At 65.8% G+C, this 98,499-nt stretch carries 87 protein-coding genes, 3 tRNA genes and 1 pseudogene (1 of these 91 cut by a window edge); 62 read left to right on the top strand and 29 right to left on the bottom strand.

The genetic code is table 11. The features are described 5' to 3' along the window. Positions 1-840, top strand: an 840-nt coding sequence (locus tag ASG77_RS22750) for an HNH endonuclease signature motif containing protein (RefSeq protein WP_235564688.1), incomplete at its 5' end; no start/stop codon positions are given. Between the two features lie 13 nt (positions 841-853). Here ASG77_RS22750 and ASG77_RS19540 read toward each other — a convergent pair. Both ASG77_RS19540 and ASG77_RS22305 read right to left on the bottom strand, forming a co-directional pair. Further along, on the bottom strand, positions 854-1,519 hold the full coding sequence (locus ASG77_RS19540) for a GNAT family N-acetyltransferase (RefSeq protein ID WP_200950815.1): 666 nt from the start codon (positions 1,517-1,519) through the stop codon (positions 854-856). Beyond that, positions 1,503-1,655, bottom strand: coding sequence for a hypothetical protein (locus ASG77_RS22305; protein ID WP_200950814.1), 153 nt, complete (start codon positions 1,653-1,655; stop codon positions 1,503-1,505). Before ASG77_RS22305 ends, ASG77_RS19540 begins: the two co-directional genes overlap by 17 nt. A 188-nt stretch (positions 1,656-1,843) precedes the next feature. On the opposite strand from ASG77_RS22305, the gene ASG77_RS19535 reads away from it, so the two are divergent. The 4 genes from ASG77_RS19535 (at position 1,844) to ASG77_RS19520 (ending at position 6,569) form a co-directional block, all read left to right on the top strand. Continuing rightward, complete coding sequence (locus ASG77_RS19535; protein WP_056349034.1) at positions 1,844-2,665, top strand: IclR family transcriptional regulator; 822 nt, start codon at positions 1,844-1,846, stop codon at positions 2,663-2,665. Between the two features lie 185 nt (positions 2,666-2,850). After that, positions 2,851-4,569 (top strand): urocanate hydratase, encoded by a 1,719-nt coding sequence (locus tag ASG77_RS19530; RefSeq protein WP_056348869.1) that lies wholly within the window; start codon positions 2,851-2,853, stop codon positions 4,567-4,569. A gap of 9 nt (positions 4,570-4,578) precedes the next feature. Continuing rightward, positions 4,579-6,171 (top strand): histidine ammonia-lyase, encoded by a 1,593-nt coding sequence (gene hutH / locus ASG77_RS19525; protein WP_056348866.1) that lies wholly within the window; start codon positions 4,579-4,581, stop codon positions 6,169-6,171. A gap of 161 nt (positions 6,172-6,332) precedes the next feature. After that, positions 6,333-6,569 (top strand): hypothetical protein, encoded by a 237-nt coding sequence (locus tag ASG77_RS19520; protein ID WP_056348863.1) that lies wholly within the window; start codon positions 6,333-6,335, stop codon positions 6,567-6,569. Between the two features lie 121 nt (positions 6,570-6,690). Here the strand turns inward: ASG77_RS19520 and ASG77_RS19515 are convergent, their stop codons facing one another. From ASG77_RS19515 to ASG77_RS19495, 5 genes are all read right to left on the bottom strand, one after another. Further along, entirely contained in the window at positions 6,691-6,948 is a 258-nt protein-coding gene (locus ASG77_RS19515; protein WP_156380384.1) for a hypothetical protein, read from the bottom strand. Between the two features lie 182 nt (positions 6,949-7,130). Then, positions 7,131-7,532 (bottom strand): universal stress protein, encoded by a 402-nt coding sequence (locus ASG77_RS19510; RefSeq protein ID WP_056348857.1) that lies wholly within the window; start codon positions 7,530-7,532, stop codon positions 7,131-7,133. 93 nt (positions 7,533-7,625) lie between these two features. Further along, a complete protein-coding gene (locus tag ASG77_RS19505; RefSeq protein ID WP_056348853.1) occupies positions 7,626-9,239 on the bottom strand; it encodes a tripartite tricarboxylate transporter permease in 1,614 nt (537 codons plus the stop codon). Continuing rightward, the gene (locus ASG77_RS19500) at positions 9,239-9,751 is read right to left on the bottom strand and encodes a tripartite tricarboxylate transporter TctB family protein (protein ID WP_056348850.1); all 513 of its coding nucleotides are present in this window, start codon (positions 9,749-9,751) and stop codon (positions 9,239-9,241) included. The genes ASG77_RS19505 and ASG77_RS19500 overlap by 1 nt, the downstream gene beginning before the upstream one ends. Next, positions 9,748-10,758 (bottom strand): Bug family tripartite tricarboxylate transporter substrate binding protein, encoded by a 1,011-nt coding sequence (locus tag ASG77_RS19495; protein ID WP_056348847.1) that lies wholly within the window; start codon positions 10,756-10,758, stop codon positions 9,748-9,750. The genes ASG77_RS19500 and ASG77_RS19495 overlap by 4 nt, the downstream gene beginning before the upstream one ends. Positions 10,759-10,997: 239 nt before the next feature. Between ASG77_RS19495 and ASG77_RS19490 the strand changes: the two genes are divergently transcribed. Continuing rightward, on the top strand, positions 10,998-12,575 hold the full coding sequence (locus ASG77_RS19490; RefSeq protein ID WP_056348844.1) for a sensor histidine kinase: 1,578 nt from the start codon (positions 10,998-11,000) through the stop codon (positions 12,573-12,575). Then, a complete protein-coding gene (locus tag ASG77_RS19485) occupies positions 12,572-13,237 on the top strand; it encodes a response regulator (RefSeq protein WP_056348840.1) in 666 nt (221 codons plus the stop codon). Before ASG77_RS19490 ends, ASG77_RS19485 begins: the two co-directional genes overlap by 4 nt. On the opposite strand, the gene ASG77_RS19480 is transcribed toward ASG77_RS19485, so the two are convergent. After that, positions 13,234-14,676, bottom strand: a complete 1,443-nt coding sequence (locus tag ASG77_RS19480; protein ID WP_056348837.1) for an NCS2 family permease — start codon at positions 14,674-14,676, stop codon at positions 13,234-13,236. The genes ASG77_RS19485 and ASG77_RS19480 overlap by 4 nt on opposite strands. Before the next feature lie 119 nt (positions 14,677-14,795). Here ASG77_RS19480 and ASG77_RS19475 point away from each other — a divergent pair, with 119 nt between their 5' ends. After that, a complete protein-coding gene (locus ASG77_RS19475) occupies positions 14,796-17,189 on the top strand; it encodes an ATP-binding cassette domain-containing protein (RefSeq protein WP_056349031.1) in 2,394 nt (797 codons plus the stop codon). Between the two features lie 126 nt (positions 17,190-17,315). Continuing rightward, complete coding sequence (locus tag ASG77_RS19470; RefSeq protein ID WP_056348834.1) at positions 17,316-17,945, top strand: copper resistance CopC family protein; 630 nt, start codon at positions 17,316-17,318, stop codon at positions 17,943-17,945. Here ASG77_RS19470 and ASG77_RS19465 read toward each other — a convergent pair. Beyond that, the gene (locus ASG77_RS19465; RefSeq protein ID WP_056348832.1) at positions 17,942-18,574 is read right to left on the bottom strand and encodes an FAD-dependent oxidoreductase; all 633 of its coding nucleotides are present in this window, start codon (positions 18,572-18,574) and stop codon (positions 17,942-17,944) included. The genes ASG77_RS19470 and ASG77_RS19465 overlap by 4 nt on opposite strands. Positions 18,575-18,990: 416 nt before the next feature. Here ASG77_RS19465 and ASG77_RS19460 point away from each other — a divergent pair, with 416 nt between their 5' ends. The 5 genes from ASG77_RS19460 to ASG77_RS19440 all read left to right on the top strand — a co-directional run bounded on the left by ASG77_RS19460 (position 18,991) and on the right by ASG77_RS19440 (position 26,158). Then, positions 18,991-20,028: a universal stress protein gene (locus tag ASG77_RS19460; protein WP_056348829.1), complete on the top strand. Its 1,038-nt coding sequence runs from the start codon at positions 18,991-18,993 to the stop codon at positions 20,026-20,028. Between the two features lie 30 nt (positions 20,029-20,058). After that, positions 20,059-22,773 carry a PEP/pyruvate-binding domain-containing protein gene (locus ASG77_RS19455; RefSeq protein ID WP_235564686.1) on the top strand — a complete coding sequence of 905 codons (2,715 nt, stop codon included), beginning with the start codon at positions 20,059-20,061 and terminating at the stop codon, positions 22,771-22,773. A gap of 100 nt (positions 22,774-22,873) precedes the next feature. Continuing rightward, a complete protein-coding gene (locus tag ASG77_RS22745) occupies positions 22,874-24,298 on the top strand; it encodes a LolA family protein (protein WP_056348822.1) in 1,425 nt (474 codons plus the stop codon). 74 nt (positions 24,299-24,372) lie between these two features. Continuing rightward, positions 24,373-25,329, top strand: coding sequence for an ABC transporter ATP-binding protein (locus ASG77_RS19445; protein WP_056349028.1), 957 nt, complete (start codon positions 24,373-24,375; stop codon positions 25,327-25,329). Between the two features lie 31 nt (positions 25,330-25,360). Beyond that, on the top strand, positions 25,361-26,158 hold the full coding sequence (locus ASG77_RS19440) for an ABC transporter permease (RefSeq protein WP_082576164.1): 798 nt from the start codon (positions 25,361-25,363) through the stop codon (positions 26,156-26,158). A 102-nt stretch (positions 26,159-26,260) separates the two neighbouring features. On the opposite strand, the gene ASG77_RS19435 is transcribed toward ASG77_RS19440, so the two are convergent. The 3 genes from ASG77_RS19435 to ASG77_RS19425 all read right to left on the bottom strand — a co-directional run bounded on the left by ASG77_RS19435 (position 26,261) and on the right by ASG77_RS19425 (position 29,285). Further along, positions 26,261-27,682 (bottom strand): C40 family peptidase, encoded by a 1,422-nt coding sequence (locus tag ASG77_RS19435; RefSeq protein ID WP_056348815.1) that lies wholly within the window; start codon positions 27,680-27,682, stop codon positions 26,261-26,263. 243 nt (positions 27,683-27,925) lie between these two features. After that, positions 27,926-28,846 (bottom strand): cation diffusion facilitator family transporter, encoded by a 921-nt coding sequence (locus ASG77_RS19430; protein ID WP_056348812.1) that lies wholly within the window; start codon positions 28,844-28,846, stop codon positions 27,926-27,928. A 10-nt stretch (positions 28,847-28,856) separates the two neighbouring features. Beyond that, complete coding sequence (locus ASG77_RS19425; RefSeq protein ID WP_056348808.1) at positions 28,857-29,285, bottom strand: metallopeptidase family protein; 429 nt, start codon at positions 29,283-29,285, stop codon at positions 28,857-28,859. Positions 29,286-29,357: 72 nt separating this feature from the next. Here ASG77_RS19425 and ASG77_RS19420 point away from each other — a divergent pair, with 72 nt between their 5' ends. Then, positions 29,358-29,975, top strand: a complete 618-nt coding sequence (locus ASG77_RS19420; protein WP_056348804.1) for a class I SAM-dependent methyltransferase — start codon at positions 29,358-29,360, stop codon at positions 29,973-29,975. Positions 29,976-29,984: 9 nt separating this feature from the next. On the opposite strand, the gene ASG77_RS19415 is transcribed toward ASG77_RS19420, so the two are convergent. Further along, a complete protein-coding gene (locus ASG77_RS19415) occupies positions 29,985-30,929 on the bottom strand; it encodes a DMT family transporter (protein WP_056348801.1) in 945 nt (314 codons plus the stop codon). Between the two features lie 53 nt (positions 30,930-30,982). Further along, positions 30,983-32,032: a PHP domain-containing protein gene (locus ASG77_RS19410; protein ID WP_056348798.1), complete on the bottom strand. Its 1,050-nt coding sequence runs from the start codon at positions 32,030-32,032 to the stop codon at positions 30,983-30,985. 167 nt (positions 32,033-32,199) lie between these two features. Between ASG77_RS19410 and ASG77_RS19405 the strand changes: the two genes are divergently transcribed. The 22 genes from ASG77_RS19405 to ASG77_RS19305 all read left to right on the top strand — a co-directional run bounded on the left by ASG77_RS19405 (position 32,200) and on the right by ASG77_RS19305 (position 52,939). Beyond that, positions 32,200-32,272 (top strand) — tRNA-Glu (locus tag ASG77_RS19405). A gap of 90 nt (positions 32,273-32,362) precedes the next feature. Further along, a tRNA-Asp gene (locus tag ASG77_RS19400) sits at positions 32,363-32,436 on the top strand. 48 nt (positions 32,437-32,484) lie between these two features. Continuing rightward, positions 32,485-32,560: transfer RNA gene (locus ASG77_RS19395), tRNA-Phe, on the top strand. A 339-nt stretch (positions 32,561-32,899) separates the two neighbouring features. Continuing rightward, positions 32,900-33,997, top strand: coding sequence for a LacI family DNA-binding transcriptional regulator (locus ASG77_RS19390; RefSeq protein WP_056348793.1), 1,098 nt, complete (start codon positions 32,900-32,902; stop codon positions 33,995-33,997). Between the two features lie 78 nt (positions 33,998-34,075). Continuing rightward, positions 34,076-35,749 carry an ABC transporter substrate-binding protein gene (locus ASG77_RS19385; protein WP_056348790.1) on the top strand — a complete coding sequence of 558 codons (1,674 nt, stop codon included), beginning with the start codon at positions 34,076-34,078 and terminating at the stop codon, positions 35,747-35,749. A 98-nt stretch (positions 35,750-35,847) separates the two neighbouring features. Continuing rightward, a complete protein-coding gene (locus tag ASG77_RS19380) occupies positions 35,848-36,825 on the top strand; it encodes an ABC transporter permease (protein ID WP_056348787.1) in 978 nt (325 codons plus the stop codon). An 8-nt stretch (positions 36,826-36,833) separates the two neighbouring features. After that, positions 36,834-37,874: an ABC transporter permease gene (locus ASG77_RS19375; RefSeq protein ID WP_056348784.1), complete on the top strand. Its 1,041-nt coding sequence runs from the start codon at positions 36,834-36,836 to the stop codon at positions 37,872-37,874. Continuing rightward, positions 37,871-38,821 (top strand): ABC transporter ATP-binding protein, encoded by a 951-nt coding sequence (locus tag ASG77_RS19370; protein WP_056348783.1) that lies wholly within the window; start codon positions 37,871-37,873, stop codon positions 38,819-38,821. Before ASG77_RS19375 ends, ASG77_RS19370 begins: the two co-directional genes overlap by 4 nt. Next, on the top strand, positions 38,818-39,855 hold the full coding sequence (locus tag ASG77_RS19365) for an ATP-binding cassette domain-containing protein (RefSeq protein ID WP_056348780.1): 1,038 nt from the start codon (positions 38,818-38,820) through the stop codon (positions 39,853-39,855). Before ASG77_RS19370 ends, ASG77_RS19365 begins: the two co-directional genes overlap by 4 nt. After that, positions 39,852-41,432, top strand: a complete 1,581-nt coding sequence (locus ASG77_RS19360) for a glycoside hydrolase family 32 protein (RefSeq protein WP_056348777.1) — start codon at positions 39,852-39,854, stop codon at positions 41,430-41,432. Before ASG77_RS19365 ends, ASG77_RS19360 begins: the two co-directional genes overlap by 4 nt. A 458-nt stretch (positions 41,433-41,890) precedes the next feature. After that, entirely contained in the window at positions 41,891-43,486 is a 1,596-nt protein-coding gene (locus tag ASG77_RS19355) for a glycoside hydrolase family 68 protein (RefSeq protein ID WP_056348774.1), read from the top strand. 120 nt (positions 43,487-43,606) lie between these two features. After that, on the top strand, positions 43,607-45,283 hold the full coding sequence (locus ASG77_RS19350) for a glycoside hydrolase family 32 protein (RefSeq protein ID WP_056348771.1): 1,677 nt from the start codon (positions 43,607-43,609) through the stop codon (positions 45,281-45,283). Between the two features lie 71 nt (positions 45,284-45,354). Continuing rightward, positions 45,355-45,858, top strand: a complete 504-nt coding sequence (locus ASG77_RS19345) for an Asp23/Gls24 family envelope stress response protein (protein ID WP_056348769.1) — start codon at positions 45,355-45,357, stop codon at positions 45,856-45,858. Next, a complete protein-coding gene (locus ASG77_RS19340) occupies positions 45,855-46,046 on the top strand; it encodes a hypothetical protein (protein WP_056348767.1) in 192 nt (63 codons plus the stop codon). The genes ASG77_RS19345 and ASG77_RS19340 overlap by 4 nt, the downstream gene beginning before the upstream one ends. Continuing rightward, a complete protein-coding gene (locus ASG77_RS19335) occupies positions 46,043-46,423 on the top strand; it encodes a hypothetical protein (RefSeq protein WP_056348764.1) in 381 nt (126 codons plus the stop codon). Before ASG77_RS19340 ends, ASG77_RS19335 begins: the two co-directional genes overlap by 4 nt. Positions 46,424-46,494: 71 nt before the next feature. Beyond that, positions 46,495-47,079 carry a DUF6286 domain-containing protein gene (locus ASG77_RS19330; protein ID WP_235564700.1) on the top strand — a complete coding sequence of 195 codons (585 nt, stop codon included), beginning with the start codon at positions 46,495-46,497 and terminating at the stop codon, positions 47,077-47,079. Next, positions 47,076-47,687 (top strand): hypothetical protein, encoded by a 612-nt coding sequence (locus ASG77_RS19325; RefSeq protein WP_056348757.1) that lies wholly within the window; start codon positions 47,076-47,078, stop codon positions 47,685-47,687. Before ASG77_RS19330 ends, ASG77_RS19325 begins: the two co-directional genes overlap by 4 nt. A 213-nt stretch (positions 47,688-47,900) precedes the next feature. Continuing rightward, a complete protein-coding gene (locus ASG77_RS22065) occupies positions 47,901-48,059 on the top strand; it encodes a hypothetical protein (RefSeq protein WP_156380383.1) in 159 nt (52 codons plus the stop codon). 311 nt (positions 48,060-48,370) lie between these two features. Further along, entirely contained in the window at positions 48,371-49,708 is a 1,338-nt protein-coding gene (locus ASG77_RS19320; RefSeq protein ID WP_056348754.1) for an ABC transporter substrate-binding protein, read from the top strand. Positions 49,709-49,801: 93 nt separating this feature from the next. Further along, a complete protein-coding gene (locus ASG77_RS19315) occupies positions 49,802-50,767 on the top strand; it encodes a carbohydrate ABC transporter permease (RefSeq protein ID WP_056348751.1) in 966 nt (321 codons plus the stop codon). Further along, the gene (locus ASG77_RS19310) at positions 50,764-51,741 is read left to right on the top strand and encodes a carbohydrate ABC transporter permease (RefSeq protein WP_056348749.1); all 978 of its coding nucleotides are present in this window, start codon (positions 50,764-50,766) and stop codon (positions 51,739-51,741) included. Before ASG77_RS19315 ends, ASG77_RS19310 begins: the two co-directional genes overlap by 4 nt. A gap of 145 nt (positions 51,742-51,886) precedes the next feature. Continuing rightward, positions 51,887-52,939, top strand: coding sequence for a LacI family DNA-binding transcriptional regulator (locus tag ASG77_RS19305; protein WP_056348746.1), 1,053 nt, complete (start codon positions 51,887-51,889; stop codon positions 52,937-52,939). Between the two features lie 81 nt (positions 52,940-53,020). Here the strand turns inward: ASG77_RS19305 and ASG77_RS19300 are convergent, their stop codons facing one another. Next, a complete protein-coding gene (locus ASG77_RS19300; RefSeq protein WP_056348743.1) occupies positions 53,021-54,007 on the bottom strand; it encodes a hypothetical protein in 987 nt (328 codons plus the stop codon). Between the two features lie 34 nt (positions 54,008-54,041). After that, complete coding sequence (locus tag ASG77_RS19295; RefSeq protein WP_056348741.1) at positions 54,042-54,848, bottom strand: exodeoxyribonuclease III; 807 nt, start codon at positions 54,846-54,848, stop codon at positions 54,042-54,044. Positions 54,849-55,132: 284 nt separating this feature from the next. Between ASG77_RS19295 and ASG77_RS19290 the strand changes: the two genes are divergently transcribed. From ASG77_RS19290 to ASG77_RS19275, 4 genes are all read left to right on the top strand, one after another. Then, the gene (locus tag ASG77_RS19290) at positions 55,133-56,632 is read left to right on the top strand and encodes a CoA-acylating methylmalonate-semialdehyde dehydrogenase (protein WP_056348738.1); all 1,500 of its coding nucleotides are present in this window, start codon (positions 55,133-55,135) and stop codon (positions 56,630-56,632) included. Continuing rightward, positions 56,632-57,714 (top strand): enoyl-CoA hydratase/isomerase family protein, encoded by a 1,083-nt coding sequence (locus ASG77_RS19285; protein ID WP_056348734.1) that lies wholly within the window; start codon positions 56,632-56,634, stop codon positions 57,712-57,714. Before ASG77_RS19290 ends, ASG77_RS19285 begins: the two co-directional genes overlap by 1 nt. Continuing rightward, positions 57,707-58,621: a 3-hydroxyisobutyrate dehydrogenase gene (gene mmsB / locus ASG77_RS19280; RefSeq protein WP_056348732.1), complete on the top strand. Its 915-nt coding sequence runs from the start codon at positions 57,707-57,709 to the stop codon at positions 58,619-58,621. Before ASG77_RS19285 ends, mmsB begins: the two co-directional genes overlap by 8 nt. Positions 58,622-58,686: 65 nt before the next feature. Then, complete coding sequence (locus tag ASG77_RS19275; RefSeq protein WP_056348729.1) at positions 58,687-59,463, top strand: enoyl-CoA hydratase; 777 nt, start codon at positions 58,687-58,689, stop codon at positions 59,461-59,463. Between the two features lie 77 nt (positions 59,464-59,540). Here ASG77_RS19275 and ASG77_RS19270 read toward each other — a convergent pair whose 3' ends face one another. Continuing rightward, complete coding sequence (locus tag ASG77_RS19270) at positions 59,541-60,047, bottom strand: MarR family winged helix-turn-helix transcriptional regulator (RefSeq protein WP_056348726.1); 507 nt, start codon at positions 60,045-60,047, stop codon at positions 59,541-59,543. Between the two features lie 2 nt (positions 60,048-60,049). Further along, entirely contained in the window at positions 60,050-61,777 is a 1,728-nt protein-coding gene (locus ASG77_RS19265; protein WP_056349025.1) for an AMP-binding protein, read from the bottom strand. Between the two features lie 163 nt (positions 61,778-61,940). Between ASG77_RS19265 and ASG77_RS19260 the strand changes: the two genes are divergently transcribed. Next, entirely contained in the window at positions 61,941-63,074 is a 1,134-nt protein-coding gene (locus ASG77_RS19260) for an acyl-CoA dehydrogenase family protein (RefSeq protein ID WP_082576163.1), read from the top strand. A gap of 78 nt (positions 63,075-63,152) precedes the next feature. Here ASG77_RS19260 and ASG77_RS19255 read toward each other — a convergent pair whose 3' ends face one another. The 3 genes from ASG77_RS19255 to ASG77_RS19245 all read right to left on the bottom strand — a co-directional run bounded on the left by ASG77_RS19255 (position 63,153) and on the right by ASG77_RS19245 (position 65,412). Beyond that, positions 63,153-63,356, bottom strand: a complete 204-nt coding sequence (locus ASG77_RS19255) for a cold-shock protein (RefSeq protein ID WP_013599688.1) — start codon at positions 63,354-63,356, stop codon at positions 63,153-63,155. 170 nt (positions 63,357-63,526) lie between these two features. Then, positions 63,527-64,153, bottom strand: a complete 627-nt coding sequence (locus tag ASG77_RS19250) for a response regulator (protein ID WP_056348720.1) — start codon at positions 64,151-64,153, stop codon at positions 63,527-63,529. Further along, positions 64,150-65,412 carry a sensor histidine kinase gene (locus ASG77_RS19245; RefSeq protein WP_082576158.1) on the bottom strand — a complete coding sequence of 421 codons (1,263 nt, stop codon included), beginning with the start codon at positions 65,410-65,412 and terminating at the stop codon, positions 64,150-64,152. Before ASG77_RS19245 ends, ASG77_RS19250 begins: the two co-directional genes overlap by 4 nt. A gap of 246 nt (positions 65,413-65,658) precedes the next feature. Here ASG77_RS19245 and ASG77_RS19240 point away from each other — a divergent pair, with 246 nt between their 5' ends. Together ASG77_RS19240 and ASG77_RS19235 are read left to right on the top strand one after the other, a co-directional pair. Continuing rightward, a complete protein-coding gene (locus ASG77_RS19240; protein ID WP_056348717.1) occupies positions 65,659-66,243 on the top strand; it encodes a GlcG/HbpS family heme-binding protein in 585 nt (194 codons plus the stop codon). A 10-nt stretch (positions 66,244-66,253) separates the two neighbouring features. Then, positions 66,254-67,000: an ankyrin repeat domain-containing protein gene (locus tag ASG77_RS19235; protein ID WP_327019631.1), complete on the top strand. Its 747-nt coding sequence runs from the start codon at positions 66,254-66,256 to the stop codon at positions 66,998-67,000. A 124-nt stretch (positions 67,001-67,124) separates the two neighbouring features. On the opposite strand, the pseudogene ASG77_RS21575 reads toward ASG77_RS19235, so the two are convergent. The 5 genes and pseudogenes from ASG77_RS21575 to ASG77_RS19215 form a co-directional block, all read right to left on the bottom strand. Beyond that, positions 67,125-68,018 (bottom strand): annotated as a pseudogene (locus tag ASG77_RS21575) (glycosyltransferase family 4 protein); the annotation flags it as partial. A gap of 22 nt (positions 68,019-68,040) precedes the next feature. Continuing rightward, positions 68,041-70,194 carry an amylo-alpha-1,6-glucosidase gene (locus ASG77_RS19230; RefSeq protein ID WP_056348714.1) on the bottom strand — a complete coding sequence of 718 codons (2,154 nt, stop codon included), beginning with the start codon at positions 70,192-70,194 and terminating at the stop codon, positions 68,041-68,043. A gap of 243 nt (positions 70,195-70,437) precedes the next feature. Then, positions 70,438-71,634 (bottom strand): acetyl-CoA acetyltransferase, encoded by a 1,197-nt coding sequence (locus ASG77_RS19225; RefSeq protein ID WP_056348712.1) that lies wholly within the window; start codon positions 71,632-71,634, stop codon positions 70,438-70,440. Continuing rightward, positions 71,631-72,302, bottom strand: coding sequence for a CoA transferase subunit B (locus tag ASG77_RS19220; RefSeq protein ID WP_056348708.1), 672 nt, complete (start codon positions 72,300-72,302; stop codon positions 71,631-71,633). The genes ASG77_RS19225 and ASG77_RS19220 overlap by 4 nt, the downstream gene beginning before the upstream one ends. An 80-nt stretch (positions 72,303-72,382) precedes the next feature. Further along, positions 72,383-73,102 (bottom strand): CoA transferase subunit A, encoded by a 720-nt coding sequence (locus ASG77_RS19215; RefSeq protein WP_056348705.1) that lies wholly within the window; start codon positions 73,100-73,102, stop codon positions 72,383-72,385. Between the two features lie 198 nt (positions 73,103-73,300). On the opposite strand from ASG77_RS19215, the gene ASG77_RS19210 reads away from it, so the two are divergent. Further along, on the top strand, positions 73,301-74,083 hold the full coding sequence (locus ASG77_RS19210) for an IclR family transcriptional regulator (protein WP_056348703.1): 783 nt from the start codon (positions 73,301-73,303) through the stop codon (positions 74,081-74,083). Positions 74,084-74,244: 161 nt separating this feature from the next. On the opposite strand, the gene nadE is transcribed toward ASG77_RS19210, so the two are convergent. Both nadE and ASG77_RS19200 read right to left on the bottom strand, forming a co-directional pair. Further along, positions 74,245-75,066 carry an ammonia-dependent NAD(+) synthetase gene (gene nadE / locus ASG77_RS19205; protein ID WP_056348700.1) on the bottom strand — a complete coding sequence of 274 codons (822 nt, stop codon included), beginning with the start codon at positions 75,064-75,066 and terminating at the stop codon, positions 74,245-74,247. Between the two features lie 145 nt (positions 75,067-75,211). Beyond that, entirely contained in the window at positions 75,212-76,228 is a 1,017-nt protein-coding gene (locus ASG77_RS19200) for a LacI family DNA-binding transcriptional regulator (protein WP_156380388.1), read from the bottom strand. Between the two features lie 221 nt (positions 76,229-76,449). Here ASG77_RS19200 and ASG77_RS19195 point away from each other — a divergent pair, with 221 nt between their 5' ends. From ASG77_RS19195 to ASG77_RS19115, 17 genes are all read left to right on the top strand, one after another. Beyond that, positions 76,450-77,310 (top strand): sugar phosphate isomerase/epimerase family protein, encoded by an 861-nt coding sequence (locus ASG77_RS19195; RefSeq protein ID WP_056348695.1) that lies wholly within the window; start codon positions 76,450-76,452, stop codon positions 77,308-77,310. Further along, positions 77,307-78,320, top strand: coding sequence for a Gfo/Idh/MocA family protein (locus ASG77_RS19190; protein WP_056348692.1), 1,014 nt, complete (start codon positions 77,307-77,309; stop codon positions 78,318-78,320). The genes ASG77_RS19195 and ASG77_RS19190 overlap by 4 nt, the downstream gene beginning before the upstream one ends. Positions 78,321-78,513: 193 nt before the next feature. Beyond that, positions 78,514-80,040, top strand: coding sequence for an ABC transporter substrate-binding protein (locus ASG77_RS19185; protein WP_056348689.1), 1,527 nt, complete (start codon positions 78,514-78,516; stop codon positions 80,038-80,040). 15 nt (positions 80,041-80,055) lie between these two features. Beyond that, a complete protein-coding gene (locus ASG77_RS19180) occupies positions 80,056-80,997 on the top strand; it encodes an ABC transporter permease (RefSeq protein WP_056348686.1) in 942 nt (313 codons plus the stop codon). Further along, the gene (locus tag ASG77_RS19175) at positions 80,994-82,883 is read left to right on the top strand and encodes a dipeptide/oligopeptide/nickel ABC transporter permease/ATP-binding protein (protein WP_082576157.1); all 1,890 of its coding nucleotides are present in this window, start codon (positions 80,994-80,996) and stop codon (positions 82,881-82,883) included. Before ASG77_RS19180 ends, ASG77_RS19175 begins: the two co-directional genes overlap by 4 nt. Beyond that, positions 82,880-83,785 (top strand): ATP-binding cassette domain-containing protein, encoded by a 906-nt coding sequence (locus tag ASG77_RS19170; protein WP_235564685.1) that lies wholly within the window; start codon positions 82,880-82,882, stop codon positions 83,783-83,785. Before ASG77_RS19175 ends, ASG77_RS19170 begins: the two co-directional genes overlap by 4 nt. Positions 83,786-83,832: 47 nt before the next feature. Next, positions 83,833-84,693: a sugar phosphate isomerase/epimerase family protein gene (locus tag ASG77_RS19165; protein WP_235564679.1), complete on the top strand. Its 861-nt coding sequence runs from the start codon at positions 83,833-83,835 to the stop codon at positions 84,691-84,693. Between the two features lie 54 nt (positions 84,694-84,747). Further along, positions 84,748-85,914: a Gfo/Idh/MocA family protein gene (locus ASG77_RS19160; RefSeq protein ID WP_056348684.1), complete on the top strand. Its 1,167-nt coding sequence runs from the start codon at positions 84,748-84,750 to the stop codon at positions 85,912-85,914. Positions 85,915-86,019: 105 nt separating this feature from the next. After that, on the top strand, positions 86,020-87,081 hold the full coding sequence (locus ASG77_RS19155; RefSeq protein WP_056348680.1) for a LacI family DNA-binding transcriptional regulator: 1,062 nt from the start codon (positions 86,020-86,022) through the stop codon (positions 87,079-87,081). A gap of 81 nt (positions 87,082-87,162) precedes the next feature. Continuing rightward, on the top strand, positions 87,163-88,569 hold the full coding sequence (uxaC, locus tag ASG77_RS19150) for a glucuronate isomerase (RefSeq protein ID WP_056348676.1): 1,407 nt from the start codon (positions 87,163-87,165) through the stop codon (positions 88,567-88,569). Further along, entirely contained in the window at positions 88,566-89,993 is a 1,428-nt protein-coding gene (locus ASG77_RS19145) for a mannitol dehydrogenase family protein (protein ID WP_235564678.1), read from the top strand. Before uxaC ends, ASG77_RS19145 begins: the two co-directional genes overlap by 4 nt. A gap of 302 nt (positions 89,994-90,295) precedes the next feature. After that, positions 90,296-91,723, top strand: coding sequence for a glucuronide transporter (uidB, locus tag ASG77_RS19140; RefSeq protein ID WP_056348673.1), 1,428 nt, complete (start codon positions 90,296-90,298; stop codon positions 91,721-91,723). A 45-nt stretch (positions 91,724-91,768) separates the two neighbouring features. Further along, the gene (gene manD / locus ASG77_RS19135; RefSeq protein ID WP_056348669.1) at positions 91,769-92,998 is read left to right on the top strand and encodes a D-mannonate dehydratase ManD; all 1,230 of its coding nucleotides are present in this window, start codon (positions 91,769-91,771) and stop codon (positions 92,996-92,998) included. A 56-nt stretch (positions 92,999-93,054) separates the two neighbouring features. Next, a complete protein-coding gene (locus ASG77_RS19130) occupies positions 93,055-95,322 on the top strand; it encodes a gluconokinase, GntK/IdnK-type (protein ID WP_056348666.1) in 2,268 nt (755 codons plus the stop codon). Between the two features lie 151 nt (positions 95,323-95,473). Next, positions 95,474-96,700 carry an FAD-dependent oxidoreductase gene (locus ASG77_RS19125; RefSeq protein WP_056348664.1) on the top strand — a complete coding sequence of 409 codons (1,227 nt, stop codon included), beginning with the start codon at positions 95,474-95,476 and terminating at the stop codon, positions 96,698-96,700. Between the two features lie 10 nt (positions 96,701-96,710). Then, positions 96,711-97,283, top strand: a complete 573-nt coding sequence (gene pyrE, locus ASG77_RS19120) for an orotate phosphoribosyltransferase (protein ID WP_056348661.1) — start codon at positions 96,711-96,713, stop codon at positions 97,281-97,283. 129 nt (positions 97,284-97,412) lie between these two features. Then, positions 97,413-98,453: an alpha/beta fold hydrolase gene (locus ASG77_RS19115; RefSeq protein ID WP_056348657.1), complete on the top strand. Its 1,041-nt coding sequence runs from the start codon at positions 97,413-97,415 to the stop codon at positions 98,451-98,453. Here ASG77_RS19115 and ASG77_RS19110 read toward each other — a convergent pair. Beyond that, positions 98,450-98,499 carry the final stretch of an HAD-IIA family hydrolase gene (locus ASG77_RS19110; protein WP_200950813.1) on the bottom strand. 781 nt of this gene lie beyond the right edge of the window, so 50 of the gene's 831 nt are visible here — the last part of the coding sequence; its start codon lies off the right edge, out of view — the gene reads right to left on this strand; the stop codon is at positions 98,450-98,452. The two genes, ASG77_RS19115 and ASG77_RS19110, sit on opposite strands and share 4 nt — an antisense overlap.

Below are 98,499 nucleotides of genomic sequence, written 5' to 3'. Positions count from 1 at the left end.
GCAGCCGGGATCTGGAACCGGACCACCACCGCAGCCCGGGCCCTGCAGGGCCCCGACGAATCCCGGACCCTCACCCAGTTGCGGGCGGACGTGGCCGCGGCCTGGCTTCTGGGCGGCGAAGCCGATCTGATCCCGTCACCGAAGGCCCAGGTCCTCGTGACCGTCCCGGTCCTCTCGCTGAAGGGCCTCACGGATGAACCGGCCATGCTCGACGGGTACGGGCCCATACCGCCGTCCATGGCCAGCGCGCTCGTCGCCGACGGCGCCGAGTCCTTCCACCGGGTCCTGACAGATCCCCGCGACGGTGCACCGCTGGAGATCGGGCGGACCAGCTACCGGGTGACGAAAGCCCAATGCCGATGGCTCAGGCTTCGGGACGGAAGATGCCCGTTCCCCGGCTGCAGCAACCAGTCCTTGGACAACGAAGCCGACCACCTCCTCGCCTGGGCCCACGGCGGCACCACCGGAATCTCAAATCTCGGCCAGCCCTGCCCCAAACACCACAGACTCCGCCACACTACCGGTTGGAAACCCACCACCGCCACCAAGAACGAACCACCGGGCTGGACATCACCCACCGGACGGTACTACGCCAGCGAACACCCCGACTGGGAACCACCAACCTGGCCACACCAGATCGAAGAACAGCTGGGGCATCAAGAAATTGGCGAATGGCTAAGACTTCAAGATTTTGGTCCGGATCCTCAAAACCCGCCCGGCGACCTGTCCCTGCCCGAGGACCACCAGCCCGACCAACCCCGGACAGAAGGTGCGCCGCCGGATGAGCGGCCGTCTCCGACCACATCGAACGTCAGCGTCTTGGAACATCTAGGACCGTGAGTCGCTCTGCGGTTCAGCGTCCCGTCGCAGGAGGAGTCCACACAAACGGAGTCGTGGTGGTGATTGCGCGGAATCCCAACCTTTCCAGGATCGGCTCGCTGTCAGCGGACGCGTCCACCTGCAGGTACTTCACTCCACGGGCGGCCGCCACCTGGGCGCGTGCGGAAACCAGAGCCTTATAGATCCCGCGCCCGCGCCATGCAGGCAAGGTTGACCCGCCCCACAAACCGGCGAAGTCCGTGCCGGGATTGATCTCGAGCCAGGCCGCCGAAACCACTTCCCCCGAGGCTTCGGCCAGGAAGACCACCAGGTTTTCCGGGCCTGAGGCCAGCCGGTGCTGCAGATCAGCGGCCACCCAGCTGTAATCGGCGGCCCACACTTCAGACTTCATCGCCGCGATGCGCTCCAGGTCAGGGCGTTCGCGGGCAAGCCTCACCTGAATACCCTCCGGGACCACAGGTTCACCGGCCATCGAGGCTGTCTCACCCACCAGGACGGTCTCGCGGTCTTCCGGTACGAAGCCTGCTGCGCGGAGGCGGGACTCAAGATCAGCTGGGACGTCATGCGCCTGGGTCTTCCATTCGACGGCCTCCCCCCGGCCGGCAAAGTACTCACGCTGTTCGACGATCATCCTGTCGAGCATCCCGCCCTCCACGCCGAGGTCAACGGGCCGATTCAATGAAGCCCCGCCGCTGTCCGGTCACGCGTAGCAGGGGTCCCAGCAGCTGATATTCGTGGCCTGCCGGAACGGCCGGGGGCACCAGCCGGCGGAGCTGGGAATCGTACGCGGCAAGGATGCTCTTGGTGGAGACCATGCGTTTCAGCCTAGGACATCATCGACGGCGGGGTCCCCAACCGGGCTATGTCTGGTATTCCGGACACTGGCCATGTTGTGATGGTCACGCAGGGGACGGGAAGGGGCGCAAGGTTAAGTACGGGATCCCGGACATGGCCGGAATCCCCGCGAGAAATGACGGAGGGCACAGTGGAATCGAATGCAGTGGTGTCGAGCACGGAAGCCAGGCCAGAGGCGGGCAGTGAACCAAGGGCGACGTCCAAAGTCCCCGCCGCCGAGAACACCCTCCGTATCCTCAAACTGCTGGCCTCGAAGCGGGGGCCGATGGCGGCGTCGAGCATTGCCACGTCCTTGGGATTGCCGCGCTCCAGCGTTTACCACCTGCTCGGGGTGATGGAGGCGAACGGTTTTGTCCTCCACCTGCACGAGGAGCAGCGCTACGGACTGGGGATCAGTGCCTTCGAGCTGAGCTCGGCGTATTCGCGGCAGGAACCGCTGTCCCGCCTGGGCCGGCCGCTGCTGGCGTCGCTGGTGGACGTCATCGGCGAGAGCGCGCACCTGGCCGTGCTTCATGGCCGCGACGTGCTGTACATCGTGGAGGAACGGGCCAAGAACCGCCCGTCCCTGGTGACCGACGTCGGCGTCCGTCTTCCCAGCCACCTCACCGCCAGCGGCCGCGCCATTCTCGCCGCGCTGCCCAAGTCGCAGGTCCGGGCGCTTTACCCGAATGCCGAGGCCTTCACCGCCCGGCATGAGGTGGAGGGCGCCATCATGAAGTACTCCGCGCTGTCCTCGCACCTGGACCAAGTGAGGCAGCGCGGCTACGCCACCGAACATGGCGAGGTGACGCCCGGCTTCGGCTCGATCGCCGCCGCTGTCACGGACCACGTGGGATGGCCGACGGCGGCAGTTGCCGTCACGTTCCTCGAGGACAAATTGCCGGCGGACAAATGGCCGGCGCTCGCCGCGCGGGTCCAGAAAGTAGCGGACGAACTCTCCGTCCGCATCCACGGCCGCCCTGCCAAGTAGTGCTGCCCGGCGTCGGCTGGCTCTGCCTCGCCGACGGTCCGGCAGGAATCCGCAGCGGTCTGGAATCCCGGACACCACCCCTCCGAAAGCCCTGTCCGGCCCGGCCCGGAACGGCTTTAGTTGATACAGAACCTCTTCCCAACACCGCGAACCTCGTACTCGCCCAGAACACAAAGGAGCCCCTCATGGCACCCGCCGATTTCACCACCGGTGCCCGCCCGGTCAAAGCAGCCCGCGGCACCGAGCTCACCGCCAAGAGCTGGCAGACCGAAGCCCCGCTGCGGATGCTGATGAACAACCTGGACCCCGAGGTCGCCGAGCGCCCGGATGACCTGGTGGTTTACGGCGGCACCGGCCGGGCCGTCCGGTCCTGGGCGGCGTTCGATGCGATCACCCGCACCCTGGAAACCATGGAAAGCGACGAGACGCTGCTGGTCCAGTCCGGTAAGCCGGTCGGCGTCTTCCGCACCAACGAATGGGCCCCGCGCGTGCTCCTGGCCAACTCCAACCTCGTCGGCGACTGGGCCAACTGGCCCGAATTCCGCCGGCTCGAGGCCGAGGGCCTCATGATGTACGGCCAGATGACCGCCGGGTCCTGGATCTACATCGGCACCCAGGGCATCCTGCAGGGCACCTTCGAGACCTTCGCCGCGATCGCCCGCAAGCTCACCGGCGACGAGGACGGCACCCTCGCCGGGACCCTGACCCTGACCGGCGGGTGCGGTGGCATGGGCGGTGCGCAGCCGCTCGCCGTGACCCTGAACGAGGGCGCCTGCCTGATCGTCGACGTCGACGAAAGCCACCTGCGCCGCCGCGCCGGCAAACGCTACCTCGACGAGGTCGAGACCGACCTCGACACCGCGATCGCCAAGGTCCTGGCGGCCAAGGAAGAGCGCCGCGGCTGGTCCGTCGGCTACGTCGGGAACGCCGCGGAGGTCTTCCCCGAGATCCTGCGCCGCCACCGCGCGGGCGAACTGACCGTCGACATCGTCACGGACCAGACCTCCGCCCATGATCCGCTGTCCTACCTGCCCGAAGGCATCACGGTCCAGGAATGGCATGCAGAGGCCGCCGCTGACCCGGAGGGCTTCACCAAGAAGGCCCAGGCCTCCATGGCCCGGCACGTCCAGGCCATGGTGGAGTTCCAGGACGCCGGCGCCGAGGTCTTCGACTACGGAAACTCCATCCGCGACGAGGCCCGCAAGGGCGGCTACAACCGCGCCTTCGAATTCCCCGGTTTCGTCCCGGCCTACATCCGTCCGCTGTTCTGCGAAGGCCTGGGCCCGTTCCGCTGGGTCGCGCTCTCCGGTGACCCGGAGGACATCGCGGTCACGGACAAGGCCATCAAGGAACTCTTCCCCGAGAACAAGCACCTGCACCGCTGGATCGACGCGGCCCAGGAACGGGTCGAGTTCGAAGGCCTGCCGGCCCGGATCTGCTGGCTCGGCTACGGCGACCGCGCCAAGGCCGGCCTGCTGTTCAACCAGCTCGTCAAGGAAGGCAAGGTCAAGGCGCCCATCGTGATCGGCCGCGACCACCTCGACTCCGGCTCCGTGGCCTCCCCGTACCGGGAAACCGAGGCCATGGCCGACGGCTCCGACGCCATTGCGGACTGGCCGCTGCTCAACGCCCTGCTGAACACCGCGTCCGGTGCCACCTGGGTCTCCATCCACCACGGCGGCGGCGTCGGCATCGGCCGCTCCATCCACGCCGGCCAGGTCTCCGTCGCCGACGGCACCGACCTCGCCGCGCAGAAACTCGAGCGCCTCCTCACCAACGACCCCGGCATGGGTGTCATCCGCCACGCCGACGCCGGCTACGACCGCGCCACCGACGTCGCCAAAGAACGCGGCGTCCGCATCCCTATGAACGAGACCGCAGACTCCGCAGAAGCAAAGAAGTAGGAACATTCAATGACCATCACCACGCAAGCACCGCTCACCGTCACCCTCGGCTCCAGCGGCGTCACGCCCGAGGACGTTGTCGCCGTCGCCCGTCACAACGCCCAGGTGACCATCTCCCAGGAAGCGTTGGACACGGTGGCGAAGGTCCGCGCGCACATCGACGAACTCGCGCACAGCGAGACCCCCGCCTACGGCATTTCCACCGGCTTCGGCGCGCTGGCCAACCGGCACATCCCCAGCGAGCTGCGCACGCAGCTGCAGAAATCGCTGATCCGCAGCCACGCCGCCGGCATGGGCCCGGCCGTGGAACGCGAGGTGGTCCGCGGCATTATGTTCCTGCGGGCCAAAACCCTCGCCTCCGGCCGCACCGGCGTCCGTCCCGTCGTCCTGCAGACCATGGTGGACGTGCTCAACGCCGGCATCACACCGGTGGTCCGCGAATTCGGCTCGCTTGGCTGCTCCGGCGACCTCGCCCCGCTGTCCCACTGCGCCCTGGTGCTGATGGGCGAGGGTGAAGCGGAAGGGCCCGACGGTGTGACGTTCGGCGGGCGGGGTGAGGCGCCTGTCGCCGAGCTGCTCGCCGGGCACGGCATCGAACCGGTCACCCTCGCCGAGAAGGAAGGCCTGGCGTTGGTCAACGGCACCGAGGGAATGCTGGGCATGCTCCTGATGGCCATCGCGGACCTTCGCCAACTGCTGACGACGGCGGACATCACCGCCGCGCTCAGTGTCGAGGCGCTGCTCGGTACAGACCAGGTCTTTGTGCCGGAGCTGCATGCGGCGCTGCGTCCGCACCCCGGCCAGGCTGCCAGCGCGGACAATATGCTGCGCGTGCTGTCCAACTCCCCGATCGTGGCCTCGCACCGCGTGGGGGATTCCAAAGTCCAGGACGCCTACTCGCTGCGCTGCGCGCCCCAGGTGGCCGGGGCCGCCCGGGACACGGTGGACTACGCCGCCCTCGTGGCATCCCGTGAGCTTGCCGCGGCCATCGACAACCCGGTGGTCCTGCCGGACGGCCGGGTCAGTTCCAACGGCAACTTCCACGGCGCCCCCGTGGCGTATGTCCTGGACTTCCTGGCCATCGCCGTCGCGGACCTGAGCTCCATCGCCGAACGCCGGACGGACCGCATGCTTGACCCGGCGCGTTCGCACGGGCTGCCGGCGTTCCTGGCCGCGGATCCGGGGGTGGACTCGGGCCTGATGATCGCGCAGTACACGCAGGCAGGGCTGGTCTCGGACAACAAGCGGCTGGCCGTCCCGGCGTCGGTGGATTCCATTCCCAGCTCCGCCATGCAGGAGGACCACGTGTCCATGGGCTGGCATGCGGCCCGGAAGCTCCGCAAGGCCGTGGAGAACCTTCGCCGCGTCCTGGCCATCGAACTGGTGACGAGCGCCCGTGCCATCGACATGCGGACGCAGCTGTCCGACGGCGAGCTCACCCCCGGCCCGGCAGGCGCTGCCGTGATCGGGGTGCTGCGGTCCGTCGTCGAAGGCCCGGGAACCGACCGGTTCCTGTCGCCGGAGCTCGAGGCGGCTGACCGTCTGGTTGCCTCAGGAAGGGTCCGGGCAGCCGCCGAATCCGCCGTCGGAATTCTTGCCTGAGCGGGAATATTCTTCGGTCCTGCCAAGAAATTCGTCCAATGTTCAAATATGGTGCAACACGAACAATTCGACGCCGGGAAGTGTAGTAGAACTGAAGGTGTAGTAAAAGTCACATCAAAGAGGCTGTGGCGCAGAACGTATACAAAGGGGTAGTAGTTCAAATGAAAGCACGTGGGGCTGTCCTGTCGAGGCGCAATGTCCACTCGGCCACCATCTCGGAGTGGGGAACGCTCAAAGCCGGGGACCGGGTGGAAATCATCAAACACGCGCACGTCATTGCGGCGGGCGAAGTGGAGGAAGTATCGCAGAGCGGGAACGTGCTGTGGCTCGTGCCGGCCACTCCGTCAGAAAAGGAACTTTTCCTTAAATCCGACGGTGTAGAAGTCCGCAGGAGTTAGGAACACAAGACCAAATAGCAAAGAGTCCCCGCCTTCCGTTGCCGGAAGGTGGGGACTCTTTGCGTGGATCGCGGGCTGGATCGAAGCATCGATCGAAGCCCGGATCCGGGGCCGAATCAGGTCAGGCCGCAATGCTTTCGTAGGTTTCACCAAAGGGAACCGACTCGTCCAGGGCTACGGTGAAGCGTCCCGGGCGCAGGCGAGTAACAAGGATGCCGCAGGCGGCTTCTTTCGCCGGCTCGATCAGCGTGGCAACAGCGTTGTCCAGCCCTTCGTGCATCTCGTGCGCTGTGGAAAACTGCAGGTTGATGGACAGGTAAGCCGCGGCTTCGACGGCCGCCACGGCGGCCAAGGGGCGTTCCAAAAATGCTGTAGTCATGTGCCGAACTTTCTGTGTCTCGTGCCAAACGGCTCGATCCACTGTACCGGATACAGGACCTAGGATGTCAGATGACTGCTGTCTCGTGCGCCCAGACGCCAAAAATCCGAAGCTTGTTCGCGGGACCACGCCGTCAAGGCGGGGTCCCGCGAACAAGCTTCGGATAAATGGTTGTGCGCGGATCAGCCCGCCATGCCCGCTTTGACGGCCAGAACGGGACAATCAGCCTCGAGCAGGATCCGCTGCGACGTGCTGCCCATAATCAGTTTGCCCACCGGGGTGCGGCGGCGCAGCCCGATCACGATGAGCTCGGCGTTGTGCTCCTCCGCGGCATCGAGTACCTCCGCTGCCGCATCGTGGCCGCGGACAGGCTGCTTGATCACGTGGTCGACCCCGTGGGCGGCCAGGCGCGCCTCGATGCCATGCATTTCGGGCTCCTGGGCGTACCGGTTGTCCACCAGGGCATCACCCTTGGAGGAGTTGATGACCAGCAGGGTGGTGTTGCTCTTCCTGGCCTCGGCGATGGCCTGGGTCAGGGCTGCTTCGCCCTCCGGGGTAGGGACGTATCCCACCACAATCGTCATGGCTGTACCTCTTTTTCTGTCAGTTGATCTTCTGCTGCGGGGCGGATGCGGATGCTATGCGGGGCGGATGCCCAGGACTGGGTAGCCGACTGGTTAGCCGCCGCCGTCCCCGTCGCCGCCAGTAGTGGCACGGTGGCTGCCATGGCTGGCGCTGCCACCCGAGGCATCCGTCGGTTCGGATGCGCCGGAGCGGGTGGCGGCCACCCCTGCCGGCACTGCTGCCGGTCGGTTCCGGCGGATCAGCTTGAACAGCAGCGGCCACAGGAGGATGAGGGCGATGATGATGTAGATGCCGACGGCGATCGGCTCACTCCAAAGGCCGGCAGGGTCGCCGGCGCTGAGCTGCAGCGTCTGGCGGAGCTGCTTTTCGATGCGCGGTCCGAGGATGACTCCGAGGATGAGCGGCAGGACGGGAAGTCCGAACCGCCGCATCATGAAGCCAAGCGCGCCGAGCGTCAGCAGGAGCACCAGATCGAACGCCTGCAGGTTCACCGAGTAGGCGCCCAGCGTGGCGAAGAACAGGATGCCGGCATACAGGTAGGGCCGCGGGATCTGCAGGAGCTTGGCCCACAACGGTGCCAGGGGCAGGTTGATGATCAGGAGCAGGAAGTTGCCAATGAAGAGGCTCGCGATGAGGGCCCACACCAGCGGTCCCTGGCTCTCGAACAGCTGCGGTCCCGGTTGGATGCCGTACTGCGTGAAGGCCGCCAGCATTACCGCAGCCGTGGCGTTGGTGGGCAGGCCCAGGGCCAGCATGGGGGTCAGAGTGCCGGCCGCGGCAGCGTTGTTGGCTGCTTCCGGACCGGCCACGCCCTCGATGGCGCCCTTGCCGAACTCCTCTGGGTGCTTGCTGAGTTTCTTCTCGGTGACATAAGAGAGGAACGTGGGGATCTCGGCTCCGCCGGCAGGAAGAGCGCCAAACGGGAAGCCGAACGCGGTGCCGCGGAGCCAGGGTTTCCAGGACCGTTTCCAGTCCTTTTTGCCCATCCACGGACGTCCCACGGGGATGACCTGCAGGGGTGTGCGGCGCAGGTGCGCGGCAACCCACAGCGCCTCGCCCACGGCGAAGATAGCCACCGCAACCACCACGATGTCCAGGCCATCAGCCAGGAGCGGTACGCCGAACGTGAGCCGGGCCTGGCCCGTGACCACGTCCAGGCCCACCAGACCGATGGCGAGGCCAAGGCCCAGGGACGCGAAGCCCCGGAGCCGCGAGGAACCCAGGACCGCGGTGACCGCCAGCAGGGCGAGAACCATGATCGCGAAGTAGCTGGGGGCGCCCAGGCTGATGGCGAACTCCACCACGATCGGAGCGCAGACTGCCAGGAGGGCCGTGCCGATGGTGCCGGCCACGAACGAGCCGATGGCCGCCGTCGCCAGCGCCTGCGCGGCCCTGCCGGCTTTCGCCATCTTGTTGCCTTCGATGGCCGTGACCACAGACGACGATTCACCCGGCGTATTCAGCAGGATGGAGGTGGTGGAGCCGCCGTACATGCCGCCGTAGTAAATGCCGGCGAACATGATGAAGGCGCTGGTGGGTTCCAGGGCGTACGTGACCGGAAGCAGGAGCGCAACGGTCATGGCCGGGCCGAGGCCCGGGAGGACGCCGACGGCGGTACCCAGGACGACGCCGATCACGGCGTAGAGGAAATTCATGGGGGTGAGGGCGGTGGCAAAGCCGTCCATCAGGGAGGAGAAGACATCCATCAGAGAAGCCCTTCCAGGAGGCCGGCGGGCAGGTTAATGCCAAGGCCAAGGTAGAAGCCGTAAAAGGTCAGGAGGGACATTGCCACCGAGATGAGTCCGTCGCGGATGTAGTTCCGGCCGCCCAGTGCCCAGACGCTGCCCCAGAACAGGATGGTGCCGGAGATGACCCAGCCGGCCCAGTCGATCAGCAGGATGTTCGCGATGAAGGCGCCCGCCAGTGGCAGGACCGTTTTCCAGTCGGCGGGGTGGGAAAGGTCCACGTCCTCGCCGCCTTCCGCCTCGCCTTTGCCACCGCGGAATACGTTGACGGCCAGCATCACGGCGCAGACCAGCAGCAGGCCGCCCACGATGAACGGCAAGGTCTTAGGTCCTACGGGATCAGACTGGGAGTAGGTGGTAGCGATGCGGGTTGCGTCCCAGATGACCAGGGCCCCGGCCGCCCCGAGCAGGAGGGCAACCCCCAGCTCGGAGCGGCCTTTGAGCCGTGAGGCCAAAGTTGGTGAGGAGCTCACGCCAGGCCAAGCTTCGTGAGGACGTCCGCCACCCGCTTGTCCTGCTCGGCCAGGAAGCTTTCGAACTCGGCGCCGGTGATGAAGGCGTCGCTCCAGCTGTTGGTCTTCAGGGCTTCCTTCCAGGCGGCCGTGCCGTGCATCTTTTCGAGTGCCGCGATCATCTTGGCCTTGTCAGCGTCGGTGATGCCCGGAGGGGCCACGATGCCGCGCCAGTTGGTGAACACCAGGTCGATGTTGGATTCCTTGAGCGTGGGAGCGTCCACGCCGTCGAGCCGCTTCTCGCCGCTGGTGGCCAGGACACGGACCGCACCGGATTCGATCTGCTTGAGGTATTCGCCTGCACCGGAGGCCGCAAAGCCCACCTTGTTGCCCAGGATGGCCGGGAGGAGGTCTCCACCGCCGTCGTAGGACACGAAGTTCACCTTGGTCGCGTCGATGCCCAGGGCTCCGGCCAACTGCATGGGCAGCAGGTGGTCAGGGCCGCCGGGGGAGGAACCTCCGCCGACGCTGATGGAACCCGGGTCAGCCTTCCAGGCGGTGACCAGGTCATCGATGGTTTTGTAGGGCGAATCCTTGTTGACCATGATGGCGCCGGGCTCTTCGATGAGCCGGGCCAGGGGGGTGGTGGCCGTCAGCTTGGACTCGGACTTGTTGGTGTAGCTCGCGCCCACCACGCCCAGGCCCATGAGCATGGTGAGGTCGCCGTTGCCCTTTTCGTTGACGATGCGGGCCAAGCCCACGGTTCCGCCGGCGCCGGCGAGATTGAAGACTTCGGGGTTCGTGGCGATTTTCTCGTCTTCGAGGACTTTGGCCGCCACGCGGGCGGTGGTGTCGTAGCCGCCGCCTGCAGTGTTGGGGACCATGATCTGGAGCCCGGTCAGCGGGCCGGCGGGGGCGCCGGAGCTGGCTCCGTCAGTAGAGCTCTTCCCGGTGGCACCGCAGCCGGTGGCCATCAGGGCGATGCCGGCGGCGACGGCGGCAATTCGGAATGCGCGGATCTGGCGCATGGTGTTCCTCTTCTCTAAATCTGATCAGCAAGAAACTGACTGGTGATCCGATGCTAGGCCCCGAAGTGACGGGCATCACTCTTGTGTACGCAGAGAAAGTTAAGTTCATTGCGTTCACGTTTCCGGTGGCCCACCGGCGCTATGCAGCGCCCATAGTTCAGGTAGCCTGACCACCAGAGACCCGACAATCAAAGACCACGCAACCAGAGGAAAGAACCACAGTGACTCGACGAAGAGGCATGTCCCTTGCGGGGCAGTACCTGGTTCTGCAGTTGCTCATCGTTTTCGCCGTCCTGGTGGCCGTAGTGGCCATCTCCCTCGCCCAGTCCGCTGCGGCGTTCGAACGGGTTGAGGGCCGCCGGGCGCTGTCCGCTGCCGAAGCCCTGGGTGCCAATCCCACCGTCCGGGCGCTGCTGCCCGCGGCCGAACCCCGCGGCGGCTCAGCCCTTCCCGCCGTGGCCGAGTCGGTGCGGACAGTCTCGGGATCCTCGCACGTGGCGCTAGCGAAGCCCGACCGCACGGTGGTTGCCTCCTCCAATCCCAGCCTGTTGGGGCAGCCCTTGGAACTCGGCGCCAGCCGCGTGCTCGAAGGCCGCGCGTGGACCGGCGTGGTGGAAGGATCCGGTACGGAGGAGCTGTCCGCGCACGTTCCGGTCCTCGACGACGCTGGAAAAGTCATCGGCATCGCCGCCATCAGCCGGAACTATCCCTCCGTCCTGGAGCGGCTGGGGGATGCCGTGCCCAACCTCCTTACCTATCTCGGTGTTGCCAGCGTGCTGGGTGTTGCCGGCTCGCTGCTGCTCTCCCGCCGGGTCAAGCGGCAGACCCTGGGCATGGAACCGAGCGAAATCACCGGCCTGGTGGAAAACCGCGAGGCCATGCTGCATGGCCTGAAGGAAGGTGTGGTGGCGCTGGACCCGCACGAGCGCATCACCGTGGCCAACGACAGTGCCCGCGCGCTGCTTGGCCTCCCCGCTGACTGTGTGGGCAAGCGCCTGGCCGGCCTGTCCGTGGAGCCAGCGCTCAAGGAAGTCCTCACCCGCGAGCAGCCGGAGCCGGACCAGCTGGTGCTCGTTGGCGACCGGCTCGTGGTGCTGAACCGGGTTCCCATCCGTTCGCGCGGCCGCGACATCGGCTCCGTCACCACACTGCGCGACCGCACGGAACTGTCGGCACTCGAGCGGGAACTCGGGGCCACCCGGACGGCAACCGACACTCTCCGCGCACAGGCTCACGAATTCGCCAACCAGCTGCACGTGATCTCCGGCCTCATCCAGATCGGTGAATACGATTCCGTGGTCCAGTTCGTCAACGGTGCCACCCTGGACAGGACCCGGCTCAACGACGAGGTCACAAGCCGCATCGAGGACCCGGCGCTCGCCGCCCTGCTGATCGCCAAGTCGAGCCTCGCCACCGAACGCGGGGTCACCTTGCAGCTAGACCCGGAATCCGGGCTGAAGCGCGTTGACGATGAGCTGTCCCGCGACCTGACCACGGTGGTCGGGAACCTGGTGGACAACGCGTTCGACGCCGTCACCGGGCTTCCGGCGGCAGCGGTCAGGGTGCTCGTGGAGGACACAGCCGACGGCGTGACGGTCACCGTCCGCGATTCCGGCCCCGGCGTCGCCGGGGATCAGGGGGAGATCTTCCAGCAGGGTTTCACCACCAAGGACCCGGGCCCCGGCGGCAGCAGGGGCTTCGGCCTGGCGCTCTCGCGGGTGGTCTGCCGGCGCAGCGGCGGCGACCTCACGGTAACCAACAACAACGGGGCGGTCTTCACCGCCCGGCTGGAACGAACACGGAGAATGCAGCAATGATCAAAGTCCTGATCGTCGATGACGACTTTATGGTGGCCAAGGTCCACGCAGGGTTCATTCAGCGCACTCCCGGGTTCGCCGTCGTCGGGGTGGCCCATACCGGCGCCCAGGCGGTCATCGAAACGGGGCGGCTGCAACCGGACCTGGTGCTGCTCGATATCCACCTGCCGGACATCAACGGCCTGGACCTGATGCACAAACTGCGCGAAGTGGCCCCGGAACTGGATGTCCTGGTGATCAGCGCCGCCCGTGAGGTGGACACGGTGCGCAAGGCCCTTCGCGGCGGGATAGTGCACTACCTCATCAAGCCCTTCTCGCAGACTGACCTGCAGGAACGGCTGGAGCACTACCGCAGCGCCTACCAGGGCCTCGACTCGGCCAAGGATGTGGCGGAGCAGTCGGACGTGAACCGGGTGTTCGGGCTGGACCGGACCGATCGGCCGCTGCCGAAGGGCTGCAGCATCGAAACGCTGAAGCTCGTGGAAGCTGCCCTGAAGGAGGCCGACGGCGACCTCTCCGCCGCCGAAGTGGCCGCCCAGTTGGGCACGTCCCGGGTTAGTGCGCGCCGGTATCTGGAGTACCTCCACGATGAAGGCGTGCTGGAGGTCCGGCTTAAGTACGGCGTGGGCAGGCCCGAGCGGCGGTATGTGCTGAAGGGCTAGGGCATGCCCAGTGCGGCCTCGATGGGACCGACGGCGAAGAACAGCAGGAACGCGCCGGCCACCGCCCACATCAGCGGGTGGACGTCCTTGATGCGGCCCTGGAACGCCCGGATCAGGACATAGGCGATGAAGCCTGCGCCGAGACCGTTGGCGATGGAGTACGTAAACGGCATCAGGGTCATGGTCAGGAAAGCCGGGATGGCGATTCCCCAGTCCTGCCAGTCGATCTTGCCCACCTGGGAGACCATCATGAAGCCCACCACCACCAGGGCCGGGGCCACCGCCTCGAACGGAACGAGGTTGATCAGCGGGGTGAAGAACATGGCCACCAGGAACAGCAGGCCGGTGACGATGGACGCCACGCCCGTCCGAGCACCCTCGCCGATCCCGGCGCCGGCCTCAACATAGATCTGGTTCGAGGAGACGGACGCACCGCCACCCACGATCGCGCCGAGCGCGTCCACCTGGAGCACGCGGTCCACGTCCGGGATGTTGCCGTCCTTGTCCACAGTGCCGGCCTCGTTGGCCAGGCCCACCATGGTGCCCATGGCATCGAAGAAGATGCTGAGCAGGATCACGAATGCCAGCAGGGTGGCGGCCACGAAGCCCAGGTGTTCAAAAGCGCCGAACGGGTTGGCCTTGCCGATCAGCGACAGGTCCGGGGCGCTCCACCCCGTAAAGGACGGCGCCACGAGGGACCAGCCCTGAGGGTTGGCGGTAGTGCCGTCAAAGCTGGGGCCGATGTGGAGGGTCATTTCAAGGATCACGGAAATGATGGTGGCGGCGATGATGCCGATCAGGATGGCGCCCTTGACCTTGCGGACCACCAGGGCGATGGTGAGGATCAGGCCGAACACAAAGACGGCCGTGGGCCAGCCCAGCAGTTTGCCGTCGAAGCCCAGGCCCACGGGAACGGTGGTGCCGGCAGCGTCCGGGATCCGGCGCACAAAGCCGGCATTCACCAGCCCGATCAGGGCGATGAACAGGCCGATTCCCACCACGATGGCGGTCTTGAGCCCGTCCGGGACGGCCTTGAAGACGGCGGTCCGGAAACCGGTGAGGACCAGGATCATCATGGTCACGCCGGACAGGACCACCAGGCCCATCATGTCCGGCCACGTCAGGCCCGGGTTCGTGGCGACCGTGACGGCCACAAACGCGTTCACGCCCAGCCCCGCGGCCAGCGCGAAGGGGTGCCTGCCCCAGGCGCCCATCAGGATAGTGAGGATGCCTGCCACAAAAGCCGTCACAGCGGCCACTGCGGCAAAACCAAGTGTGTTGCCGCTGGAATCCGGGCCGGAGAGGATCAGGGGGTTAAGCACCACGATGTAGCTCATGGCGAAGAACGTGGCAAAGCCGCCGCGGATCTCGCGGGAGAGGTTGGACCCCCGCTCGGATATCTTGAAGTACCGGTCCAAGGCAGAGCCCTGCTTAAGCATTAGTCCTCCGGGATGTGTTGTTGGGGTTACTCGATCCTAGAGGGCGGGGACCGCGTCCAGTGTGCGCGCCTAGAATGTCTGTCAGGAACCTCACAATGCCGAGCAATGTTGGAGACACCATGACTACTGACACGTCGACAGTCCAGCAGCTCCCCGCGACCCACGTTGCCGACAGCCACGATCTGATCAGTGTGCAGGGCGCCCGGGAGAACAATCTCAAGGACATCAGCATCGAGATCCCCAAGCGGCGCCTGACGGTGTTCACCGGGGTGTCCGGATCCGGCAAGAGCTCACTGGTGTTCGCGACGATCGCCGCGGAGTCCCAGCGCATGATCAACGAGACCTACAGCGCCTTTGTGCAGGGGTTCATGCCTAACCTGGCGCGGCCCGACGTGGACCACCTTGACGGGCTGACCACGGCGATCATCGTTGACCAGGAGCGGATGGGCGCGAACCCTCGCTCCACGGTGGGCACTGCCACGGACGCCAACGCCATGCTCCGGATCCTCTTCAGCCGGCTGGGCACCCCGTACGTCGGGCCGCCCACGGCATTCTCCTTCAACGTCCCGACGCGGAAGGCCAGCGGCGTGATGAGCACCGAGAAGGCCGGCGGCCGGGTGGAGAAAGCCGTGGTGCAGAACGCCGTCTACCTGGGCGGCATGTGTGCGCGCTGCGAGGGCATGGGCTCGGTCTCCGACTTTGACCTCACCGCTTTGTACGACGACACCAAGTCCCTCGCCGACGGTGCCCTGACCGTCCCCGGCTACAGCATGGACGGGTGGTACGGCCGGCTGTTCGAGGGCATGGGCCTGCCGATGGACAAGCCGATTGCCACGTTCACGAAGAAGCAGCTCGAGACGATGCTGTACGCCGAGCCCACCAAGATCAAGGTTGAGGGCATCAACCTCACCTTCGAAGGCATCATCCCGAAGATCCAGAAGTCCATGCTGTCCAAGGACGTCGAGGCGATGCAGCCACACGTGCGGCGCTTCGTGGAAAGCGCCATCACTTTCCAGGCCTGCCCCGAATGCGAGGGCACGCGGCTCAGCCCCGAGGCCAGGTCCTCGAGGATCCAGGGCAACAACATCGCCGATCTCTGCGAGATGCAGATCAGCGATCTGGCCGAGTGGGTCCGCGAGTTCAACGAGCCGTCGGTTGCGCCGCTCCTCAAAGGCCTGCGGCACCTGCTGGATTCCTTCACCGAAATCGGGCTGGGCTACCTCTCCTTGGACCGCCCGGCAGGCACCCTCTCCGGCGGCGAGGCGCAGCGGACCAAGATGATCCGGCACCTGGGCTCGTCCCTCACCGACGTCACCTACGTCTTCGACGAACCCACCATCGGCCTGCACCCGCACGACATCGAACGGATGAACCAGCTGCTGCTGCAGCTGCGCGACAAGGGCAACACCGTCCTCGTGGTTGAACACAAGCCCGAGACCATCGCCATCGCCGACCACGTGGTCGATCTCGGCCCCGGCGCCGGCACCGCGGGTGGCAACGTTTGCTTCGAGGGCACTGTCGAGGGTCTGCGGCGGAGCGACACCACCACCGGCCGCCACCTCGACGACCGTGCGAAGGTTCGGGGATCCGTGCGAACCTCGACCGGCGTCCTCGAGGTGCGTGGCGCCTCCACGCACAACCTCCAGGATGTCGACGTCGACGTTCCCCTCGGCGTGCTCTGCGTGGTGACCGGTGTGGCCGGTTCGGGCAAAAGTTCGCTGATCCACGGTTCGGTGGCAGGACGTGACGGTGTGGTGGTAGTCGACCAGGGCGCCATCAAGGGCTCCCGCCGCAGCAACCCCGCCACCTACACAGGCCTGCTCGAGCCGATCCGCAAGGCTTTCGCGAAGGCCAACAACGTGAAGCCGGCGCTGTTCAGCTCCAACTCCGAAGGTGCCTGCCCCACCTGCAACGGCGCGGGCGTCATCTTCACCGAGCTCGGCGTGATGGCCACCGTCGAGTCCACGTGCGAGGACTGCGAGGGCCGGCGGTTCCAGGCGTCAGTGCTGGAATACACGCTGGGCGGCCGCAACATCTCCGAGGTGCTGGCCATGTCCATGACAGAGGCTGAAGTGTTCTTCAGCGAAGGGGAGGCCCGCACGCCCGCCGCGCACAAGATCCTGGACCGCCTCGTCGACGTCGGGCTTGGTTACCTGACGCTCGGCCAGCCGCTCACCACGCTGTCCGGCGGCGAGCGGCAGCGCGTCAAGCTGGCCACGCAGATGGCCGAGAAGGGCGACGTCTACGTCCTCGACGAACCGACCACCGGCCTCCACCTCGCCGACGTCGAAAACCTCCTCGGGCTCCTGGACCGGCTCGTCGAGTCCGGCAAATCGGTCATCGTCATCGAGCACCACCAGGCGGTCATGGCGCACGCCGACTGGATCATCGACCTGGGTCCCGGCGCAGGGCACGACGGCGGCAAGGTCGTTTTCGAGGGCACGCCCGCAGAGCTTGTGGCCGCCAAGTCCACGCTCACCGGCAAGCACCTCGCGGCCTACGTCGCCGGCTGAATGCCGGTGCCGGGAAGCGTGCCCGGGAAGCGTGCCGGGGAAGCGTGCGGGTGCAGTGCGCGCTGCCGCTGCCCGGGGAAGTTCGCCTAGGCTTGAAGGACGCCAACCCAAGGGAGCAGTACACCCATGCGATCCATCCGCCGCCAGTTGCTGAGCGTTGTGCTCGGGAGCTTCGTTCTCGCCGCCGCGCTGCTGGGGTTTTCCGCCCCGGCGTCGGCACATGATGCCGCCGAGTCCAGCAGCCCGGCGCAGGGCGCCACGGTGGCCACAACGCCGGAACAGGTCTCCGTCACCTTCAACAAGAACCCGCTGGGCATCGGCGCACAGTTCTCCGTCAAGGATTCCGCCGGGGCTGAGTGGGCGGACGGCGCTGTTGAGATTGTGGACAGCACTGCCACCCAAAAGCTCAAGGCCGGCGCTCCGGCGGGGGCGTACACGGTGGCCTGGCGGGTGGTCAGCTCGGATTCCCACGCGATCGAGGGAACGTTCGGCTTCACGGCGACCGCCGCGGCGGCGGGAGCCGCGCCCTCGGGAACATCGTCGGCGGGAGCATCGCCGTCGGCCGCTGTTCCCACGATGGGAACCGCGCAGCCGGGAACCGTGGCAGCTCCGGCCCCGGGCGAAGACGCGTCCGAACCGTTCCCATGGAGCCTGGTGATCTTTGCCGCGGTGGCCGTCGGGCTGCTGGTGGCCATCGGTATCCTCGCGAAGCGCCGCCTCACCGCAGGCAGCGACGACGAAACCGAACAGGCCTAGACGGCGGCGGCGCTTTCCGGGTGGACCGTGGCCTGGACCGTTGCTGAAATGGCCTGGCCCACGGTCTTCGCCTGACGCAGGACTTCCTTGGGTGAGGGCGTGATGAGCTCGCCCACTCCCACGAGGTAGATGCCGATCTGCCGCATGGCTGCCACCAGGTTGCGGCCAACCGTGATGCCGAAGTCGCTGAGCATGCGCCGCAGCTGGCTGTGCGCGCACCGGGTCAGCACAATGTTGTCAGCCAGCAGGATGCCGTTGGGCGTATGGACTTCCCACTTGCCGGACGGGGAGCCCGCGGCTGTTCCTGCAGTATTTCCGCCTGGTGCGCCGCCCACCATGGTCAGCTGAACCGCCCGGGTGGTGTTGCGGACATCCATGTGGTGGCTGGCGGCGTAGTTGCGCAGGTGGCGGAGGATCTCGTTGCGCTCCCGGAGGGAGTCGGAGTCTGCTGCGTCGCAGCGCTGCAGTGAAGCAGTGTTGGCCGGCTGTCCGGCGCCGAGGATGTCGAGCCCGTCCACCACAATCGCGTCCACGCCGCGGCGGCGCAGTTCTGCGCCAACAGCCAGGCCTGAGAGCCCCGTGCCGATGATCACCGTGGTGGTCCGTTCGGTCCCGCCATTCACAGGCATGCTTGACACTACAGTTTTCCTCCTTCAAAGGCTTTCGGATGCAGGCAGCGTTGCCCCGCATGCGTTCCGTTACCCCCAAAGTCCGGCCGCAGCACCGGCCCGGACGCACCTGAATGGGCGTCGGCGGACCGGCAGTGCCTCGAAGACTACAGAACATTCAGGGCCGTGGATAGCCCAAACACAAACATTCTTCTTAACGTTGAATACGGTTGCCACTCCGTTTGCCATGGGCTGTGGATAACCCGTCATCCAGCGGTCCGCAGCCGCTTGCTAAGTGTCTGCGGACCGAGAATAGTGAGAAGCGGAAGCAGGGTTCTCCAGTCCGTCGGGGCCCACATCGCGGCCGGTGCGGGCGGAGGGCGCCGCTTCTGGCAGAATAGCCGCAACATAAGGCAGTATCGCGAGGAGGCGGCCCGATGGGCGCACAAGAGATGCATCCGGATCCGGAACAGGACCGGGCCGGAAATTCGGCTGCTCCGGTGGGGATCGTTGTGGGGGTGGACGGTTCCGACCACGGCCAGTGCGCTTTAGTGTGGGCAGCCCGGGAAGCCGAGCGCCGCCGTCGGCCGTTGCATATTGTCACCGCGTATTCAGTACCGATCTTTGCGGCGTCCGGGCTGGACGGCGGGTACGCCACCGTGGATGATTCCGTGATCCGCGAGGGTGCTGAAGCGATCGTCAAGCAGGCGCTGGACAAGGTTTCCGGCTACAACATCGAAGTTGACGGCTCCGTGGAGAACGGAGACGCTTCAGGCGTGCTCCTGGAAATGTCCGAGACAGCCGATCTGCTGGTGTTCGGCACCCGCGGCCGCGGCGGATTTGTGGGACGCCTGCTGGGCTCGGTGAGCAGCGCCCTGCCGGCTCACGCCAAGTGCCCCACGGTCACGGTGCCGCTGGTGTGTTCGGACCGGCTGGGCGAAACCACCGAAGACAAGCGCATCAGGGCCGAGCAGGCACAGCCAGGACACAAGCAGGTCGAGAACGTTGTCGTGGTGGGCGTGGACGGGTCCGAACAGGCACGCATCGCCGTGCTGGAGGCTGCGGACCAGGCTGAACGGCTCGGGGCAACCCTGCGCGTGATCTGTGCGGTGCCGCAGTTCAGCGGCTCCCTGGCCTGGGTTCCGGCCCCCATGGACCGCAAAGCCCTCTTCGATGACATCCGGGTCCAACTCAACGCCGGGATGGCCTGGCTCAAAAGCCACTACCCCAACCTTTCCGTGGAGTCGGAACTGCTGGACGGTTCGGCCGTGGATGTTCTCGTTGAGGCCAGCCGGCACGTAGAACTGGTGGTTGTGGGCACCCGGGGCCGTGGCGGGTTCACCGGCATGCTCCTGGGCTCCACGTCCGGCGGCGTGCTCCACCACGCCAAGAGCCCGGTCCTGGTGGTTCCGGACCGCGACGATCCGCGGCTGGCCGACCGGGCGCAGTTCGGACCGATCCCCGGCGCAGCCTGACCCATCACCTTCGCAGCAGGAGGCATGAAAATGCCTGACACCGGCAGTTCGTCTCCCATCCTCGGATTGGAGGCGGTCACCGCAGCAATGGTTCCCCTGGTGGGTGGCAAAGCGGCCAACCTGGGGGAACTGCTCGCCGCCGGGCTGCCCGTGCCGGACGGCTTCTGCCTCACCACGGAGGCCTACCGCCAAGCGACCGCGGGCCACGCGCACCGAACGGACGGTCTGCTCGCCAACGTCCACACTGCTCTTCAGGCAACGCCCGACGGCGACCTCCCCGCCTTGGCTGCGCTGGCGTCCCGGGCACGGGACCTGGTCCAAAACGCCCCGGTACCTCCCGAGGTGGCCGCCGCCGTCGAACAGGCGTACACAGCCCTGGGCGACAACGTTCCGGTGGCCGTCCGGTCCTCGGCCACTGCGGAGGACCTTCCGTCGGCGAGTTTCGCCGGCCAGCAGGACACATATCTGAACGTGGTGGGCGCTGCCGCCGTCGTGGAAGCCGTGCGCAACTGCTGGGCCTCGCTCTGGACGGACCGGGCGGTCAGCTACAGGGCAAGCAGGGGGATAGACCCGGCCGCGGTGGCGCTGGCCGTGGTGGTCCAGCGGATGGTGGATGCCACCGCCGCCGGCGTGCTTTTCACCGCGAACCCGCTGACGGGCCGCCGTAAGCAGGCCGTGATCGATGCCAGCCCGGGCTTGGGGGAAGCGGTAGTGTCCGGGGCCGTGAACCCGGACCATTTCGTCGTGGACCCGCTCACCGGGCGCGTGCTGGAACGCCGGCTTGGGGACAAACGGATCGCGGTCCGGCCCATCCCCGGCGGCGGCACACGGACTCTGGCCATCAGCAACGGCGGGGCCGCGGCGTGCCTGACGGACAAGCAGGCCGCCGAACTTGCAGCCTTAGGCCACCGGGTGGAGGGTCACTTTGGCTCGCCGCAGGACATTGAATGGGCCATTGCCGGCGATGGTCATTTCTGGCTGACCCAGTCGCGGCCCATCACCACGCTGTTCCCCGTCCCGCAGCGGGCCGCCGGCGGGGCGGGCACGCGCGTTTACCTTTGCTTCAGCCTGGCGCAAGGCCTGACCCGCCCCATCACGCCCATGGGCCTGGCAGCCTTCCGGCTCATTGCCTCCTCGGTGGCCCGCGCGGCGCAGTTCGATGTGCCCGAGCCGCGCAGGGGTCCGTCCCCTTACGCAGTGGCGGCCCAGCGGATCTACTTTGATCTGACCGCCGTAGCCCGCAGCACCACCGGCCGGCGGATCGTTCCCCGCGTCTTTGACGTGATGGAAGCTCGCTCGGCGACGGTGCTGCGCCGGGTTTTCGAGGACCCGCGGTTTTCCGTGACGCACAGGACGCCGCTGGGCTTGCTGCGGCACGTTGTCCCGGCGGCGGTGCATGCCCGGGTGCCGGAGTCGCTGCTCCGGGCCGTCTTCCGCCCGGACGCAGCCCTTCGCCGGACCAACCGGCGGGCGCGCGAGTTCGCCGACTCCCTCGAACCGTCCGCCGGCCTCACGCCGCTGCAGCGCCTGGACCACGCCGAACACGTACTCGGCACGCGCATCTTCTCGGTAGTGCCGTCCATCCTGCCGTTCCCGGCTCTCGGGTTCGCTGCCCTCGCGCTCGCCGGAAAACTGCTGGGCGGCGGCCGGTGGGATGACCTGCAGGTTGTGCTCCGCGGGCTGCCGAACAACGTCACCACGGAGATGGACCTGGAGCTGTGGCGCCTCGCCCAGGTGATTAAGAACGACGGCGGTTCCCGCGCCGCCGTGACGGACCGGAAACCGGCCGAGCTGGCCGAAGACTTCCGCGCGGGCCAGCTGCCCGCGGTGCTGCAGTCCGGACTGGCGCGGTTTATGGGCCAGTACGGTCACCGGGCGGTGGCCGAGATCGATGTCGGTATGCCGCGCTGGTCTGATGACCCCACCCATATCCTGGGTGTCCTGGCCAACTATCTCCGGCTTGAGGGTTCCGCGCTGGCGCCGGATGTCCAGTTCAGCAACGCCGCCGAGGAAGCGGACGCCTGCGTTGACCGCCTCGTCGCGGAGGCACGGAGCCGCGGCCGGCTGCGCGGAACGGTGGTCCGGGCCGCGCTGCGTCGGGCCAGGCTGTTCGCCGGACTGCGCGAGCTGCCCAAGTACCAGCTGGTGGTGGGCCTCGCCGAAGTGCGGAAGCAACTGGGCTTGGCCGGCGCGGCGCTGGCTGCGGCAGGGGTGGTAGCCGACGCTGATGACATCTTCTTCCTGGACCTGGATGAAGCCCGGACCGGCCTCGATTCGGGAGCAGCTGACCTCCGGGACCTGGTGGCGCAGCGGCGCGCGGACTACGCCGTGGAACTTGAACGGCGCCACATACCCCGGGTGCTGCTGTCGGACGGCACGGAGCCGGAAGCCATTCCATCCGGCGACGCTGTGACGGCATCCAAGGTGCCGGGGGCACTGAGCGGGAGCCCGGCGTCGGCCGGTGTTGTCACAGCGGCCGCCCGTGTGATCCTGGACCCGGTGGGTGCGCATCTGGAACCGGGGGAAATCCTGGTGGCGCCGTCCACGGACCCCGGCTGGACGCCGTTGTTCCTCACCGCGGGCGGACTGGTGATGGAGATGGGCGGACCAAATTCGCACGGGGCCGTGGTGGCGCGAGAGTACGGCATCCCGGCGGTGGTGGGCGTCCCGGACGCCACGCTCCGGCTCTTCACCGGGCAGGAAATAACGGTCGACGGCGGCGCCGGAACCGTGGTGCCGTCGTAGCCGGAGTGCCCCTCGGCATGACTTCCAGAAGGGGACGTGTGCCGCGGCGGTCCCCAGGCGTAACCTGAAGTATGGGCTCCAAGGATGAAGCGGGGCTGGCATGAACCGCGCATGGCTGCGCTGGGTGCCTGCCGCAGCTGTACCCGCAGTGATCGCCGCCGGTGTGCTGGTGGGATCCATTCCGGCGCGGGCCGGCGATCCGCTGCCACAAAAGTCTCCGGCTGAGGTCCTGACCCTCCTGGGCCAGCACAACACCAGGTCATTCTCCGGAACAGTACAGCAGTCCGCCGAGCTGGGCCTGCCCGAACTGCCGGCCGCCGGTCCCAGCTCCGGACCGGTGTCGGCCGGCGGGGCCGCGTCGGTCGTGGAGTTCCTGACCGGCGAACACACCGCCCGGATCTTTATGGACGGGCCAACCAAGATGCGGGTCCAAGTGATGGACCGGCTGGCTGAACGCGACGTCATCCGGCGGGACAACGACGTGTGGTTCTACAACTCCAAGGACAACAGCGCCGCCCACCTGGCCCTGCCGGCGTTCGCCAGCGACCTGCCGCTGCCTGTGCCCGGAGTTCCCGCCCTGCCTGAACCTCCCGCACCGCCTGAACCTCCCGCACCGCCTGAACCTCCCGCACTGCCAGGACCTCCCGCACCGCCCGGCGACCTGCCGGGCCGGGACCTGCCGGGTCCGGACCTTCCGAAGCCCGACCTGCCCTTGCCCATCCTGCCCGGCCCGCCAGTGCCCCCCGTAATGCCGACGCCCGAGGATCTGGCCCGGAAGTTCCTCGCCGTCGTAGACAGTTCCACCGAGGTGACGGTGGGTCCGGACGTCGAAGTCGCCGGCCGGTCCGCCTACAGCCTGGCACTGGCGCCAAGGACGCAGGGAACACTGCTTGAGAAGGTTGCCATCGCCGTCGACGGCGAGACAGGAATGCCGCTGCGCGTAACTGTGATGGCACGCGGCCAGGCGGAACCGGCTTTTGAGGCCGGCTTCACCAGCCTGTCCCTGGCGGCTCCGGACGACTCGGTGTTTACGTTTGTTGCCCCGCCGGGTGCCACAGTCAAAGAGCTGCCAGTGCCGCCGGTCCCGTATATGCCCGGCATGCCAGCCCTCCCGCCCAGTCCCGGTGGGATTACGCCCGGCGTGGTTCCAGACAGCGGCCCGGACCAGGTTCCTCCGGACGCGGTTCCGCTGGACCAGCCCACCGCCGTGCCGGAAGAGCCCCCCGCCCCGGACAAGGTTCCCGGCAGCGACGCCAGCCTGCGCCACCGCGACGCACCACGGCCAACGGTGACCGGCAAGGGCTGGGAAACGGTGATCGGGTTCCCCTCGGCACCCGGCGGGCAAGGGGCTGCCTGGACTGAATCCTTGCTGAAGGATCCGCTCCTGTCCCAGGCCGCCGTCGTCGTTCCTGGCGGACGGCTCCTGTCCACGGCACTGGTCAACGTCCTCCTGACGGACGACGGCAGGGTCTTTGTGGGGATGGTCCCGGCGGAGCGGCTGCAGGCCGCCGCCGGCGCGGCGTGACTGCGGCCGAGGGGACGGCTGCCACCGGGATAGCCGCCGCCCGGACCACTTCCACAGGCAATGGGACGGCCGGGCTGACCATCGAGACCCAAGGCCTGACCAAGCGTTTCGGCCACCAGCTGGCGGTCGACAACGTGGACCTCGCGGTTCCCCACGGCGCCGTGTTCGGGTTCCTGGGCCCCAACGGGTCGGGCAAAACCACCACCATCCGGATGCTGTTGGGCCTTGCCGCGGCGTCGGCCGGAACCGTCAGCGTCCTGGGCCTGCAGATGCCGCAGCGGCTGCATGAGGTCCTGCCGCGCGTCGGTGCGCTGGTGGAGGGGCCGGCGTTTTATCCGTTCCTTTCCGGCACCGCCAACCTGCACCGCCTGGATGCTGCCAGCCGGCATGCGGCGCCCGCTTCCCGGACCGCCCGAGTTGCTGCCGCGCTTGAGCGGGTGGGCCTCTCACACGCCGCCGGCAAGCGGGTCCACGCCTACTCCCTGGGTATGAAGCAGCGGCTGGGGATCGCCAACGCGCTGCTGTCGCCGCGGGAACTGCTGGTGCTCGATGAGCCCACCAACGGACTGGACCCGCAGGGAACGCGGGAAGTGCGGAGCCTGGTCCGGTCGCTGGCCGCCGACGGCGCCACCGTCTTCGTCTCCAGCCACCTCCTGGCAGAAGTGGAACAGATCTGCACGCACGCGGCCATCATGAGCGCCGGGCGGCTCGTGGCCCAGGGGCCGCTGGCGGAGCTCCGCCAGGCCGGTGAGACCCGGATCCGCCTGTTAACGCCCGACGCCGGGACGGCAAGTGAGGTCCTGCTGCGGTTGGGCATGTCCCCGGAGAGAAGCCCTGAGGCCGGAACACCTGAACCGGACGGGGACGTGCTGACCGCCGTCGCCGCTGCGTCGCGGCTGGCGGCCCCGGAGGACATTGTGGCGGAGCTCGTGGCGGCCGGGGTGCGGGTGCGGGGCTTTTCCGTTGAGCGCGAGAGCCTGGAGGAGCGCTTTGTGGCGCTGACGGGGGAGGGGTTCGACATTGCCCAATAGCGCTCCAGGTGCGCCGTCGAGCCTGTCCCTGCTGGCGTCTGAGCTGAAGACGCTGTTCCGGCGTCGCCGGACCGCGGCCATGCTGCTGGCGCTTGCCGCGATACCGGTGCTGATCGCCGTCGCCGTCCGGCTCTCGTCATCCGTTCCTCCCGGAAGGGGACCTGCCTTCCTGGACCGGATCAGCCAGAACGGGCTGTTTGTGGCCGTCACGGCGATGCTGGTCTCCGTGCCGCTCTTTCTTCCCCTGACCATTGGGGTGGTGGCGGGCGATACAATCGCCGGCGAGGCGAGCCTGGGCACGCTGCGTTACCTGTTGGTGGCGCCCGCCGGGCGCGTGCGCCTGCTGCTCGTGAAGTACGCCGGCGCGCTGGCGTTCTGCATCGCCGCGCCCGTCACGGTGGCACTGGCCGGGGCAGCGATCGGAGCTTCGCTGTTTCCCGTAGGGCCGGTGACGCTCCTGTCCGGCGACGTCGTCCAGCCTCCTGAGGCCGCACTGCGGCTGGTCCTGATTGCTGCCTACCTTGCGGTGTCCCTGGCAGGACTCTCGGCGATCGGCCTGTTCCTGTCCACCTTGACGGTGGTACCGGTGGGCGCCATGGCCGCCACTGTGGTTCTGTCAGTGGTCTCGCAGGTCCTGGACCAATTGCCGCAGTTGGAATGGCTGCACCCCTGGCTGTTTACGCATTACTGGTTCGGCTTCGCGGACGTCCTGCGCCAACCGGTTTTGTGGGACTCTTTTGCCAGCAACGCGCTGCTGCAGGCGGGCTACATCGCCGTCTTCGGGGCGCTCGCCTATGGCCGGTTCGTCACCAAGGACGTTCTGTCCTGAGCGTGGATGCCTTGAGCCTGGATGTCCTGCGCTTTCTCCCTGAGACTAGAGCGCTGCGCCTGGAGTCCCGGACAGGTGCCTAGGAACGGAGCCCTGGCCCGGTCAGTAGCGGGCGGCGTAAGGGTGGAGCTGCATCCCGGCCATCCAGCTCAACTGGGTCACGCCGATGCCCTCGTCCGGATTCAGCGCCTGCACTACCTGGCCGTTCCCCAGGTAGATGGCCACGTGATAAAAACCCGGCGCTGAGCCCCAGACCAGCAGATCGCCACGCCGGGCCTGGGAGATCGGCACGTGAACGGGGGCTGCCGCGTACTGCTGGGCAGCGGTGCGCGGCAGGTACTTGCCCGCGGCGGCGAAGGCCGTTTGCACGAGGCCGGAGCAGTCAAAACCGTTGGGGCCGGTGCCGCCGTATTGGTAGAAGTACGGTGACCCCACCTTGGACATCGCCACGGAGACGGCAGTCTCGTTCGAGCCGCCCGGCGAGGGAGCGGGTGTTGGCCCGGGTGCAGGCGCCGGAGCTGGGGCTGGTGCGGGGGCTGGAGCGGGTGCCGGTGCGGGGGCGGGTGCCGGAACTGGAGCAGGTGCCGGGGCTGGTGCAGGCGCGAGTGCCGGTGCTGGAACTGGTGCGGGTGCCGGTGCGGCCGGCAGGTTCCCGCCAGCGGCCGGTCCGGCTGAGGGCCGGTCTGGCGCTGCTTGGGCCGCAGCCCGATCAGCAGCCGCAGTCAGTTCGGCGAGCTTGGCTTCCTCTCGCTGCCGGTCCAAAGCGTCAATGCGAGCTGATTCGAGGGCCACTGTGGTGTTCCGCAGCTGGGCGAGCTGCTCCACGAGGATTGTCCGCTGCGCCGCGGCTTCGGCTACGGCCTTGGCCTGGGTGGCGTTGGCTTGTTCGGCCTCTTCCTTGCGGGCTTCGGCCTTCTGGGCGGCGTCATCGGCGGCCCGGTTGGCGTCGTCGGCGGCGGCCGTCAGCGACTGAGCCGCGGACGCTGCTGATGCGGCCGCTTCGAAGGCACGGCTCCGGCTGGCCGAAATGGCTTCCAGCGTCGCGGCCTGGTGCAGGGCTTCGGCATTGCCGCTGACGAAGGTGCCCAGCGTCGGGTTCAGCCCGCCGTTGCGGTAGAGGTCACCGGCGAGCTGGCCGACCTGTTTCCGGGTCCTGTCCTGCTCGTTGGTCGCAGCGGTGGCCTTGGCCGTGGCCACTTCCGCAGCCGTCCTGCGGTCCTGCAGTTCTACCAGGGCTTCGCCGAAGGCGTTGTTGGCTTGCAGCGACAAAGCAAACGTGGCTTGCTGGGCGCTGGTGGCGTCGGCCAGGAGGCGTTCGATGATGGCGACCTGATCCGCCGTCGCGCGTTCACTCGCCTTAGCCGTGGCGATGTCCTCCGGGGTGGGAAGTTCCGGTGACGCCGGACGCTGGACTGTTGGAGCCTGCGGTAGCGGCGCTGCCTGGGCGGGGAGGGTCATGGTGCCGAAAAGTACGACGGCGGTGCACAGTACGGCGGCCTTCAGGCCGGATCCGGTCAAACCCATTCGCAGAACCTCGCACGCAATAGGGCTGGGGGAGCGAGGTCTGGTGGCGGCACAAGGAGCCCCTCTGCTGATCTCCCAGCAGTCCGAGGCTACGTGAGCGTGTGCACTTTGGCAACACTGGTCACATCAATAACATAAACAACAAGAGTGCAATTCCGGCACATCTGGACCGGCGTGTCGCGGAATCGACTTCCGCTCCGCAGGAGCAGCACGCAGAGGATGTCAGCCTCACCGCCTTGCTTGCTAGGCGTGCTGGCGCGATTCGTGCTCCGAGTGGCTGGCAGGCTCCAGCTGGAAAGTGCAGTGCTCGGTGTCAAAGTGGGAGCCCAGGCAGGTGGTCAGCTTGTCCAGCAATTGATCTGCGCCGCGGGCATTCAGGACGCCGTCCTCCACCACCACGTGGGCCGAAAACACGGGCACGCCGGACGTGATGGTCCAGATGTGGATGTCATGGACGTCCACCACTCCGTCAACGCTGAGAATGTGCTCGCGGATCATCTGGACTTCCACGCCTTTGGGGGTTGCCTCCAGGAGGACGTCCACCACATCCCGCAGCAGGCTCCAGGCCCGCGGCAGGATCATCAGGGCGATGAGCACCGAGGCGATCGTATCGGCGGCCTGGTAGCCGGTGAACATGATGACCAGGGCAGCAACGATGACGGCGACGGAGCCCAGCAGGTCGCCCAGCACCTCAAGGTAGGCGCCCCGGACGTTCAGGCTGTCCTGGTGCGCGCCGCGCAGGATCAGCAGCGAGACCAGGTTGGCCACCGCGCCCAGGATGGCGGCGAAGAGCATGATGTCGGTGTGGACCTCGGGCGCCGAGCCGATCCGGCGGATGGCCTCGGTGAAGATAACCACCGAGATGACAATCAGGATCAGCGCGTTGGCCAGGGCGGCCAGGACCTCGGCACGCTGGTAGCCGTAGGTCCGCAGGTCACTCGCCGGGCGTCCTGCGATCCAGGCAGCCAGGAGCGCGATGGTCACGCCTGCCGCGTCGGAGAGCATGTGGCCGGCATCAGCCAGCAGGGCCAATGATCCGGACAGCGCCGCGCCGATCACCTGGACCACCACCACCGCCAGGGTGATGGCCAGGACGGCGATGAGCCGTTTGCGGTGCCGGCCTGTTGCCGTGATCCCGTGTGTGTGGCTGTGGTCGTGTCCCATGCCTACAAGGCTAGTCCCAGCCGAGCTCGTGCAGCCGCCGGTCATCGATGCCGAAGTGGTGGGCGATCTCGTGGACCACCGTCACGGCCACTTCCTGGATCACCTCGTCGCGGGACCCGCAGATGTCCAGGATGGGTTGACGGAAGATGGTGATCCGGTCCGGCAGCGAACCGGCATCCCACCATGAATCCCGCTCCGTCAAGGGAACGCCCTCGTAGAGGCCCAGTAGAACGGTGTCCGGATCCTCGCCCGGGCCGGGCACGTAGTCGTCTTCGACAAACACCGCCACGTTGTCCATGGCCGCCGCCAGTTTGGCGGGGATCAGGCCCAGGGCATCCGTGACGGCGGCCTCGAAATCGTCAGCGGACATCTCGAACGGACCGGACTCTTGCGGGCCATCCGGGATGATGGGCAGGCCGGGCGGCAGGTTGACGGGCATATGCAGACTCTAGTCCGCAGCCGGGTTGGCGCGCATACTGAATCCCATCCCTGACCGCCTGTGAGGAGCCGGATGTCCGTCCGCCATCGCCTTTTTGCCGCCATGTACGACACGTTGTCGGCCTCTGTGGAGCGCAGGGAGCTCGGTCCGCGCCGGGCGCTGCTGCTCTCAGGGCTGACGGGAACCGTGGTGGACGTCGGCGCAGGCACCGGGGCAAACCTGCGGCATTTCCGCCGTGCTGACCGGGTAATCCTCGTGGAACCGGACCCCTACATGCGGGCCAGATTGAGGGCACGCCTGGGGGAGTCGCCCGTTCCGGTGGAGGTTTCCGACGCCGATGCGGAGCACCTGCCGCTGCCGGACGGCGCAGCGGACGCCGTTGTGTTCACCCTGGTGCTGTGCTCGGTGCCGGATCAGCGGCTTGCCCTTTTGGAGGCGCGCAGGGTCCTCAAACCCGGCGGGACACTAGCGGTGCTGGAACATGTCCGCGGACAGGGCCGGCCGGCCCGCTGGCAGGACAGGTTGGACGGTCTGTGGGGCCGCTGCGTGGCGCCCGGGTGCCACATCAATCGGAATACGGTGGCATCCATCGGCGAGGCCGGGTTTGAATTTACGGAAGTCAGCAGGTTGGAGGCTCCGGCTGTTGCCCTGGCCACGCCGATCATCGCGGGCACAGCAGTGCCGCGGTGAATGGAGCCCCTACCGGGACCTGCGGCGGGTCAGGCCCACACCCACCAGGCAGACCACGCCGCCCACCAGTCCCAGCACGGCGGGGACTTCGCTGAGGACCAGCCAGGAGATCAGGATGGTGGTGCCCGGCACCAGATAGGTGGTGGCCGCCAGTTTTCCGGCGTCAATCAGCGACAGCGCGTAGGCCCACGTGGTGAACGCGATGGCGGTGGGGAAGACGCCCAGATACACCAGGCCCAGTGTTGCCGGCAGCGGGGCGGACTGCAGTTCGGACACCAGCTGGCCGCTGAAGGGCAGGCAGCAGACCGCCCCCACCATGATGCCGAACCAGGTGGCCTGGCCCGCCGGGAACTTCCGCAGCACCGGCTTCTGGATGATGACGCTGACGGCGGCGAGCACGGCGGCAAGGAGGCAGAGCAGCACGCCCGCCACATCCGCCGTCGAACGTTCCCCGGAACCTGAGCCGGATCCGAGCGCGATCAGCGCCACCCCGCCGAACGCCACCAGGCTCCCGATAATCAGCCAGCGCGGGAAGCCCTCCTTCAGGAAGAAACCGGCCATGATGGCAACGAGGATGGGGTTGACGTTGATCAGCAGGGCGGCGGTCCCGGCGTCCAGCAGGTGTTCCGCCGCGTTCAGGGCCACGTTGTAGCCGCCGAACCACATCACGCCGTACCCCAGGATGGGCCACCATTCGCGGCCTTGCGGCAGCACCCTGCTCTTGGCCAGCTGCGGCAGCACCAGTACGCCGAGCACGACGGCGGCAACCGCCAGCCTGCCCAGGGTCAGGGATCCGGGGGAGAAGGTGGGGCCGATGGCCCGGATCCCCACGAATGCCGAAGCCCAGAGCACCACGGTGACCACCACGGCGGCGACGCCGAGCGCGTTAGTGCGGCCAGGGGGTGGGCGAAGCGCCGTTGTTGTTGCTGCGCTGGGAGGGGTGCTGGAAGCCATGCTGCCAATCTATCCCCGGGGCGACGCCCGCAGCTGGCGGGAATCGGTCACGTCTAGTCGAGTTTCTGCCAATCCCGGGCCGACCACTCCAGCAGCCGTTCCAGGGGCCAGGTGGTGACAATGCGCTCTGCGGGAATGTTGTTGTCCGCGGCGCGGGCCGCTCCGTACTGGAGGAAGTCGAGCTGGCCCGGAGCGTGGGCGTCGCTGTCGATCGAGAACAGGCAGCCGGCGTCGAGGGCCAGCTGGATCAGGTCATCCGGCGGGTCCTGCCGCTCGGGGCGGGAGTTGATTTCTACCGCCACGTTGGATTCCGCGCACGCGGCGAAGACCTTACGGGCGTCGAAGTCCGATTGGGGCCGCGTGCCGCGCGAGCCTTCCACCAGGCGTCCGGTGCAGTGGCCCAGCACGTTGGTCCGGGGGTTCCGGATGCCCTGGAGCATCCGCCGCGTCATGGTGTCGCGGTCTGCCCGGAGCTTCGAATGGACGCTGGCCACCACAATATCCAGCCGCTCCAGCATGTCCGGTGACTGGTCCAGTTCGCCGGATTCCAGGATGTCCACTTCGATGCCGGTGAGGAGCCGGAATCCGTCCTTTTTGCCGTCAACTGCGGCGGCAGCGTTGATGGTGGCCACAACGTCGAGCTGTTCGGTCAGGCGCTCGGCGCTGAGCCCGTTGGCGATGGTCAGGTTGGGGGAGTGATCCGTCAGGGCCAGGTACTCGCGGCCCAGCAGGCGCGCAGCATCGGCCATGAGCTGGATGGGGGAGCCGCCGTCGGACCAGTCGCTGTGGCTGTGGAGGTCGCCCCGGAGCGCTTCGTGGAGCTCGGCCCCGCCGTCCGCCAGAGGCGCCGCGCTGCGCTGGCGAAGATCCTCAAGGTACTCGGGCACCTCGCCGTCCACGGCCTGCCGGACCACCTGGTAGGTCCTGTCGCCGATGCCCTTCATGCTCTTGAGCCTGCCGTCCCGGGCCCGGGCGGCCACCTCGGAAGGGTCAAGCGCGCCGATAATCCCCGCCGCCTTCCGGAAGGCCTGGACCTTGAAGGTGGCAGCGCGTTCCCGTTCCAACCAGAAAGCAATTTCATTGAGTGCGGCGACGGCATCCATCTGTCCATCTTCGCCTGTTCCGGCCGCTTCAGTCAGGTGTCTTCGAGCCGATTTTGAGTTATTCCCACCGAGGCCCTATAGTTTTAGAGTCCAGTTCGGAGCAACTGCAAACGAGAAGACTGAGAGCCTCGGCTCGAAGCCTTTTATTTTGTGCCGAACGGGTTCTGGCCCCCATCGTCTAGCGGCCTAGGACACCGCCCTTTCACGGCGGCGGCACGGGTTCGAATCCCGTTGGGGGTACGCAAGGAACTGGTCTGGCGGGCTGAAAACGTCTGGTAAGCTGGAAGCCTTGAAAAAAGCGGTAGCGATGCCGCGAAGCAAGAAAATCAAGGCCCTGTAGCGCAGTTGGTTAGCGCGCCGCCCTGTCACGGCGGAGGTCGCGGGTTCAAGTCCCGTCAGGGTCGCTCTGATTGCCGGAAGAAATTCCGGCGGTCAAGGTGACATGTCACCTAGGCTCTGTAGCTCAGTTGGTAGAGCGTTCGACTGAAAATCGAAAGGTCACCGGATCGACGCCGGTCGGAGCCACCACTGGGAAGCATCAGTTCTTCGGAACTGATGCTTTTCTTCTTTAACAACCGTCTGCTTCCCGGCCGGTCCACGCCGCGCATATTCCTTGTCGACGCGCACATTCCCTGGTGACACCGAAATATAGGTGTCGTCGGGGATTCTCCGTGTCGGTGGGGAAATTGCGCGTCATAGGAGCGGTCGGCGCGACGAAGCCTGGACCCCCATAGAAAGTTTTCGCCAGCCGTTGACAGTTTCCATGTAACGCGCGTAACCTAAATCACACGCGGCATGTAACGCGCGTAACTAAAAGAATCCGGCCGGTCACCAGACGGGCCCCACCCAGAAGTCCCGGAGCATTCAATGGCGAACAGCACCCCACCCGTACCTGCAGCGAAGACACGCGCAGGTACGGCGGCGGCCCCCGCGCAGCGTGGCGTCACCATGGCGGATGTGGCCAAGTACGCCGGAGTGTCCCGCACCGCCGTGTCCTTCGTACTCAGCAACCGGGAGCATGCCAACGTCTCGCAGGACACCAAGCACCGCATCCTTGAGGCCGTCCAAACACTCGGCTACCGTCCCAACGCCGGTGCCCGGGCACTGGCGTCCCAGCGAAGCGACTGGTACGGCATCGTCACGGAGATTGTCACGGCACCGTTCGCCGTGGACATCATCAAGGGCGCACAGGACCAGGCCTGGCTGTCCCGCCGGTTCCTGCTCATCGCGCCCTCCGACCAGGCCGATGCCGTAGGACCCAACCAGGGCATGGAGGATGCAGCCTTTGAAAAGCTGCTGGAGCAGAGGGTGGAAGGACTTCTGTACGCGGCCACCTTCCACCGGGCCGTGCACGTTCCGAAAAGCGCCAATGAGGTGCCCACTGTCCTGATCAACTGCTTCGACGCGGACGGGAAGCTGCCCTCGATCGTCCCGGACGAACGCGCAGGTGGGCGCGTCGCCGTCGAGCGTTTGCTCCAGGCAGGCCACTCCAGAATCGGTGTCATCAACCTGGATCCGAACATCCCCGCCGCCGTCGGACGACTGGAGGGGTGCCGTGAAGCACTCGCCGAAGCAGGGCTGGAACTGGACCCTGATCTTCTAGTCTCGGGATACGCGACGGCGGACGGCGGCTACGAGGCAGCCTGCCAAATTCTTGATAGATATCCCGCTGGGGAAGGCAGGCCAACTGCCTTGTTCTGCCTCAACGACCGGATGGCAATGGGCGCCTACGACGCCATCAAGGAGCGCGGGCTCGCCATCCCCCAAGACATCGCCGTGATCGGCTTCGACAACCAGGAACTCATTGCGGCCTACCTCAGGCCAAAACTGACCACGGTTGCGTTGCCCTTCGAGGAGATGGGTGCGCTGGGTGTCCAGACACTCGCAAGCCTTACAGCAGGACAGCCGATCACCGCCCATCAGCAAATGGTCGACTGTCCGCTGCTAGAACGCTTTTCAGTCTGACGGCAAATCATTACCTGAAAAGCAAACCCCAACCACACCTTCACCTTCAGCGATGAAGAGAGGAAAGAGATACCCATCATGACACAACAGCGATTCTTCAGGGCTGCCCGCATCACGGCGGCCGGCCTGGCCGTGGGAGCCCTCCTGCTCACCGGCTGCTCAGCGAACCAGGGCACAACAGGTGCCACCGGCGCCTCAGCCGAGAGCGCCTTCCTGACCATTCCCCGCGAGGACATGGGCACGTTTGTCCAGAACTTCAACCCCTTCGCACCCACGGTGAACCCCATGGTGCAGCAGTCGATCTACGAGTCCCTTCTGATCTTCAACCCGGCCAAGGGGGACACCACGCCGTGGCTCGCCACTGAGTGGCAGGCGGCAGCCGACGGCAAGTCCATCACCTTCACCCTCCGCGATGGAGTGAAGTGGTCGGACGGAAAGCCGTTCGTCGCAGAAGACGTCGCTTACACTTTCGAACTCCAGAAGAAGATCAAGGGAGGCTTTGAGTACCTCGAAACGGTGACTGCCGAGGGCACGAACAAGGTCACCTTCAGCTTCAGCAAGCCCTGGTCGCCGGCCCTTTACGACCTGGGCCAGCTCACCATCCTGCCCAAGCACATCTGGTCCGCGCTTGCTGATCCGGGCAAGGATGCCAACGCCCAGCCGGTGGGCACCGGCCCGTACACCGAAGTGGACAGCTTCCAGGCCCAGTCCTTCGTGCTGAAGAAGAACCCCAACTACTGGCAGCCGGAAAAGCAGAAGATCGCCGGCATCAAGATGCTTGCCTTCGCCGGGAACGACGGCGCCAACCTCGCCGCCGCGAACGGCGACGTCGACTGGGCGCCGCAGTACATTCCCAACATTGAAAAGACCTTTGTCTCCAAGGACAAGGAACACCGCCAGTACTGGTTCCCGGCCACGGGCGCGACGATCAACTGGCAACTCAACACCGCCAAGGCACCCTTCAACGACGTTGACGTCCGCAAGGCACTCAGCATGGCCGTGGACCGCGACCAGGTGACCAAGATCGGCATGAGCGGCTACGCGAAGCCGGCCGACTGCACGGGCCTGTCCGGCAACTATGAAAAGTGGATGAACGCCAGCGTCAAGGACAACTGCACCTGGACCAAACTGGATCTGGACGCTGCGAACCAGCTGCTGGACAAGGCCGGTTACGCCAAGGGAGCCGCCGGCAAGCGCACGCTGAAGGACGGCACGCCTTTCGAATTCAAGATCTCCGTTGGCGCTTCTTCATCCGACTGGCTTTCCGTGGCCAACGTGATTTCCCAGAACCTCGCCGAGGTCGGCGTGACAGCCAAGGTTGATTCCCCGGACTGGGCCGCGGTGGTAGCCGGCTACGAGACGGGGGACTTCGATTCGGGCATCGTCTGGAGCGCCAACGACCCCAGCCCGTACAAGTACTTCAACACCACCATGGGCACCACAACGGTCAAGCCGGTCGGCACCAAAACCTTCGACAACTACCACCGCTTCGGGGACGCCAAGGCTGATGCGCTGCTCGCCGAGTTCGCCGCGGAGGCCGACGAGTCCAAGCAGAAGGGCATCGCCGACAAACTCCAGGAAGAATATAACGACGTCGCCCCCTTGGTGCCGCTGTTCTCCGGCCCGGAATGGGGCGCCTTCAACGACACCCGGTTCACCGGCTGGCCCACTCAGGACAACCCGTATGCGACCCTCTCGGTGAAGTCGCCGACCACCGTCCTGGTGCTGACGTCGCTGGAACCGCGCAAGTAGTCCCACCGCCTCCCTTTCTACTGGCGGGCCCGTGCCTCTTCCATGGGACCCGGGCCCGCCGCCCAAAACTTTCCGCAATTCCCGAATGGAGGGAAACCGTGCGCTTTATCCTGCGCCGCCTGGGTTTCTACCTGATTGCCTTCTGGGTGTCCATCACCCTGAATTTCCTGCTCCCGCGCTTTATGCCCGGCGACCCCGTTTCCCGGATGTTCGCCCGGAACCAGGACCGGATGCAGCCCGAGCAGATCGAGCAGCTGCGCAAACTGCTCGGCGTGGACGACCGGCCGCTTTGGGAGCAGTACTTCGGCTACCTCCACAACATGCTGACCGGCCAGATGGGCGTTTCCATGTCCCGTTTCCCCGCTCCCGTCACGGAAGTGATCGGCTCGCAGGTGGGCTGGACGCTCCTGCTCGGCGGGACCGCGCTGGTGATCGCCGCCGTCGTGGGTAACCTGCTGGGGATCCTGGCCGCGTGGCGGCGCGGGGGAGCCGTTGACTCGGCGCTCCCGCCGCTGCTGATCTTCATCGGTTCCTTTCCCTACTTCTGGCTTGCCATGGGCGCCCTCTACCTGTTCGGCGTCACGCTGGGCTGGTTCCCCATCCGGCACGCCTTCAGCGACACCATCGGGCCCAGCTTCAGCTGGGAGTTCGTGTCCGACGTCGGCATGCACCTGGTGCTGCCGGCCCTCACCATCGTGCTGGTCTCGATCGGCGGCTGGATGCTGGGAATGCGCAACACGATGATCGCCACCAACGCCGAGGACTACATCACCATGGCCGAGGCGAAGGGCCTGCGCCCCGGACGGATCATGTTCCGCTACGCCGCCCGCAACGCGATGCTGCCGTCCGTGACCGCCTTCGGCATGAGCCTGGGCTTTGTGGTGGGCGGTGCCCTCCTGACCGAGGTGGTGTTCGCCTACCCGGGCGTGGGCTACCAGCTGCTGGCCGCCGTGCAAGGACTCGATTATCCGCTCATGCAGGGCCTGTTCCTGACCATCACGGCCGCCGTGCTGCTGGCCAACTTCCTGGTGGACATCCTCTACGTCCGCCTCGACCCGCGCGTGCGCAGCAACTAGGACTGATCATGACCACTTCCATCGCAAACACCGCTTCCAGCCTGCCCGGCGAGACCCTCGCAGATCCGCTCACCGGCAAAACGCCCGACGGCGGTACCGGGCTTCCGCCCGCGGTTTCCGTCCGGCAATCCAACCGGAGCCTCCTGCACGGGCTGCTGACCAACAAGAAGGCCATGACCGGCGCGGCCATCCTGTTCGTTTTCATCGCGCTGGCGCTTCTGGCCCCGGTGCTGTTCCCGGACAACCCGTCCAAGATCACCGGCATGGCGTCACAGGAGCCCGACGCCGAATACTGGCTGGGCACCACGGCCAAGGGCCAGGACGTCCTGGCCCTGACCATCCACGGTTCCCGCAGTTCCCTGTTTGTGGGCCTGACCGTGGGGTTCGCCTCCACGTTCATCGGCATCCTGGTGGGCCTCGCCTCGGCCTATTTCGGCAAGTTCATAGACGAGGCACTGTCCCTGACCACCAACGTCTTCCTGCTGCTGCCGGGCCTGCCGCTGCTGGTGATCCTGGCCGCGTTCCTGCCACCCGGCCTTGGCACCGTCATCCTGGTCCTGGTGGTCACAGGCTGGGCCGGCTCCGCCCGGGTGCTGCGCTCACAGGCGCTGTCCATCCGGTCCAAGGATTTCGTCGCAGCGGCCGTGGTCACCGGTGAACGGCCGCTGCGGATCATGTTCGGCGAGATCCTGCCGAACATGGCCTCCATCGTGATGGGCACGCTCCTGGCGTGCATCATCTACGGCATCGGCGCCCAGGCCGGCCTGGAGTTCCTGGGCCTGGGCGATGTCAGCACGGTCTCCTGGGGCAACAACCTCTACTGGGCCGGCAACGAAGGTGCGCTGCTGACCGGCAGCTGGTGGGTCTTTGTCCCGTCCGGCGTGTGCATCGCGCTGGTGGCGTTCTCGCTGGCGCTGATCAATTACGCCGTGGACGAGGTCACCAACCCCCGCCTGCGGAAGATCCGCAAGCCCAAGTCCGACAAGCCCAAGCTCACCCAGGCCGACCAACCCAAGCCTGTCCCCACCGGAAAGCGAGCAGCGGCATGACCGTCTCCCAGACCTCTCTCGGCTCGCACGAGCCCGTCCTGGAGATCAAGGACCTCACCGTGAAGTACCGCGGCGACACCCGCTCCACCACCGCCGTCGACCGCGTCTCCTTCAGCATCGGTGCCGGCGAGATCTTCGGCCTGGCCGGCGAATCCGGCTGCGGCAAATCCACCATCGCGAACGCGATCATGCGGCTGCTGCGCGACCCGGCTGAGATCGCCGGCGGCAGCATCCGTTTCGGTGGCAGGGACGTCCTGGCGCTGGGCAAGGAGGAGCTCCGCCGGTTCCGCTGGCAGGATGTGGCCATGGTCTTCCAGTCGGCCATGAACTCGCTCAACCCGGTGATGACCATCGGCGACCAGATCGTCGATATCTTCACCACGCACGCCGGCTACTCCCGCAAGGAGTCCCTGCGGAGGGCCGCCGAACTGCTGGAACTGGTCCGGATCGACCCCGCCCGGCTGAAGTCCTACCCGCACCAGCTTTCCGGCGGCATGCGCCAGCGCGCGGTCATCGCCATGGCCGTGGCGCTTAAGCCGTCCCTGCTGATCCTGGACGAGCCCACCACCGCCCTGGATGTGGTGGTGCAGCAGGAGATCATGGCCCAGATTAAGGACCTGCAGCACCAGCTGGGCTTCTCCGTCCTCTTCATCACGCACGACATGTCCCTCATGGTGGAGCTCTCGCACCGGATGGCCGTAATGTACGGCGGCAGGATCGTGGAAACGGCCAAGTCCCGTGACATCCATACCGCTCCGCGCCACCCGTACACGCAGGCGCTGATGGGAGCGTTCCCACCCCTGACGGGGCCGCGGGTGCCGCTCACCGGCCTGGCCGACGGCGTGAAGTTCAGCAACATCGCCGACCTCCGGGAAGCGGCTCCTGGGCATTTCGTGGCACCCCTTCCCGAGGCACAGGCCGCCGTTCTCCAAGGAGCCCAGTCATGAAAGAACACAGCGAAGCCCCAGCCCTTGAGGTACGGGGCCTGGTCAAGGATTTCCACAGCGGAGGCCTGTTCTCCCGCGCGGCCGTGCGGGCCCTTGGCGGGGTGGACCTGAGCATCGGCAGGGGTGAAATCGTTGCCCTCGTCGGGGAATCGGGCTCCGGCAAGAGCACCCTCGCCCGCTGCATTGCGCGGCTGGAACGGCCCACCGCCGGCCAGATCCTGCTGGACGGCACCGACGTCCTGAAACGGGACCGGTTCCAGGCATCCAGGCAATACCGGGCACAGGTGCAAATGGTGTTCCAGGACCCCTTCGGCTCCCTGAACCCGGTCCACCGGATCGAACACTTCCTGAGTCGTTCCCTCACGCTGCACGGAAAAGCCGGGACCCCGGACCAGCTGCGGACCAGGCTGGATGAACTGATGACCACCGTGGGACTCACTCCGGACATGCTCAATTCCTACCCGCATGAGCTCTCCGGCGGCCAGCGCCAGCGCGTGGCCATCGCCCGGGCACTGGCCGTGGAACCGGAGGTGATCCTGGCCGATGAGCCCACCTCCATGCTGGATGTCTCGGTGCGGATCGGCATCCTCAACCTGCTGCGCGGGCTCCGGGACCAGAAGGGCATTTCCATGCTCTACATCACCCACGACCTTGCCTCAGCGCGCTACCTCGCGGACCGCATCGCCGTGATGTTTGCTGGCGAACTTGTGGAGGAAGGCGAATCGCTGGACCTCCTGGCGAACCCGGCCCACCCCTATACCCGCCTGCTGGTATCGGCCGTACCGGACCCTGCCCGCACCGGATCCTACGATCCCACCGAGCGGGCCGCGCTGCGGGCGGCGGTGATGGAACCGACGTCGTGCGCTTACGACGGCGACCCGCAGCAGCGGTGCTCCACCGCCGAACCCGTGCGGCACCAGGTGGGCGATCCCGCCCATCGGCACTGGGTCCGCTGCCATCTGTACCGGCCGCCCGCTGCTGCAGCCGGCCACGCGTTGGCCACCGAGCCCCTGGAAAAAGTGGTTTCCGCATGACCGGCCTGATCCACCCTCTGGCCACCGTGCCGCAGGACGAACTCGTGATCCGCGCCGAGGCGGATCCGCACCGGCCGCGCTTCCACTTCGTCTCGCCCGCAGGCTGGCTCAACGATCCCAACGGAGTCAGCCAGTGGAACGGCACCTACCACCTCTTCTACCAGTACAACCCGGAGGGCGCCTTCCACCACCGCATCCTGTGGGGCCACGCCACCAGCACGGACCTGGTCACCTGGACGGATCAGCCGGTCGCGCTGGAACCCACGGACGGGCCGGACTCTCCGGACGCCGACGGCTGCTGGTCCGGGGTGCTGGTGAACGACGGCGGCACGCCAACCCTGGTGTATTCAGGCCGGAACAGCGAACGCGAACTGCCCTGTGTGGCGGTCGGCTCGCCGGACCTGCTCACCTGGACCAAAGCCCCGGAAAACCCGGTGATCGCTGCCCCGCCGGCCGGGGTGGACGTCACCGCCTACCGGGACCATTGCGTGTGGCGCGAGGGCTCCCGCTGGCGCCAGTTGGTGGGCTCGGGCATCCGGGGCCGGGGCGGCACGGCGTTTCTCTACGAGTCGGCTGACCTCCGGACCTGGGACTACATCGGGCCGCTGTTTATTGGCGACGCGTCCGCCGGCGATCCCGCGGCGACGGACTGGGAGGGCACCATGTGGGAGTGCGTGGACCTGTTCCGCGCTGGACCAGGGACTCTGGGGGATGCTGCGGAGTCGCTGGGCGGCGGTGGTGCGGCCGACGATGTGCTGGTCTTTTCCGCCTGGGACGACGGCGACACCCGGCACCCGCTGTACTGGACCGGGCGGTATGCGGGAGATTCGTACGCCCCGCAGCAGCTGCGCCGGCTGGATTACGGAGGCAGGTACTTTTACGCGCCCCAGTCGTTCTCCGACGACGCCGGCCGCCGTGTGATGTTCGGCTGGCTGCAGGAGGGTCGGACGGACGAGGCCATGGTGGAGGCCGGTTGGTCCGGCGTGATGAGCCTGCCGCGCGTGGCGACCCTCGACTCCGAAGGGGAGCTGGCCTTTGCGCCCGTTCCGGAGGTTGAGGCGCTTCGCCGGGACCACGTCAGGATAGGGCCTCGGGAAGTGGCCGGCAGCGACGTTCTCGCCGGAGTTGCGGGCAACCAGCTGGACCTGGAACTGGACGTTGAGCTGGAGCCGGGGAGCGTGTTCCGGCTCGGGGTTCTGGCTTCCGGGGTTAATCCGGCCGGAACTTCCCAAAGCCCCGCCGAGGAGACCGTCATCGAGGTGGGCCGCGCCGCCGGAAGCACCGGGGAGTCCTGGCTGCGGCTGGACCGCTCCGGCAGCAGCCTGGACCATTCTATGGACGCGGAAGCGCGGTCAGGACCGGTACCACTTCCCGGCGGCAAGCTTCACCTACGAGTCCTTGTGGACCGCTCGACGTTGGAGATTTTCGCCAACGGCAAGCCCCTGACCGCCCGCGTCTACCCCACCCTGGGCGGGACGGCTGTGCGGCTGTCCGCCGAGGGGAAGGTGCGCCTGCGGCAGCTCGATGCCTGGCGGATGGAAGGGATCTTCCGGGGGCCGCGCCCGCTGTTCCCCTAGCCACCGCTGCCGCCCCACACCCCCATCGATTGCTCCGTAGAAGCCCTTTTGGGGCTTCAAAACGGCCATTACGGAGCAACGGATGGGGAAAAGCAGGCAAACGGGACGTGAATCTTCTCACCAAAAGAGATTCGAACCGAAACATTTGACGCTACCACTCCGATGTGTCACGCGCGCGCAATCAGAAATGTAAGCGCTTGCACAAAGTTGGGTCAACGGCCGTTTTCGGCCACTGAAACACGGTTTGGCAGGCCCCCGCCGGCTGCCTACCGTAGAGGCGGGCCAGGGAAAAGATATCCTTCCTGGCCCTGAAGCGGGGCCCTACCCAAGCCCCGTACCCCTCGACACAACGGCGTCCTCGATGACGCCTGTTGCGTCGTCGGGGCTGCCGGAGTTTCGGGGAACAGGGCACCTGCCCGTCTTCCACGAATAGTTTCAACTCCGCGAGAAGAGCAAACATGCACAAGCACCCCCAACCTGTCCGGATGCTGCGGTGGCGCCCTGCCGCCGCGGCACTGGCTGCAGCTGTAGTGGCATCGGTCTTCCTGGCCGTTCCCTCAGCGCAGGCCAACGAGCCGGCGGATCCGCCGGCCGCGCAGCAGATGCCGGCCCCCACCCCGGGCTTCCCCCTGCCCAGCACGCACAGCCAGCAGGCCTATGACCCGGCGTCGGACTTCACCTCGAAGTGGACCCGCGCGGACGCCAAGCAGATCATGGCCCAAAGCGATTCCACCGTTGCTCCCGGCGTGAACTCCATGAGCCCGGACGTCACCATGCCGGAAATCCCCGAGGACTTCCCCGCCATGAACGACGACGTCTGGGTCTGGGACACCTGGTCCCTCACGGATGAAAACGCGAACCAGATCAGCTACAAGGGCTGGGACGTCATCTTCTCCCTCGTGGCCGACCGCGACGCTGGCTACGGCTTCGATCAGCGCCACTGGAACGCCCGGATCGGCTACTTCTTCCGCAAGACCAACGCTGACCCGGCCACGGACAAGTGGAACTACGGCGGACACGTCTTTGCTGACGGCGCCTCCATCGGCAACACTGAATGGTCCGGTTCTACCCGCCTGATGCAGGGCAACCACGTCAACGTCTTCTACACGGCCACCACGTTCTACGACGTGGCCGAGCGGAACGCCGGCGGCGGCGGCATCGCCCCTGACGCGGCCATCGCCAAGGCCCTCGGCAACATCCACGCCGACCAAAACGGCGTCACCTTCGACGGTTTCACGCACACCAAGCTCCTTGAGCCGGACGGCGAGATGTACCAGAACAAGGCGCAGAACCCCGGGTTCGCCTTCCGCGATCCATACACGTTCGAGGACCCGGCACACCCCGGCAAGACCTACATGGTCTTCGAAGGCAACACCGGCGGCACCCGTGGAGAATACGAGTGCAAGGCCGAGGACCTCGGCTACCAGCCGGGAGACCCCAACGCCGAGAACCTCAACGAGGTCAACAGCTCCGGCGCCTACTACCAGACCGCCAACGTGGGCCTGGCAGTGGCGGACAACAAGGACCTGACCAAGTGGTCCTTCCTGCCGCCTATCCTGTCCGCGAACTGCGTCAACGACCAGACGGAACGCCCGCAGATCTTCATCCAGAACGAAGGCGGCAAGAACAAGTACTACCTGTTCACCATCAGCCACCAGTTCACCTACGCGGCCGGAATGCGCGGCCCCGACGGCGTCTACGGCTTTGTGGGCGACGGCGTTCGCTCCGACTACCAGCCGATGAACAACAGCGGCCTGGCCCTGGCCTCGCCGACTGACCTGAACTTGCCGTCCGAATCCCCGGAAAGGCCAACCCCCAGCCAGAATGGCCGGCAGTTCCAGGCCTATTCGCACTACGTGCAGCCGGGCGGCCTGGTGCAGTCCTTCATCGACAACGTGAACGGTGTCCGCGGCGGATCCCTGTCACCCACCGTGAAGATCAACTTCCGCGACGGAATCTCACAGGTTGACCGCACATTCGGCCAGAACGGCCTTGGCCCGTTCGGCTACCTGCCCACCAACCTCAACGTCGGCGGTGCCGGCCACTACAAGTGACCGGCATTATCGGTGACCGGCACCAGCAGTAGCCAGCACCGCCCCTGACCGGGGCGAAATCAGTAAACGGGGACGTCCGTGACATTCACGGGCGTCCCCGCCTCAAATTTTAGGATCCCCATGCTTTTCTTCACCGCTTCCCGGCCGCGCCTGAGCAGCCCGGACAGACGCAGGTCCAGCAGACCGGCCCTTTCCGCCGTCGTCGCCCTGCTCCTGGCGGTGACAGTCGCCGGCTGCACCCCTGATTCGCAGAACGGGAATCCCGACGCCGGAAGCCACCCTCCTGAGGGCTCCTCCCAAGGTGCCGCAACGCCATCGGCCGGCGATCCCTGGCGTCCTGCGGCGCACCTGACGCCGTCAAAGAACTGGATGAATGATCCCAACGGCCTGGTGTACGAAGACGGCACCTACCACGCGTTCTACCAGTACAACCCGAAGGGCAACGACTGGGGCAACATGTCCTGGGGCCACTCCACCAGCACTGACCTGGTGCACTGGGCGGAAGAACCGGTGGCCATGGAGGCCACGGAAACCGAGGAAATCTTCTCCGGCTCGATCGTGGTGGACACGGACAACACCTCGGGGCTGGGCAGCAAGGACCGGCCGGCCATGGTGGCCCTATATACGAGTGCGTACAAGGAAAATGCCCCGCTGCCCAAAGGCTCCCAGGCCCAGTCCGTCGCGTACAGCCTTGACCACGGCCGCACCTGGAAGAAGTACCAGGACAATCCGGTCGTGGATCTGCAGCCCTCTTCGCAGAACTTCCGCGATCCCAAAGTCACCTGGTACGAGCCGGGACAATATTGGGTCATGACCACCGTCGTGGCCGACGACCACGTGGTGAAGATCTATAAATCCAAGGACCTCCTGCACTGGGACTTCCTCAGCGACTTCTCCGGGGTAGGCGCCCAGGGCGGACTGTGGGAAATGCCTGAACTCCTGGAGGTTCCCGTGGAAGGGACGGACGAGCGGCGCTGGGTCATGCTCCTCAGCATCAACCCGGGCGGCATAGCCGGCGGGTCAGGGATGCAGTACTTCACGGGAGAGTTCGACGGCGTGACGTTCCGTGCCGAGGGCGCCGCCAGTCCGGACGCTCCGCTGGAGGACCACCAGTGGGTGGATTACGGCGCGGATTTCTACGCGGCCACCACCATTTCCGGCGCCCCCGGCGGCAAGCCCGTCCTCTTCGGCTGGATGGGGAACTGGGACTACGCCCAGAACATGCCCACCACCCCGTGGCGCGGCGCCATGGCAATTCCCCGCGAACTGACGCTCTCCGGTGGAAGCAGCAACGGTAACGACGACGGCGGCAGGCCCGCCTTGCGCTCGTCCATCGCCGCTGCCCCCGCTGGAGTTTTGTCCAGCGGAGTTGCCTCCGAGCGGCAACTGACAGTTGCCAATGAAAGCAAGCCGCTGGGGGAGGACTTCTCCTCCAGGTCCCAACTCCTGGATGTTGAACTGACGCCGGACGGTGCTGCGGAGGCCGGAATCGAACTGCGCGGGCTCAAGATCCGTTACCAGGCGCAGTCAGGCACGCTGACGGTTGACCGGTCCGCGGCAGGGACCTCAAACTTTTCGGACAAGTTCAGCCCCTACCACCAGGTGAGCGTGCCACTGGTGGACGGAAAACTGAAGCTGCGGATCCTGCTCGATACCTCCTCGGTGGAAGTGTTCGCCCCCGACAGCGGCACTGTCATCACAGACCTCTTCCTGCCCGACTGGGCAGACACTGACACGTCGGTGTTCAGCGAAGGCGGAAAGGCCGGATTTACGCTGACCGGCCGGAAGCTGGCCTGACTCGCCGCGGATTCCCGTACGTTCCCACACGCAGGGGATAGGGTTGGGAACAACAGAAGGGGAAGTGTCTGATGGAATACCAGAACCCACAACCCGATGCGGGCGTCGAGCGCCAGCATGCGACCAGCCAGCCTGCTACCAGCCACCACGCCGCCAGCCATGCGCCCGTGCCCGGTCATGGCCGCACCGTGATCGCTGAGACCGCCGTGGCGAAAGTTGCCGGCATCGCTGCCCGTGCCGTGCCCGGCGTCTATTCCTTGGGCTCGGCTCCGTCGCGTGCGCTGGGGGCCATCCGGGACGCCGTCGGCAGTTCGGACCACGCTGCAGGCGTCCGTGCCGAGGTCGGTGAGACGCAAGTGGCGGTGGATATCAGCCTGGTGGCCTCCTACGGCACGCCCCTGCACTCCCTGGCCAATCAGGTCAGAGCAGCCGTTTACCGCGCGGTCGAGGAACTCGTCGGCCTGCAGGTCATTGAAGTGAACGTCGAAATAACCGATGTCTACGTGGCGCCGCCGGTGAAGGCCGGAGCCCCTGCCGTCGCCGTCGCCGTCGCCGAGAGGGAGGCACTGCTGTGAATCTGACCGTTGTGGGGATCGCCATGGGCGCCTTCGTAGCGTTTATGTCCTTCCAGTTCGGGCTGTGGGGCTTCCTGGTCTCGCTCCTCTTTATGGCCGTCGGCGCCCTCCTCGGCCGCGCAGCGGAAGGGAAACTGGACCTGCGCGGCGTCCTGGATGCCATCATCGGCCGGCGCTCCTCGTCATGACGTCAGTGGCACCTTCCGTCCCCGGCCGGGTCCTGAGCGGACACAACCGCATCAGCACGCAGGCCCTGACCAGCCTGGCCAGGACAGCGGCCGCGGAAGCCCTCGGTGTGGATCCCCATGATGTCCGGGCGGACTGGACGGACGACGACGGCCTGCTGGCGTTGTCGCTGGTGTCGCCTATCAGGATCCCGCCCCTGGCCACCGTGCTCAGGGACGCAGGCCGGGTGGCCGCATTCGGTGGATCCATTTGGGACCGGACGGTCGATGCCAAATCCAGGATCCTTTCGACGGTCACGGCCCTCAGCGGTGCCAGCCTGAGCAGGGTGGATATCCGCATCAGCGGCGTTAAGCCGATCGAGGGAGGCCGGGTCCAGTGAGCGGAGGATCAGTGGACGGGGACCTCGATTCGAGGCAGCCAAGCCGCGCCCGAGCCCAGCCGCAACCCGATATGCGCAGGGTCGTCTACCGGGAAACCCATTCCCCGCGGGCAGTGGTGGCAACAGTGGCCGCGGTCCTGGTGATGGGGCTGGCAGGCTACGGTCTGCTCGAATCTGCCGTTCACGCCATTGGTCAGCCGGCCTGGCTGATCGAACCGCAGCTGGCGGCGGAGCGGATCGTTGCACTTCCGGCGGGTATCCCGCCGTTGCTGCTCGCTGCCAGCGGCGGCGTAGTAGCCATGGTGGGGCTGTTTTTCCTGCTCAACGCCGTCCTGCCGGGAAGACGAGCCCGGCACGTGCTGAACGGCACCACGCTGAACGGCACCGGAACTTCGTCCGCCGTTGTGGTCGATGACGAGGTCATCGCCTCCGCCCTGGCACGCAGTGCACGGCTCGCTGCCAATGTCACCCCGGAGCAGGTCATGGTGGTGGTGTCCCGGCGGCAGATTATCGTCAACGTGCGCCCCACCTCAGGGGTTCCGGTGGCGGAAGCCGCGGTGCTGGCCGCGGTCCAGGACGAGCTCAGCGGGATGTCACTGGTCCCGGTGCCTGACGTCCGAGTGAACATTTCCACCGTAGGAGTGATTGGAGCATGACGGCCACACCCTCGCTCCTCAACCGGATCCTGGTGGGCATCCTCGGCCTCAAGCTGCTCGCAGTGGGCATCCTGCTCGTCCTGCTGGCCACCGTTCCACCCGTGGCAACCTGGTGGCATGCCTGGTCCGGATCGGCCTGGCGGAGCGTCAAACAGTCCTTCGACAGCACCCGCTTTCCCGGACGTCCGGAAAGCTGGCTCTGGATTGTGATGGCGTTTGCCCTGGTGGTTCTGATCGGCCTGATGGTTGCTTGGATCGCGCAGCAGGGCAAAGGCCGGAGCAACTTGCTGGTGGCCGAGTACGATCCCGGCACAGTAGCCGGGGATGTCCGGATCAGCGGTGGAGTGGCGGAACAGGCGTTGAAGCACGCCTTGGCTGAACGGCCCGATCTGGCGGGTGCCACGGTGGCAACATACGATGTCCAGGGCAGCCCTGCCTTGAAAATCCGGCTCCAGCCGCGCCAGGGCGTGGCGCCGCATCTCCTTGCGGCCGAGGTCTCTGCCCTGGTGGACGCCTTGGACCAAGTGGTGGGAAAACAGACACCCGTCCTGATTCACATTGGTGCCGGGGCCAGGACACGGTTCAGCCGCGCTGAGCGCGTCCGTTAGCTGCCCTGAAGGGGAGACGACCCATAGGGCATGGATGCCGTCCGCGTCATGTCAAGGTGGCCAAGTGACCCGAAACGACCCTGTTGGTGAAGGGTGCGCGTTTCCTGGCCGTAAGGTGATGCGGGGACAGCTGATCATACCTGCCCGGCGGTCCTCGCCTGGCGGAGAGTCTCACCGGCCGGCTGGAATGCCGGTCAACTAAAGGAGAACAACATGAGCGAAGAAGTAACCGGCACCGAAGCACCCAAACACGGAATCGAAGGCGCTGCTGAAAAGGCCAGGAAGTTCGCGGGCGAAGCCATTGACAACGTCAAGCAGTTCGTCAAGAGCCTCGGCGCCAGAATCGCGGGACTGTTCAAGGGCGGCAAGTAGGCCAAATCAGTGGGGCATGCCCCAAAAGGCCTTATCGGGTGCCGCGCTCCCCAGGGAGCGCGGCACCCATTCCTTTGAGCAGCCTGCGGTTGTGAGAACACTGAGTCGAGGGCATCTTAGCGCCTCGGACGACAACGCTGCGGCGTCCAACGCCCGCGGACTGGGCCTAGATATCTTTTCGGACACAACCGCATGTAAACGCTTGCATTCCTTGCCGGAGCCTGATTAGTGTGTGATTCACACCACGTGAAGATGTCGGTCACCTTAGTCTCACCTGTTGAAGTTCTGTAACTCACCGAGGAGTCCTCAGCATGAAAAACCGCAAATACCTGCTTCCGGTTGCTGCCACCGGAATTCTGGCACTGTCCCTGACAGCCTGTAGTCCCAGCGGGGGCGGTGGCGGCACCACCGGCAGTGACTGTTCTCCCTACGAGAGTTACGGCAAGCACGACGGCAAGACCGTCTCCGTCTACTCCACCATCGTGGACATCGAAGCCACTAACCTGGAAACCGCCTGGGCAACGTTTGAGGAATGCACCGGGGCAACCATCAAATACGAGGGCAGCAAGGAATTCGAGACCCAGATCGGTGTCCGGGCCAAGGCAGGAAACGCCCCGGACGTCGCCATCTTCCCGCAGCCAGGCCTCCTGGCCGATCAGGCCAAGGCAGGCGGCCTGAAGCCGGCTCCGAAGGCAGTCTCGGATCTTGTGGACAAGAACTGGTCCGCTGACTGGAAGAAGTACGGCACGGTGGATGGGACGTTCTACGCGGCACCGATGCTCGCGAACGTCAAGGGTTACGTCTGGTACGCCCCGAAGACGTTCAAGGACAAGGGCTGGGAAGTTCCCAAGACCTGGGACGAAATGCTGACCCTGTCGTCGAAGATCGCCGATGACGGCACCATGAAGCCGTGGTGTGCCGGCTTCGAATCCGGCGAAGCGACCGGCTGGCCGGGCACTGACTGGGTCGAGGATGTTGTCCTCCGCGCCCAGGGCCCCGAGGTCTACGACCAGTGGGTCACGCACGGGATTCCGTTCAACGACCCCAAGATCGTGGATGCCCTGAACAAGACGGGCGAGATCCTCCTGAACTCCGACTATGTCAACGGTGGATTTGGCGACGTTCGTTCAATCCTGACCACCGGCTTCGCGCAGGCAGGTCAGCCCGTCCTCGATGGCCAGTGCGCCATGCACCACCAGGCCAACTTCCAGGCAGCCAACTGGCCGGAAGGGACCGCCGTGGCTCCCGATGGCGACGTCTGGGCCTTCATGACGCCTCCGATCGACCCCAGCAAGGGCCAGGCAATCACCGGCGGCGGCGAGATGGTGGGCGCTTACAAGGACACCCCGGAGGCGCAGGCCTTCCTGGCCTACTTGGCCAGCGCCGAGTTCGCCAACAACCGCGTCAAGCTCGGTGGCGTCATCAGTGCCAACAAGGGATTGGACCCGGCGAGTGCCCAGACGGAACTCGACAAGCAGTCCATCGCACTGCTCCAGGATCCGGACACAGTCTTCCGCTTCGACGGCTCTGACCTGATGCCTGGCGCCGTAGGCTCCAACTCCTTCTGGAAGGGCATCGTTGCATGGATCAACGGCACTCCCGCCCAGCAGGTTGCCGACAGCGTCGAAGGCAGCTGGCCTAAGAGCTAACCTCCTTCGCATCGCGCCCTTGGGACATCAAGTTCCAAGGGCGCGATGTCGATTCCGAACAAACTGATCCACGCACACCACGGAGGTTGGGCAATGGAGTTTCTTGGAGGAAAATTTCTTCAAGTTTTTATCGCCTTGGCGGTTTTTGCCGCGCTAATTGGGCTGATCATGCTGATTGTGGACAGGGCTCCCAAATCAGTCAAAGACAAACTGACGATCGTTGGCTTTTTGGCGCCGGCGGCAATCCTGATGCTGGTCGGCCTGGTTTATCCCGCCGTGCAGACATCATTCCTGGCATTCACGAATGCCTCCGGCCAACCCAACGGAGTCGATAACTTCGTCTGGATGTTTACCCAGCCCGAGGCGCTGGCCACCCTCCGCAACACGGTCATCTGGACCGTTCTGGTGCCGTTGCTGTCCACGGTCTTCGGTCTCGCTTACGCGGTGTTCATTGACAAGGCGCGCGGCGAAAATGCCCTCAAAGCTTTGGTCTTTATGCCGGTGGGCATCTCGATGGTGGGCGCCGGCATCATCTGGAAGCTTGTGTACGACTACCGCGGCCCCGGCATTGAACAGACTGGCGTCGTTAACGCTGTGCGGGTTGCCCTGGGCATGGACCCCAAGCAATTCCTTCTTGATGCCCCGGAAAACACCATCTTCCTCATCATCGTGATGGTGTGGATCCAAACAGGCTTTGCCATGGTGATCCTCTCTGCTGCCATCAAAGGTGTGCCGGTGGAACTGGTTGAGGCGGCGCGCCTGGACGGTGCCAACCCCTGGCAGCAGTTCCGCAATGTGACGGTTCCCGGCATTCGGGGCGCTTTGGTGGTGGTGCTGACAACCATCACCATCGCCACCCTGAAAGTCTTCGACATTGTCCGCACCATGACGGCGGGCAACTATGACACGTCCGTGATCGCCAACGAGATGTACACACAGGCCTTCCGCGCCGGCGAACCGGGCAGGGGTGCGGCGCTGGCCCTCGTCCTGTTCCTTCTCGTACTGCCCATAGTGGTCTACAACGCCCGCGTACTTCGTCAGCAAAGGGAAATCCGATGACCGTCATGCCAGCGCCGGATGAGGCGGCCAACTCTTCCCGGACCCAGTCACGCAAAGACAAAGGCCGTCCCGCGACGCCGGAGGATTCCGCACCGATCATGCGGCGCGTCAAGACCAAGCTCACGTCACGGTGGGCCACTGCGGCCGCCGTGATCATTGCGACGATCTGGACCGTGCCCACCTTCGGCCTCCTGGTCTCCTCCATCCGTCCCGCGGCCAAGCAGGTGGGCCCGCGCTCGGATGGCTGGTGGAACTTCTTTGCCGACTGGGATTTTACTTTCAAGCACTACGTCGACGTCACGGCAGCAGCCGGATCGCAGTCTGCAAACCTTTCTCAGTACTTCGTCAACTCCCTGGCGATTGTCATTCCGGTGACCGTCTTTGTCCTGGTGCTCGCCTCCATGGCGGCCTACATCTTCGCCTGGGGCAACTTCAGGGGCCGCGAGGCTTCGTTCATCTTCGTGTTCGCGTTGCAGATCATTCCCCTGCAGATGGCACTCATCCCGCTGCTGTCATTGTTCACACAGGTCCTGAAGCTCCCGCCCGGGTCCTATGCCCAGCTGTGGATCGCCCACACCATGTTTGGACTCCCGTTGGGTATCTTCCTGCTCCACAACTTCATCTCGGAGATCCCGGGCGAAGTTATCGAGGCCGCGAAGGTGGACGGGGCAGGACACACCACGATTTTCTGGCGGATCATCCTCCCGTTGTCCGTGCCGGCTCTGGCATCCCTGGCCATCTTCCAGTTCCTGTGGGTCTGGAATGACCTTCTGGTGGCATTGGTGTTCTCGGGTGGAACGGCGGACGTAGCGCCCATCACCCAACGGCTCGCTGAGATCTCCGGTACCCGCGGCAACAGGGACTTCCTGAACCCTGCCGCCGCGTTCGTCTCGATCATCGTCCCGCTGGCCGTGTTCCTTGGCCTGCAGCGCTTCTTTGTCCGCGGTCTCCTGGCCGGCGGACTCAAGGGCTGACCGGGCTCAGGGCTGATCCTCCTAGGCTGATCGGACCCAAGGGGAGGTAGGCAGGTAACACTGTGACGTCGGGCGGCCCGCAACCTAGCATGGCTTGGGGGCAACTGCATAGCGGATATTAGGTTTGAACCCATGAGGGGAAACGGTGGCACGCATGGCTGAGAGGTCTCAAAGGGGTGGCCACAGCGGCGTCAGCATTGAGGACGTGGCAGCAGCCGCAGGCGTCTCCACCGCCACCGTTTCCCGGGCCGTACGCGGGCTTCCCAGGGTTTCGCCCGCCACCAGGGAGAAGATCCTCGAGGTGGCGGGCGCCTTGGGTTATGTGGCGTCGTCGTCGGCGTCAGGTTTGGCCACCGGCCGCACCAAGACCATTGGCGTGCTGGCTCCGTTCGTGAGCCGCTGGTTCTTCTCCAAGGCCATTGAGGGCGCGGACCGCGAACTTCACGCCCGCCACTACAATCTTTCCCTCTTTAACCTGGGCGGTCACGGCAGCAACCGGGAACGCCTGTTCAGCAAGACCATGGTTTACAAACAGATTGACGCCCTGCTTGTCCTTTGTATGGCGCTCAGCCACGATGAACTGGACCATCTCCAAAAGATTGATATCCCGCTGATCGTGGTGGGAGGCCATGTGGAAGAGTGCGCGTACATCGGCATCGACGACTACGCCGCAGCGTCCACCGCCGTACGGCACCTGATCGACCTCGGCCACCGGGACATTGCCCTCCTGCACGGCGACGACGAAACGGACCTTAACTTCGACGTACCCCGCGTGCGGATCCTGGCTTTCAAGGACGTTATGGCAGGAGCAGGGCTGCCCACCCGCCCCGAGTGGGACGAATGGGGCGATTTCACGGTCCGCAGCGGCCAAGAGGCGTTCCGGCGCCTCTGGGCCCAGCCCGGCCCGAAGCCGACCGCCATCTTTTGCGCCTCCGACGAAATGGCCATGGGCGTCATCTTCGAAGCAGCACACGTAGGCGTGCGGGTCCCTGAGGACCTCTCGGTGGTGGGGATCGATGACCACGATTTCGCCGACGCGATGGGCCTGACCACCGTGGGACAACGGCCCGACGAACAGGCCGAACTGGCTACCAAGATGCTCATCGACGAACTGGACGGCACGGTCGGGGCGGTCCAATCCGCCGTCGCGCCCCACCGGCTCATCATCAGGCGTACGACGGCGCCGCCTCCTTCCTGAGGAGGCGCGGCGTGGCATCCGGCCAGGAAGCCGCTGTCGCGAAGCCGTGTCTAGGAAGAAGCCGTGTCCAGGAAACAGCGGTCAGGACGCGCGGGCGAGCTGCCGGATGGGAATCCAGCGGGAAGCCAGCCTGCGGTAGGCCGCCGCGGCGCCCGTCATGTCGCCCTCTGCCAGGCATTCGATGCCCAGCCGGATGTCCATGGGCGACTCGTCCGGGTACACCTTGTCCGCCACGGCGCCGTAGTCGAGTTCCACCATGGAATTGACGTGGAACAGCTCCAGCCATTCGGTCAGCTGCGCGAGGTCGTCCAGCATGTCCAGGTCCGGGGCTGCCAGCGCCAGGTGGGCCACGGCGTACCGTGCCCGCTCCATGGCTTCGGTGATGGGAGCCCACACCCTGACGGTGAGGATGCGCCCGCCTGATTCCACCACGTCCTTATGATCGCCTTCCATAAACAGCGAGAACCAGCTGAAGGGGATGCCCCACGTGGAGGCGCGGGTATGCACACGGATGGCGCCGTCACGGGCTTTGACCTGGTCAATGCGTTCCTGGTGCTTGTCCCGCTGCTCTTCCGGAATCAGCATCTCGGCCAACGGGCCGTGGATGCCTTCCATGAGGGCATTGGCGGCGAGCCCGGCGCGCAGGACCAACTGGCTGGGGCAGTACAGCAGGATGCGGCCGGCGTCAGCGTCACGGCCAGCGTCAGGCCCAAAGCCGGAACCGGCGCCTATCCCGGTACCCAATCCGGCCTCGGCACCCGGGCCGGCGGCAGCACCGGCGTCGGACGTTCCTTGTTGCGGGGTCCGCCCTGGTGGTACACCGGGAATGCTGGTGACCCGGACCAGATCCGTCCGCCCGGTAGGGAAGGGGTCCCCGCCGGAGCGGGTGATCCGGCCCAGCGAGGCCAGCAGTTCGGCGTTTTCGACGGCGGCCCGGGAGGCTGTGCGGGCACCGGCGGTCCGGATGGCCTCCCGCTGTCCTTCCGGGAAGGCTTCCAGCGGTTCGTAGACGCGCAGGGTGGAGGAGAACGGCAGACCGGCCTGGCCCCGGTAGAGGTTTCCCGTCATTACAGTCTCCCTTCCTGGGCCCCGGCTGCAGCCATCAGTCCGCCAGTTCCACCAGAACGGGGGCGTGGTCCGAGGCGCCCTTGCCCTTGCGTTCCTCGCGGTCGATCGACGCGCCCGTGACGCGGGCCGCCAACGCGGGGGAGCCAAGGACAAAGTCAATGCGCATCCCCTCCTTTTTGGGGAAGCGCAGCTGGGTGTAATCCCAGTAGGTGTATACGCCGGGACCGGGGGTGTACTCGCGTGCCACGTCGGTGAAGCCCGCCTCTTCGAAAGCGTGGAAGGCCGCGCGTTCCGGCGGGCTGACATGGGTGTACTTGTTATTGACGAACAGGTCGATGTCCCAGACGTCGTCGTCGAACGGCGCAATGTTCCAGTCGCCCATCAGGGCTACCTGAGCTGTCGGGTCGGCGGTCACCAGGGCCTGGGCGTGGGTCTTCAGGGATTCAAGCCACTTGATCTTGTAGGGCATGTGTTCGTCGTCCAGCGAGCGGCCGTTGGGCACGTAGAGGCTCCAGACCCGGACGCCGCCGCAGGTCGCGGCCATGGCACGGGCTTCCTGGACGGGGTCCTTGCCTTCTTTCCCGAACGGAGGCTGGTCCAGGAAAGTGCGCTCGACGTCTTCCAGGCCTACCCGGGACGCGATGGCTACGCCGTTCCACTGGTTCACACCGAAGTGGGCCACCTCGTAGCCCATGCGTTCGAACAGTTCCCAGGGGAAGTTTTCGTCCTTGCATTTGGTCTCCTGGATGGCCAGGACGTCGCAATCGCTGCGCTGTAGCCAGGCCTCCACACGGTCGGCGCGGGCACGGAGGGAGTTCACATTCCAGGTAGCAATCTTCACAGTCCCTAACTTACCGAACTTGTTGCCCGGAGGCGTTGCCGCGGCGTCGGCGGGGCCGGTTCCGGTCAGGCTGTCGGCCCGTGCCCCTGCAGAAACGGGGCACTATGGCGCAGACACGCCGTTGAATCGTACTGCGCCGCCCCGGATACGGGTCAAAGCGCCCCAGGACGGCGGCGCCCAAGCCGCTCGCGGCGGGAGGCCATGGCCCTCTGGAATTTAGTAGGAAGTCCGAGTATATTCGCTTGCAGAGATGACCTGGATCACATGCGAAGGAGCATTCCATCATGGTGCGCGAACTATCCCATTACGTAAACGGACAACGGGTGACAGGAACCTCCGGCCGCTTCAGTGACGTTTTTGACCCCTGCACGGGCCAAGTCCAGGCGCGCCTGCCCCTGGCCAGCGGCGAGGAGGTCCGGAACGTGGTGGCCGCCGCGGAGAAAGCACAGGTCCAGTGGGGCGCCATGAACCCGCAGCGCCGCGGCCGGATCCTGCTTAAGTTCGTTGACCTCGTCAACGAGAACATGGACGAACTCGCCACGCTGCTGTCCTCGGAACACGGGAAGACCTTCGCTGATTCCAAGGGCGATATCCAGCGCGGGATTGAAGTGGTGGAGTTCGCAGCCGGTGCCCCGCACCTGCTCAAAGGCGAATTCTCTGACGACGCCGGTGCGGGCATCGACGTCCACTCGCTGCGCCAGCCACTTGGAGTGGTCGCGGGCATCACCCCGTTCAACTTCCCGGCCATGATCCCCCTGTGGAAGTCGGGTCCGGCCCTCGCCGCCGGCAATGCCTTCATCCTCAAGCCCTCCGAACGTGACCCCTCGGTTCCGCTGCGGCTGGCCGAACTGTTCACCGAGGCCGGGTTGCCGGACGGGGTGTTCAACGTGGTCAACGGGGACAAGGTAGCCGTTGACGCGCTGCTCGAAGATCCCCGAGTGAAGGCCATCGGCTTCGTGGGTTCAACGCCCATCGCCCAGTACATCTACGCCACCGCGGCCGCCCACGGGAAGCGCGCCCAATGCTTCGGCGGGGCCAAAAACCACATGGTGATCATGCCGGACGCGGACCTGGACATGGCCGCCGACGCCCTGATCGGCGCCGGGTTCGGATCTGCCGGCGAGCGCTGCATGGCCATTTCCGTGGCAGTCCCGGTGGGGGAAAAGACCGCGGATGCGCTGGTGGCCAAGCTGGCCGAGCGCGTCAAGCATCTGCGGGTGGGCCACAGCCTGGACAAGGACTCGGACTTCGGGCCGGTGGTGGCGGCGAGTGCCAAGGAACGGATCGAGGGCTACATCCAGTCCGGCGTGGACGAGGGTGCCACCCTGCTGGCGGACGGGCGCGGCCTCACGGTGGAAGGCTACGGCGACGGCTTCTGGGTGGGACCCACGCTCTTCGACCACGTCACCAAGGACATGAAGATCTACCAGGAGGAAATCTTCGGACCCGTCCTCAGCGTGCTCCGCGCCGCCGATTACGACGAAGCTCTCCGGCTCTGCTCCGAACACGAATTCGGCAACGGCGTGGCCATCTTCACCCGCGACGGCGACGCCGCCCGGGACTTCGCCAGCCGGGTGGAGGTGGGCATGGTGGGCATCAACGTGCCCATTCCGGTTCCCATCGCCTATTACACGTTTGGCGGCTGGAAAGCGTCCGGCTTCGGCGACCTGAACCAGCACGGCGCCGACGCGTTCCGTTTCTACACCAAGACCAAAACGGTCACCACGCGCTGGCCGTCCGGGATCCGCCAGGGCGCCAGCTTCATCATGCCGGAAGGCAGCTGATGACGGAGGTTCTGTTCGAGAAGCGCGGCCACCTGGGCGTCATCACGCTCAACCGGCCCAAGGCAGTCAACGCCCTGAACGCCGGCATGGTGCACGCCATGCTGGCGCAGCTCACCGCCTGGGCGGAGGACGACGGCGTGGCCACCGTCCTGGTGCGCGGCGCCGGCGAGCGGGGCCTCTGCGCCGGGGGCGACATTGTGGCAATCTACCGGGACATCCTCGGCGGCGGGACGGAAACGGCTGACTTCTGGCAGAACGAATACCGGCTGAACTCCCTGATTGCCGCCTACCCCAAGCCCTATGTGGCCTTTATGGACGGCCTGGTGCTGGGCGGCGGCGTGGGAATCTCCGCGCACGGCTCGGTGCGGGTGGTCACCGAACGGACCCGGACGGGAATGCCGGAGACCACCATCGGCTTTGTGCCCGACGTCGGCGGGACCTGGCTGCTGGCCAGGTCACCCGGGGAGACCGGCACCCATGCCGCGCTGACCGGAGCCCACCTGACCGGGCCGGATGCGCTGTTCCTGGGCCTCGCGGACCACTTTGTCCCGTCGGGGAACCTGCCGGAGCTGGCGGCCGCGCTCGAACACGAAAGTGCGGAAGCCGCCGTCGTCCGCTTTGCCCGGAATCCGCCGCCCTCCGGGCTGGAGGCGCAGCGCAACTGGATCGATGCGGCCTACGCGAGCGATGACGTGGAGGACATTGTCCGGCGGCTGCGGACCGTGGGTGGGGCAACGGATGGCGCGCCGGGCGGGGAGCCTGGCGCCGACGCAACCGAGGCTGCCACCACCATCGAAGCGAAGTCGCCTACGGCTGTGAAGGTGACCCTGGAGTCCCTCCGCCGGGCCAAGGGACTGACGCTGGACGAAGCGCTGGCGCAGGAATACCGGGTAGGGCTTCGGTTCCTGGTTGCGCCGGACTTCCGCGAAGGGATCCGCGCGCAGGTGGTGGACAAGGACCGTACGCCGCAATGGAAGCCGGCCACGCTGCACGAGGTGCACGAGGCGGACGTAGAGCGGTTCTTCGCACCGCTGGGGGACCGGGAGCTCAACCTGCACACAAAGGAGCCGGACAATGCCTGAACAAACCACCGTCGCTTTCCTGGGCCTGGGCCACATGGGCGGGCCCATGGCAGTTAACCTGGTCCGTGCCGGCTACACCGTGGCGGGCTTCGACGTGGTCCCCGCCGCGCTGGAAGCCGCCCAAACACACGGCGTCCCCACGGTGGCCAGTCCGCTGGACGCCATCGCCGGTGCCGACGTGGTGCTGACAATGTTCCCCAGCGGACAGCATGTGCTGGACGCTTACCGCGGCGCGGACGGACAGCCGGGCCTCCTGGCCGAGGCCAAGCCGGGGACCATGTTCCTGGACTGCTCCACCATCAACGTTGACGAGGCACGGGAAGCCTCCGCGCTCGCCATTGCGGCCGGCCACCGTGCCGTGGATGCCCCGGTCTCGGGCGGTGTGGTGGGTGCGGAAGCCGGCACGCTGACCTTTATGGTGGGCGGCGAAACGGAGGACTTCGAGGCGGTCCGGCCGCTGCTCGAGGTGATGGGAAAACGGGTGGTCCACTGCGGCGGGCACGGCGGCGGCCAGGCCGCCAAGATCTGCAACAACCTCATTCTGGGGGTCTCCATGATCGCGGTCAGCGAAGCCTTTGTGCTGGGCGAGAAGCTGGGCTTGACGCACCAGGCGCTGTTCGACGTCGCCTCCAACGCCTCCGGACAATGCTGGGCCTTGACCACCAACTGCCCTGTTCCCGGACCGGTCCCCACCAGCCCCGCCAACCGCGACTACCAGCCGGGCTTCGCGGGGGCACTGATGGCGAAGGACCTGCGGCTGGCGCTGAATGCGCTGGAAAGTACCGGTGTGGCGGCCCGGCTGGGACCGCTCGCCTCGGAAATCTACGATACGTTTGCCGCTGAAGGCGGAGCCGGCCGGGACTTCTCCGGAATCATCACCGATATCCGCGACAAATCGCAGCACTAGCACCATTGGCAGCACTGGTAACTCTGCAGCACCGGCAACACGCGAAAACAGCTGAAAGGTCAGGCATGACGGAGTACACGAACATCCTGGTGGAACAGCGCGGCCGGGTAGGGCTGGTCACGCTCAACCGGCCGGAGGCGCTCAACGCCCTGGACAAGGCCACCATGGAGCAGCTCGTGGCAGCCGTCACCGCCATGGACACCGACCCCGGCCTGGGCGCTGTGGTGATTACCGGCTCGACCAAGGCATTCGCCGCGGGTGCAGACATCAAGGAAATGGCCTCGCAGGGCTACATGGACATGTACGCCGCAGACTGGTTCCGGGGCTGGGAGGACTTCACCCGGCTGCGGATCCCTGTCATCGCGGCCGTGTCCGGCTTCGCGCTGGGCGGCGGGTGCGAGCTGGCCATGATGTGCGATTTCATCATCGCCGGGGACAACGCCAAGTTCGGCCAGCCGGAGATCAACCTCGGCGTGCTGCCGGGCATGGGCGGCTCCCAGCGGCTCACGCGCGCCGTGGGCAAGGCCAAGGCCATGGACATGATCCTCACCGGGCGCTTCATCGGCGCCGAGGAGGCTGAACGCTCGGGACTCGTCTCGCGCGTGGTGCCCGCGGAGCATGTGGTGGAGGAGGCGCTCAAGGCAGCGGAGGTCATCGCGTCCAAGTCCAAGCCCGTGGCCATGCTCGCGAAGGAAGCCGTCAACGCGGCCTTTGAAACGGGACTCGCCCAGGGTGTCCTGTTCGAACGCCGGCTCTTCCACTCGCTCTTCGCCAGCGAGGACCAGAAGGAAGGCATGGCCGCCTTTACGGAAAAGCGGCAGCCCGAGTTCAACCACCGCTGACCCGCCGTATACCCATCGATTGCTCCGTAGACGCCGTTTTCAGTGCCCAAAACGGCGGTTACGGAGCAATCGATGGGTCAGTCGGTGAAGTCCCCGGCATTCCGGCGGAAAGTGCCCAGGATACGGATCAGCTGGTCCACATCGGCCGCGTCGAAACCTGACTGGCCAAAAACCTCGGTGTTGAGCACCGCCGTCGCCCGTTTGGCAACGATCCGCCCCTCCGCGGTGAGCTCGATCAGGGTGGTGCGGCCGTCCGTAGGGTGCGGCGAACGGGCCACCAGTCCCGAGCCTTCCAAACGGTCGACGGCGTTCGTCACCGAGGTGGGATGGACCTGGAGCAGGGCGCTCGCCTTGTTCATGGGCAGCGCGCCGCTGCGGGCGAAGCTGAGGAGCGCGAGCAGTTCGTAGCGGGCGAAGGTCAGCCCGAACGGCTTCAGGGCGCCCTCGATCCGGGCCAGCAGGATCTGCTGGGTGCGCATGACCGCCGTGATTGCGGCCATGGGAGCGGCGACGTCGGCCCAGCCGTGCTCCTCCCAGTTCCGTTGGGCGTCCGCGATGGGGTCCCGGGGCAGTGGCACGGCCATCCTCAGCCCTTCAGCCCCGGGAAATCCGCCTCGGAGTACTCCACTCCGAAGCCGTCGGGATGGGTGCCCCCGCCATGCCGGAGCTCCTCATTGTGCCGCAGCTCCACACGGCGGATTTTGCCCGAGATGGTCTTGGGCAGCGCCGCGAATTCCAGCCGCCGGATCCGTTTGAACGGTGCCAGGTGTTCGCGGCAGTAACGCAGGATGTCCTCGGCCAGCTCCGGCCCCGGCTCCAGTCCGGACACCAGCACAACATAGGCCTTGGGGACGGAAAGCTTGACCGCATCCGGCGACGGAACCACAGCCGCCTCGGCCACGGCGGGGTGTTCCAGCAGCACGCTCTCCAGTTCGAACGGCGAGAGCCGGTAGTCGGAGGATTTGAAGACGTCGTCGTCGCGGCCCACGTAGGTGATGACGCCGTGTTTGTCCCGGCTGGCCATGTCGCCCGTGTGGTAATAGCCGCCGCGGAACGCCTCGGCGGTCCGTTCCGCGTCCCCGTAGTAGCCCTTCATCAGCCCCACCGGCCGGGGGTCCAGGCGGAGGCACAGCTCGCCGTCTTCGGCTTCTTCCCCCGTGCTCGGATCCACCAGCACAACGTCGTAGCCGGGAAGCGGCCGCCCCATGGCGCCGATGGTGACCGGCTGGCTGGGCGTGTTGGCCACCTGGACGGTGGTTTCGGTCTGGCCGAAGCCGTCCCTGATGGTCTGGCCCCAGGCACGCTGGACCTGTTCGATCACTTCGGCGTTCAGCGGTTCGCCCGCGGAGACCACCTTGGTGGGCGGGGTCTTCAGCACTTTCAGGTCCGCCTGGATGAGCATCCGCCAGACCGTGGGCGGGGCGCAGAAGCTGGTGACGTGCTCGCGGTCCATCTGCTCCATCAGGGCGCGGGCGTCGAACCGCTCGTAGTTGTAGACAAATACGCACGCTTCAGCGATCCACGGGGCGAAGAAATTGGACCACGCGTGCTTGCCCCAGCCTGGCGATGCCACATTCAGGTGCACGTCGCCGGGTTCCAGGCCGATCCAGTACATAGTGGAGAGGTGCCCCACCGGGTACGACGTATGGGTGTGCTCCACCAGCTTGGCCTTCGACGTGGTTCCGGACGTGAAATACAGCAGCAGCGTCTCGTCCGCGTGGGTGGGGGCGTCGGCTGTGAAGGGGACTGTCGCCGTCGTCGAATCCGTGTACTGGAGGGCGCCGGGGGTGCCGGCTGAACCGCCGCCGGCGCCGATTTCGATGAGGCGGTAATCGCCGGGGACGCCGGCAAACTTACCGATGTTGGAACGTCCGACGGCGGCCCAGCCCGCCTCGCCGCGCTCCACGCGTTCGGCCAGGTCCTCCGGACCCATCAGGGTAGTGGTGGGGATCAGGACAATGCCCAGCTTGATGCCGGCCAGCATCAGCTCCCAGAGCTCCACCTGGTTGCCCAGCATAACGATCATGCGGTCGCCGCGGCGCATGCCCTGGCTTCTCAGCCAGTTGGCCACCTGATTGGAACGGGCGGCCAGGTCCGCGAAACTCCGGCGCGTTGCCGATCCGTCCTGCTCCACGATGACCAGGGCCGGATTGTCGGCCTTCTCAGGATCGGCGGCGATCTGATCGAACCAGTCGAGGGCAAAGTTGAATTCCGTGAAGCGCGGCCACACGAACTCGCGCCTGGCCTGGTGGTAGTCGGAATGCAGGGCCAGCAGGCGGTCGCGTGCCTCGCGGAAGTCATCGGTGACTGACATGGGGGACACCTTTCGTCCAGTGATGCGCATCACTAAGAATCCATCCCTGTGCAATATACTAGGACATCCAAGGGTTTGGAAGACCGAAGGGATATGAAGCGTGCAGCCACAAGGACGTGAGCGTGTTGTGACCGAAGCCCCGCCCTTTCCAGAGGCAGACCTGATGCATATCGTGGACCTCCTGCCCGCAGCGGAGCGCGAGCGCTACCTGGAGATCCGGGCGTTCCTGCAGTCCACGGTGCGGCAGGCCTCCATTGACTACTGGAACCGCGAGGAATTCCCGTTCGGGCTGCTGGCGGAGATGGGCAAGCACGGGCTTGGCACGTTGCAGACGGACGGCACGTCCAAGCTCTTCAAGGGCCTGATGTACGTCGAAGTGGCCAGGGCGGACGTTTCGCTGTCTGCCCTGGTGGGGATCCATAACGAACTGATCGTGGGGATGATCGATGCCCTCGGTTCCGAGGAACAGAAGCAGCGGTGGCTGCCTGGCCTGACGAACTTTACCCAGCTGGGCGCCTTCGCCCTGACCGAACCGGAGCACGGCTCGGACATCGCCGGCGGGCTGGAAACCTCCGCGCGGCTGGAGGGCGGCGAGTGGGTGATCAACGGCGCGAAGCGCTGGATCGGCTCCGGGACCATCGCGGACTTTGCCCTGGTGTGGGCGCGCGACGCTGCGGACGGGCACATCAAGGGCTTCATTGTGGAGACGGACCGCGCTGGCTACCGGGCAACCAAGATTGCCAACAAGATCGGCCTGCGGATCATGCAGAACGCGGACATCGTGCTGGACAACGTCAGGATTCCGGCGTCCAACATGCTGCCGGGCGCCACGGACTTCTCCAAAGCCAACGACCTCCTGCGGGATTCGCGCGCCTGGGTTGGCTGGCAAGGTGCCGGGATCCAGCTGGCCGCGTTCGACGTCGCCCGTTCCTACTCCCTGGAACGCAGACAATTCGGCAAGGAACTGGCATGCTTCCAGCTGGTCCAGCAACAACTGGCGGAGATCCTGGGCAACGCCTCCGCGTCACTGGCGCTGATGGCCCAGCTCGCCCGGATCCAGACGGACGGCAAGCTGGAGATGGCGCAAGCGGCCATGGCAAAGTCCACGTGCACCCGGCTGGCCCGCGCGTCGGTGGCGATGGGACGGTCGCTGCTGGGCGGCAACGGGATCAGCTCGGACTTTGAAATGGGCAAGCTGTTTGGTGATGCCGAAATCCTCTATACCTATGAGGGCAGCTACGAAATCAATTCGCTGATTGTTGGCCGGGCCGTTACCGGAAAATCGGCCTTCGTCTAGCAATTCACGGGAAAAGAACTTAAGAAAAAACTGCCCTGGCCATGCTTTGCAGCACGGTCAGGGCAGTTGATCAGAACCTTAGAGCGGGCGAATATTCTCTGCCTGCGGGCCCTTGGGACCCTGGGTCACATCGAATTCGACTTTCTGGTTCTCATCCAGCGAGCGGTAGCCGCTGCTGGCGATTGCGGAATAGTGCGCGAAAACATCGGCGGATCCGTCGTCCGGAGCGATGAAGCCAAAGCCCTTTTCAGCGTTGAACCATTTAACTGTGCCTGTTGCCATTGCTAACTTCCTTTGTAACCCTTTTCTGGTCCTGCTCGGACGGCAGGCAGACGCGGAGTCTGTAGTCCGCTGTCTCAAACCTAGGGGCTGCGCGGTGGGCGTGCAATAGCTGCAGTCATCAAGTGTCACCGCTGTTACAGAAGTGGTACGCGGGAATTGACCGCTGCGGGCTAGCGCATGCCCTCCCGGCGGATGGCCGTGGCGATCGCCGCGGCGCGGGTTTCCACCCCGAGCTTGGCGTAGATATGCGCCAGATGGGTCTTGACGGTGGCCTCGGAGATGAAGAGCCGCTGGCCCAGTTCCCGGTTGCTGAGCCCCTCGGTCAGGAGGCTCAGCAGCTCCGCCTCCCGGGGCGTCAGGACCTCGTCGGGATTGCGCAGCTGCTGGAAGAGCCGGGAGGCCACGGGGGCGCTCATGACGCTCTTCCCTTGCACGGCACCGCGGATGGCGGTGAAGATTTCGTCCGGGACGGCGTCCTTGAGGAGGTAGCCCATGGCGCCGGCGTCGACGGCCCGGACGATGTCCGCGTCGGAATCGTATGTGGTGAACACCAGGATGGCCTGCCGGCTGTTGCGCTGCCGCAGCTGCCTGATGGCCTCGATCCCGTCCATTCCGGCGCCCATGGCCAGGTCCATCACCACCACGGCCGGGGAAAGTTGTTCCACCAGCCCCAGCGCCTCCTCGCCGGAGGCGGCCTCGGCAACGACGTCAAAGTCAGGCTGCGTACCCAGCAGCGCCTTGAGTCCGCTCCGGACCACCAGGTGGTCGTCCACCAGGAGGACAGTGATGGCAGTCATGCGTCGTCCGGTGTCATCTGCTGGCCAGGTGGCGCTGACTGCACCCGGGCCGGCACCTGTGCGGCCACGATGGTCCCTTCGCCGGGGGAACTTTCCACCGAGAATACCCCGCCCAGCTGCTCAACCCGCTGGCGCATGGCCCGCAGCCCGTAGCCTCCGGAGTCCGACGGCGGTGCTGCCGCCGACGGGTCAAAGCCCGTCCCGTCGTCGTAGATGTCAAGGGTGACCGAGTCAGGAAGGAACCCCAGCGTCAGGGTTGTGGTGGTGGCGTTTGCGTGCTGCTGGATGTTCGCGGCCGCGCTCTGGACAACCCGCAGCAGGGCGTGCCGGACTTCCGCCGGGACGTCCCGCGGTTCGCCGGTGACCAGGAGCCGGGCGTGCCGGACGTACTGGGCGGCCGCCTGGTGCAGGGCTTCGGGAAGCGGCGATGCGTCGAGGCCCGGGGAGGCGAGCTCGTGGACCAGATTGCGCGTCTCGGAGAGGTTCCGGCGCAGCAGTTCCGTAGCCTGGTTGAGCTCCTGGCGCGATGCCTGGCCTGGCCACGAACGGTCAGCGGCCTCCAGGAGCAGCAGGCTGCTGGCCAGGCCCTGCGTCACGGTGTCGTGGATCTCCCGCGATACGCGCTCGCGTTCGGCGATGGTGCCGGCCAGGCGCTCGCTGGCCGCCAGCTGCCCGTGTGCCAGCGTTACCTCCGCATGGAGACGGCGCTGCTCCGCGGCGTCGTGCTCGATCCGGTCATAGATCAGCGTAAGCATCACGCCGACGGCGAGCGGCCCCAGCAGCATCGCGAGGTCCGTCCCGTCGCTGAGCCGGAACAGCCCGACGGCGGTGGCGGCCGCCGTCGCGCCTGCCGCCACGTAACCCACGGCGCCCTTAAAGGCCGTCCGGCACAGGAAGAGGATCGCAAAAGAACACCAGGCGAAGCTGGGTGCGGCGATAACCAGCGCTGCCCAGACGGCCACAAACACGAGCATCCAGACCGCCCAAGGGCGTCTCTGCCGGGCCAGTACGCCGATGACGGCATACAGGGCGCACACCGCTCCTGCCAGGCCGAGGACCAGCAGGTTGTCCTGCAGGCTGTGCCGCATGGCATAGCGGACGGCCGAAGCGACGAGCAGGACAGCGAAGCCAAGGTGGACGGCGGTGTCGATCCGGCCGAACCGGCCAGGGGAGCCGGCCGGTCCACGAGGCTGGGCGCGTCCGGTGGTCAGCGAAGATCCGTCGGTCAGGGTTTTATGGGGAGTGGCTGGGGAGGGCATGGGGTCCGGTTCAGGTCAGGGGCGTTCCTATCCCATGCTATTGCCCGCGCCGTTGCTGGTCTCTCCGCCTTTTGGCTGATGCTGCTGGCCATCCGGGGGAGCGGGGCGCAGCCAAAGGCCCGATGTTTGTTCCGGCGGGGCCGGACAGGATGGATGGAGCCGATGCCCGTTCCAAGGGATTCCGCCAGCGGGAGTCCAGCAACGTGCGTCCATCAACGTGAGTCCATCAACCCAAGGAGAAACACCGTGAAGAAGTCCAACAGGATTGCCGCCGCTGCTGCTGCCGCAGGAGCTTTGCTGCTGACGGGAGGGCTGACCGCTGCAGCCAACGCCGGGACCAGCCAGGCGGCCGCTCCCGCAGCGGTACCCGCCGTCGATATCCCGCAGGCGCCGCAGACCGTGGTGGCGCAGAACCGCATCACCGTGGGCGCCTCCTCAGACGCCGTCAGCGCAGCCCTTGCGAAATGCCAGGCTGACAAGCTGCCGTTCGTCACGGTGGCCCTGGTGGACAGGTTCGGCACCGTCCAGGCGCTCCTGCGCGGGGACAACGCCGCCGAGCACACGATCGAAGCAGCCCAGCAGAAGGCCTACACCGCGGCCGCTTTCGGCGCACCGACGAGCGAGCTGGCCAAGCGCGTCAACGGCAACGGGCCCAGCATCGCGGACCTCCCCGGCACCCTGTTCCTGCCCGGCGGCGTCCCGCTCAAGGTCAATGGTGTGTCCGTGGCAGGCATCGGCGTGGGCGGTGCCCCCGACGGCAACCTGGACGAAGCCTGCGCCATCGCCGGCGTCGAGGCCATCGCCGCTGCAGCTGCCGGCTCAGCCAAGTAGGCTCGGCTCCATGAGGCGGTTCAGGACCTGGCGCCGGGCACACAGGGCGGCCGCAATTCTCTTTCTGGTGGGCGGTGTATCAGCTTGCCTGGCCGCCTGCCAGACGGGTCCCGGCGAGCCGCAACGGCAGGAGTCGCCGCCGTCGTCCGTCCTGGTCAGCCCCGGCAGCCAGCCCCCGTCCGGACCGTCAGCTTCGCCGGGTACGTCCCCGCCTGCTTCCACCGCAACGGCAGCCACCAAACCACCAGCCCTGTCCGCCGAGGCCCAGACCCGGCTCGACCAGGAGCTTATCGCCGCCGCGAAGGCCAACAATGTGGCGCTGGTTGGTGAGCTGGTCGGCCGCGGCGCCAACGTGAACGCCAAGGACGCCATCCAGGATTCCGCGTTCCTCTATGCCGGGGCCGAGGGATTCAACGAGGTGCTCCAGCTGACGCTGGCGGCCGGCGCGGACGTTTCCAGCACCAACCGCTATGGCGGGACGGCACTGATTCCCGCCAGCGAACACGGCCATGTGGAGACCGTGCGCATCCTCCTGGCCGCTGGAGTGCCCGTGAACCATGTGAACAACCTGGGGTGGACTGCCATGCAGGAGGCCATCCTGCTCAACAACGGCGGCCTCAGGCAACAGGACGTGGTCCGGCAGCTCCTCGACGCCGGTGCGGACCCGGGCATCCGGGATCCTCAAGGCCGCACGGCGCTGGAGAATGCGGAGCGGCTGGGCTTCGGCGAGATCGCTGCCCTGATCCGTGCCCGCTGACCCAGGGCTCAAGCACGTCCTCGAACAACTCCACGTATTTCCGCGTCATCGCCTCCGCGCTGAATCGGGTTTCGACGGCGGACCGGCAGTCATGCCGGTCCAGGCCGGACGCACGCTGCAGGCAGCTGGCCAGTTCATCCGTACTCGCGGCGAGGAAACCGGTGACTCCGTGCTCGATGATTTCCGGTGCAGAGCCCCGCGGAGTGGCCAGAACGGGGGTGCCGGCGGCCAGCGCCTCGATCATGACCATTCCAAAGGGTTCGTCCCACTGCACAGGGTTGAGCAGCGCGACGGCATTGCCCAGCAGGGCGAACTTTCCGTCGGCGTCCAGTTCTCCGAGGAACTCTTCATCAGGCCCGAGCAAGGGAGCGACCACGGAGCGGAAATAGTCCACTTCCATCGGGTCGCTCATTTTTGCGGCGATCTTGAGCTGGATTCCCGCTCTGCGGGCCACGCCTATGGCCTCAGCGATGCCTTTGCACGGCGCCATTCGGCCCAGAAAACACGCGTAGCCGCCGGCTCCGGCACCGGGTGGGACAGTGGCGGGGTCGATGCCGTGGTGGATGACCCGTCGGATTTTCACGTCCGGGGCGCTGTTGGCCTGGTGCTGCGAGATGGCCACCAGTGACACGTCCCGGCTGAAGGCTTCATAGACCCGGCACAGCGCCGGCGTCATGTCCGAATGAATGGTGCTGACCACTGGAATCCCGGGTGGGCGGTGCCGGTACAACGGACCCGCCAGGGTGTGGTCATGGATGATATCGACGTCGTCCAGTCCGGCGTAAGCCCTGATCACGTGCGGCAGCTCTGAGCTTGTGCTGCCCATGGCGGCACGCTCCGCCGGGGCGAAGCCGTCCAGCAGTTCGACCGGGCAGGTGCTGTCCGCCGCGGCCGCCAGCACCACGCTGTGCCCGGCCGCCGCCAGCGTGGTGGCCAGCGCGTCGATGACCGCCTCCGTTCCGCCGTAGCCTAGGGGCGGGACGGGGAGCCATGGCGGAGCTATCAGTCCTATCCGCAAGATGCGCGCTCCTGCTCGGGGTTTAGCCTGTCTTGTCCAGCTTCTCGGCGAGCTCAACCAGATCGGCAAGGGGGGGACGTGTCCCGCGGTGGAACGTCATGCCCGGCGGGAGCCCATCGATCGTGGCCTGGCTGCCGGTCACGTCGATGGTGATCCGGCCGTCGCCTATGGGGCAGTTGGTGATGTGGACCCGGCCCCAGGACTCCGGCAGCACCGGGTCCATCCACATGCCGTTCATGGAGACGTGGGGGTCATACCGCAGCAGTGTGCGCAGCAGATGCACCGGGGTTGTGGCAGCCCAGGCCTGGGGTGAGCAAGCTGTCGGGTAAGGCACCGGTTCCGGGAAATCGACGCGGTCAAATCCGCAGAACAATTCAGGCAAGCGGTGGTCCGTGAAATCCGCCGCCTCAATAAGCCCGAGGGCAACCCGCCGGGCCTCGTCCACAAATCCGTACCTCATCAGGCCCGTAGCAATCATCGCGTTGTCATGCGGCCACACGGATCCGTTGTGGTAGCTCGCAGGGTTGTAGGCGCCCATATCCGTGGCCAGAGTGCGGATCCCCCAGCCGCTGAACATTTCCGGCGACATCAGCCGGGCCGCCACCAGTGGCGCCTTGTCGGCGTCGATTATCCCGTTCCACAGGCAGTGCCCCATGTTGGAGGCGCAGGCATCCACAGGTCTCTTGTCCCGGTCCAGTGCGATGGCGTAGTAGCCTCTGGCCGGCAGCCAGAACTGTTCGTTGAACTGCTTCTTAAGCCGCGCCGCGCGTTCCCGCAGCTCCCGCGCCAAGGCCAGGTCCCCGGCGTCGTACGCCATCCACGCCCGGGCGATATAGGCGCCGTAAACGTAACCCTGCACTTCGCAGAGGGCAATCGGCGGTTCTGCCATGCGGCCGTCCGCGAAATTTACGCCGTCCCAGGAATCCTTCCATCCCTGGTTGATCAGCCCCTGGTCGTTAAGCCGCTGATACTCCACAAAGCCGTCGCCGTCGCGATCGCCGTAATCCCTGATCCAGTCCAGCGCCCTGTCCGCGTTGGGCAGCAGCGCGGCCACCTGGTCCGAGGCGAGGCCCCAGCGGCTGACTTCGCCGAGCAGTGTGACGAACAACGGCGTGGCATCGGCGGTGCCGTAGTAGGTGGATTTGCCGCCAAGTGCCAGGCCAGTGCTGACGCCCAGCCGGACCTCATGGAGGATCCGGCCGGGCTGCTCTTCGGTCAGCGCGTCCACCGCGTTGCCCTGCCTTTCGGCCAGCGTCTGCAGGGTGTCCAAGGCCAGGGACGGGTCCACGGGCAGCGCCATGTAGGACGAGAGAAGCGAATCGCGGCCGAAGAGGGCCATGAACCATGGGGCACCCGCCGCAATGACGGTCCGGTCGGGATGCAGCGGGTCCTCGATCTGGAGGGCGCCGATGTCATCATGGCTGCGCTGCATGGTGCGGGCAAACGACACGTTGCTGATGTGCGGCGTGGGGATCTTCCGGATCCACTCCTGGCGCCGTATTTCCGCAGGCGACGTGCCGGTTTCCTGGCGCTGGAAGGGTGCAGGCGTTTCGGCTGCATCCAGTAGTGGCGACACCGTGACTTTCGTGCGCCACTGGCCGTGGGGCGGCACCACGGTGCGGTAGCCCAGGCCTTCGTGACTGAAAGTCGCGTCGGGAGCCTGCAGGACAACCCCCTTATGCATTCCCCGCCAGACGCCCTTGATGGTGAGGGAGTCGTCTTCCAGGTGCCGGGACTGGTCCCAGTGCCGGATGATCCGGGCGTCCTTCACCTCAAAGAGGTCCGCGAAGTCCGCGTCCATCGCCAGTTCCACCACGCACACGGCAGGCTCGCGGGAATGGTTCCGGACGGTGATCTCCTCTTGGATGCCCGAGCCCACCTCGCGGTTTCGTTCCACGATCAAAGGGCTGTCCGCATTGCCGGCCGCCCGGGCCGGACGGCCGATGAATACGGCCCGGTAGGGTTCGAGGGCACGGGCGGCCAGCGGCTCCAAAGTCACATCATTGACCGTCAGTCTCCAGCGGGAGACGATGCGGGTGTCCTCATTGAACACGCCATGGGGGCGGTCGGAGTACATGTCGCCGGCAAGACCTGAAATGCAGAAGTTCGAGCCATCCACAAGTGTCACCGTGGCCCCCAGGGGGCCAGCCGCGGTGTCAGCATTCCATCCAGCCATCCCTGGCTCCTTTGACGCTCATCCTGTAAGCAACGCTGCGGGGCCCGTTCCTGTGGATCCCGCGGTGGATCAGAAGGGCTGCCGCCGCGGATCAATCAGTCGTGGGATCTTCGTCCTCGTCGGCTCCAACGGAGCCTGATGGGCAACAAATCTGTGATGGCCGACCTCCATCAGGAGCACGTTGGTTCTATGACCCTACGCTTGTGGTTCTGTGGACGCTAGGTGCGGAACCACCACGTAGCCCTAGACCGCTTCGAGGACGCTGACGTAGTTGGCGATGCCCACGCCGCCCATGTTCTGCACCGCGGCCCTGCTCGGGTTGGCGAGCTGCATGTCGCCGGCGGTCCCGGTGAGCTGCATGGCGGCGATGACGTGCTGGGATACCCCGGTGGCGCCGACGGGATGCCCTTTGGCCTTGAGCCCGCCGGAGACGTTGATGGGCAGCTTCCCGTCCTTGAAGACCCAGCCTTCCTGCACAGCGCGGGCGCCCTGGCCCGGTTCGGTCAGGCCCATGGCCTCGTACATCAGCAGTTCGGCGATGGTGAAGCAGTCATGGACTTCGGCGAAGTCCAGGTCTTCAAGCCCGACGCCGGCCATCCCCAGCGCACGCTGCCAGGACATGCGCGTGGCGGCGAAGGCGGTGGGGTCCCGGAATTCGGCCGGGAAGAAGTCGTTTGCCTGGCCGAAGCCGGCGAGCCGCACCGGCGCGGTGGCCCCGCCGGTTGGCGACGTGCTGAGCACAACGGCAGCGGCGCCGTCGGACACGGGGGAGCAGTCGGTGCGGCGCAGCGGATCGGCCACCATGGGGTTCTTGTCCGAGACGGTGCGACAGAACTCCTCGCCGAGGTCCTTGCGGAGCTGGGCGTAGGGGTTGTCCACGCCGTTGCGGTGGTTCTTGGCCGCGATGGAGCCCAGCACGTCGCCCAGCTGTCCGTCGCCGCGACCGTAGCGCTTGTCGTAGTGCTTGGCGACGTCGGCGAAGAGTCCGGTGAAGCCGGTGGTGGACGTCTGGCCGGCCATGTCGTAGTCGGCGCCCAGCAGGGCGGCCCCCACAACGTCGGCGCCGGCGTGGGTCATCTTCTCGGCACCGATCACCAGGACGGTTTTCGCGGTGCCGGCAAGCAGCGACTTGGTGCCCTGCTGGAACGCCGCCGMCCCGGAGGCGCAGGCGTTCTCGACGCGGGTGGCCGGGACGTTGGCCAGGTCCGGTGAGACCTGCAGCGCCAGGGACGACGGGAAGGCCAGCGGCATCATGCCGGAGTTGAATTGGCCCAGGTAGATCTCGTCGATCTGGCCGGGCTCGATCCCGGCGTTGCTGATGGCCTCGGTGGCCACCTGGACGATCAGGGACTCGAGGGTCTCGTCGGTGAGCTTGCCGAACCGGCTGTGACCCCAGCCGGTGAGCAGGACATCCTTGCCGAACTGTTCCTTGAGGCTCATGCTGCCACTCCCGCGGTTTCAAGCTGGACGTCGAATGCGGCTTCGGTCTTTTCGCGGATTTCCTCCACGGTGACCCCCGGCGCAAGTCGGGTCAGCCTCAGCTGCCGCCCGCCGTCGTCCGATTTCACGATGTCAAAAACCGCCAGGTCACTGATGATCCGGTCCACGCAACGCAGGCCGGTGAGCGGCAGGGTGCACTCGGTGACGATCTTTGCCGTGCCGTCCTTGGCGTTGTGCTCGGTCAGGACCACCACGCGCGGGGTGCCGGCCACGAGGTCCATGGCGCCGCCCATGCCCTTGACCATTTTGCCGGGGATGGTCCAGTTGGCGAGGTCGCCGTTGCCGGCGACCTGCATGGCGCCCAGGATGGCGACCTTGACGTGGCCGCCGCGGATCATGCCAAACGATGTGGCGGAGTCGAAGATGCTGCCGCCGGGCAGCACCGTGACGGTCTGCTTGCCGGCGTTGATGAGGTCGGCGTCTTCGTCGCCCTCATAGGGGAACGGGCCCATGCCGAGCAGGCCGTTTTCGCTCTGCAGGACCACGCGGACGCCGTCGGGCAGGTTGTTGGCCACCAGTGTGGGGATGCCGATACCCAGGTTCACGTAGTCGCCGTCGTTCAGTTCCTCGGCCGCGATGGCAGCCATTTCGTCCCTGGTCCAGGCCATGGGGTTCTCCTTGGGGTTCAAAGTCTGTGGGGGCTTAGTGTTCGTTCGCGCTGCGGGGTGGGGCGTGTGGGGACAGCCGTTCAGGCGGGGACTGTTGCCGCTTCCCGGGTGCGGACGGTGCGCTGTTCGATGTCCTTCACCCGGCCGCTCGCCTGGATCAGGTGCTGGACGTACACGCCCGGGGTGGCGATGTGGTTCGGATCCAGTGCGCCCGGCTCCACGATGACTTCAGCTTCGGCGATGGTCACCAGGCCTGCCGTGGCCACCACGGGGTTGAAGTTCCGGGCCGTGAAGCGGTAGATCAGGTTCCCGTCAGTGTCCGCGGTGTGCGCGTGGACCAGCGCGACGTCGGCGCGGATGGCGCGCTCCTGGACGTACGTTTCGCCGTCGAACTCTGCCAGGGGTTTGCCTTCGGCAACAAGGGTTCCCACGCCGGTCTTGGTGTAGAAGGCGGGGATGCCGGCGCCGCCGGCGCGGAGGCGCTCGGCCAGGGTGCCCTGCGGGGTGAACTCCACCTCGAGCAGGCCCGCGAGGTACTGCTCGGCGAAGAGTTTGTTCTCGCCCACATACGATGCGATCACCTTGCGGACCTGGCCGGCTTCGATCAGCACCCCCAGACCTTTCCCGTCCACGCCCATGTTGTTGGACACCACGGTCAGATCACGCACGCCGGAATCACGCACGGCCCCGATGAGGTCCGCCGGGATGCCGCTCAGGCCAAAACCGCCGACGGCGAGCGTCATGCCGTCCCGGAGCACTTCCGCCAGGGTAGCGGCGGCGTTGGATTTCAGTTTGGACATTCCGTCTCCTCATCATCGAGCGTGCAGAGCCATTCGGGGTATCCACTTTGTGGACATAGGGCCTGAAGAAGGAGCCTAGGGCGCTCGCGAACGCTGGTCAACGGCGCAATCCTGCCCGCAAGGCAGATATTTCACAGCGTGGACGGTAGGCTGACGTTGTCCACATTGTGGAGGATTTTTTGAGAATTGGCGGTCTGAATGGCAAATCCGGTCCAAGGGGCGCAGGTGGTGGGCCGGGTGGCGTCACTGCTCCGGCTTGTCGGCCGGAAGCCCGAGGGCAGCTCGATTTCCGGCCTGGTCCGGGAGTCGGGGCTGACGCGCCCCACCGTCCACCGGCTCCTGGCCTCCCTTGCCGCGGAGGGCCTCCTGGACCACGATGCCCGCAGCGGAAACTGGATCCTGGGCCCGGAGATCTTCCTGCTCGGATCAGTGGCGGCGGCCCGCTTCCCGTTTGAGGACCTGGCGCGGCCAAGCCTGCGCCGGCTGGCGGAGGAGACCGGCGAGAGCGCGTTCTATTCCATCCGCAGGGGCCAGGAGACGGTCTGCGTGCTGCGGGAAGAGGGCAGCTTCCCGGTACGCTCCTTCGTGCTGCACGAGGGAGTCCGTTTTCCGCTGGGTGTGGCCTCGGCCGGGACCGCCATCATGGCGTTCCTCCCGGATGAGGAGCAGGACGCCATCCTGTCCGGCTGGGACCAGCATGCCGGCGGTTTTGCGGCAGGCCACGGCCTGGACGTGGTCCGCCGGAATCTGGAACGGACCCGGTTGCATGGCTTTGCGGTGAATCCCGGTCTGGTGCTTGAGGGCAGCTGGGGAATGGGGGCCGCCGTGTTCGATCAGCTGGGCAGGCCGGTCGGCGCGCTTTCACTCACCGGCATCGAGCCCCGGTTCCGGCCGGAGCGGCAGGAGTTCCTGGGCAAACTGCTGATGGAGGAAGCCCACCGGATCAGCTCCACACTGAGCTCAACACTGACGGGCCGCTGAGTCCACGGTCGTCGTCGCCTGAACTGCTCGACGGCGTGTGTGGCTGACCCGTTGTGGGGCACTTTGACACGCACACGCCGTATTCCGGGCGGGATCGGTCCGGACAGGGTTCAAAGTGCCCCGGTTCGGCTGACAGCCCGACCGGGCCTACGTCGGCTCAGCTATTTCCACCAGGTATCAAAAATGGTGACCGGCACGGTGCGCTTGTGGCGTGTGCGGAGGTACTTCTCTTCGATCAGCTCGGCCGCCGCTTCGGGGATCTCCCGGCCTTCGAGGTAATCATCGATCTGGTCGTACGTGATTCCCAGTTCGTCCTCGTCGGTGCGTCCGGGCCTGCCGTCCAGGAGGTCCGCGGTGGGTACTTTTTCCCAGACGCGCGCAGGGGCGCCCAGTTCGGCCAGCAGTTCACGGTTCTGGCGTTTGTTGAGGCCGAACAGGGGCAGGATGTCCGCGCCGCCGTCGCCGAATTTCGTGAAGAACCCGGTGACGGACTCTGCGCCGTGGTCGGTGCCGATCACCAGGTAGTTGTGCTCCCCGGCCAGCGCGTACTGGGCGATCATCCGGGTGCGGGCCTTGGTGTTGCCCTTGTGGAAATCGGAGATGCCGTTCCCCACCGTTTTCTCGAATTCGTCCTCGAAGCCATCCACGGCGGCGGAGATGTTGAAGGTCCATTCCGTCTTGGCCTGGATGAAGTCCAGGGCAGCCTGGGCGTCGTCCTCGTCGTGCTGGACGCCGTACGGCAGGCGGACCGCCACGAAGTTGGCCTCCACACCTTCGGCCTCAAGCTCCTCCACGGCCAGCTGGGCCAGCCTGCCGGCGAGCGATGAGTCCAGCCCGCCCGAGATGCCCAGGACAAAGCCCCTGGCGTGGGTTGCCCGGAGGTAATCCTTCAGGAAATCCACCCGCTTTCGCACCTCCCCGAGGGGGTCGATCCGGGGCTGCACGCCCATTTCTTCGATGATGGTGGCCTGGAGTTCGCGCATGTGATCCAGCCTAGTCAGCCCTGTCAACAACGCTCAACTGTGTCCACCCGAACCACCCACGTGTCCACCCGCGAACGGACACTTGGGGCCCCGCGCGAACGGACACTTGAGTACTCAGCGCGAACGGACACTTGGGGCCCCGGACCTACAGCGTTCCCGGTGCCGCTCCGGTTGAGCCGCGGACCGTGAGATGCGTAGGCATCAGGGAACGGCTGCGGCTGCCACCGCCCGCCAGCGGGTTGAGCTGGGCCAGGAGCATGGACACGGCCACCCGGCCGGCCTGTTCGATCGGCGAAGCCATGGTGGTCAGCGGGGGATTGCAGAAGTCCGCGCCGAAGATGTCGTCGCAGCCCACCACGCTGATGTCCTCCGGGACCCGGATGCCGCGTTCGCGCAGCCGCTGGAGCATACCGATGGCGATGAGGTCGTTGAAGGCAATGCACGCGGTGACGCCGGAGTGCACGGCCGCATCTGCCGCGGCGGCACCTGATTGTGTCTTGGGGGCGAACGGGCCCAGCCTGCGCACCTCCACGCCGCGGTCCTCCGCGGCAGCCGACAGCGCATTCCATCGAAGAGTGCTGGATTGAGACGTGAGGGGGCCCGCCATGTAGGCGATGCGGGTGTGGCCGAGGGAAATCAGGTGGTCCAGCGCCTGGCTGGTGGCGGACGGCGTGTCAATCACGACGGCGGGAACGCCGGCTACGTCGCGGTTGATGGTCACCATGGGAATCCTGGCGGCCGCGGCCAGCAGCGCCTCGTCGCTGAGCCTGGACGCGGCGACGATGATGCCGTCAGCGCTCTTGCGCAGCTGCTCCATGGTGGAGGCCTCCACCTCGTCGGACTCTTCCGTGTCCACCAGCAGCTGGGTATAACCGGCCGCCTTGAGCTGCAGCTGGGTGCCCCGGATGAGGTCAAAATAGAACGGGTTGGTGATGTCAGGCACCAGGACGCCGACGGCGCCGGTGCGGCCGGAGCTCAGCGCCTTCGCCTGGCTGTTCGGCGTGTAGTTCAGCTCGGCCGCCGCGGCTTCGATGCGGGCGCGGGTTCGGATGTTGACCCGGTCCGGAGTGGAAAGTGCGCGGGACACGGTGGAGGCGGCCACGCCGCAGATCGCGGCGATGTCGTGGATGGTGGCAGGGCGGTCTGTTCCGGCTGCTTGCATCGCCATGGCGCGCTCCTCACTGAACGGGATGACAGGGGCTTGTGACGGTTGCCACAGCCCTGTAGCACCTAGATTGCCACAGCATGCAATCATTTGGCAATCGGTTGTCATTAACAGTTGACGTGTCTAGACTTAGGGCAACACTTTTTGTGAACTGAGTCACCCGCGCGCCGGAGCGGCACCAAGGCTGTCCCGTCGCGGGCATACCTAAGGAGATTCCCGTGACCGAAGCAACAACCGAAGCAGCCAGCACCGTCTGGACGCTCTCAGGATTCGGCGATGAAGTGGATCCGGACCCCGCCATCCAGGCTGCTGTCCTGCTGGCGCTCGGCGCGAACTACATCGAAGTACGCAGCGCCTGGGGCGTCAATGTCTCAGAAATGACGCCTGAGCAGGTAGCCGACCTCAAGGAACTCCTGGACGCCAAAGGCCTGAAGGTCTCAGCCGTGGCCAGCCCCATCGGCAAGGTGGACATCAGCCTGCCCGTGGAGCACGAGGTGGAGCGCCTCCGCCAGATCATCTCCGTAGCCGAGGGCTTGGATACCAAATACATCCGGATCTTCTCCTTCTACCGGAGTGAAACCCAGACGCCGGAGGAAATCCGCGACGACGTCATCACGCGCATGCGGGCACTGGCCGCTGAAGCCGTAAGCGCCGGCGTCGTACTCCTGCACGAGAACGAAAAGGACATCTACGGCGATACGCCGCAGCGCGTCCTGGACATCATGGAGTCCGTGGACTCTCCCGCACTGCGCGTCGCCTGGGACAACGCCAACTTCGTCCAGGTTGGCGTCCGGCCCTACACCGATGGCTACGCCATGCTCCGCCCCTACCTCGAATACCTCCAGGTCAAGGACGCCATCATGGCCACGGGTGAGGTTGTGCCTTCCGGCCATGGCGACGGCGAACTGGACGCCACCATTGCTGCCCTGAAGGCAGACGGTTACGCAGGCTTTGCCTCACTCGAACCCCACCTCGCCAGCCACCACGAACTGGGCGGCTTCTCCGGGCCAGTTGCGTTCGGCATGGCCGCGCGCGCCTTCGCGGTCCTTGCTGCCAAGAACGGAATCGAACTTTCGTGACCGGCCTCAAGGCCGCAGTTATCGGTTGCGGCGATGTGTCGGCAGTGCACTTTGAGGCCATCGCAAAGCTCGACGGCGCGCGGCTGGCCGGGGTCTGTGACTCAGATCCCGGCCGCCTTGCGGCAGCTGTGGCCGCCTACGGCGTCCCGGGTTTCCCGGATCACCTCAGCCTGATCGAGGCCATCGGCCCGGATGTTGTGCACATTACGACGCCGCACAACATGCATGCCTCCATCGCGGCGGACTGCCTTGAACGCGATGTGAATGTGATTGTGGAAAAGCCGCTGGCGCACACGCTCGAGGAGGGCCGCCGGCTCGTGGCGGCCGCCAAACTATCAACCGCCAAGATCGCCGTCTGCTTCCAGAACCGCTACAACGCCACCTCGCAGGCGATGCACGCCCTGCTTTCCTCCGGCGAACTGGGCGCGGTGTTTGGGGCTTCAGCAACGGTGCTTTGGCACCGTGACGCGGACTATTACCTCAGCCGGCCGTGGCGCGGAACCTGGGCGGGGGGCGGTGGCGGGCTCATGATGAACCAGGCCATCCATACCGTTGACCTGCTGCAGTGGCTGGTGGGTGACGTCGTTTCGTTGTCCGGCAATGCCGCAACCAGGTTCCTGGGCGAGACCATTGAGGTGGAGGACACCGCGGAGTTTGTTGCCGAACACGCCAACGGTGCGCGCAGCGCCTTTTATGCCACCCTGGCCAACGCGGTCAATGCGCCGGTCACGCTGGACATTGTCACGGAAAAAGCGACTCTCAGCCTTCGTGGGGACATGACCGTCACCTATGCGGACGGCCGCGTGGATGTGGTCCCCGAGCGTGTGGTGGAGTCCGGCGGGCGCGCCTACTGGGGCGTCTCGCATGAACTGCTGATCAGTGACTTCTATGCCCGGCTTGGTGACGAGGGCCCGTTCTGGATCAACCCCGAAGAGGCCGAGAAGTCTCTGAAAATCGTCAAGGAGATCTACCGCCAGAGCTACCAGGACGCGGTGGCGACGGTTTCCTAATCCTCTGGTGGCAACCGGTTGAATACCCTTAGGTCGTTTCATTTGCGGCCATTTTCGCTAAGATTGCAACAATATTGACAATCGGTTGCCAAAGTTGGCAATTATGCGTACTCTGAATCTCGAAGGCCGATGTGGTCCACGCCACACCGGCCGAATTCGCAACTCCCACGTTCCACAGATTCAGGAGCCAACAATGAAGTTAGGTCCCAAGGCGGCAGCAGCCGCCATTCTCGTCAGTGCAGGACTGGCGCTGACCGCCTGCGGCGGCGGCGCCGCAGGCACCGGTGCGGCAGCTGCCAAAACAGCGACGCTGACACTGGGTGCAGTTCAGGAACTCCGCTCCTGGGACCCGGCACAGGCCCACGTCGGTCACTATCTCCAGCCTTACCAGGCAGCGTACGACTCCCTGATCCTGCGGGAACCGGACGGCAAGCTCAGCCCCATGCTGGCCACCGCGTGGAAGTACAACGAGACCAACACCAAGCTCACCGTTGACCTCCGCACGGACGTGACCTTCAGCGACGGCGCAAAGTTCGACGCTGAGGCCGCCAAGGCCAACATGGACCACTTCAAGAAGGCCAACGGCCCGCAGATGGCCCAGCTGACGGCCGTCTCCGACGTCGCCGTTGTTGATGCCGACACGATCGAACTGAACCTGACCGCCCCGGATCCGTCCCTGGAGTTCTACCTCAGCCAGGCCGCCGGCCTGATGGGCAGCCCCAAAGCGCTGGGCACTGACGCCATCAAGACCGAGCCCGTAGGCAGCGGCCCGTATGTCATGGACAAGGCCGCCACAGTCAAGGACTCGCAGTCGGTGTTCACCGCACGCAAGGACTACTGGAACAAGGACCTCCAGAAGTTCGAGAAGGTCACCTTCAAGATCCTGATTGACCTGACCGCCCGCACCAACGCCCTCGTTTCGGGCCAGGTGGACGCCACGCTGCTGGACCCCAAGACCGGCAAGCAGGCCGAAGGCGCCAAGATGAACCTGGTCGCCACCGAGGTGGACTGGCAGGGTCTCCTGCTGATGGACCGCGACGGTACCAAGAACCCCGCGCTTGGGAACGTCAAGGTCCGCCAGGCGATCAACTACGCCTTTGACCGCAAGACCATCCTGGACCAGGTCCTGATGGGCCAGGGCACCCCCACGTCGCAGCCGTTCGGCAAGGCCAGCGGTGCATGGACCGAAGAGCTGGAGAACTACTACAGCTACGATCCGGCCAAGGCCAAGTCGCTCCTGAAGGAAGCCGGCTACGAGACCGGCGTCGTCCTCGACATCCCGTCGGTTCCGGGCTGGGAAACCCAGCTCGCAGTGATCAAGCAGCAGCTGGCGGACGTTGGAATCACCGTGAACATTGGTGCCGCCATCACCAACACGTTCACCAGCGATGTCGCCGCCCAGAAGTTCACCACCATGTTCTTCTCCCTCTTCCAGGGTGAGCCGTGGGTTGCCACCAACCAGATCGTCTCCACGAAGGCCCTCTACAACCCATTCAAGAACACCACTCCCGAGCTGCAGGCCAAGATCGATGCAGTCGAGACCGGCGGCAAGGACGCTGGCAAGCTGGCCCAGGAAGTCAACAAGTACGTGGTGGAGCAGGCCTGGTTCGCCCCGATGTTCCGCGTGAACCAGATGTACTACCACAACTCCAAGATCACCGTGGAACCGCAGGTCCAGCAGGCCGTTCCTTCGATCTACAACTACTCGCCCGCGAAGTAATCCGGGTTAGCCGCAATGATCACTTTCATCCTTAAACGCCTCGGCAGCGGACTCGTAGTCCTGTTCGCCGTCTCGATCCTCGTTTTTTCCCTGCTGTACGTATCGAGCGGCAGCATTGCGCGGAACATCCTGGGCGACCAGGCCACGCCGGATCAGCTGGCCGTGAAGGAAGCCGAGTTGGGGCTCGACCAGCCCATCATCACCCGCTACTTCAGCTGGCTCACGGGCGCCCTGCAGGGGGACCTGGGCACATCCTGGTTCACCTCTGAACCCGTCTCCAGCGCCCTCGCCACGCGCATTCCGGTGACCATGACCATGGTGATTGCGGCCATGGTCCTGATCTCCATCATCGCCACCCTCATCGGCGTCGCCGCGGCAGTAAAGCGCGGCTGGGTGGACCGTGTGGTCCAGATCGGTGCCATCATCGGCGATTCCGTCCCCGGCTTTGTCATCGGCATCATCCTGGTGACCATCCTTGCCATCCAGATGGGCGTGTTCCCCGCCACCAGCACCATTTCCCCCGGTGTCGGCGCGGACGCCTGGGTCCTTTCCCTGACCCTTCCGGTGATCGCCTTGCTGATCAACGGAGTGACCGGCGGTGCCCAGCAGATCCGTAGCGCCGTCATCAAGCAGCTCGAACGCGATTACGTGCGCACACTGCGCAGCCGCGGCATCGGTGAGCGCGAGGTCCTGTTCAAGCACGTCCTTCGCAGCGCCGCTCCGGCCGGCCTGACCGTGCTCAGCCTGCAGCTGATCGGAATGCTCGGCGGTGTGGTCATCATCGAGCAGATCTTTGCCCTTCCCGGCATGGGGCCGCTGGCCGTAGCCGCCACCAGCCAGAGTGACCAGCCAGTGGTCATGGGCGTTGTTATGTACACCGTCGCCGTTGTCATTGTGGTCAACCTCATCGTTGACCTGCTTAACGGCTGGCTTAACCCGAAGGTGCGTGCCTCGTGACCGAGTCCGTCGAAACCTCAGCCCTGACACCCGCACCCGGTACGCCGGCACCGGGTACCTCAGGCCAGACCGGAACTGTCGTCCGGTCAACAGTCCTCAAACGGCTGTTCAAGAATCCCATGGGCATCATCGCCATCGCCATCCTTCTGACCATGGCCGTCATGGCCATCTTCGCCGATGTCCTGGCCCCCTTCGACGAAAACTTTGCCAACATCTCCAAGACTCTTGCAGCCCCGGATGCGGTTAACATCCTGGGCACTGACAGCTCAGGCCGTGACGTCTGGAGCCGGCTGCTCTTCGGGGCACAGCTGACGCTAAGTTCTGCACTCCTGTGCGCCGCCGTCGCCATCGCGATCGGCCTGCCCGCCGGCCTCGTGGCTGGCTACTACGCCGGCAAGTTCGAAGCCGTCTCCAACTGGGTTGTCAGCATCCTCATGAGCCTCCCCGGCCTGATCGTCCTGCTGACCATCCGGGCCGCTTTCGGTCCGTCAGTGTGGATTGCCATGATCGCGTTCGGTGTGCTGATCAGCCCGTCCTACTTCCGCCTGACGCGGTCAGCGGTGCAGTCGGTCCGCAACGAGCTCTACGTTGACGCCGCGCGCGTCTCCGGGCTGTCAGACCTCAGCATCATCACCCGCCACATCTTCTCCGTGGTCCGCGCGCCCATCATCATCCAGACGGCGGCGATCGCCGGCGTGGCCATCGCCATCCAGTCCGGACTCGAGTTCCTGGGCCTGGGCGATCCGGCCAAGGCCACCTGGGGTGTGATGCTCAGCGAAGGCTTCAAGAACGTCTACCTCACCCCGACGCTGCTTTTCTGGCCTGCATTTGCCATGGCGCTGACCATCGGTGCCCTTGTCCTCCTAGGCAACGCCATCCGCGACGCCCTGGAAGACGGCGAAAAGATCAAGCACCGCAGGCAGAAAGCCCATCAAGCCGAGGATGCTGCCACAGCCAGCGCCACCAAATCAGCGCGCAAGACCATTGCCGCCGTCGAGGCCGGAACTGAACACCACCTCGTCAAGGTAACCAATCTCGGCGTCGGCTACCCCCAGGCAGACGGCACCATCAAGAAAGTGGTGGACGACGTCTCCTTCCACGTTGACCGCGGCGAAATCCTCGGCATCGTAGGCGAATCCGGTTCGGGCAAATCCCAGACCGCCTTCTCCATCCTGGGCCTGCTGCCGGACACCGCACGCATCGTCGGCGGGGCCATCCAGTTCGATGGCAACTACACCGTCGCTCCAGGCGACGAAAAGGTCAGCCAGGAACGCCTGTCCAAGCTGCGCGGCAAACGGATTTCCTACATCCCGCAGGAACCCATGAGCAACCTGGACCCGGCCTTCACTATCGGCTACCAGCTGGTCACGCCTATGGTGCGGGTCCTGGGAATCTCCAAGGCGGAAGCCACCACGCGGGCTATGAAGCTGCTCTCCGACGTCGGCATTGTCAGCCCGGACAGGACTTTCAGGGCGTACCCCCACGAGGTCTCCGGCGGCATGGCCCAGCGCGTGCTGATCGCCGGCGCCATCAGCTGCGAACCGGACCTGATCATTGCCGATGAGCCCACCACGGCTCTTGACGTCACTGTCCAGGCCGATGTCCTGGATCTCATCCGCGACCTCCAGCGCCGGCTCGGCGTCGGCGTCATCCTGGTGACCCACAACTTCGGCGTTGTCGCCGACCTCTGCGACCGCGTTGTGGTCATGCAGAACGGCCGGCTCGTGGAGGAAGGCCCCGTGCGGGAAATCCTGCGCGAACCGAAAGAACGCTATACCCAGACCCTGCTGGCATCCATGCTCGAAGGCAAGGAACCCATGTCCATGCTCGTGTCGGCCGCTGCGTCTGCAACTGCGTCACCAACTGCCAAGGAGAACGTACTGTGACCGAAACTGCAGCCTTGCGCGCCGCGGAATCAGCGCCGGCACGCCAAAAACTTCTTCGGGTGGACAACCTGGTGGTGGAGTACGCCGGCAAAGGGTTCCGGGCACGTAAATTCCGCGCCCTGACGGACATCAACATCAGCATCGGCCAGGGCGAGACCCTGGGCCTGGTGGGGGAGTCGGGCTCCGGCAAGACCACCCTCGGCCGGGCGGTGCTGGGGCTCGCGCCCGTGAGCGGTGGCAAGATCACGTTCGAGGGCAAGGACATCAGCCAGGCCACCCGCAAGGAGCGCCGTGTCCTGAGCCGCGACATGCAGGTGGTCTTCCAGGATCCGTACACGTCGCTGAACCCTGCCCTGGAGATCGGCGATATCCTTGCCGAACCGCTGGGCGTCCAGGGCATGGAACAGGCAGCAGCCAAGAAGCGCGTCAAGGAACTCCTGGACCAGGTGGGCCTGCCGTCGGACGCCATCCACCGTCTCCCGCGGGAGTTCAGCGGCGGTCAGCGCCAGCGCGTGGCCATCGCCCGTGCACTGGCACTGTCCCCGAAGCTCATCGTCTGTGATGAGCCTGTCAGCGCTCTGGACCTCTCCACCCAGGCCCGTGTCCTGGATCTGTTCCTGCAGATCCAGAAGGACACCGGGGTGTCCTACCTTTTTGTCTCCCACGACCTTGACGTCGTCCGCCACATCAGCCACCGTGTAGCCGTGATGTACCGCGGAGAAATTGTGGAGCAGGGGCCGGCCGACGTCGTCACCCGCGACCCCGAACACCCCTACACCCAGCGGCTGCTCCTCGCTTCCCCGGTGCCGGACCCGGACCGCCAGGAGAAGCGCCGTGCGGACCGGCACCGGCTGCTTGAAGAGCAGCGCATGCAGGCCGAACAGGCTGGCGTCCCCGCCTAAGGCCGGACCAGACTTTATACAACAGCGAACAAACCATGGAGGAAAAAGTGGCCAAAATTGGCGTACAGGCAATGATGCTGAAGGACAGCTTCACCGAACTCGGGGCATTCGAAACGCTCCGCAAGGTCAGCGGCATCGGCTACAACGCCGTCGAGATCTCCCAGATCCCGATGACGCCGGAAAACGTCGCCGAGCTGGACCGCTCCCGCAGCGAGCTGGGCATGGACATCGCCGCCCTGTCCGTGGCCATGGAGACCCCCAAAGGCCGGCCCGGCGACTCCCTGGCGGAGCACTTCGACAAGATCGTCGAGGACGCCAAGCGGCTGGATTCGAAACTGCTGCGGATCGGCATGCTGCCGTTCCCCGCGATGAAGTCGATTGGCGCCGTCGTTGACTTCGCCAAGCAGGCGAACGAATACGCAGAACGGCTGCAGGAGCAGGGCCTGGGCCTGTATTACCACAACCACCACATCGAATTCGCGAAGTTCGACGGCAAGTACATGCTGGACATCATCGCCGAGAACTCCCCGGCCATGGGCATGGAAATCGACGTGCACTGGGTCCAGCGCGGCGGCCTGGACCCGGTCCGCACGCTCGAAAAGTACGCCGGCCGCACGGCCATGGTCCACCTCAAGGACTACCGCATCGGCGAACTGCCCGAGTCCGCCTTCGGGATGCTGGACTCAGGGGACGTCGCCGGATTCATGGCGGAGTTCAAGAACGTCGTCCAGTTCGCCGAAGTGGGCGAAGGCAACCTCGATTTCGCCTCCATCATTCCGGCCGCGCAGGCTGCCGGCGCCCAGTACCTGCTGGTGGAGCAGGACGAACTCTATGGCCGCACGGTCTGGGAAGCGCTGCAGACCTCCTACGACAACCTGGTTGCCCTGGGCCAGACCGATCTCTTCTAAGCGGACCCACTTCTGGTTTCGACAAGCTCAACCAACAAAAAAGGACAAATAACTGTGAGCAAGAAAGTACGCCTCGGCATCATCGGCCTGGGCCAGCAGGGCGGCGCCTACGCCAAGTTCATCACGGACGGCATGGTCCCCAACATGGTGATCGGAGCCATCTGCGACACCGATCCGGCCAAGAAGGAACTGGCCACGGCCACGTACCCGGACGCACCTTTCTATAACGACTACATCGCCATGCTGGAAAGCGGCGACGTTGACGCCGTTGTGACCTGCGTGCCGCACTTCCTGCACCCCGAAATGGGCATCGAGACCCTCCAGCGCAACATCCACGCGCTGCTGGAGAAGCCGGCCGGCGTCTACACCAAGCAGGTCAAGGAACTGAACGAGTTCGCAGCCTCCAAGCCGGAACTCTCCTTCGGCATTATGTTCAACCAGCGCAACAACCCGCTGTACAAGAAGCTCAAAGAGATTGTGGAAAACGGCGAGATCGGCAAGATCCGCCGCAGCAACTGGATCATCACCAACTGGTGGCGTCCGCAGGGCTACTACAACTCCAGCGAATGGCGCGCGACGTGGGGCGGCGAAGGCGGCGGCGTCCTGGTCAACCAGGCGCCGCACCAGCTGGACCTGTGGCAGTGGATCTGCGGCGTGCCGAAGTCCGTCTATTCCAAGGTTGCCTTCGGCTTCCGCCGCGACATCGCCGTCGAAGATGAAGTGACTGCCGTGGTTGATTACGGAGACGGCGTTACCGGTGTTTTTGTCACCGCCACGCACGATCTGATCGGGACCGATCGTTTCGAAATCCTGGGGGACCAGGGCAAGATCGTCGTCGAAGGCAGCAAGACCGCCACCGTGACGCGCTTGCACAAGCCCGAGCGCGAACTCAGTGACGGCATGGGCATGGACGATGTCCGCAAGCTCTTTATGGGCGAGCTCAACCCGGAGGAGTACTACACCACCGAGGTCATTGAGTTCGAGTCCGCGTGGGGTGGGCAGCACGCCGGTGTCCTGGAGAACTTCGCCGCCAACATCCTGGACGGCACACCGCTGCTGGCTCCGGGCTCGGACGGCATTAACGGAGTCCGCCTGGCCAACGCCATCCACCTTTCCGCCTGGACCGGCAAGGAAGTTGGACTGGACTTCGACGAGAACGAGTTCCTTGCCGAGCTCAACAAGCGCATCGCCGAAGAGGGCAAGTTCGCGCAGCGCGCGTAACTCCTGGGCGAGCAGCGAAGCCGACTAGCCGCTGTGGCCGTTTTGGACCATCAAAACGGCCACAGCTGCGACCTGCTTGAGCGGTTTCATCGTTAGGATGGGGCGGTGACTGAACCCCAAACGCCGGACACCGCCCCATCAACGGGCTCGGTCAAAAAGCACGCCCGCGACGGCAAATCCAACGCCACCATCTACGACATCGCCAAGATGGCCGGCGTCAACGCGTCCACGGTTTCCCGGGCGCTCAGCAAGCCGGGCAGGGTCAGCTCCAAAACACAGAAGCTCATCGAGGATGCGGCCGCCGAGCTCAACTACCAGGTCAATCCGTTCGCACGCGCCCTTCCCACGGGCAAGACCAATACGTTCGGCCTCATCGTCGCGGACATTACGAACCCCACCTTCTTTGACATCATCCGCGGCGCCGAGACCACTGCAACCGGCCGGGATTACACCCTGGTGCTCGCCGAGTCGGCGGAGTCCTCGGCAACTGAGCTGACTGCCGCCCGGCGGCTCATGGCCACCGTGGACGGCCTTATTCTTGCCAGCCCGCGCATGGACGATGACAACATCCGCGCCCTGGCCCGGGACAAACCCGTGGTGGTCATCAACCGCGAAGTGGAGGGCGTGCCGTGCGTGGTGCCGGACGTCAACAAGGGGATCAGCGAGGCGGTCCGCAGCCTGGCCGCCAACGGCCACACGAAGGTTGCCTACGTGGCGGGGCCGCCGCAATCCTGGATGTCCGAACGCCGGTGGGAGGGTGTGCAGGCAGCCTGCGACTGGTCCCGGCTCAAGGCAGTGCGGCTCGAATCCACCAAACCAACGGTCGACGGCGGCCGGAAGACTGCGCGTGACGTCCGCGCCAGCGGCGCCACCGCGGTCCTGACATACAACGACCTGCTGGCCATCGGGCTCATGCAGGAGCTCCAGGCTGCCGGCGTGGTGGTGCCCGACCACATCAGCATCATCGGCTTTGACGACATTTTCGGCGCGGATTTCACCACGCCACCGCTCACCACCGTGCGTTCGCCGCTGGGGGAGTGCGGCGAGGCGGCCGCCAAGCGCTTGCTGGACTTTCTTCACGGAAGCGGGGCACAGACAGGCACCTTGAGCGTGGAGACTGAGCTGGTGCTGCGCGGGTCCAGCGGCAGGATCCTGCCCGCGAAGTGAGTCCTGGCAGGGCCGATTCCAACATTTGGCAAATGATGGCAACCGGTTGACAAAACCCGGTGCCAGGCAGATTATTGATCTATGTCACAGTCGATTGCGTCCAACCCAGACAGGCTCCTGCCCGCGGACCCAGGAACGCGCAGCATTGCGCGGGACCTCCTGGCGCGCGTACAGGACCTCCCCATCATCTCCCCGCATGGCCACGTTGACGCCGCCGTCATCGAGCACAACACGCCGTTCCCTGACCCTGCCGCGCTGCTCGTCAGCCCGGACCACTACGTCACGCGCCTGATCCATGCCAACGGCGCCTCCCTGGACAAGCTGCGGGCCGGCGGTCCCACCGCGCCCGGGTCACGCGAAATCTGGCGCACGTTCGTGGATGCCTGGCCGCTCTTCGAGGGCACGGCCTCCGGCTACTGGCTGCGCAATCAGTTCGACAGCGTTTTCAACCTGGGCGCAGACCTGGGCGAGATGTCCGCTGATGCCAGCTATGACGCCATAGCCGCCAAACTCGTGGAGCCGGGCTTCCGTCCCCGCCAGCTGTTCAAGGACTTCAACATCGAGGTCCTGGCCACCACGGACGATCCGCTGGATAACCTCGCCAGCCACAAGGCCATCGCGGAGGACGCCACCTTCAACGGCCGAGTCCTGCCGACGTTCCGCCCGGACGCCTACCTGAACATTGCGCACCCCACCTGGAGCGCCAACGTTGACCGCCTGATTGAAACCGCCGGAGACGGCGCCAACGGCTACGCGGGCTACATCACCGCCTTGGAAAACCGCCGCCGCTACTTCGTGGAGCACGGCGCAGTCTCGGCAGACCACGGTGTGGCCACCCCGGCAACGCTCAAGCTGGACAGCGCTGAAGCCGAGCGCATCTTCGAGCTCGCCCGCGCCGGCAAGGCCACCGCCGAGGACCGCAACACCTTCGAAGCCCACATGATGTACCAGATGGGTCGTATGTCGGTCGAGGACGGCCTGGTCATGACCATCCACCCGGGCTCGTTCCGGAACCACCACACGCCCACGTTCGAGGCCTTCGGCGCGGACACCGGCCACGACATCCCGTTCGCCACCAACTACACCGAGGCCATCCGGCCGCTGCTGCAGGACTTCGGCACGGCCAAGGACTTCCACCTGGTGCTGTTCACGCTGGACGAAACCGTGTTTTCCCGCGAGCTAGCGCCGCTGGCCGGCTTCTACCCGTCCGTCTACCTCGGCGCACCGTGGTGGTTCCTGGACGCCCCGGATGCAATGCTCCGGTTCCGCTCCGCTGTGACCGAAACGGCCGGTTTCTCCCGCTCCTCCGGTTTCATCGACGACACCAGGGCCTTCTGCTCCATCCCCGCCCGCCACGATGCGTCCCGCCGGATCGAGGCTTCCTTCCTGGCCCGCCTCGTGGCCGAACACCGTGTCAGTGAAGACCGCGCCCACGAAATCATCGTGGACACCGTCGATTCCTCCCCGCGAAGGGTTTTCAAACTGTGAGTATCGAGCAGGCCGACGCCACAGGCAAGGCTGCGGAATCCCTTCCGCAGCTGAACCGGACCGTCCACGCTTCCGCCAAGCCGCCGGTGCGGATCGTCCACCTCGGACTCGGCGCCTTCCACCGCTCGCACCAGGCCTGGTACACCAGCCAGGCCAGCGACGCCGCGGACTGGGGCATTGCCGCCTTCACCGGCCGCCGCCCGGACGCTGCCTTGGCTCTTGCCGAGCAGGACGGCCTCTTCACGCTCGTGGAGCGCGCTGACAGCGGCGACTCGTTCTCCGTCGTCGGCAGCATCGTTGAAGCGGTGGACGGTGCGGACGTGCAGCGGCTCGCAGAGCTCGTTTCGGCGCCTGCCACCGCCATGGTCACCCTCACAGTCACCGAAGCGGCGTACCGGCTCGGTGCCGACGGACAGCTGGACACTACAGCGTCCGACGTCGCCAGCGACCTTGCGCTGCTGGCTTCCGGCAGCGGAAACCCGTCGACGCCGCTGGGACGGCTTGTGTTCGCCCTCGCCGCGCGCCGGGCTGCCGGTGCTGGGCCGCTCGCCGTTGTCTGCTGCGACAACCTCGCCAACAACGGCACGGTGGCCCGCAACGCCGTGGCGGGTCTGGCGCAGGCCTGGAATGCGGAGCTCGCTGCCTGGGTCGAGGAAAACGTCAGTTTTGTCAGCACGTCCGTGGACCGCATCACGCCGCGCACCACGGAGGCTGACATCGCCGCCGTCGAGGCCGCCTGCGGCTACCGCGACAACTCGCCGGTAGTGGCTGAGCCCTTCACCAACTGGGTGCTCAGCGGCGACTTCCCGGCCGGCCGTCCGCGCTGGGAGGATGCCGGCGCGGTCTTCGTTGACCACATCGAGCCCTACGAGAACCGCAAGCTGTGGCTCCTGAACGGCGCCCATTCCCTGCTGGCCTACGCCGGCCAGCTCCGCGGACACACCACGGTGGCGCAGGCCCTCGCGGACCCGCAGTGCCTGAACGCCGTCGAAAGCTTCTGGGACGAGGCCGAAGCGAACCTCGCAGGCACCGCGGCCGGCGGCGCGGACCTGCAGATTCCGGCGTACCGCGCGGCACTGCTGGCCCGCTTTAGCAACGCACGCATTGCCCACCACCTGGCCCAGATCGCCATGGACGGCAGCACCAAGCTGCGCATGCGGGCCGTGCCCGTCCTCCAGGCGGAACGGGCCCAGGGCAGGTCCGGTGCTGCTGCGGCACTGATGATCGCTGCCTGGATTGATTTCAGCGCAGCGGCCGACACATTCCACGATCCGCTGGCAACTGAAGTGGCCGCGGCCAACCAGCTGGAAGGCACGGAGCGCGTGCGTGCTGTCCTGGCGCTGGTGGATCCTGCCGTCGCAGCGGACGACGCCGTAGTGGAGCTCGTTTCCGGCCTGCTCGGCACATTCGCGGCAGGCTCCTAAGCACCACGCCAAACTAGCGTTCTCTGCTGCATAAAGAACAGCACTGCCCGGTCCAGGCTCCTGGACCGGGCAGCGCTGTTTCGATCACGTGCAGTTTTGTGAAGCTTCAACAGAAATATCTGGCAACCGCTTGCCATTTTATTGCCAAGTGACTAGGATTACAGGCAACGAGAAACACCGTGCGGTACGCCCGCCGGATGCGGATTCTCCCCACTGCAGCATCGCCAAGGATTCACTGCTTCATAGCATTTCAATAAATTTTCGCTGGCCTACACGGCGGCAAGGGTAAAGGAGCCCAATTCATGAAACAGCTAAACAAGCTCAGCATCGTCGGCTATGGCGCCGGCGATGCAGCCAACAACCTTGCCTTCACCACCGCCACCATGTTCCTGCTGGTGTACTACACCGACGTTGCCGGCATCTCCGCAGCGGCTGCCGGAACCCTGCTGCTGGTAGTCAGGCTCTTTGACGCTTTCGCTGACGTGTTCGCCGGCCGGCTCGTAGACCGGACCTACAGCAAGCGCTTCGGCAAGTTCCGTCCGTTCATCATGTTCGGCTCCATCCCGCTGCTCCTGCTGAGCGTGGCAACGTTCTCCGTCCCGCAGTTGGGTGAATCCGGCACACTGCTGTACGCGTACGTCACGTACGCAGCCCTTGGCCTTGCCTACAGCCTCGTGAACATTCCGTACGGCTCGCTGGCCGGCGCTATGACGCAGGATCCGGGAGAGCGCGCAAAGCTGGGCTCGGCCCGCATGGTGGGTGCACTGCTGGTGGGCTCTGCCCTGGGTATTTTCGTTGCACCGCTGATCAAGCCGGGCGCCGACCTCCAGTCGACGTTCACCACCATCACCGTGGTCTTCGTAGTCATCGGAACGGCGCTGTACTTCTTCACGGCCTTGACCGCCAAGGAGCGCGTGCATCGAGCGGTCCCCAAGGTGACGTTCAAGCAGAGTGTGGAAACCCTCAAGGGCAACAAGCCCCTCATGATGCTGTGCCTCAGCTCGTTCTTCTTCCTCTCTGGCTACCTCGCCCTGACCTCCGTGCAGCTGTACTACCTGCGCGACGTCCTGGGCCGCCTGGACCTTTACCCCGTACTGTCCATCATCCAGCTGGCGCTCACCTTCTTCCTGGCCGCCTTTATGCCCAGGCTGGTCCGCAACGTCGGCAAAAAGAGCGTCTACATCTACTCCTCGCTGGTCACCGTCCTCGGCGGCGCGATCATCTTCTTCACCCCGGCCGGCCAGGTCTGGATGGGCTTCACCGGCCTCGTGATCAGCCTCGTGGGTGTCCTCGCCGTCAACATCGTGGTGTGGGCCTTGGAAGCCGACACGGTGGAGTACGGCGAATGGCGGACCGGTGTCCGCACCGAGGGAATCACCTACGCGCTGTTCTCCTTCACCCGCAAGTCTGGCCAGGCTGTGGGCGGCGCCCTGGCGGCCTACGCCCTGGCGCTGGGCGGCTACAAGTCCGGCGCGGCCCAGACCGCGGACGCCCTGTTCGGCATTCAGATTGCGGCGGGCGCGATCCCTGCCGTGCTGACTATCCTTGCCGTATTAGTAATGTCCAAGTACACCCTGACCGACACCAAGCACGCGGAGATCCTCAAGGAGATCCAGGAACGCCGGACCAAAACTGTGGGCGCCGGCGACGCCGCTGACGCCACTGCCGCTGACGCCACTGCCGCTGACGCCGGCACGCCGGTTGTCGCCGGCAAAACTGCCGGCCACTAACTTCCAGCACCACCATCTGACCAGAAGTCCCCGAAAGGATCTGCCGTGAAAATCATTGCCGCTGAAGTCTTCGTGACAAGCCCGTCACGTAACTTCGTGACCCTGCGCATCACTACGGACGACGGGGTCACCGGCATCGGTGACGCCACCCTGAACGGCCGCGAACTGGCTGTTGCCGCGTACCTCAAAGAGCACGTGGCCCAGCTGCTGATCGGCAAGGATCCGCACAAGATCGAGGACACCTGGCAGTTCCTGTACCGCAGCTCCTACTGGCGCCGCGGGCCGGTGACCATGGCGGCCATCGCCGCCGTGGACATGGCCCTGTGGGACATCAAGGGCAAGATGGCGAACATGCCGGTCTACCAGCTCCTGGGCGGCGCTTCACGCAACGGCCTGCGCGCCTATGGCCACGCGTCCGGCGCTGACCTCGAGTCGCTGTTCGACTCGGTCCGTGAGCACCTGGAACTCGGTTACAAGTCCATCCGCATCCAGACCGCTGTCCCCGGCATCAAGGCCGTCTACGGGGTGGCCGCGCAGGCCCAGGCCTCGGGCGAACGCTACGACTACGAACCCGCCGGCCGTGGCGCGTTCCCGCAGGAAGAGGACTGGGACACCCGCGCCTACCTGCGCCACCTGCCCACCGTCTTTGAAGCCGTGCGCAACGAGTTCGGCCCGGAAATCCCGCTGCTGCACGACGGCCACCACCGCATGACGCCCATCCAGGCCGCCAAGCTCGGCAAGGCCCTGGAACCGTACGATCTCTTCTGGCTCGAGGACTGCACCCCAGCCGAAAACCAGGAGGGCCTGCGCCTGGTCCGCCAGCACACCACCACCCCGCTGGCCATCGGTGAAATCTTCAACACCGTGTGGGACTACCAGACCCTGATCAAGGAACAGCTGATCGACTACGTCCGCGCTGCCTCCACCCACTTCGGCGGCATCTCCCCGCTGAAGAAGGTCATGGACTTCGCCGCCCAGTACCAGATCAAGTCCGGCTTCCACGGCCCCACGGACATTTCCCCGGTGGGCTTCGCCGCCCAGCTGCACGTGGGCCTGGCCATCCACAACTACGGCATCCAGGAATACATGCAGCACTCGGACAAGACCAACGAGGTCTTCGAGCAGTCCATGACCTTCAAGGACGGCTACCTGCACCCGGGCGACAAGCCTGGCATCGGCGTCGAATTCAACGAGGAAGCCGCGGCAGCGTACCCGTACCAGCAGGCCTACCTGCCGTACAACCGCCTGGTAGACGGAACGGTGCACGACTGGTGACCGCCGCGACATCGCCCGCCCCAGCAGGAGGAGCTACGGGTCCCCGCGTCATCGTTATGGGCGTCTCCGGCTGCGGCAAGACCACCATCGGTGACCTGGTGGCCCGCGAGCTGGGCGTCCAGTTCCTCGACGGCGATTCCCTCCACCCGGTGGAGAACGTCGCCAAGATGGCAGCTGGCACTCCGCTGACCGACGAGGACCGCTGGCCGTGGCTTGCCACGGTGGGCAATGAACTGGCAGCTGCCAAGGGCGGCTTGGTTCTGGCCTGCTCGGCTCTTCGCCGCGGTTACCGCGACGCCATCCGTGCCACGGCGCCGGATACGGTCTTCCTTCACCTGCACGGCAGCAAGGAAGTCCTGGGGTCGCGGCTGGAAGGCCGCTCCGGGCACTTCATGCCGGCAGCGCTGCTGGAATCCCAGCTGGCCACCCTCGAAGCGCTCGAAGCCGATGAGGCAGGCATTGTGGTGGACATCGCCGGTCCCGTGGACCAGGTGGTGGCCGACGCGCTCGCGGGCATAGCGGCGGCCGTGACTGCCGCCGTCGGAAGCTCCACCCATGGTGCCGCTGGCACCCCAGTGGGCCAGTTCGACGTCGACCTCCAGGCCGCGCCGTTCAACCTCGACGACGCAGCGATCACCTGGGTGAACACCACCCTGGAATCGATGACGCTTGAGGAAAAGATCGGGCAGCTGTTCATCAACCACAACAACGACTACTCCCCGGAGTACCTCGACGGTGTGCTGGAGAACTTCCACGTTGGCGGCATGCGTTACCGGCCAGGCCCGTCCGCTGCCGTGCAGGAACACATCCGGCACGCGCAGTCGAAGTCCAAGGTGCCGCTGCTGGTGGCGTCCAACCCGGAAATGGGTGGCGCCGGAAGCTGCGACGACGGCACGTTTGTGTCCACGCACCTGCAGGCAGGTTCGCACCCGGACAAGTCCATCGCACGCCGGATGGGGCAGGTTGCCGGCGTCGAAACCGCGGCCCTGGGCTGCAACTGGGCCTTCGCCCCGATCGTGGACATCCACTACAACTGGCGGAACACGGTCATCTCCACCCGGGCCTTCGGCAACACGCCGGAGATCGTGGTGGAGCGGGCCAAGGAATACTTCGACGGGATCAGTGAATCACCCACTGCCTGTGCCATGAAGCACTTCCCGGGCGACGGCATGGACGAGCGCGACCAGCACGTGGTCACGTCCTACAACACCCTCGGCTACGACGAGTGGAACAGGACGTATGGCCACGTGTACCGCGAAATGATTGGGCACGGCGTGCAGTCCATCATGATCGGGCACATCGGCGCGCCGGAGCTTTCCCGGCACTTCCGCCCGGGCCTGGCGGACAAGGACATCCTGCCCGCCACCCTGGCCCCGGAGCTGCTCCGGGACCTGCTGCGCGGCGAGCTCGGCTTCAACGGGCTCATCCTCACGGACGCCTCGCAGATGATCGGGCTCACCCAGGCCATGAAGCGCAAGGACCTGGTTCCTGCGACCATTGCCGCCGGCTGCGACATGTTCCTGTTCTTCCGCAACGCCGACGAAGACTTCCAGTACATGCTGGACGGCTACAAGTCCGGCGTCATCACGGAGCAGCGCCTGCATGACGCCCTGCGCCGCATCCTGGCCCTCAAGGCCTCGCTGGGGCTGCACCTCAAGGACCGCAACGAACTGGTTCCGCCCGTGGACGCACTCGCTGTGATCGGCAGCGACGCCCACCGGGCCATCGCCGCCGAGATCGCGGACAAGACCGTCACCCTGGTCAAGGACACCGCGCACAACCTGCCCATCCGGCCGGAAACGCACAAACGGATCCGCCTGTACGGTATCTCCGGCGGCTCGGACTTCACCCGGGCGGACCCGCTGGCCTACCTGGACACGGTAAAGGAGGAGCTGGAGAAAGCCGGCTTCGAGGTGCACCTGTTCAAGACTGCCGATCAGCGCGAAGCAGCAGGGGAGACCGGCGTGAACTTTATGTCGATCATCTCCGAGGAAGCCACCGGCGACTACGCGGACAAGTATGACGCGGCGTTTGTCTTCGCCAACGTCAAGGGCTTCGCCCAGGAAGCGGCCATCCGGATCAAGTGGTCCACCCCGATGGCCGCGGAAATCCCGTGGTACGTCACCGAGGTCCCCACCGTGTTCGTCTCGCTGAACCAGCCCAACCACCTTATTGACGTTCCGATGGTCAAGACCGCCATCCACGCCCATGCGGGAACTGTTGAGGCCATCCGGGCCACGATCGAGAAGATCATGGGCAAGTCCGAGTTCCAGGGGACGTTCAACGAGAATGTCTTTTGCGATTCCTTCGACACCCGGCTGTAGGGACATCGCTGCGGTTTTAGACTGACGACTCGCAGCTGGACTGGCGCTACGCGGATACGCGTAGCGCCAGTCCATTTCTGCGTCATGGGGCCATTTCCGCGTCCCAAACCAGGCGAGTGCGGCCACTTCACGTGCGGCGTACCGTTAGTGCATGGAGCGAACGGGGTGCGCCGTTGTTGGCGGCGGGCCGGCGGGGACGATGCTGGGGCTGCTCCTGGCCCGTGCCGGGGTGGAGGTCACGGTCCTCGAAAAGCACGGCGACTTCCTGCGGGATTTCCGCGGCGACACCGTGCATGCCTCCACCATCAGGCTGATTGACGAGCTGGGCTTGGGCGACGCATTCCGGAGGCTCCCGCAGAGCAGGCTCAACCGCGTCGCGTTCCCCGTCCCTGGCGCAGGCATGGTGACCCTCGGTGATTTCGCGTCGCTGAAGCCCCCGTATAACTACATTGCCATGATGCCGCAGTGGGATTTCCTGAATTTCCTGGCCACCGAGGCCGCGCGCGAACCCACGTTCACGCTTCTCATGGAGCATGAAGCAACGTCGTTAGTGCTCGACGGCGGCCGCGTCACCGGCGTGCGCTACCGGACACCTGATGGCGGTGAACATGCACTCCGCGCGGACGTCGTGGTGGCGACCGACGGGCGCCATTCAGTGCTGCGCCGGGCCGCCGGTTTGCAGCCAAAGGACTTCCCGGTCCCGTTCGACACCTGGTGGTTCAGGCTGCCGCGCCATGCTTCCGAAAAAGGAGCGGTGGCAGGCATCGTTCCGGCCTTCCGGGGCCGCGAAGCGATGATCGCGCTTTTCCGTGACGACTACTACCAAATGGGTTACCTCGCCCCCAAGGGAGCGGACGCACGGATCCGTTCCGAGGGGGTTGAACGGTTCAGGGAGCGAGTGGCGGCACTGCGCCCTGACCTGGCGGACCGCGTGGACTCGATCCGTTCCCTTGAGGACCTGCACTGGCTGGATGTGCGGCTGGACCGGCTGCGGCGCTGGCATGTGGACGGGCTGCTGTGCATCGGCGACGCTGCGCATGCCATGTCCCCTGTGGGCGGCGTGGGCATCAACCTCGCCATCCAGGACGCAGTGGCGGGAGCAACCCGCCTGGCGCCGGCACTCCTCCGGCGGCAGGTGGGCGCGAAGGATCTGGCCGCGGTGGAACGGCGGCGCCGGATGCCCACCCTGGTTGTCCAGACTGTCCAGCGCATCCTGCACCGGGCTGTGTTTGTTCCGTTGTTCGCCGGGCGGATGCCCGGGCCTCCGCCGGCCCTCCTGGTTGTCCTGCGGCATGTCCCGGTGGTGCGGAGGCTGATGCCGCGGCTTGTCGCTTTCGGGCCGCTGCCGGAGCACGCGCCAGGCTTCGCCCGCCGCTAAACTGGACACCATGACTTCCCCTCTTGACGCTGCCGCTGCCCGTGCCCGCCTGCTGGAACTGATCAAGGAACTTGCCGTGGTCCGCGGCAAGGTCATCCTCTCCAGCGGTGCCGAGGCCGACTACTACATCGACCTGCGCCGCATCACGCTGCACCACGAGGCCTCCAAGCTGGTGGGCCAGGTCATGCTGGCGCTGACGGACGACGCCGGGATCGACTTTGAGTGCGCCGGTGGCCTGACCATGGGTGCTGACCCCGTGGGCACCGCCGTTATGCACGCTGCGGTGGACGCCGGCCGCACCGTGGACGCGTTTGTGGTCCGCAAGGCCCAGAAGTCCTACGGCATGGGCCGCCAGGTTGAAGGCCCGTCGGTTGAGGGCCGCAAGGTTCTGGTACTGGAGGATACGTCCACCACAGGAGGCTCCGCACTCACTGCCGTTGAGGGTGTCCGGAAGGCCGGTGGCAACGTGGTTGCCGTGGCCGTCATCGTGGACCGGGACACTGGCTCCAAGGAAAGAATCGAAGCCGAGACCGGCGTCCCGTACCTGTTCGCCTTCGGCAAGGACGAGCTGGGCCTCTCCTAGCCCGGCGTCTCATAGCACTGCCTCTCCTGGCGGGTTCGGCCCCTTCAGCGGGTACAGCGGCCGCTCCCGCCCAGGGTTGCCCGAGGCCGGGGTTGCAGCGGCGGCTTCAGCTGTGGCTACGGTAGAGGTGTGCCGTACAGGGGGGAAGCAGATCCGCAGGAACAGCCAGGAGCTCATCAAGCCCGGCTGCTGGCCAATGCCGCCGCACTCAAGCGGTTTTCGCGCCGTGGGTTCCTGGCCGGCACGGGCGCCTCGGCCCTGCTGGCAGCGGACATGCTGGTCACCCGCCGGGTCCAGGCGGAGCGGCAGGTCAACCGGATACTGCAGGTCGCGGACGACTTCGCCGACGCCTACTACCCGAACGCCAGCTGGTTCCTCTTCCCCGGCTACAAGACCAGCTGGGAAGAGGCGCTCTGGATCCTGAACGCAATGCGTGGTGCGCTGAACAAGCGCGGCCAGCTGGCCGCCGTCGGCTATTCCAACCTAGGGCTGGACATCGACGAGGTGGTAATCGCCGTCATCGAACATGTTCGGGCCAAAAAGCTGACCAAGCTTTTTTTCTACGGCCACAGCTTCGGCGGCATGGTGGCCACCCAGGTGGCAGCGCGGCTCCGGGAATTCCACGGCGTGGAGGTGGATTTCATCCTGCTGGACTCCAGCCCCTACAGCCGCAGCGACGTTCTGGACGAGAGCTGGTTCGACGGTGTGGTGTTCCTGTATGAGAGCGGCTTCCGGGTCCCGTCCGTGGTCCGCGGCAGCTACGAACTGGGGGAGCGCGTCATCCACAAAGACGAGCGGACCTGGCGGCAGATCCTGGACCAGACCATGGAGCAGCTGTCCCCGATCGCCCCGTCCAGTGTGCTCATCCAGTCGGAGTCGGCCTACATCTACCACTTCGACGGAAACCGGTTTGTGGACAAGCTCGACGCCACGCGGATGGCGTACATCGGCAACCCGAAAGACCGCACGGTCCGGTACCAGACGGCCAAGGACGCGTGGTCGGCAGCGTTCCAACCCCACATGGTCTCCATGGACCTGCAAACGGACGGGGCTCTGCCGGCGCACGCGAGCCCGGGCTGGAATCCGCTCATCTACCGGCCCATCGTGGAGTGGCTGATGGACGACTTTTTCCCGCTGCCCCGCGGTGGCTCGAAGGTGACGGTCTTTTAGATCTGGTTCTTCAGGTCGGCCACGGAGTCCAGTACCTGGTTGGGCC

This window comes from Arthrobacter sp. Soil762, assembly GCF_001428335.1.
GTDB lineage: Bacteria > Actinomycetota > Actinomycetes > Actinomycetales > Micrococcaceae > Arthrobacter.
This window is presented reverse-complemented; position numbering and strand designations above follow the sequence as displayed.

What these genes read in the sequence shown, in the direction of transcription:
- ASG77_RS19125 (WP_056348664.1), top strand. Translation starts at nt 95,474, where the DNA reads ATGGAGCGAACGGGGTGCGCCGTTGTTGGCGGCGGGCCGGCGGGGACG.
- mmsB (WP_056348732.1), top strand. Translation starts at nt 57,707, where the DNA reads ATGCCTGAACAAACCACCGTCGCTTTCCTGGGCCTGGGCCACATGGGC.
- ASG77_RS19430 (WP_056348812.1), bottom strand. Translation starts at nt 28,846, where the DNA reads ATGGGACACGACCACAGCCACACACACGGGATCACGGCAACAGGCCGG.
- ASG77_RS19455 (WP_235564686.1), top strand. Translation starts at nt 20,059, where the DNA reads ATGCCTGACACCGGCAGTTCGTCTCCCATCCTCGGATTGGAGGCGGTC.
- ASG77_RS19485 (WP_056348840.1), top strand. Translation starts at nt 12,572, where the DNA reads ATGATCAAAGTCCTGATCGTCGATGACGACTTTATGGTGGCCAAGGTC.
- ASG77_RS19310 (WP_056348749.1), top strand. Translation starts at nt 50,764, where the DNA reads ATGACCGTCATGCCAGCGCCGGATGAGGCGGCCAACTCTTCCCGGACC.
- ASG77_RS19510 (WP_056348857.1), bottom strand. Translation starts at nt 7,532, where the DNA reads ATGACGATTGTGGTGGGATACGTCCCTACCCCGGAGGGCGAAGCAGCC.
- ASG77_RS19420 (WP_056348804.1), top strand. Translation starts at nt 29,358, where the DNA reads ATGTCCGTCCGCCATCGCCTTTTTGCCGCCATGTACGACACGTTGTCG.
- ASG77_RS19275 (WP_056348729.1), top strand. Translation starts at nt 58,687, where the DNA reads ATGACGGAGTACACGAACATCCTGGTGGAACAGCGCGGCCGGGTAGGG.
- ASG77_RS19375 (WP_056348784.1), top strand. Translation starts at nt 36,834, where the DNA reads ATGACCACTTCCATCGCAAACACCGCTTCCAGCCTGCCCGGCGAGACC.
- ASG77_RS19320 (WP_056348754.1), top strand. Translation starts at nt 48,371, where the DNA reads ATGAAAAACCGCAAATACCTGCTTCCGGTTGCTGCCACCGGAATTCTG.
- ASG77_RS19385 (WP_056348790.1), top strand. Translation starts at nt 34,076, where the DNA reads ATGACACAACAGCGATTCTTCAGGGCTGCCCGCATCACGGCGGCCGGC.
- ASG77_RS19235 (WP_327019631.1), top strand. Translation starts at nt 66,254, where the DNA reads ATGAGGCGGTTCAGGACCTGGCGCCGGGCACACAGGGCGGCCGCAATT.
- ASG77_RS19370 (WP_056348783.1), top strand. Translation starts at nt 37,871, where the DNA reads ATGACCGTCTCCCAGACCTCTCTCGGCTCGCACGAGCCCGTCCTGGAG.
- ASG77_RS19515 (WP_156380384.1), bottom strand. Translation starts at nt 6,948, where the DNA reads ATGACTACAGCATTTTTGGAACGCCCCTTGGCCGCCGTGGCGGCCGTC.
- ASG77_RS19255 (WP_013599688.1), bottom strand. Translation starts at nt 63,356, where the DNA reads ATGGCAACAGGCACAGTTAAATGGTTCAACGCTGAAAAGGGCTTTGGC.
- ASG77_RS19470 (WP_056348834.1), top strand. Translation starts at nt 17,316, where the DNA reads ATGCGATCCATCCGCCGCCAGTTGCTGAGCGTTGTGCTCGGGAGCTTC.
- ASG77_RS19360 (WP_056348777.1), top strand. Translation starts at nt 39,852, where the DNA reads ATGACCGGCCTGATCCACCCTCTGGCCACCGTGCCGCAGGACGAACTC.
- ASG77_RS19290 (WP_056348738.1), top strand. Translation starts at nt 55,133, where the DNA reads ATGGTGCGCGAACTATCCCATTACGTAAACGGACAACGGGTGACAGGA.
- nadE (WP_056348700.1), bottom strand. Translation starts at nt 75,066, where the DNA reads ATGCGCGAACTCCAGGCCACCATCATCGAAGAAATGGGCGTGCAGCCC.
- ASG77_RS19130 (WP_056348666.1), top strand. Translation starts at nt 93,055, where the DNA reads ATGGGCGTCTCCGGCTGCGGCAAGACCACCATCGGTGACCTGGTGGCC.
- ASG77_RS19210 (WP_056348703.1), top strand. Translation starts at nt 73,301, where the DNA reads ATGGCAAATCCGGTCCAAGGGGCGCAGGTGGTGGGCCGGGTGGCGTCA.
- ASG77_RS22065 (WP_156380383.1), top strand. Translation starts at nt 47,901, where the DNA reads ATGAGCGAAGAAGTAACCGGCACCGAAGCACCCAAACACGGAATCGAA.
- ASG77_RS19250 (WP_056348720.1), bottom strand. Translation starts at nt 64,153, where the DNA reads ATGACTGCCATCACTGTCCTCCTGGTGGACGACCACCTGGTGGTCCGG.
- ASG77_RS19330 (WP_235564700.1), top strand. Translation starts at nt 46,495, where the DNA reads ATGCGCAGGGTCGTCTACCGGGAAACCCATTCCCCGCGGGCAGTGGTG.
- ASG77_RS19410 (WP_056348798.1), bottom strand. Translation starts at nt 32,032, where the DNA reads ATGGATGCCGTCGCCGCACTCAATGAAATTGCTTTCTGGTTGGAACGG.
- ASG77_RS19265 (WP_056349025.1), bottom strand. Translation starts at nt 61,777, where the DNA reads ATGTCAGTCACCGATGACTTCCGCGAGGCACGCGACCGCCTGCTGGCC.
- uxaC (WP_056348676.1), top strand. Translation starts at nt 87,163, where the DNA reads ATGTCACAGTCGATTGCGTCCAACCCAGACAGGCTCCTGCCCGCGGAC.
- ASG77_RS19530 (WP_056348869.1), top strand. Translation starts at nt 2,851, where the DNA reads ATGGCACCCGCCGATTTCACCACCGGTGCCCGCCCGGTCAAAGCAGCC.
- ASG77_RS19465 (WP_056348832.1), bottom strand. Translation starts at nt 18,574, where the DNA reads ATGCCTGTGAATGGCGGGACCGAACGGACCACCACGGTGATCATCGGC.
- ASG77_RS22745 (WP_056348822.1), top strand. Translation starts at nt 22,874, where the DNA reads ATGAACCGCGCATGGCTGCGCTGGGTGCCTGCCGCAGCTGTACCCGCA.
- ASG77_RS19230 (WP_056348714.1), bottom strand. Translation starts at nt 70,194, where the DNA reads ATGGCTGGATGGAATGCTGACACCGCGGCTGGCCCCCTGGGGGCCACG.
- ASG77_RS19505 (WP_056348853.1), bottom strand. Translation starts at nt 9,239, where the DNA reads ATGGATGTCTTCTCCTCCCTGATGGACGGCTTTGCCACCGCCCTCACC.
- ASG77_RS19200 (WP_156380388.1), bottom strand. Translation starts at nt 76,228, where the DNA reads ATGCAAGCAGCCGGAACAGACCGCCCTGCCACCATCCACGACATCGCC.
- pyrE (WP_056348661.1), top strand. Translation starts at nt 96,711, where the DNA reads ATGACTTCCCCTCTTGACGCTGCCGCTGCCCGTGCCCGCCTGCTGGAA.
- ASG77_RS19460 (WP_056348829.1), top strand. Translation starts at nt 18,991, where the DNA reads ATGGGCGCACAAGAGATGCATCCGGATCCGGAACAGGACCGGGCCGGA.
- ASG77_RS19350 (WP_056348771.1), top strand. Translation starts at nt 43,607, where the DNA reads ATGCTTTTCTTCACCGCTTCCCGGCCGCGCCTGAGCAGCCCGGACAGA.
- ASG77_RS19480 (WP_056348837.1), bottom strand. Translation starts at nt 14,676, where the DNA reads ATGCTTAAGCAGGGCTCTGCCTTGGACCGGTACTTCAAGATATCCGAG.
- ASG77_RS19180 (WP_056348686.1), top strand. Translation starts at nt 80,056, where the DNA reads ATGATCACTTTCATCCTTAAACGCCTCGGCAGCGGACTCGTAGTCCTG.
- ASG77_RS19425 (WP_056348808.1), bottom strand. Translation starts at nt 29,285, where the DNA reads ATGCCCGTCAACCTGCCGCCCGGCCTGCCCATCATCCCGGATGGCCCG.
- ASG77_RS19345 (WP_056348769.1), top strand. Translation starts at nt 45,355, where the DNA reads ATGGAATACCAGAACCCACAACCCGATGCGGGCGTCGAGCGCCAGCAT.
- ASG77_RS19520 (WP_056348863.1), top strand. Translation starts at nt 6,333, where the DNA reads ATGAAAGCACGTGGGGCTGTCCTGTCGAGGCGCAATGTCCACTCGGCC.
- ASG77_RS19270 (WP_056348726.1), bottom strand. Translation starts at nt 60,047, where the DNA reads ATGGCCGTGCCACTGCCCCGGGACCCCATCGCGGACGCCCAACGGAAC.
- ASG77_RS19260 (WP_082576163.1), top strand. Translation starts at nt 61,941, where the DNA reads ATGCATATCGTGGACCTCCTGCCCGCAGCGGAGCGCGAGCGCTACCTG.
- ASG77_RS19300 (WP_056348743.1), bottom strand. Translation starts at nt 54,007, where the DNA reads ATGACGGGAAACCTCTACCGGGGCCAGGCCGGTCTGCCGTTCTCCTCC.
- ASG77_RS19490 (WP_056348844.1), top strand. Translation starts at nt 10,998, where the DNA reads ATGTCCCTTGCGGGGCAGTACCTGGTTCTGCAGTTGCTCATCGTTTTC.
- hutH (WP_056348866.1), top strand. Translation starts at nt 4,579, where the DNA reads ATGACCATCACCACGCAAGCACCGCTCACCGTCACCCTCGGCTCCAGC.
- ASG77_RS19435 (WP_056348815.1), bottom strand. Translation starts at nt 27,682, where the DNA reads ATGGGTTTGACCGGATCCGGCCTGAAGGCCGCCGTACTGTGCACCGCC.
- ASG77_RS19325 (WP_056348757.1), top strand. Translation starts at nt 47,076, where the DNA reads ATGACGGCCACACCCTCGCTCCTCAACCGGATCCTGGTGGGCATCCTC.
- ASG77_RS19335 (WP_056348764.1), top strand. Translation starts at nt 46,043, where the DNA reads ATGACGTCAGTGGCACCTTCCGTCCCCGGCCGGGTCCTGAGCGGACAC.
- ASG77_RS19415 (WP_056348801.1), bottom strand. Translation starts at nt 30,929, where the DNA reads ATGGCTTCCAGCACCCCTCCCAGCGCAGCAACAACAACGGCGCTTCGC.
- ASG77_RS22305 (WP_200950814.1), bottom strand. Translation starts at nt 1,655, where the DNA reads ATGGTCTCCACCAAGAGCATCCTTGCCGCGTACGATTCCCAGCTCCGC.
- ASG77_RS19495 (WP_056348847.1), bottom strand. Translation starts at nt 10,758, where the DNA reads ATGCGCCAGATCCGCGCATTCCGAATTGCCGCCGTCGCCGCCGGCATC.
- ASG77_RS19185 (WP_056348689.1), top strand. Translation starts at nt 78,514, where the DNA reads ATGAAGTTAGGTCCCAAGGCGGCAGCAGCCGCCATTCTCGTCAGTGCA.
- ASG77_RS19365 (WP_056348780.1), top strand. Translation starts at nt 38,818, where the DNA reads ATGAAAGAACACAGCGAAGCCCCAGCCCTTGAGGTACGGGGCCTGGTC.
- ASG77_RS19245 (WP_082576158.1), bottom strand. Translation starts at nt 65,412, where the DNA reads ATGCCCTCCCCAGCCACTCCCCATAAAACCCTGACCGACGGATCTTCG.
- ASG77_RS19220 (WP_056348708.1), bottom strand. Translation starts at nt 72,302, where the DNA reads ATGGCCTGGACCAGGGACGAAATGGCTGCCATCGCGGCCGAGGAACTG.
- ASG77_RS19315 (WP_056348751.1), top strand. Translation starts at nt 49,802, where the DNA reads ATGGAGTTTCTTGGAGGAAAATTTCTTCAAGTTTTTATCGCCTTGGCG.
- ASG77_RS19390 (WP_056348793.1), top strand. Translation starts at nt 32,900, where the DNA reads ATGGCGAACAGCACCCCACCCGTACCTGCAGCGAAGACACGCGCAGGT.
- ASG77_RS19355 (WP_056348774.1), top strand. Translation starts at nt 41,891, where the DNA reads ATGCACAAGCACCCCCAACCTGTCCGGATGCTGCGGTGGCGCCCTGCC.
- uidB (WP_056348673.1), top strand. Translation starts at nt 90,296, where the DNA reads ATGAAACAGCTAAACAAGCTCAGCATCGTCGGCTATGGCGCCGGCGAT.
- ASG77_RS19475 (WP_056349031.1), top strand. Translation starts at nt 14,796, where the DNA reads ATGACTACTGACACGTCGACAGTCCAGCAGCTCCCCGCGACCCACGTT.
- ASG77_RS19285 (WP_056348734.1), top strand. Translation starts at nt 56,632, where the DNA reads ATGACGGAGGTTCTGTTCGAGAAGCGCGGCCACCTGGGCGTCATCACG.
- ASG77_RS19215 (WP_056348705.1), bottom strand. Translation starts at nt 73,102, where the DNA reads ATGTCCAAACTGAAATCCAACGCCGCCGCTACCCTGGCGGAAGTGCTC.